The organism is Streptomyces sp. NPDC051218, assembly GCF_044455475.1.
Taxonomy (GTDB): domain Bacteria; phylum Actinomycetota; class Actinomycetes; order Streptomycetales; family Streptomycetaceae; genus Streptomyces.
In genome coordinates this window covers 453,405-568,747 of record NZ_JBITEU010000003.1, presented here as the reverse complement: position 1 = coordinate 568,747, position 115,343 = coordinate 453,405, and the positions used below count along the sequence as shown (strand labels likewise).

The 115,343-nt window shown below is 69.9% G+C and carries 95 protein-coding genes and 1 riboswitch (2 of these 96 cut by a window edge); of the genes, 63 read left to right on the top strand and 32 right to left on the bottom strand.

The window, feature by feature from the left end; all coding sequences use genetic code 11:
* The 6 genes from ACIBCK_RS13460 to ACIBCK_RS13435 all read right to left on the bottom strand — a co-directional run.
* Positions 1-1,259: the 5' portion of an FAD-dependent monooxygenase gene (locus ACIBCK_RS13460; RefSeq protein WP_399389716.1), read on the bottom strand. The gene continues 385 nt to the left of window position 1, outside the view; 1,259 of the gene's 1,644 nt are visible here — the first part of the coding sequence; it begins with the start codon at positions 1,257-1,259; its stop codon lies beyond the left edge, outside the window.
* A gap of 328 nt (positions 1,260-1,587) precedes the next feature.
* A complete protein-coding gene (locus ACIBCK_RS13455; RefSeq protein ID WP_399389715.1) occupies positions 1,588-2,019 on the bottom strand; it encodes a hypothetical protein in 432 nt (143 codons plus the stop codon).
* A 198-nt stretch (positions 2,020-2,217) separates the two neighbouring features.
* Positions 2,218-3,138 (bottom strand): amino acid ABC transporter permease, encoded by a 921-nt coding sequence (locus ACIBCK_RS13450; RefSeq protein ID WP_399389714.1) that lies wholly within the window; start codon positions 3,136-3,138, stop codon positions 2,218-2,220.
* Positions 3,135-3,803, bottom strand: coding sequence for an amino acid ABC transporter permease (locus ACIBCK_RS13445; RefSeq protein ID WP_399389713.1), 669 nt, complete (start codon positions 3,801-3,803; stop codon positions 3,135-3,137). Before ACIBCK_RS13445 ends, ACIBCK_RS13450 begins: the two co-directional genes overlap by 4 nt.
* A 113-nt stretch (positions 3,804-3,916) precedes the next feature.
* A complete protein-coding gene (locus ACIBCK_RS13440; RefSeq protein ID WP_399389711.1) occupies positions 3,917-4,747 on the bottom strand; it encodes a glutamate ABC transporter substrate-binding protein in 831 nt (276 codons plus the stop codon).
* A gap of 56 nt (positions 4,748-4,803) precedes the next feature.
* Positions 4,804-5,583, bottom strand: coding sequence for an amino acid ABC transporter ATP-binding protein (locus ACIBCK_RS13435; protein WP_399389710.1), 780 nt, complete (start codon positions 5,581-5,583; stop codon positions 4,804-4,806).
* A 288-nt stretch (positions 5,584-5,871) separates the two neighbouring features.
* On the opposite strand from ACIBCK_RS13435, the gene ACIBCK_RS13430 reads away from it, so the two are divergent.
* Both ACIBCK_RS13430 and ACIBCK_RS13425 read left to right on the top strand, forming a co-directional pair.
* Positions 5,872-6,561, top strand: a complete 690-nt coding sequence (locus ACIBCK_RS13430) for a response regulator transcription factor (RefSeq protein ID WP_399389707.1) — start codon at positions 5,872-5,874, stop codon at positions 6,559-6,561.
* A 16-nt stretch (positions 6,562-6,577) separates the two neighbouring features.
* A complete protein-coding gene (locus ACIBCK_RS13425) occupies positions 6,578-7,993 on the top strand; it encodes an ATP-binding protein (protein ID WP_399389705.1) in 1,416 nt (471 codons plus the stop codon).
* Positions 7,994-8,011: 18 nt separating this feature from the next.
* Here the strand turns inward: ACIBCK_RS13425 and ACIBCK_RS13420 are convergent, their stop codons facing one another.
* The gene (locus ACIBCK_RS13420; protein ID WP_399389703.1) at positions 8,012-9,007 is read right to left on the bottom strand and encodes a TAXI family TRAP transporter solute-binding subunit; all 996 of its coding nucleotides are present in this window, start codon (positions 9,005-9,007) and stop codon (positions 8,012-8,014) included.
* An 85-nt stretch (positions 9,008-9,092) separates the two neighbouring features.
* Here ACIBCK_RS13420 and miaB point away from each other — a divergent pair, with 85 nt between their 5' ends.
* Together miaB and ACIBCK_RS13410 are read left to right on the top strand one after the other, a co-directional pair.
* The gene (miaB, locus tag ACIBCK_RS13415) at positions 9,093-10,613 is read left to right on the top strand and encodes a tRNA (N6-isopentenyl adenosine(37)-C2)-methylthiotransferase MiaB (RefSeq protein WP_399389702.1); all 1,521 of its coding nucleotides are present in this window, start codon (positions 9,093-9,095) and stop codon (positions 10,611-10,613) included.
* Positions 10,614-10,648: 35 nt separating this feature from the next.
* Positions 10,649-11,395 carry a class III extradiol dioxygenase subunit B-like domain-containing protein gene (locus ACIBCK_RS13410; protein WP_399389700.1) on the top strand — a complete coding sequence of 249 codons (747 nt, stop codon included), beginning with the start codon at positions 10,649-10,651 and terminating at the stop codon, positions 11,393-11,395.
* A 186-nt stretch (positions 11,396-11,581) separates the two neighbouring features.
* Here the strand turns inward: ACIBCK_RS13410 and ACIBCK_RS13405 are convergent, their stop codons facing one another.
* Positions 11,582-11,956, bottom strand: a complete 375-nt coding sequence (locus tag ACIBCK_RS13405; protein ID WP_399389698.1) for an antitoxin — start codon at positions 11,954-11,956, stop codon at positions 11,582-11,584.
* Positions 11,957-11,981: 25 nt separating this feature from the next.
* Positions 11,982-12,371: a hypothetical protein gene (locus tag ACIBCK_RS13400; protein WP_399389696.1), complete on the bottom strand. Its 390-nt coding sequence runs from the start codon at positions 12,369-12,371 to the stop codon at positions 11,982-11,984.
* A 182-nt stretch (positions 12,372-12,553) separates the two neighbouring features.
* Between ACIBCK_RS13400 and miaA the strand changes: the two genes are divergently transcribed.
* The 6 genes from miaA (at position 12,554) to hflX (ending at position 20,584) form a co-directional block, all read left to right on the top strand.
* The gene (miaA, locus tag ACIBCK_RS13395) at positions 12,554-13,492 is read left to right on the top strand and encodes a tRNA (adenosine(37)-N6)-dimethylallyltransferase MiaA (protein ID WP_399389694.1); all 939 of its coding nucleotides are present in this window, start codon (positions 12,554-12,556) and stop codon (positions 13,490-13,492) included.
* A gap of 101 nt (positions 13,493-13,593) precedes the next feature.
* Positions 13,594-14,055, top strand: a complete 462-nt coding sequence (locus ACIBCK_RS13390) for a hypothetical protein (RefSeq protein WP_399389693.1) — start codon at positions 13,594-13,596, stop codon at positions 14,053-14,055.
* A 75-nt stretch (positions 14,056-14,130) separates the two neighbouring features.
* On the top strand, positions 14,131-15,009 hold the full coding sequence (gene dapF / locus ACIBCK_RS13385; protein ID WP_399389691.1) for a diaminopimelate epimerase: 879 nt from the start codon (positions 14,131-14,133) through the stop codon (positions 15,007-15,009).
* Positions 15,010-15,151: 142 nt separating this feature from the next.
* The gene (locus ACIBCK_RS13380) at positions 15,152-17,314 is read left to right on the top strand and encodes a RelA/SpoT family protein (protein ID WP_399389689.1); all 2,163 of its coding nucleotides are present in this window, start codon (positions 15,152-15,154) and stop codon (positions 17,312-17,314) included.
* Between the two features lie 112 nt (positions 17,315-17,426).
* Positions 17,427-18,914, top strand: coding sequence for a M1 family metallopeptidase (locus ACIBCK_RS13375; RefSeq protein ID WP_399389688.1), 1,488 nt, complete (start codon positions 17,427-17,429; stop codon positions 18,912-18,914).
* Positions 18,915-19,084: 170 nt separating this feature from the next.
* Positions 19,085-20,584 carry a GTPase HflX gene (gene hflX / locus ACIBCK_RS13370; RefSeq protein WP_399389687.1) on the top strand — a complete coding sequence of 500 codons (1,500 nt, stop codon included), beginning with the start codon at positions 19,085-19,087 and terminating at the stop codon, positions 20,582-20,584.
* 117 nt (positions 20,585-20,701) lie between these two features.
* On the opposite strand, the gene ACIBCK_RS13365 is transcribed toward hflX, so the two are convergent.
* Positions 20,702-21,928 (bottom strand): trypsin-like serine peptidase, encoded by a 1,227-nt coding sequence (locus ACIBCK_RS13365; protein ID WP_399389685.1) that lies wholly within the window; start codon positions 21,926-21,928, stop codon positions 20,702-20,704.
* A 210-nt stretch (positions 21,929-22,138) separates the two neighbouring features.
* Entirely contained in the window at positions 22,139-23,395 is a 1,257-nt protein-coding gene (locus ACIBCK_RS13360; RefSeq protein WP_399389683.1) for a trypsin-like serine peptidase, read from the bottom strand.
* Positions 23,396-23,723: 328 nt separating this feature from the next.
* Between ACIBCK_RS13360 and ACIBCK_RS13355 the strand changes: the two genes are divergently transcribed.
* The 5 genes from ACIBCK_RS13355 (at position 23,724) to ACIBCK_RS13335 (ending at position 32,447) form a co-directional block, all read left to right on the top strand.
* Positions 23,724-25,385 (top strand): diaminobutyrate--2-oxoglutarate transaminase family protein, encoded by a 1,662-nt coding sequence (locus ACIBCK_RS13355; RefSeq protein WP_399389681.1) that lies wholly within the window; start codon positions 23,724-23,726, stop codon positions 25,383-25,385.
* A 97-nt stretch (positions 25,386-25,482) separates the two neighbouring features.
* A complete protein-coding gene (locus ACIBCK_RS13350) occupies positions 25,483-27,510 on the top strand; it encodes an IucA/IucC family protein (protein WP_399389680.1) in 2,028 nt (675 codons plus the stop codon).
* A 36-nt stretch (positions 27,511-27,546) separates the two neighbouring features.
* Positions 27,547-28,368 (top strand): GNAT family N-acetyltransferase, encoded by an 822-nt coding sequence (locus tag ACIBCK_RS13345; protein WP_399389678.1) that lies wholly within the window; start codon positions 27,547-27,549, stop codon positions 28,366-28,368.
* Positions 28,369-28,426: 58 nt separating this feature from the next.
* The gene (locus ACIBCK_RS13340; protein ID WP_399389676.1) at positions 28,427-30,364 is read left to right on the top strand and encodes an IucA/IucC family protein; all 1,938 of its coding nucleotides are present in this window, start codon (positions 28,427-28,429) and stop codon (positions 30,362-30,364) included.
* A 40-nt stretch (positions 30,365-30,404) separates the two neighbouring features.
* The gene (locus tag ACIBCK_RS13335) at positions 30,405-32,447 is read left to right on the top strand and encodes an ATP-dependent DNA helicase (RefSeq protein ID WP_399389675.1); all 2,043 of its coding nucleotides are present in this window, start codon (positions 30,405-30,407) and stop codon (positions 32,445-32,447) included.
* 117 nt (positions 32,448-32,564) lie between these two features.
* Here ACIBCK_RS13335 and lexA read toward each other — a convergent pair whose 3' ends face one another.
* Positions 32,565-33,344, bottom strand: a complete 780-nt coding sequence (gene lexA / locus ACIBCK_RS13330) for a transcriptional repressor LexA (RefSeq protein WP_399389673.1) — start codon at positions 33,342-33,344, stop codon at positions 32,565-32,567.
* Between the two features lie 494 nt (positions 33,345-33,838).
* Here lexA and nrdR point away from each other — a divergent pair, with 494 nt between their 5' ends.
* Positions 33,839-34,393: a transcriptional regulator NrdR gene (gene nrdR / locus ACIBCK_RS13325; protein WP_399389672.1), complete on the top strand. Its 555-nt coding sequence runs from the start codon at positions 33,839-33,841 to the stop codon at positions 34,391-34,393.
* 133 nt (positions 34,394-34,526) lie between these two features.
* Entirely contained in the window at positions 34,527-37,430 is a 2,904-nt protein-coding gene (locus ACIBCK_RS13320; protein WP_399389670.1) for a vitamin B12-dependent ribonucleotide reductase, read from the top strand.
* A 66-nt stretch (positions 37,431-37,496) separates the two neighbouring features.
* Here ACIBCK_RS13320 and ACIBCK_RS13315 read toward each other — a convergent pair whose 3' ends face one another.
* Positions 37,497-38,024 carry a TerD family protein gene (locus tag ACIBCK_RS13315; protein WP_399389668.1) on the bottom strand — a complete coding sequence of 176 codons (528 nt, stop codon included), beginning with the start codon at positions 38,022-38,024 and terminating at the stop codon, positions 37,497-37,499.
* Positions 38,025-38,172: 148 nt separating this feature from the next.
* Here ACIBCK_RS13315 and ACIBCK_RS13310 point away from each other — a divergent pair, with 148 nt between their 5' ends.
* The 4 genes from ACIBCK_RS13310 (at position 38,173) to ACIBCK_RS13295 (ending at position 41,455) form a co-directional block, all read left to right on the top strand.
* A complete protein-coding gene (locus tag ACIBCK_RS13310) occupies positions 38,173-39,006 on the top strand; it encodes an arylamine N-acetyltransferase (RefSeq protein WP_399389666.1) in 834 nt (277 codons plus the stop codon).
* 33 nt (positions 39,007-39,039) lie between these two features.
* Positions 39,040-39,645: a YdbC family protein gene (locus ACIBCK_RS13305; RefSeq protein ID WP_399389664.1), complete on the top strand. Its 606-nt coding sequence runs from the start codon at positions 39,040-39,042 to the stop codon at positions 39,643-39,645.
* Positions 39,646-39,780: 135 nt separating this feature from the next.
* A complete protein-coding gene (locus tag ACIBCK_RS13300) occupies positions 39,781-40,440 on the top strand; it encodes a histidine phosphatase family protein (RefSeq protein ID WP_399389662.1) in 660 nt (219 codons plus the stop codon).
* Between the two features lie 106 nt (positions 40,441-40,546).
* Positions 40,547-41,455, top strand: a complete 909-nt coding sequence (locus tag ACIBCK_RS13295) for an ADP-ribosylglycohydrolase family protein (protein ID WP_399389660.1) — start codon at positions 40,547-40,549, stop codon at positions 41,453-41,455.
* Positions 41,456-41,687: 232 nt separating this feature from the next.
* Here ACIBCK_RS13295 and ACIBCK_RS13290 read toward each other — a convergent pair whose 3' ends face one another.
* Entirely contained in the window at positions 41,688-43,244 is a 1,557-nt protein-coding gene (locus ACIBCK_RS13290) for an MFS transporter (protein WP_399389658.1), read from the bottom strand.
* A gap of 151 nt (positions 43,245-43,395) precedes the next feature.
* On the opposite strand from ACIBCK_RS13290, the gene ACIBCK_RS13285 reads away from it, so the two are divergent.
* The 3 genes from ACIBCK_RS13285 to ACIBCK_RS13275 all read left to right on the top strand — a co-directional run bounded on the left by ACIBCK_RS13285 (position 43,396) and on the right by ACIBCK_RS13275 (position 45,520).
* A complete protein-coding gene (locus ACIBCK_RS13285; RefSeq protein WP_399389656.1) occupies positions 43,396-44,010 on the top strand; it encodes a TetR/AcrR family transcriptional regulator in 615 nt (204 codons plus the stop codon).
* A gap of 56 nt (positions 44,011-44,066) precedes the next feature.
* Positions 44,067-44,768, top strand: a complete 702-nt coding sequence (locus tag ACIBCK_RS13280; protein ID WP_399389654.1) for a ribonuclease HII — start codon at positions 44,067-44,069, stop codon at positions 44,766-44,768.
* Between the two features lie 77 nt (positions 44,769-44,845).
* Positions 44,846-45,520 (top strand): hypothetical protein, encoded by a 675-nt coding sequence (locus tag ACIBCK_RS13275; protein ID WP_399389652.1) that lies wholly within the window; start codon positions 44,846-44,848, stop codon positions 45,518-45,520.
* A 205-nt stretch (positions 45,521-45,725) separates the two neighbouring features.
* On the opposite strand, the gene ACIBCK_RS13270 is transcribed toward ACIBCK_RS13275, so the two are convergent.
* Both ACIBCK_RS13270 and ACIBCK_RS13265 read right to left on the bottom strand, forming a co-directional pair.
* A complete protein-coding gene (locus tag ACIBCK_RS13270; protein ID WP_399389650.1) occupies positions 45,726-46,364 on the bottom strand; it encodes a hypothetical protein in 639 nt (212 codons plus the stop codon).
* Between the two features lie 218 nt (positions 46,365-46,582).
* Positions 46,583-48,772, bottom strand: coding sequence for a RecQ family ATP-dependent DNA helicase (locus ACIBCK_RS13265; RefSeq protein ID WP_399389649.1), 2,190 nt, complete (start codon positions 48,770-48,772; stop codon positions 46,583-46,585).
* A 133-nt stretch (positions 48,773-48,905) separates the two neighbouring features.
* Between ACIBCK_RS13265 and ACIBCK_RS13260 the strand changes: the two genes are divergently transcribed.
* The 7 genes from ACIBCK_RS13260 to ACIBCK_RS13230 all read left to right on the top strand — a co-directional run bounded on the left by ACIBCK_RS13260 (position 48,906) and on the right by ACIBCK_RS13230 (position 59,983).
* The gene (locus tag ACIBCK_RS13260) at positions 48,906-50,321 is read left to right on the top strand and encodes a DUF4192 domain-containing protein (protein WP_399389647.1); all 1,416 of its coding nucleotides are present in this window, start codon (positions 48,906-48,908) and stop codon (positions 50,319-50,321) included.
* Between the two features lie 423 nt (positions 50,322-50,744).
* Entirely contained in the window at positions 50,745-52,649 is a 1,905-nt protein-coding gene (locus tag ACIBCK_RS13255; RefSeq protein WP_399389788.1) for a glycogen debranching N-terminal domain-containing protein, read from the top strand.
* Positions 52,650-52,919: 270 nt separating this feature from the next.
* On the top strand, positions 52,920-53,681 hold the full coding sequence (locus ACIBCK_RS13250) for an NUDIX domain-containing protein (RefSeq protein ID WP_399389646.1): 762 nt from the start codon (positions 52,920-52,922) through the stop codon (positions 53,679-53,681).
* Between the two features lie 296 nt (positions 53,682-53,977).
* Entirely contained in the window at positions 53,978-55,939 is a 1,962-nt protein-coding gene (locus tag ACIBCK_RS13245) for an ATP-binding cassette domain-containing protein (protein ID WP_399389644.1), read from the top strand.
* A gap of 161 nt (positions 55,940-56,100) precedes the next feature.
* A complete protein-coding gene (locus ACIBCK_RS13240) occupies positions 56,101-56,988 on the top strand; it encodes a FadR/GntR family transcriptional regulator (protein ID WP_399389642.1) in 888 nt (295 codons plus the stop codon).
* 419 nt (positions 56,989-57,407) lie between these two features.
* A complete protein-coding gene (locus ACIBCK_RS13235; protein ID WP_367045505.1) occupies positions 57,408-58,952 on the top strand; it encodes an RNA polymerase sigma factor in 1,545 nt (514 codons plus the stop codon).
* Positions 58,953-59,152: 200 nt separating this feature from the next.
* Entirely contained in the window at positions 59,153-59,983 is an 831-nt protein-coding gene (locus tag ACIBCK_RS13230) for a serine protease (RefSeq protein WP_399389641.1), read from the top strand.
* 169 nt (positions 59,984-60,152) lie between these two features.
* Here ACIBCK_RS13230 and ACIBCK_RS13225 read toward each other — a convergent pair whose 3' ends face one another.
* Positions 60,153-60,380 (bottom strand): hypothetical protein, encoded by a 228-nt coding sequence (locus ACIBCK_RS13225; RefSeq protein ID WP_351173659.1) that lies wholly within the window; start codon positions 60,378-60,380, stop codon positions 60,153-60,155.
* Positions 60,381-60,821: 441 nt separating this feature from the next.
* On the opposite strand from ACIBCK_RS13225, the gene ACIBCK_RS13220 reads away from it, so the two are divergent.
* The 3 genes from ACIBCK_RS13220 to ACIBCK_RS13210 all read left to right on the top strand — a co-directional run bounded on the left by ACIBCK_RS13220 (position 60,822) and on the right by ACIBCK_RS13210 (position 65,221).
* Positions 60,822-62,945 carry a type IIA DNA topoisomerase subunit B gene (locus ACIBCK_RS13220; RefSeq protein ID WP_399389639.1) on the top strand — a complete coding sequence of 708 codons (2,124 nt, stop codon included), beginning with the start codon at positions 60,822-60,824 and terminating at the stop codon, positions 62,943-62,945.
* Positions 62,946-63,089: 144 nt separating this feature from the next.
* Positions 63,090-63,632: a DUF485 domain-containing protein gene (locus ACIBCK_RS13215; RefSeq protein ID WP_399389637.1), complete on the top strand. Its 543-nt coding sequence runs from the start codon at positions 63,090-63,092 to the stop codon at positions 63,630-63,632.
* A complete protein-coding gene (locus tag ACIBCK_RS13210) occupies positions 63,629-65,221 on the top strand; it encodes a cation acetate symporter (RefSeq protein WP_399389635.1) in 1,593 nt (530 codons plus the stop codon). The genes ACIBCK_RS13215 and ACIBCK_RS13210 overlap by 4 nt, the downstream gene beginning before the upstream one ends.
* Positions 65,222-65,272: 51 nt before the next feature.
* On the opposite strand, the gene ACIBCK_RS13205 is transcribed toward ACIBCK_RS13210, so the two are convergent.
* From ACIBCK_RS13205 to ACIBCK_RS13190, 4 genes are read right to left on the bottom strand one after another with little or no spacing between them, the layout of a single operon-like run.
* Positions 65,273-65,953 (bottom strand): response regulator, encoded by a 681-nt coding sequence (locus ACIBCK_RS13205; protein ID WP_399389633.1) that lies wholly within the window; start codon positions 65,951-65,953, stop codon positions 65,273-65,275.
* A complete protein-coding gene (locus tag ACIBCK_RS13200; protein ID WP_399389631.1) occupies positions 65,950-67,614 on the bottom strand; it encodes an ATP-binding protein in 1,665 nt (554 codons plus the stop codon). Before ACIBCK_RS13200 ends, ACIBCK_RS13205 begins: the two co-directional genes overlap by 4 nt.
* A 28-nt stretch (positions 67,615-67,642) precedes the next feature.
* Positions 67,643-68,644 (bottom strand): sucrase ferredoxin, encoded by a 1,002-nt coding sequence (locus tag ACIBCK_RS13195; RefSeq protein WP_399389629.1) that lies wholly within the window; start codon positions 68,642-68,644, stop codon positions 67,643-67,645.
* 36 nt (positions 68,645-68,680) lie between these two features.
* Entirely contained in the window at positions 68,681-69,955 is a 1,275-nt protein-coding gene (locus ACIBCK_RS13190) for a citrate synthase family protein (protein WP_399389627.1), read from the bottom strand.
* A 108-nt stretch (positions 69,956-70,063) separates the two neighbouring features.
* On the opposite strand from ACIBCK_RS13190, the gene ACIBCK_RS13185 reads away from it, so the two are divergent.
* Positions 70,064-71,239, top strand: a complete 1,176-nt coding sequence (locus ACIBCK_RS13185; RefSeq protein ID WP_399389625.1) for a citrate synthase/methylcitrate synthase — start codon at positions 70,064-70,066, stop codon at positions 71,237-71,239.
* Positions 71,240-71,437: 198 nt separating this feature from the next.
* Here the strand turns inward: ACIBCK_RS13185 and ACIBCK_RS13180 are convergent, their stop codons facing one another.
* Both ACIBCK_RS13180 and ACIBCK_RS13175 read right to left on the bottom strand, forming a co-directional pair.
* Positions 71,438-71,674 carry a hypothetical protein gene (locus ACIBCK_RS13180; protein WP_399389623.1) on the bottom strand — a complete coding sequence of 79 codons (237 nt, stop codon included), beginning with the start codon at positions 71,672-71,674 and terminating at the stop codon, positions 71,438-71,440.
* 146 nt (positions 71,675-71,820) lie between these two features.
* A complete protein-coding gene (locus ACIBCK_RS13175) occupies positions 71,821-72,381 on the bottom strand; it encodes a DUF6082 family protein (protein WP_399389621.1) in 561 nt (186 codons plus the stop codon).
* A gap of 320 nt (positions 72,382-72,701) precedes the next feature.
* Here ACIBCK_RS13175 and ACIBCK_RS13170 point away from each other — a divergent pair, with 320 nt between their 5' ends.
* Entirely contained in the window at positions 72,702-73,754 is a 1,053-nt protein-coding gene (locus tag ACIBCK_RS13170; protein ID WP_399389619.1) for a CobW family GTP-binding protein, read from the top strand.
* Here ACIBCK_RS13170 and ACIBCK_RS13165 read toward each other — a convergent pair whose 3' ends face one another.
* Positions 73,755-76,208, bottom strand: coding sequence for a DNA topoisomerase (ATP-hydrolyzing) subunit A (locus ACIBCK_RS13165; RefSeq protein WP_399389617.1), 2,454 nt, complete (start codon positions 76,206-76,208; stop codon positions 73,755-73,757).
* A gap of 242 nt (positions 76,209-76,450) precedes the next feature.
* On the opposite strand from ACIBCK_RS13165, the gene ACIBCK_RS13160 reads away from it, so the two are divergent.
* From ACIBCK_RS13160 to ACIBCK_RS13145, 4 genes are all read left to right on the top strand, one after another.
* Entirely contained in the window at positions 76,451-77,797 is a 1,347-nt protein-coding gene (locus tag ACIBCK_RS13160; protein WP_399389787.1) for a M16 family metallopeptidase, read from the top strand.
* Positions 77,794-79,179, top strand: a complete 1,386-nt coding sequence (locus ACIBCK_RS13155) for a pitrilysin family protein (protein WP_367045525.1) — start codon at positions 77,794-77,796, stop codon at positions 79,177-79,179. Before ACIBCK_RS13160 ends, ACIBCK_RS13155 begins: the two co-directional genes overlap by 4 nt.
* Before the next feature lie 220 nt (positions 79,180-79,399).
* Positions 79,400-79,562, top strand: a riboswitch (cyclic di-AMP (ydaO/yuaA leader).
* A 12-nt stretch (positions 79,563-79,574) separates the two neighbouring features.
* The gene (locus ACIBCK_RS13150; RefSeq protein WP_399389615.1) at positions 79,575-80,378 is read left to right on the top strand and encodes a M23 family metallopeptidase; all 804 of its coding nucleotides are present in this window, start codon (positions 79,575-79,577) and stop codon (positions 80,376-80,378) included.
* A 213-nt stretch (positions 80,379-80,591) separates the two neighbouring features.
* A complete protein-coding gene (locus ACIBCK_RS13145) occupies positions 80,592-81,278 on the top strand; it encodes a GntR family transcriptional regulator (RefSeq protein WP_399389613.1) in 687 nt (228 codons plus the stop codon).
* Positions 81,279-81,420: 142 nt separating this feature from the next.
* Here the strand turns inward: ACIBCK_RS13145 and ACIBCK_RS13140 are convergent, their stop codons facing one another.
* Entirely contained in the window at positions 81,421-81,702 is a 282-nt protein-coding gene (locus ACIBCK_RS13140; protein WP_160507645.1) for an HPr family phosphocarrier protein, read from the bottom strand.
* Between the two features lie 210 nt (positions 81,703-81,912).
* Between ACIBCK_RS13140 and ACIBCK_RS13135 the strand changes: the two genes are divergently transcribed.
* From ACIBCK_RS13135 to ACIBCK_RS13120, 4 genes are all read left to right on the top strand, one after another.
* Positions 81,913-84,735, top strand: coding sequence for a GNAT family N-acetyltransferase (locus tag ACIBCK_RS13135; protein WP_399389611.1), 2,823 nt, complete (start codon positions 81,913-81,915; stop codon positions 84,733-84,735).
* 42 nt (positions 84,736-84,777) lie between these two features.
* Positions 84,778-85,374: a DUF5998 family protein gene (locus tag ACIBCK_RS13130; RefSeq protein ID WP_399389609.1), complete on the top strand. Its 597-nt coding sequence runs from the start codon at positions 84,778-84,780 to the stop codon at positions 85,372-85,374.
* On the top strand, positions 85,374-86,567 hold the full coding sequence (locus ACIBCK_RS13125) for an alkaline phosphatase family protein (protein ID WP_399389607.1): 1,194 nt from the start codon (positions 85,374-85,376) through the stop codon (positions 86,565-86,567). Before ACIBCK_RS13130 ends, ACIBCK_RS13125 begins: the two co-directional genes overlap by 1 nt.
* Positions 86,568-86,642: 75 nt before the next feature.
* The gene (locus tag ACIBCK_RS13120; protein ID WP_367045532.1) at positions 86,643-87,293 is read left to right on the top strand and encodes a thymidine kinase; all 651 of its coding nucleotides are present in this window, start codon (positions 86,643-86,645) and stop codon (positions 87,291-87,293) included.
* An 8-nt stretch (positions 87,294-87,301) separates the two neighbouring features.
* Here ACIBCK_RS13120 and ACIBCK_RS13115 read toward each other — a convergent pair whose 3' ends face one another.
* Complete coding sequence (locus ACIBCK_RS13115) at positions 87,302-88,774, bottom strand: NCS2 family permease (RefSeq protein ID WP_399389605.1); 1,473 nt, start codon at positions 88,772-88,774, stop codon at positions 87,302-87,304.
* Positions 88,775-89,107: 333 nt separating this feature from the next.
* Here ACIBCK_RS13115 and ACIBCK_RS13110 point away from each other — a divergent pair, with 333 nt between their 5' ends.
* Positions 89,108-89,740: an XRE family transcriptional regulator gene (locus tag ACIBCK_RS13110; RefSeq protein ID WP_399389604.1), complete on the top strand. Its 633-nt coding sequence runs from the start codon at positions 89,108-89,110 to the stop codon at positions 89,738-89,740.
* 28 nt (positions 89,741-89,768) lie between these two features.
* Here ACIBCK_RS13110 and ACIBCK_RS13105 read toward each other — a convergent pair whose 3' ends face one another.
* Positions 89,769-90,575 (bottom strand): VOC family protein, encoded by an 807-nt coding sequence (locus tag ACIBCK_RS13105; protein ID WP_399389602.1) that lies wholly within the window; start codon positions 90,573-90,575, stop codon positions 89,769-89,771.
* A gap of 173 nt (positions 90,576-90,748) precedes the next feature.
* On the opposite strand from ACIBCK_RS13105, the gene ACIBCK_RS13100 reads away from it, so the two are divergent.
* The gene (locus ACIBCK_RS13100; RefSeq protein WP_399389600.1) at positions 90,749-91,603 is read left to right on the top strand and encodes a sulfurtransferase; all 855 of its coding nucleotides are present in this window, start codon (positions 90,749-90,751) and stop codon (positions 91,601-91,603) included.
* Positions 91,604-91,700: 97 nt separating this feature from the next.
* Here ACIBCK_RS13100 and sepH read toward each other — a convergent pair whose 3' ends face one another.
* On the bottom strand, positions 91,701-92,810 hold the full coding sequence (sepH, locus tag ACIBCK_RS13095) for a septation protein SepH (RefSeq protein WP_399389598.1): 1,110 nt from the start codon (positions 92,808-92,810) through the stop codon (positions 91,701-91,703).
* 462 nt (positions 92,811-93,272) lie between these two features.
* Between sepH and ACIBCK_RS13090 the strand changes: the two genes are divergently transcribed.
* Positions 93,273-94,535, top strand: coding sequence for a hypothetical protein (locus tag ACIBCK_RS13090; RefSeq protein ID WP_399389596.1), 1,263 nt, complete (start codon positions 93,273-93,275; stop codon positions 94,533-94,535).
* A gap of 13 nt (positions 94,536-94,548) precedes the next feature.
* Here ACIBCK_RS13090 and ACIBCK_RS13085 read toward each other — a convergent pair whose 3' ends face one another.
* Both ACIBCK_RS13085 and ACIBCK_RS13080 read right to left on the bottom strand, forming a co-directional pair.
* Positions 94,549-95,880 carry a D-arabinono-1,4-lactone oxidase gene (locus ACIBCK_RS13085; protein WP_399389594.1) on the bottom strand — a complete coding sequence of 444 codons (1,332 nt, stop codon included), beginning with the start codon at positions 95,878-95,880 and terminating at the stop codon, positions 94,549-94,551.
* Positions 95,828-97,078 carry an MFS transporter gene (locus ACIBCK_RS13080; protein ID WP_399389592.1) on the bottom strand — a complete coding sequence of 417 codons (1,251 nt, stop codon included), beginning with the start codon at positions 97,076-97,078 and terminating at the stop codon, positions 95,828-95,830. Before ACIBCK_RS13080 ends, ACIBCK_RS13085 begins: the two co-directional genes overlap by 53 nt.
* A 109-nt stretch (positions 97,079-97,187) precedes the next feature.
* Between ACIBCK_RS13080 and ACIBCK_RS13075 the strand changes: the two genes are divergently transcribed.
* Positions 97,188-98,315: a ferrochelatase gene (locus ACIBCK_RS13075; protein WP_399389591.1), complete on the top strand. Its 1,128-nt coding sequence runs from the start codon at positions 97,188-97,190 to the stop codon at positions 98,313-98,315.
* A gap of 10 nt (positions 98,316-98,325) precedes the next feature.
* Positions 98,326-99,123, top strand: a complete 798-nt coding sequence (locus ACIBCK_RS13070) for an inositol monophosphatase family protein (RefSeq protein ID WP_399389589.1) — start codon at positions 98,326-98,328, stop codon at positions 99,121-99,123.
* Positions 99,124-99,250: 127 nt separating this feature from the next.
* On the opposite strand, the gene ACIBCK_RS13065 is transcribed toward ACIBCK_RS13070, so the two are convergent.
* The gene (locus tag ACIBCK_RS13065) at positions 99,251-99,424 is read right to left on the bottom strand and encodes a hypothetical protein (RefSeq protein ID WP_361200389.1); all 174 of its coding nucleotides are present in this window, start codon (positions 99,422-99,424) and stop codon (positions 99,251-99,253) included.
* 328 nt (positions 99,425-99,752) lie between these two features.
* Between ACIBCK_RS13065 and ACIBCK_RS13060 the strand changes: the two genes are divergently transcribed.
* The 4 genes from ACIBCK_RS13060 to ACIBCK_RS13045 all read left to right on the top strand — a co-directional run bounded on the left by ACIBCK_RS13060 (position 99,753) and on the right by ACIBCK_RS13045 (position 103,280).
* Entirely contained in the window at positions 99,753-100,406 is a 654-nt protein-coding gene (locus ACIBCK_RS13060) for a response regulator transcription factor (RefSeq protein ID WP_135331070.1), read from the top strand.
* A 6-nt stretch (positions 100,407-100,412) separates the two neighbouring features.
* The gene (locus tag ACIBCK_RS13055; RefSeq protein ID WP_399389587.1) at positions 100,413-101,645 is read left to right on the top strand and encodes a sensor histidine kinase; all 1,233 of its coding nucleotides are present in this window, start codon (positions 100,413-100,415) and stop codon (positions 101,643-101,645) included.
* Between the two features lie 392 nt (positions 101,646-102,037).
* Positions 102,038-102,334 carry a DUF4193 domain-containing protein gene (locus ACIBCK_RS13050; RefSeq protein WP_055563079.1) on the top strand — a complete coding sequence of 99 codons (297 nt, stop codon included), beginning with the start codon at positions 102,038-102,040 and terminating at the stop codon, positions 102,332-102,334.
* A 13-nt stretch (positions 102,335-102,347) separates the two neighbouring features.
* On the top strand, positions 102,348-103,280 hold the full coding sequence (locus ACIBCK_RS13045) for a hypothetical protein (protein ID WP_399389586.1): 933 nt from the start codon (positions 102,348-102,350) through the stop codon (positions 103,278-103,280).
* 37 nt (positions 103,281-103,317) lie between these two features.
* Here ACIBCK_RS13045 and ACIBCK_RS13040 read toward each other — a convergent pair whose 3' ends face one another.
* Positions 103,318-103,764 (bottom strand): DUF3093 domain-containing protein, encoded by a 447-nt coding sequence (locus tag ACIBCK_RS13040; protein WP_367045559.1) that lies wholly within the window; start codon positions 103,762-103,764, stop codon positions 103,318-103,320.
* Positions 103,765-103,822: 58 nt separating this feature from the next.
* Between ACIBCK_RS13040 and ACIBCK_RS13035 the strand changes: the two genes are divergently transcribed.
* From ACIBCK_RS13035 to ACIBCK_RS12990, 10 genes are all read left to right on the top strand, one after another.
* On the top strand, positions 103,823-104,407 hold the full coding sequence (locus ACIBCK_RS13035; RefSeq protein WP_399389584.1) for a PaaI family thioesterase: 585 nt from the start codon (positions 103,823-103,825) through the stop codon (positions 104,405-104,407).
* Positions 104,404-104,940, top strand: coding sequence for a dUTP diphosphatase (dut, locus tag ACIBCK_RS13030; RefSeq protein WP_399389582.1), 537 nt, complete (start codon positions 104,404-104,406; stop codon positions 104,938-104,940). Before ACIBCK_RS13035 ends, dut begins: the two co-directional genes overlap by 4 nt.
* 1 nt (position 104,941) lies before the next feature.
* On the top strand, positions 104,942-105,709 hold the full coding sequence (locus ACIBCK_RS13025) for a DUF3710 domain-containing protein (protein WP_367045566.1): 768 nt from the start codon (positions 104,942-104,944) through the stop codon (positions 105,707-105,709).
* 295 nt (positions 105,710-106,004) lie between these two features.
* Positions 106,005-106,094 carry a K(+)-transporting ATPase subunit F gene (gene kdpF / locus ACIBCK_RS13020; RefSeq protein WP_033264828.1) on the top strand — a complete coding sequence of 30 codons (90 nt, stop codon included), beginning with the start codon at positions 106,005-106,007 and terminating at the stop codon, positions 106,092-106,094.
* An 8-nt stretch (positions 106,095-106,102) separates the two neighbouring features.
* The gene (gene kdpA, locus ACIBCK_RS13015) at positions 106,103-107,767 is read left to right on the top strand and encodes a potassium-transporting ATPase subunit KdpA (protein ID WP_399389580.1); all 1,665 of its coding nucleotides are present in this window, start codon (positions 106,103-106,105) and stop codon (positions 107,765-107,767) included.
* Complete coding sequence (gene kdpB, locus ACIBCK_RS13010; protein ID WP_399389578.1) at positions 107,764-109,908, top strand: potassium-transporting ATPase subunit KdpB; 2,145 nt, start codon at positions 107,764-107,766, stop codon at positions 109,906-109,908. The genes kdpA and kdpB overlap by 4 nt, the downstream gene beginning before the upstream one ends.
* Before the next feature lie 23 nt (positions 109,909-109,931).
* Entirely contained in the window at positions 109,932-110,612 is a 681-nt protein-coding gene (locus tag ACIBCK_RS13005) for a potassium-transporting ATPase subunit C (RefSeq protein WP_399389785.1), read from the top strand.
* Between the two features lie 227 nt (positions 110,613-110,839).
* On the top strand, positions 110,840-112,066 hold the full coding sequence (locus ACIBCK_RS13000) for an alginate lyase family protein (protein ID WP_399389576.1): 1,227 nt from the start codon (positions 110,840-110,842) through the stop codon (positions 112,064-112,066).
* A gap of 291 nt (positions 112,067-112,357) precedes the next feature.
* Positions 112,358-114,907, top strand: coding sequence for an ATP-binding protein (locus ACIBCK_RS12995; protein WP_399389574.1), 2,550 nt, complete (start codon positions 112,358-112,360; stop codon positions 114,905-114,907).
* A gap of 64 nt (positions 114,908-114,971) precedes the next feature.
* Positions 114,972-115,343: the 5' portion of a response regulator gene (locus tag ACIBCK_RS12990; protein WP_249592796.1), read on the top strand. Its footprint extends 312 nt past the window's final position; 372 of the gene's 684 nt are visible here — the first part of the coding sequence; it begins with the start codon at positions 114,972-114,974; its stop codon lies off the right edge, out of view.

Below are 115,343 nucleotides of genomic sequence, written 5' to 3'. Positions count from 1 at the left end.
TCGGGCGCCGTCACCGGCACATCGGCCACGGGCGCCCCCGGCTCCGTGCCCACGGTCACCTCGGACTCGGAGAGCGGAGGTGCGAGAGGGGACTCCGCGTACGATGCGGGCGCGCCGAGAGGCCCGCGTCCCACGTGGCCGTCGGTGAGAAGCGTGTCGTGCCCGCGCGCGGACCCCGGCACATAGGAGCGCAGGCCTTTGCCGCCCCGCAGTATCGGCAGCGACTGGTCGGCGGCGCGCAGCCGTGCGGCGACACCGGCCCGCCGCTCGGTCTGATAGCTGTCGAGCAGGGCGTCCCGCGCGCCGTGGTGCCAGGCGAGGGCCAGTTTCCAGGCGAGGTTGTCCGCGTCCCGCAGCCCTTCGTCGAGTCCTTGGGTGCCGAGCGCGCCGAGCAGATGCGCGGCGTCGCCCGCGAGGAAGGCACGGCCGACCCGCCACCGGCGGGCCAGCCGGTGGTGAACGGTGTGCACGCCCGTGTCGAGCAGCTCGTACGGCGGCGTGGAGCCGCCGCACCAGCCCGCGAGGGTCTCGCGGATGCGCACCACGAGCGCGTCGGGCGTCACGAGCTCGCCGCGCGGTGGCAGCAACCAGTCGAGCCGCCACACCCCGCCGGCGAGCGGACGGCCCGTCACCTCGGCGCCTCCGTGGCGCCACGGAGGCATCCGATGCAACAACGCCTCACCGGGCCTGGGAAGTTCCGTGCGCAGGGCGGCCACGGCGTGTCGCTCGACGGCCGTACGCCCCGGGAAGCGGACGTCGAGGAGCTTGCGCACGGTCGAGCGCGGCCCGTCGCAGCCCACCAGATAACTGCCGCGCCACCAGGCATCCTTGGGGCCGCGCGTGTGGGCGGTCAGTCCGCCCGGGTCCTGCTCGAGGGAGTCGAGCTTGCTCTCCACCGCGACCTTGACAAGCCGCTCCTCGGCGATGGCCGCCCGCAGGGCACCGGTCAGCGCATGCTGGGGAACGTGCAGCGGGGCAGGCACCTCATCACTGAACGTGAGCTCCCGCATCAGCTGCTTGCGCCGCAGGGACCGCCAGCCGCCCCACCGCGCGCCCGACTCCTGGTCACCGAACGAGTGACCGGCGAGCCGCTCCATGAGGCCCGCGGTGTCATCCCGCAGGACGACGGTCCGCGCGGGCCGCTGCTCGTCCTTGCCGGGCCCTTCGTCGAGTACGACGGTGGGTACGGAGTGACGCGCGAGAGCCAGGGCGAGCGTGAGCCCCACGGGACCCGCGCCGACGACGATCACCGGGTCCACGGTGCGTACCCTCCCGCCACGAGGGCCCGGGAGCGCTGGACGTACGTACAGGAACTGGCAGTTGGAGCCCGGTGCACGATCACAGAACGTATGCAACCCACCGCTGCTGCCCGCGTCAAGTTGCCGCCCGACTGCTGTGGCGCTTGGGCGAACGTGTGATGAGGCGGTCGACAGATCACACAGGAAGTGTCGGGATGTGACAAGGGCTGCCGTCCGGCATTGGACGGCAGCCCTCCAGTTCAGCGCCCCGGTACTGAAGACGCGACTGCTCACGTCCGGACGTCAGACACAATGACGACGTCAGCGGGGAGATGTCAGCCCGGAGAGGTCACCTGGCCTTGTAGGTGGCGTGCGCCACGGTCGAGGTCGGCCAGAACATGTCCTGGTCGCTAGGGCGCCCGAGCGTGGCGTTTCCGCTGTTCGACGCCCGGTAGGTCTTGCCCCGCTTGGCCTTCAGCGAGACCTTCTTCGTCTTGCAAGTCTTGGCGAACTTGCAGGCCTTCGCGGCGTCCGTCCAGCCGTCCCTGCCGCCATTGGCGGAGAGAGCAACCGTGGGGCGCAGAGCGACGGCCTGCCTGCTGCAGGTCTGCTTCGCGTACGCGTAGACCTTGCCGCCGCTGCGCCAGACCTTCACGTAGTTCTTGCAGCCCTTGTACTTCTTGCCGTAGTCGGAATCCGCCGCGTGTGCGCCGGCTCCCGATGTGAAGATGCAGGCAAACGCAAGCGCGCTGACGCCTATGCCTTTTACGGTCTTCTTCATTTAGCTGTCCCCTGATCGCTGCTTGTCGGGTTCCGCGGTCTCTGGTGTTCCAGTCGGAACCAGCAACTCCCTTATAGTAGAGCCATTTGATCTTGAGGGCGAGCGAATTGAGCAGGGTTTGAGCTCACCACGCATATGCACAAACAAGGGGGGCAGCGGCACTAAGCCGCTGCCCCCCTGTCTTCTGTCCAGCCGTTGCTATCCGGTGCCCCCGGTATTCTCGCCGTGGTCCCCACGGATCGTCTTGGGGCCGATCGTTTCCAGGTTTTCGAGCGCTTCAGGGCCCACCACGGCACCCGTGCTCTTCTTGGACCGCCGCATACGGCGCTCGAGCCAGGAGGCCAGGCTCGTGAGCAGCAGGTTGAGCACGATGAAGATCACCGCGACCACGATGAAGCTGGGAATGACGCTCGCGTAGAACGACGCAGCCGTCTTCCGGGCGTTGAGGAGCTCGGTGAAGCTGAGCATCGCGCCGCCGAGCGCGGTGTCCTTGACGATGACGACAAGTTGGCTGACCAGCGCCGGGAGCATCGCGGTCACGGACTGCGGAAGCAGCACGCTTGTCATCGTCTGGCCCTTGCGCAGGCCGATCGCCTTGGCCGCCTCTGTCTGCCCCTTTGGCAGCGACAGGATGCCCGCTCGCACGATCTCGGCGAGCACCGAGGCGTTGTAGAGCACGAGACCCGTGACCACCGCGTACATCGGGCGCGCGTCGACGCTGATGTCGGTGGATGCCGAGTAGAACTGGTTGGCGAAGACCATCAGGATCAGGACCGGGATCGCTCGGAAGAACTCGACGACCGCAGCGGCAGGGACCCTGATCCACCGGTGGTCGGAGAGCCGTGCGATACCGAAGAGTGCTCCCAGCGGAAGGGCGATCACCATGGCGAGGCCCGCGGCCTTAAGGGTGTTCGCGAGACCGGGCAGCAGATACGTCGTCCATGACTCGGAATCGGCGAGCCAGGGCTTCCACTTGGCCCATTCCAACTGCCCCTTGTCGGACATGGCGGTCCAGGCCCACCAGAGTCCCAGGAGTATGAGAACCAGAAAAAGCAGGGAGAGAAGGACATTGCGCTTCTTTGCGCGGGGACCGGGAGCGTCGTAGAGGACGGAGGTCATCGCTTCACCGCCAGGCGCTTGCCGAGCCACCCGAGTATGAGGCCCGTCGGCAGGGTCAGCACCACGAATCCGAAAGCGAATATCGCGGTGATGAGGAACAACTGCGCCTCATTTTCGATCATTTCCTTCATCAGCAGAGCCGCCTCCGCCACACCGATGGCCGCTGCGACCGTGGTGTTCTTGGTCAGGGCGATCAGTACGTTGGTGAGGGGGCCGATCACGGAGCGGAAAGCCTGCGGCAGCACGATGAGACCGAGGACCTGAGTGAAGCTCAGCCCGAGAGCGCGCGCGGCCTCCGCCTGGCCCACCGGCACGGTGTTGATGCCGGACCGGACCGCCTCACACACGAACGCCGCCGTGTAGGCCCCGAGGCCGAGCACCGCGAGACGGAAGGTCATGGTGTCGACGTCGTCGCCCGCGCCCAGGGTGATGCCGAAGACGTCGGCGAGCCCGAGCGAGCTGAACACGATGATGACGGTCAGCGGGATGTTCCGCACGACGTTGACGTAAGCGGTACCGAACCAGCGCATGACCGGAACCGGGCTGACACGCATGGCGGCCAGCAGAGTGCCCCAGACCAGGGAACCGATGCCTGCGAAGACGGTGAGCTTCACCGTCATCCAGAAGGCCTCGAGCAAGTCGTAGTCTTCAAGAAAGTCGAACACGATCTCCCGCGCTCTCGCATGTGGTGATGGCGAGGTACGCCGCCGCGTTCGGGCGGCGGCGTACCGGCGTGTGCCCTGTCAGTGGACCGGCTTCAGGAGCCGCTCACTCGGGGTCACTTGACGATGTCGCCGATCTTCGGGGCGGGCTCGTTCTTGTAGTTGGCCGGGCCGAAGTTCTTCTTGACGGCCTTGTCCCAGGACTTGTCCTTGACCATCTTCTCGAGGGCCTTGTTGATCTGGTCCTCGAGCTTGGAGTCGCCCTTCTTGATGCCGATGCCGTAGTTCTCGTTGGTGAGCTTCAGGCCGGCGAGCTTGTACTTGCCCTTGTACTGCTCCTGCGCCGCGTAGCCGGCGAGGATCGAGTCGTCCGTGGTCAGCGCGTCAACGGCGCCGCTGCCCAGTCCGTCGATGCACTCCGAGTAGGTGCCGTACTCGCGCAGCTGGGCCTTCGGTGCGATCTCCTTCTTGACGTTCTGCGCCGAGGTGGAGCCGGTGACCGAGCAGAGCTTCTTGCCGTTGAGGTCCGTGCCCTTGCTGATCTTGTCATCGGAGCGGACCAGCAGGTCCTGGTGGGCAAGGAGGTACGGGCCCGCGAAGTCGACCTTCTGCTTACGCTCGTCGTTGATCGAGTACGACGCCGCGATGAACTTCACGTCACCACGCTGCAGGGCGGTCTCGCGGTCAGCGCTGGGAGTTTCTTTCCACTCGATGTCGCCGGCCTCGTAGCCGAGCTCCTTAGCGACGTAGGTAGCGACATCGACGTCGAAGCCGGTGTACCCGTCCGGCGTCTTCAGGCCGACACCCGGCTGGTCGAACTTGATGCCGATGGTGATCTTCTTGCCACCGGAACCCTTGTCGTCCTTGTCGTCCGAACCGCAGGCGGTGGCGGTGACAGAGAGCGCGAGTACGGCAGCGGCAGCCGCGGTGACCTTGCGAGCCTTCATGGTGAACATCCTTTGTGTCGGCAGAAGAGAGTTGAGACGCAGGAAAGCGTCGTGCGTCAGTGGTGAAGGATCTTCGACAGGAAGTCCTTGGCCCGGTCGCTGCGCGGGTTGCTGAAGAACTGGTCCGGTACGGCCTCTTCGACGATCCGGCCGTCCGCCATGAAGACGACACGGTTGGCCGCGGAGCGTGCGAAGCCCATCTCGTGGGTGACCACGACCATGGTCATGCCGTCACGCGCGAGCTGCTGCATGACCTCGAGGACCTCGTTGATCATCTCCGGGTCGAGCGCCGACGTGGGCTCGTCGAAGAGCATCACCTTGGGGTCCATGGCCAACGCGCGGGCGATCGCGACGCGTTGCTGCTGGCCTCCGGAGAGCTGCGCGGGGTACTTGTCGGCCTGCGAGGCGACACCTACGCGGTCCAGCAGACCGCGTGCCTTCGTCTCTGCTTCCGCCTTGGACGTCTTGCGCACCTTGATCTGGCCCAGCATCACGTTCTCGAGCACGGGCTTGTGCGCGAAAAGGTTGAAGGACTGGAAGACCATGCCCACGTCCGCACGCAGACGGGCGAGCTCCTTGCCCTCCTGGGGCAGCGGCTTGCCGTCGATCGAGATGTCTCCCGACTCGACCGTCTCCAGGCGGTTGATGGCGCGGCACAGTGTCGACTTGCCCGACCCGGAGGGGCCGATCACGACGACGACCTCACCGCGGGTGATGGTCAGGTCGATGTCCTGGAGGACGTGCAGAGCGCCGAAGTGCTTGTTGACGTTCTTCAGCACGACCAGGTCGTCCGCCCCGGGCGGTATGGCGTCCTTGGTCACCGATACTTCGGTCACGGCTTGTTGCTCCATCCTCCTCGGTTGGGAGGACAGTAATAACCCGGTGCGACCAGCGTCATTACATCTGAGGGGAAATTGAGCATAACGATCCGGCCGCAACCGGACACACCGTGTGAACGGGGACGCCCGGGTCCGTACCGGCTCCATAACGGAACGTGCCCGTGACCCGAACCCTCTTGACGCGGTCCTTACTCATCGGAGTGGATGCCTTGGTGCCTGTGCACGCGCGCGTACCGGCCATCGGCGAGCGCGAACCGAACGACCGATGAACCGGAGGGGGCCCGTATGAGACTGCTCCTCGTCGAGGACGACGATCATGTGGCCGCTGCCCTGTCCGCGGTCCTGGCCAGGCACGGCTTCGATGTCGTGCACGCCCGCAGCGGCGAGGAAGCGCTGCAGGCCCTGCTGCCCGGCGAAACGGCACCCTTCGGAGTCGTACTCCTCGATCTGGGGCTGCCCGACCAGGACGGCTACGAAGTGTGCGGAAAGATTCGCAAGCGCGGATCGACGCCCGTGATCATGGTGACGGCACGTGCCGACGTGCGCTCGCGGATCCATGGTTTGAATCTCGGGGCCGATGACTACGTAGTGAAGCCGTACGACACCGGGGAGCTCATCGCCCGCATCCACGCCGTCATCCGGCGTCCCCCGTCGGGCGCCGAGGCCGGGCCCGCCGACAGTGAACTGCGCCTCGGTTCCGTACGCATCGAGCTGCCCACCCGCCAGGTCAGCGTGAACGGTGCGACGGTCCAACTGACCCGCAAGGAGTTCGACCTTCTCGCACTCCTCGCGCAACGGCCCGGCGTGGTGTTCCGCCGGGAGCAGATCATCAGCGAGGTGTGGCGCACCAGCTGGGAGGGAACGGGGCGCACCCTTGAGGTGCATGTCGCTTCCCTGCGCTCCAAGTTGCACATGCCGGCCCTGATCGAGACCGTACGGGGCGTGGGCTACCGGCTCGTCGCCCCGGCCGCGTAGGGAGTGGCGAGGTCAGGTGCGCTCTCGCCTCCTCCCGCTGCTCATCGTCCTCATGGCGGGTGTGCTGCTCGCGCTCGGCTTCCCGCTCGCGGTGAGCGTGGCGGCGGCGCAGCAGCAGAAGGTGGTCGTCGACCGGATCGACGACACGGCGCGGTTCGCGGCACTCGCGCAGTTCGTCACGAAACGTCCCACGGGATCGCGCCTGCGCGACAAGGACGAACGGGGCGAAACCCTCCAGACCGAACTCGACTACTACCACGAGGTCTACGGGATCAAGGCGGGCGTCTTCTTCCGGGACCGTGAGCCCATGGCTCACGCCCCCGGGGACTGGTTCCTGCCTCCCAGGGGCGCCGAGGTGCGGGAGGCCTTCGAGGAGGCCCTCAGGTCCCGTGGAAGCCACGATCCGCGCCAGGTGTGGCCCTGGCAGCGAGGCAGGCTCGTCGTCGCTTCCCCAGTGATCAGGGACGGGGACGTCATCGCCGTCGTCGTCACCGACTCGCCCACGGGGCGCATGCGTTCGAAGACACTGCAGGGGTGGCTGCTCATCGGCGCCGGTGAGTCGGCGGCGATGCTCCTCGCGGTCGGCGCCGCGCTGCGCCTCACGGGCTGGGTGCTGCGCCCGGTACGGGTCCTGGACGCCACCACGCACGACATCGCGACCGGACGCCTGAAGTCGCGGGTCGCCGCTGCGGGCGGGCCGCCGGAACTGAGGCGCCTGGCCCGGTCGTTCAACGAGATGGCCGACAACGTCGAGGATGTACTGGAGCAGCAGCGGGCCTTCGTCGCCGACGCCTCGCACCAACTGCGCAATCCGCTCTCCGCCCTGCTGCTCCGCATCGAGCTGCTCGCCCTCGAACTGCCGGAGGGGAACGAGGAGATCGCCTCCGTGCGCACCGAGGGCAAACGCCTCGCCCAGGTGCTCGACGACCTCCTGGGCCTCGCCCTGGCCGAGCACGCCGCGGCCGATCTGCGGCTCACCGACATCGGTGAGCTCGCGGCCGAACGCGTCGGTGCCTGGCGCCCGCTCGCCGACGAGCGCGGGGTGCGCCTGACGGGGGTCTGCCCGGCGACCACCGGCTGGGCCGACCCGGTCGCCCTGTCCAGCGCCCTGGACGCGGTGATCGACAACGCCCTCAAGTTCACGCCCGAGGGCGAGGAGGTGCGGGTGGAGGTCTCCTGGAGCGGTGCACTGACGACCGTCGTGGTCACGGACGGCGGCCCCGGCCTCACGGAGGACGAACTCGCCCGCATCGGGGACCGCTTCTGGCGCAGCAACCGCCACCAGAACGTGAAGGGATCAGGCCTCGGCCTGTCCATCTCACGCGCCCTGCTCACCGCCGGCGGCGGTTCCCTCGCGTACGAGCAGCACGAGCCGCACGGACTACGGGTGACCGTCGGCGTCCCGCGCGACGAGCCGGGGCACACGTCCTGACGGCTGTTCGCCGCAGGGCTATGGCTTGACCGACTGGTAGTAGCGCCGCGCGCCCTTGTGCAGCGCGAGAGGGTCCGTGTAGAGCGCCGTCCGCAGATCCACCAGCTGCGCCGCGTGCACCTCGTCACCGATGTGGTCGCGGCTGTCGATCACCGTGCGGGTCAGGCCTTCGGTCAGCTTCGGGTCCGCCCGGTCCGTGGTGACCAGGAGGTTCGCCACGGCCAGGGTCGGCACGGCGTCGTTCTGCTGGGCGGCGGGATAGGCGTCGGCGGGCATCACCGCCGCGCGGTAGTAGCGCGATGCCCCGCCCTGCTCGTGAAGCGCCTCTACGAGGGTGCCGAGCGGGACGAGGCGGATGTCGAACTCCTTGGAGAGCTCCGCCACGGTGAGCGTCGGCAGACCGCCCGACCAGAAGAAGGCGTCGATCTCGCCCTTCTTGAGGAGCTCCGGCGCCTTGTCGATGCCGGCGTCCACCGCAGTGAGGTCCTTGTCGGGATCGAGGCCGGCGGCCTTGAGCACCCGTTCCGCTATCAGCCGCACGCCCGAGCGCGGCTGGCCCACGGCCACCTTCCCGCCCCGCAGGTCCTGCGCCTTGCCGATGTCCGACGTACGCCTGACGACGAGCTGGACGTAGTCGTCGTACAGCCGCGCACAGCCCCGCAGCCGGTCCGCGCCCGCACGGCCCTCCAGGCGGTACTTCTCGACGGCGTCGGCGGCCGCGATGGTGAAATCGGCCTTCCCCGTAGCGACCCGCTCGACGTTCTGCTGCGACCCTTCGCTGTTGAGCAGCTCCACGTCCACCTTGGGCATGTCATGGGAGACAGCGGTCCGCAAGAGCTTGCCGTACCGCTCGTACACCGCGTTCTTCACGCCCGTACTGAACGTCATCCGGCCCCCCGGAGAGTCGTCGCCACCGGGGACGAGCCACCACATCAAGAGCCCGAAGACTACGAGAGCGGCCGCCGCACCCTGGAGCGCGCGCCGTCTGCCGATGTGGGGGAGTGCCGTGAGCATGCGCGCGATCCTGCCAGCCACTCAGCGTGATGGCCAGGGCCGAGCTCCCGGCGGGGACACTCCGGAGACCGCCTACCCTTGTCACATGAGCAGCGGCGACCGGGGACAGGCAGTGGGCGTTAAAGGAACGTACGAGGTACGCACTTACGGGTGCCAGATGAACGTCCACGATTCGGAGCGCCTCTCCGGTCTTCTCGAGGGAGCCGGCTACGAACGCGCGCCCGAGGGCTCGGACGGCGACGCCGACGTGGTCGTCTTCAACACGTGCGCCGTCAGGGAGAACGCCGACAACCGTCTCTACGGGAACCTCGGCCGCCTGGCGCCGATGAAGACCAAGCGGCCCGGCATGCAGATCGCCGTCGGCGGCTGCCTGGCCCAGAAGGACCGCGACACCATCGTCAAGAAGGCCCCCTGGGTCGACGTCGTCTTCGGTACCCACAACATCGGCAAGCTCCCGGTCCTCCTGGAGCGCGCCCGCGTCCAGGAAGAGGCGCAGGTCGAGATCGCCGAGTCCCTGGAGGCGTTCCCCTCGACGCTGCCCACGCGCCGCGAGAGCGCGTACGCGGCGTGGGTCTCCATCTCCGTGGGCTGCAACAACACCTGTACGTTCTGCATCGTGCCCGCCCTGCGCGGCAAGGAGAAGGACCGCAGGACCGGCGACATCCTCGCCGAGATCGAGGCGCTCGTCGCCGAGGGCGTCTCCGAGATCACCCTGCTCGGCCAGAACGTGAACGCGTACGGCTCGGACATCGGTGACCGCGAGGCCTTCAGCAAGCTCCTGCGCGCCTGCGGGAAGATCGAGGGCCTGGAGCGCGTGCGCTTCACGTCCCCGCACCCGCGCGACTTCACGGACGACGTGATCGCCGCCATGGCCGAGACCCCGAACGTGATGCCGCAGCTGCACATGCCGCTCCAGTCGGGCTCGGACCCGATCCTGAAGGCGATGCGCCGCTCGTACCGCCAGGACCGCTTCCTCGGCATCATCGAGAAGGTCCGCGCCGCCATGCCCGAGGCCGCGATCACCACCGACATCATCGTCGGCTTCCCCGGGGAGACCGAGGAGGACTTCGAGCAGACGATGCACGTGGTCCGCGAGGCCCGCTTCGCCAACGCGTTCACCTTCCAGTACTCCAAGCGCCCCGGCACGCCCGCGGCGACCATGGAGGGCCAGATCCCCAAGGAGGTCGTGCAGGAGCGCTACATGCGTCTGTCCACCCTCCAGGAGGAGATCGCCTGGGACGAGAACAAGAAGCAGGTCGGCAGGACCCTCGACCTGATGGTGGCCGAGGGCGAGGGACGCAAGGACGGCGCCACGCACCGCCTCTCCGGACGCGCCCCCGACAACCGCCTGGTGCACTTCACCAAGCCGGACACCGAGGTCCGCCCCGGTGACGTCGTGACGGTGGAGATCACGTACGCGGCGCCGCACCACCTCCTCGCCGAGGGCCCCGTCCTGAACGTGCGCCCCACGCGGGCGGGTGACGCCTGGGAGAAGCGCAACACCGAGGCGGCGGCCAGGCCCGCCGGCGTGATGCTCGGCCTTCCGCAGGTGGGCGCCCCTGAGCCGCTGCCGGTGGCCACCGGTGGCGGGTGCGCGCTCGACTGACCGAGCGCGCGCTCTCGGGCGTTACGCTGCGGATCATGCTTGTCGCCGCAGCCGTCTGCCCCTGCCCGCCCCTGCTCGTCCCCGAGGTGGCAGCGGGTGCCGCCCCCGAACTGGATGCCGCGCGCGCCGCGTGCAAGGACGCCATCGGGGTGCTGGCCGCCGCACGGGCCGACCTTCTTGTCGTGGTCGGCCCCGCGGGGCAGGACGGGCGAGGCTCGCATCCGCAGGGCGCCCGCGGGTCCTTCCGCGGTTTCGGCGTGGACCTGGATGTGCGTCTGGGACGCCCCGGTGTCGACGGTGCGGCCGGCACGGGCGAACCCCTCACGGCGGAGGCGGAACGTGAAGTTCCGCCCTCGCTCGCCGTCGCCGCCTGGCTGCTCGACCGTACGGAGTGGTCGGCCGCCCCCCTGGAAGGCCTCGGGGTGGGGGAACCTCTGGCGGCCGAGCGGTGTATCCAAGTCGGAGGGGAAATCGCGGCGCGGGCCGACCGGGTGGCCCTGCTGGTGATGGGCGACGCCAGCGCGTGCCGCACGTTGAAGGCGCCCGGCTATCTCGACGAGCGGGCGGCCGGGTTCGACGCGGAGGTGGCCCGCGCGCTGGGGGCGGCGGACGTCGAGGCACTCAAGGCGCTGGACGAGGAGCTGGCGTACGAACTGAAGGCGGCGGGCCGGGCGCCGTGGCAGGTGCTCGCGGGCGCGGCCGACGGAGCGGGCCTCAGCGGCGAGCTGCTCTACGAGGACGCTCCGTACGGCGTCGGGTATGTGGTGACCGCCTGGTCGTAGCGGCCTCGGCCTCCAGTCCTGAGCGGCTGCCGCGGGAGCGGCTCAGGCGGCCCAGACGGCTCGAGCGAGTGTGGCCGAGGCGACAGAGGCCTCCACGCATGCGCCACCGACGCACGGCGAAGGCCGCAGAGCTGGTGGCGCTCCACGGCCGTCCGCCGGGGTCTTCGACCGGTGACGCGGGGTGGTTCAGGGAGCCGGAGGGGGCGTGGGCGGAGTGGAGCCGCCTGTGGACGGGGTTGTGCCGCCCGTGGGGGGCGTCGTGCCACCGGTGGGCGTGGTCGGGCCACCCGTCGCCGGGGCCGTGCCACCCGTGGCCGGGGCGGTTCCGCCACCCGCGGCCTTGCCCTCGTCGGGCGTCCCCGCGAGGCGGTCCACGGCATCCTTCGCCTTGCCCGTCCCCGTCTGGATCTTGTCGCTGTACTTGCCCTTGGTCTTGTCGTCGACCACCTTCGCGGCCTTGTCGAGACCTTGGTCGATCTTGTCCCCGTGCTGCTGCGCGAGGCCCGCGACCTTGTCCTTCGCCGGGGCGAGCTTGTCTTTCAGGTTCTGCAGGAAGCCCATCGGTTGCCTTCCCTCACTGGGAGAGTCACTTGCGGGCGCCTTCGTCGGCCTCGTCGTTGTCGGCGGCCTTCTCCGCGGACTGCTGCTTCGGGATGTCCACGTTGTCCGCGGCAGCCGCTTCGGTGTCGTCCGACGTGTCCTCGGTCACGGTCTCGGGTTCGGCCTCGGCCTGCTTCTCGGCCTCGGCATCGGCCTTCCCCCCGGCTTCCTTCTCAGCCTGCTTCTCCGCCTCGGTCGCGGCCGTGGGCGCCTCATCGGCGGCGGCTTCGGCCTTGGCGTCATCCTTGCCGGTCTCGGGCTCGGGGGACTCCCCGGCCGCCTCCGGCTCGGCTGTCAGGGTGCCGCTTGCCGCCTCGGCTGTTGACGCCTTCTCCGTGTCCTTGGACTTCCGGCGAAACCGTGCAAAAACGCCCATATCTACTCCATACGGTACTCGTGTGGGCGAAATCCCGCGCCGCCCGGTGCGCCCTGTTGCGCCTCCCGGGTCGCCGATCCTCGAAACCGGCGGCCGGAACCTCGCAACAGGCAACGACCCCGGACGTGTGGCGTCACGTAGCTCGTTCGGGAAGTGGCCCTGGGGTTTGCGAGACTGGGGCGGTGAGTAGAGCAGCTCCCGCACCGCGGGTCATCGCCGTCGTCGGGCCCACCGCGGCTGGAAAGTCCGATCTGGGCGTTTTCCTTGCCCAGCGTCTCGGCGGCGAAGTCGTCAACGCCGACTCCATGCAGCTCTACAGAGGGATGGACATCGGAACCGCCAAGCTGACGCTCGAAGAGCGCGACGGAGTTCCGCACCACCTCCTCGACATCTGGGACGTCACGGAGGCGGCGAGCGTCGCCGAGTACCAGAAGCTGGCGCGCGCCGCGATCGACCGCCTCCTGGCCGACGGGCGCTGGCCGATCCTGGTCGGCGGCTCCGGGCTCTACGTCAGGGGAGCCGTCGACCACCTGGAGTTCCCCGGCACCGACCCCTCGGTCCGGGCCCGCCTGGAGGAAGAACTCACGCTGCACGGCCCAGGCGTGCTCCATGCCCGCCTCGCCGCCGCCGACCCCGGAGCGGGCCGGGCCATCCTCCCCAGCAACGGCCGCCGGATCGTCCGCGCCCTCGAGGTCATCGAGATCACCGGCAAGCCCTTCACCGCCAACCTCCCCGGCCACGACTCCGTCTACGACACCGTCCAGATCGGCGTCGACGTCGGCCGCCCCGAGCTCGACGAACGCATCGCCACGCGCGTGGACCGCATGTGGGATGCGGGCCTCGTCGACGAGGTGCGGGCCCTGGAGGCCGCGGGGCTGCGCGAGGGGCGTACGGCGTCGCGTGCGCTCGGGTACCAGCAGGTGCTCGCGGCGCTCGCGGGGGAGTGCACCGACGACGAGGCGCGCGCGGAGACCGTGCGCGCGACCAAGCGTTTCGCGCGCCGTCAGGACTCGTGGTTCCGCCGCGATCCCCGGGTGCACTGGCTCAGTGGCGCCATGGCCGATCGAGGGGAACTCCCGGGACGGGCAATGGCGTTGGTCGAACGAGCGGTCACAGCCTGATCACGTGATGGCATCGGGACGCTCCGGCGGTCATCCCGGCCCCTGGCGCCGTGCCATCATCGACCATCGATCGACCAGTGGAGTCCGAAGTGGGAGGGCGGATGGCGATGGAGGCCGGCCCTCGCGACACCGCGCATGACGGCGGCGAGCTGACCCCTGACGGACCCGACGCGGCGCCGGACGGCGTGACCGACGACGGTCCCGTCCCGGACGCGATGGCCGCGGCGGAGGTCGAGGTCGAACTGCGCCCGCAGCGCCGTCTGCGCATCTGGCAGCTCGCGCCGATCGTGATCCTCGCCGCCGCCGGATCACTGATGTTCGCCTTCCCGCTGGCCTTCGAGTTCGGGGACGGCGGCGCCGTCGTCGCCATGCTCGGACTCCTGATCAGCAGCTGCGCCGCGGGCTGGGGCATGATGGCCGCCCGCCGCGTGGGGCACACCTGGCCGGGGCTGCCGGAGCGCGGTTCCGGGCGCCGTCCGGACTGGCGGATCGTCTCCGCGTACGCCCTCGTGTTCCTCGCCGTCGCCGTCCTCGCAGTGTGGCGGGTCGCGCGCCTTCGCTGACGGCGTCGTACGAGGTCAGGGGCCTGTAGGGCACCTTCACGACGGACTGTCACCGGTACCCCGTACGATCGAGGAATGAGCACGCGGATCGCCTTCCTCAAGGGGCACGGGACCGAGAACGACTTCGTGATCATCCCGGACCCCGACAACGCCATCGAGCTGTCCCAGGCCGCTGTCGCCGCCCTGTGCGACCGCCGTGCGGGCATCGGGGGCGACGGTCTGCTGCATGTGGTGCGTTCCGCGGCACACCCCGATGCGCGTCATCTGGCCGACGAGGCCGAGTGGTTCATGGACTACCGCAACGGCGACGGTTCGATCGCCGAGATGTGCGGCAATGGGGTGCGCGTCTTCGCCCGCTATCTGCAGCGCGCCGGACTGGCGGGCGAGGGCGATCTGGCCGTCGCGACCCGGGGCGGCGTGAAGACCGTGCACATCGCCAAGGCCGCGGCCGGCGGAGATGTCACCGTCGGCATGGGGAAGGCGTCCCTCCCCGAAGGGGACGTCACCGTCTCGGTGGCCGACCACCGGTGGCCCGCGCGCAACGTGAACATGGGCAACCCGCACGCGGTCGCCTTCGTGGACGACCTGGCCCACGCGGGCAACCTGTACGACGCGCCGCCATTCAGCCCCGCTTCGGCGTACCCGGACGGTGTGAACGTCGAGTTCGTCGTCGACCGGGGTGCGCGGCACGTCGCCATGCGGGTGCACGAGCGCGGGGCCGGCGAGACCCGCTCGTGCGGCACGGGCGCGTGCGCCGTAGCCGTCGCGGCGGCCCGCAGGGACGGCGCGGACCCCGCGGTGACCGGATCCCCGGTCACGTACACCGTCGATCTGCCCGGTGGCAGCCTGGTGATCACCGAGCGGCCCGACGGCGAGATCGAGATGACTGGCCCCGCTGTGATCGTCGCCGAAGGCGTGATCGACGCGGAATGGCTCGAAACTGTAAACCCGTGAACTGTCGCTCGAATGGGTGATCCGTTTCACGCTCGGCGAGAGGCGGTCAGCGGCGCGTGATGGGCTCGGTAGCATCAAGCACCGGCCCGGACGGAGCACGCCGTCGTCCGCTCACCGCCGGTCGGAGCAGCCGGAGGTGCCCATGAGTGCGGAGGCTACAAACCCCGCGATGTCTGGCCCCGTGACGCCCGGAGCCCAGCGCAGGCGCGGTCGTCCGCGGCTTGACCTGCGAAGGCTCGGCCGGGCAGCCCTCCTGGGGCCCGGCACGCGGGACCGGTTGCCGGACGCGATCGGCCATGTGGCGGAAGCACACCGGGCCCACTACCCGGACGCTGATCTTGAGCCCCTGCGGCGCGCCTGGGTCCTCGCGGAGTCCTCCCACCGCGGCCAGATGCGCAAGAGCGGTGAGCCGTACATCACACATCCGCTCGCGGTGACCCTGATCCTCGCCCAACTCGGCGCCGAGACCACCACCTTGACCGCGTCCCTGCTCCACGACACCGTCGAGGACACCGATGTGACGCTCGATCAGGTGCGCACGGAATTCGGCGACGACGTCTGCTATCTGGTCGACGGCGTCACGAAGCTGGAAAAGGTCGACTACGGAGCCGCCGCCGAGCCCGAGACCTTCCGCAAGATGCTCGTGGCCACCGGCAACGACGTACGCGTCATGTCGATCAAGCTCGCCGACCGCCTGCACAACATGCGCACGCTCGGCGTCATGCGCCCCGAGAAGCAGGCACGGATCGCCAAGGTGACACGTGACGTGCTCATCCCGCTCGCCGAGCGTCTCGGTGTGCAGGCGCTCAAGACCGAGCTGGAAGACCTCGTGTTCGCGATCCTCCACCCGGAGGAGTACGCCAAGGTCGAAGAGCTGATGGCGGCCAACGCGGCCGACGGCGGCAATCCACTGGAAGCGACCGCGGACGACGTCCGTGGGGTGCTGCGAGAGGCGGGCATCGCGGCCGAAGTCCTCATCAGGCCACGGCACTACGTCTCGGTCCACCGGGTGCACCGCAAACGCGGCGAGATGCGCGCGGCGGACTTCGGACGGCTCCTGGTCCTGGTGAACGAGGACGCGGACTGTTACGGCGTACTCGGCGAGCTGCACACGTGCTTCACGCCGGTGGTCTCGGAGTTCAAGGACTTCATCGCCGTACCGAAATTCAACCTCTACCAGTCGCTGCACACGGCGGTGGCCCGACCGGACGGAGAGGTCGCCGAAGTCCTCATCCGTACGCACCAGATGCACAAGGTGGCCGAGGCCGGCGTCGTCGCGCTGCGCAATCCCTACGCTCCTCCTTCGGAGGAGCAGACCGACACCGGATCCGTCTCCCCTTCCGAGGACGCCGTCGAGGGTGAGCGCGCCGACCCGACCCGGCCCGGCTGGCTCTCCCGCCTCCTCGACTGGCAGGAGGCGGCCCCCGACCCCGACACGTTCTGGTCCACTCTCCGCGAAGACCTCGCCCAGGACCGCGAGATCGCCGTCTTCCGCCCCGACGGCGGCACTCTCGGACTGCCCGCGGGCGCGAGCTGCGTGGACGCCGCCTACGCCCAGTACGGCGAGGACGCCCACGCCTGCATCGGAGCACGTGTCAACGGACGCCTGGCGACGCTGAGCACGGTCCTGCGGGACGGTGACACGGTCCAGCTGCTCATGGGACAGGACGTGGCCTCCGGACCCTCACGCGAGTGGCTCGACCACGCGCGCACGCCCGGCGCCCGGATCGCCATCCGGCGCTGGCTCACGACCCACCCCACGCCCGCTGCGGCACCCGCCACCTCGGCGGCCCCTGAGAAGTCCACTCCCGCGCCCCCGCCGCAGCCCTCCGACTTCCCGCGCCCCGCGGCGGCCAACGCCGTGGTGGACAGGGAGGGCGCGAGCGTACGGCTCGCGGGCTGTTGTACGCCCGTGCCGCCCGACGAGGTGACCGCCTTCGCCGTGCGCGGCGGGGTCGTCACCGTGCACCGCGTCGAGTGCCCCGCCGTCGCGCGCATGAAGGAGGTGGGGCGCGCGGAGGTCGGAGTGCGCTGGGGAGACAGCGCGGAATGCCGGGTCACCCTGATCGCCGAGTCGTTCGGGCGTGCCCATCTGCTGGCCGACCTCACCGAAGCCATCGCCACAGAGGGCGTCGAGGTCATGTCGGCGACCGTCGAGCCGCCGAGCCAGCAGCGCGTGCGCCATACGTACACGCTGCAACTGCCGGACGCGGCCCACCTCCCGGGGCTGATGCGCGCGATGCGTGCGGTGCCCGGTGTGTACGACGTCAGCCGCGCCCAGCATCCGGCGGCGGCGACTTCGTAGCAGTCGGAAAAAGGGGCGCCAGCGTCGCCTCAGCCGCCTACTGGCGACTCGTTCGAGTGGCACGGCGCGCGCCGACACCGGTGCGGAAGGTCTGCGCTGATAGCGGTAGTTCATGCTGCTCACCCCCCGGGTCAAGGCCTCGCGGCCGAAGACTCTCCGCATCGCGACCGCGCTTCTGGCCGCGGCCACCTCCGCCACCCTCCTCGCCGCGAGCGAGCCGTCACCGGCCACACCGCTCGGCATCGGCGACCGGCTCTTCCCGCACCTGGGCAACCCCGGGTACGACGTGACGGCGTACGACATCGCCTTCACCTACCACGGCGACAAGAAGAAGCCCCTCGACGCCGTGACCGTGATCGACGCCCGCGCGGTCGCCCCGCTGCAGCGGGTCAACCTGGACTTCGCCCACGGCAAGGTCGCCTCCGTCGCCGTCAACGGCGCCCCCGCCCGCTTCGAAGCCACCGGTGAGGATCTGGTCGTCACGCCGTCAAGGCCCCTGGGCCAGGGCGAGTACATGCGGATCACCGTCCGTCATACCAGCGACCCCAGGCCCACCAAGGACAAGGACGGCGGCTGGGTGCCCACCGCCGACGGGCTCGCCATGGCCAACCAGGCCGACGCCGGGCACCGTGTGTTCCCGTCCAACGACCACCCCTCCGACAAGGCACAGTTCACGTTCCGCATCACCACTCCGAAGGGCCTCACCTCAGTCGCCAACGGCCTGCCGGTCGCCACGGCGCACACCGGGTCCACCACGACCCGCGCCTTCCGCACCCGCCACCCCATGGCGACGGAACTGGCGCAGGTGTCCATCGGCAGTTCCACCGTGGTGCACCGCTCCGGGCCGCACGGCCTCCCCGTACGGGATGTGGTGCCCACCAAGGACCGCAAGGCGGTGGAGCGCTGGCTGAAGAAGACACCGGACCAGATCGGCTGGATGGAGGGGAAGGTCGGCCGCTACCCCTTCGAGACGTACGGCGTCCTGATGGCGCAGGCGCAGACCGGGTTCGCTCTGGAGACACAGACCCTCTCCCTCTTCGAGAGCGACCTGTTCAAGCGGCCCGAGTACCCCGAGTGGTACGTGGAGTCGATCATGGTGCATGAGCTGGCGCACCAGTGGTTCGGCGACAGCGTGAGCCCGAAGTCCTGGTCCGATCTCTGGCTCAACGAAGGGCACGCCACCTGGTACGAGGCCCTCTACGCCGAGGAGAAGGCGAAGAAGCCCCTCCAGAAGCGGATGCGTGAGGCCTACAAGCAGTCGGACAGCTGGCGTGCCGCGGGCGGCCCGCCGGCCGCGCCGAAGGGCCCCGAGCCGGGCCAGAAGATCAGCATCTTCCGGCCGGTGGTGTACGACGGCAGCGCGCTGGTGCTCTACGCGCTGCGCCAGGAGATCGGGCAGGAGGGCTTCGACCGCCTGGAGCGCACCTTCGTGCGCACCTATCGGGACGGGAACGCGACCACCGCGGACTTCGTGCGGCTCGCCTCGGCGGCCGCGGGCCGTGATCTGAGCGGCTTCTTCGACGCCTGGCTGTACGGCGCGAAGACGCCGCCGATGCCGGGCCACCCGGACTGGAGTAAGGCGGCTCCCGCCCGGAAATAACCTGGGTGACGAGACGGGCCGTACCGTGCAACCATCTTCAGGTCGGCGCCGCCGCGGGTCCGGGAAAACCCTTCGGGGTGTTCTCAGGGCCCCCGGCGGCCGGACCGGGGAATCTCGGGGCGGCCCCGAGCGTTGACCCGTATGAAGAATCCCATCGACGTAAGGATCCAATGACCTCCTCTTCTTCCCCTTCCCAGGACGCGCAGAATCTCGCGCAGAACTACCCCGAAGGTCTTCGGGCCGATGCCCTGATGGAAGAGGACGTCGCCTGGAGCCACGGACAAGACGGAGAGCGGGACGGCGAACAGTTCGACCGCTCCGAGCGCGCGGCTCTGCGCCGCGTCGCCGGCCTCTCCACCGAGCTCGAGGACGTCACCGAAGTCGAGTACCGCCAGCTCCGTCTGGAGCGGGTCGTGCTCGTCGGCGTGTGGACCTCGGGCACAGTGCAGGACGCGGAGAACTCGGTCGCCGAGCTGGCCGCCCTCGCCGAGACGGCGGGCGCGCTCGTGCTCGACGGCGTCATCCAGCGCCGCGACAAGCCCGACCCGGCGACGTACATCGGATCCGGCAAGGCCATGGAGCTGCGGGACATCGTCCTCGAGACCGGGGCCGACACCGTCGTCTGTGACGGTGAGCTGAGCCCCGGCCAGCTGATCCACCTCGAGGACGTCGTCAAGGTCAAGGTGGTCGACAGGACCGCCCTGATCCTGGACATCTTCGCCCAGCACGCCAAGTCCCGAGAGGGCAAGGCGCAAGTCGCCCTTGCCCAGATGCAGTACATGCTCCCGCGCCTGCGTGGCTGGGGTCAGTCGCTCTCCCGTCAGATGGGCGGCGGCGGATCCAGCGGTGGCGGCGGCATGGCGACACGTGGTCCCGGTGAGACCAAGATCGAGACGGACCGCCGTCGGATCCGCGAGAAGATGGCGAAGATGCGCCGGGAGATCGCGGAGATGAAGACGGGCCGCGAGATCAAGCGCCAGGAGCGCAAGCGCAACAAGGTGCCTTCGGTCGCGATCGCCGGGTACACGAACGCGGGCAAGTCCTCCCTGCTCAACCGCCTCACGGGCGCGGGCGTCCTGGTGGAGAACGCCCTGTTCGCCACCCTCGACCCGACCGTGCGCCGGGCCGAGACACCGAGCGGCCGGATCTACACCCTGGCCGACACCGTCGGGTTCGTACGGCATCTGCCGCACCACCTCGTCGAGGCGTTCCGCTCCACGATGGAGGAGGTCGGCGAGTCCGACCTGATCCTGCACGTGGTGGACGGTTCGCACCCGGTGCCGGAGGAGCAGCTGGCCGCCGTGCGTGAGGTGATCCGCGATGTGGGCGCGACGAACGTGCCCGAGATCGTGATCGTCAACAAGGCGGACGCCGCCGATCCGCTGGTCCTCCAGCGGCTGCTGCGCAACGAGAAGCACGCGATCGCGGTCTCCGCGCGCACGGGCGCGGGCATCGAAGAGCTGCTCGCGCTGATCGACGCCGAACTGCCGCGGCCCGAGGTCGAGATCGAGGCCCTCGTGCCGTACACGCAGGGTTCGCTCATCTCGCGGGCGCACGCCGAGGGCGAGGTGCTCTCCGAGGAGCACACCGCCGACGGCACGCTGCTCAAGGCGAAGGTGCACGCGGAACTGGCGGCGGATCTCGCGCCGTACGTCCCCGTCGCCGGCTGAACGAAGGCCCGTCCAGGCCTTGTTCGCCCGGTTCACATGGCGAAGGCCCGCCCCCTCTCGTAGGGGGCGGGCCTTCGCCGCGTCATGTGCGAGGTGCGGCGGTCACCCGCCGTACGGCTACTGCGAGCCGTACTTCTTGCTCATCATGTCGTAGACCTGCTCGGCACCCCTGCCCAGCTGCGGCCCGGCCAGCCAGGTGTTCTCGGCCGGGCCGATCGAGGTGTTCGAGACCAGCTGGGTCTTGTCGCCCACCATCCGGAACCAGCCGCCACCCGACGAACCGCCGGTCATGGTGCAGCCGATGCGGTACATCGTCGGCTGGGACGTGGTCAGCGAGAGACGGCCCGGCTTGTCGATGCACTTGTGCATGATCTGGCCGTTGTACGGGGGAGCGGCGGGGTAGCCCCAGGCGCCCATCGAGCTCACGCTCTGCGCCGACGGAGTCGAGAAGTCGACCTCGAGCGCGTTGCCGACCGTCTCCTCGAGGGACTTGGAGCCCTGCTCCGGCTTCACGTGCATCACGGCGTAGTCGTACGGCGCACCGGCACCGCCCGAAGCGGCGCCCTGGTCGATCCACTCGGCGGAGGTCGAGACCCAGTCGGCCCAGTACTGGCCGTAGGGGGCGACTTCCTGCGGGGCGGCGTTGCTCAGCTCGGCCTCGGACTTGCCGAGGTCGTTGTAGGCGGGCACGAAGGTGATGTTGCGGTACCAGCCACCGGCGGAGCCCGCGTGCACACAGTGGCCCGCGGTCCACACGAGGTTGGACTTGCCCGGGTTGCGGGGGTCCTTCACGACGGTGCCGGAGCACACCATCGAGCCCTCGGGGGCATCGAAGAAGATCTTGCCGACCGGGGCGGCGTTCTCGTGGTACGGCGTCTTCTCGCGCTTGGCCTGCACCGGCGACGGCTCGGGGTCGGTCGCGCCCTGATCGGAGGGGGCGTCCTTCGCCGCGATGGTCTTCTTCGGGTCCTTGGCGTCCTTCATCCGCTCGGGCTTCCAGTGCCCTTCGATGACAGGGTTGACGAAGTCCTTGGACTCGCGGAGCCAGTCGTCCTTGTCCCAGTTCTTCCAGGCCCCGTCCTTCCACTTGTCCGGGTCGATGCCGTGGTCCTTGAGCTTGTCGGCGATGTCGCCGGGCAGCTTGGCATCGGAACCGGTGTCGGTGCCGGAGTCGGAGCCCTTGTCGGCGCCCTGCGAGGTGCCGGAGTCAGCCTTGTCACTGGCCTTGTCTTCGCTGGGACCGCAGGCCGTGGCGGTGAGTGCCAGAGTCGCGGCGAGTCCCGTCGCGGCGAGTGCGAGACGCCGCCCGCGACTGCGCGCGAAGGGCGCACGAGTGGAACGCATGGTGCTGTAACCCCCGAGTTGAACGTGTCATTACTGCACGTGATCGCTGCAATTGCCATGTACTTGTCATGTGCTGGCGTGGCGGCTCCGGGAGCGCCTCGCCGAGGCAACACCCCACTATGCCTGGGTGATTGGGGACGAATGACGGCGGGGTCGTGAAGGTTTCCGGCGACCCCGCCGTCGTACATCAAGCGGCCGATGACGTGGCGGCTACTTGTCGGCGTACTTCTTGCTCACCGAGTCGTAGATGCCCTTGGCTTCCTTGCCGAGTCGCGGACCGGCCAGCCAGCCGGCCGTCACCGGGCCGATGGAGGTGTTGGACACCAGGGCGGGCTCGCCCCCCGAACCCTCGGCGACCCAGCCGCCGCCGGACGAACCACCGGTCATCGTGCAGCCGATGCGGTACATCGTCGGTTCGGGCTTGCTGATCGAGAGCCGGCCCGGCTTGTCGGCGCACTGGAACGCCTTCTGGCCGTCGAACGGCGGAGCCGCCGGGTAGCCGGTCGCCGTCATGTCGGCGATCTGCGGCACGGCCGGGGCGTTGAAGTCCACCGGGAGCGCCGAACCGACCTGTTCCTCGAGCGACTTGCCCTCGCTGCCCTTCTCGGGCGTCACGTGGATGACCGCGAAGTCGTACGGCGCGCCCTTGCCGCCCGTCGGGCCGCCCTGCTCGATCCACTGGTCTGAGGTCTGCGCCCAGTCACCCCACCAGACGCCGTGCGGAGCGACTTCTTCCTTGGGGGCGTTCTGCAACTCGGCGGCCGACTTGCCGCTGTTGTTGTACGAGGGGACGAAGGCGATGTTGCGGTACCAGCCGCCCTCGGCGCCGGCGTGCACACAGTGACCCGCGGTCCACACCATGTTGGACTTGCCCGGGTGCGCCGGGTCCTTCACGACGGTGGCCGAGCAGACCATCGAGCCGTCGGGCCCGTCGAAGAACAGCTTGCCCGACTCGGGAACACTGGCGTCGTACGGCGTCTTCAGGGCCGCCGCTTCCACCGGCTCGGGCGTCGGGTCGGTCACGCCCTGGTCACCGGAGATGTCGTTCTCCTCGACACCGCGGTCGGGGTTCTTGTCCGCGTCGCGCATGCGGTCCGAGTCCCACAGACCCTCGATGATCGGGTTGACGTAGTCACCGGCCTCGCGGAGCCAGTCGTCCTTGTCCCAGTTCTTCCACGCCCCGCCCTTCCACTTGTCCAGGTCGATGCCGTGCTCCTTGAGCCGGTCCTGGATGTCCTGTGGAATCTTGACCTTGCCGTTGTCGCCGTTGTCGCCGTTGTCGCCGTTGGCGTCGTCGGCGGGCTGGGAGGCGGACGGGTCGTCGCCCGCGTTGTCCTCGCTCGGGCCGCAGGCCGTCGCGGTCAGAACGAGCGCCGCGCCGATGGCGACAGCGGCCGCCACGGGGGAGGTTCTGCCGCGCGCGCTCCTCCCACGACGAGCGGTTATGAGCGGGCGTATGGATCGCATAGAGAGATTCCCCCTGGGCTTCGAGATCGTTCGCATGCCGTACACCGCGGGTCGTAGGACGCGCTGAGCACCGTACTTCCCTGGCGCCGCACACCCTGCCGCGGATGAACGGCACCTCACACTATGCCGGTGCTGTGGGGGACTTCCGACGGAACGGCAACGGTTTCGCTACGGCAAGGATCTTCCGGCAACCCGTGTTCCTCCGCAGCCCTCGTCGTTGGTACGTACGGGGGAGTGGCTTCCTGTGTTCATCTCCCCTGCCAACTCGTCGGTGCGCTGGCCCAGTTCGCGTGGGAAGCGCCCATTCCCAGCGGGAGGACCAACAGTCGTGGCCGTGACCGAGCCGGCGCCCGCGGCGGTTTCCGCGGGGCACTCCGCAGCACACGAGGGGATCCTGCGACGCCAGTCGGCGCGCGAATCGGCGGCGCGCACCTATGCGCGCGCCCTGCCGATCGTGCCGGTACGGGCGCGCGGCCTGACGATCGAGGGCGCCGACGGACGGCGTTATCTCGACTGCCTCTCGGGTGCGGGGACCCTGGCCCTCGGGCACAACCATCCGGTCGTGCTCGAAGCGATCAGGAAGGTCCTCGACTCGGGGGCGCCGCTGCACGTCCTGGACCTGGCCACGCCGGTCAAGGACGCCTTCACCACCGAGCTGTTCCACACGTTGCCCCGTGAACTCGCCGACCGCGCGCGCATCCAGTTCTGCGGCCCCGCCGGCACGGACGCGGTGGAGGCCGCCCTCAAACTCGTGCGGACGGCGACCGGGCGCGATGGCATGCTCGCGTTCACCGGTGCCTACCACGGGATGACGGCAGGGGCGCTCGAAGCGTCCGGCGGCGCGACGGACGTACGTGTCACGCGCCTGCCCTACCCGCAGGACTACCGCTGTCCGTTCGGCATCGGCGGTGCGGACGGCGCCGAACTCGCGGCCCGCTGGACCGAGAGCCTCCTCGACGACCCCAAGTCGGGTGTGCCGCAGCCGGCCGGGATGATCCTCGAACCGGTACAGGGTGAGGGCGGCGTGATCCCCGCCCCCGACGACTGGCTGCGCCGGATGCGCGAGATCACCGCCGCACGCTCGATCCCGCTCATCGCGGACGAGGTCCAGACCGGCGTGGGGCGCACCGGCACCTTCTGGGCCGTCGAGCACAGTGGTGTGGTCCCGGACGTGATGGTCCTGTCCAAGGCCATCGGCGGCAGCCTGCCACTGGCCGTCGTGATCTACCGCGACGACCTCGACGTCTGGCAGCCCGGCGCCCACGCGGGCACCTTCCGCGGCAACCAGCTGGCCATGGCGGCCGGCGCGGCCACCCTTGCGTACGTCCGTGAGAACGGCCTCGCCGAACGCGCGGGAGTCCTGGGCGCCCGGATGCTCACCCAGCTGAGGTCCCTCGCCGCCGAGCACCCCTGTATCGGCGATGTCCGTGGCAGAGGCCTGATGATCGGCGTCGAACTCGTGGACCCGGACGCCGCACGCCCGGCTGCCACGGATCCGGCTACCGACTTCTCACCTGCCGCACACCCGGCCGCCGGACTGTCGGGCAACGCGGACCTGGCTGCCGGGCTGTCGGCCAACGCAGACCCGGCTGCCGGGCCGTCGGCCAACGCAGACCCGGCTGCCGCTCGGCCGACTGCCGGGCTCTCCGCCGGCGCGCGCTCGGCCGCTGCGGACCCGGCTGTTACGCGCTCGGCTGCCGCACGCCCGGCCCTCGCGAACCGAGCCGTCCCGGCTGCCCGGGAAGGCAGCCGGCCCATGGCGGCCGGAACCCTGGCACGCTCCGTGCGGCCGCTGCCCCCGGCACCCGAACTCGCCGCCGCAGTACAGCGCGAATGCCTGCGCCGCGGCCTCATCGTCGAGCTGGGTGGACGGCACTCCAGCGTCGTACGCCTTCTTCCTCCTCTCACCATCACGGACGAGCAGGCGGCCGCGATCCTCGACCGCCTCTCCGACGCGATCTCCGCGGCGGCGCGTCCTCACCACGGATAGCCACGCCGGACCCGGGCCGTCCCGCGGACGGCCAGAGACATCAGCACAGCTCCAGCCCGTCGCCCCGGAGCCCGAACGACTTCACAAGGAAGCCCTCTTGAACGCCACCCCCGCATCCGACGGCCCACCCCACCCCCACGCTCCAGGCGTGTGCGGCCAGCAGTCCTCACTGGTGGCGGAGCCCGGTACGGTCCCCCGGCAGAAGGGAGGCCGGCAGACCGAGCAGCTGCGAGGCGCGACCGCCGATCTCCTGGAACACCCCGACCCGCACACCGCCGCACAGGTGGCCGCCATCGAGAACCTCCTGCGCTGCTGGGTACGCGAGAACGACTTTCCCGCCCCCGAGCAGGGCGCCCTGCGCATCCCGCTGGCGGCCAGCGGCACCGCCCTCCTCGTCCCCGTGTACTACTGGTCGGCCACCGGCTGGCACCGCTTCGGCCTCCCGTACCTGGAAGACGGCCCCCAGAGCGCACCCCCGGCCGACGCCGTCACCGTCGCCGCCCTCTTGGGCCGCGAGACCGCTCAACGGTCCGGAACCGCCGCCCCGGACGGCCAGGCCCCCGCCCCGGACGGCCAGGCCGCCGGCACCGAGCCCGGCACCGACTTCGACCCCGGCACCGACCCTGGCATGGGCCCCGGATCTGACCCCGGCAGCGATGGCGAGCGGGTCGAGGGAGGGGATCTCGTCGGTCGCGTCGCCGATTCGGTGCGCCGCACCGCCACCTTCATCGCCGACCGCCGGGACAACCCCGGCGACGAGCCCGACCTGTTCCTCGCCGCCGAACAATCCCTGCTCCTCGGACACCCCCTGCACCCCACGCCGAAGAGCCGCGAGGGTCTCTCCGACACCGAATCCCGCCTCTACTCACCGGAGTTGCGGGGCGCCTTCGCCCTGCACTGGATCGCAGTCGCCCCCTCCGTGCTCGCCGCGGACTCGGCCTGGACCGAGCGTGGCCGCACCCTCCCGGCGGAGCAGCTCACCGCCCGCCTCGCCGGTCCGGACCTGCCGCTGCCGCCAGGCCATACCGCCCTGCCCCTGCACCCGTGGCAGATGCGCGAACTCAGGCACCGCCCCGCGACCGCCGCTCTCCTGGAAGCCGGCCTCCTCCAGGACCTCGGCCCCCACGGCGCACCGTGGTACCCGACCTCCTCCGTGCGCACCCTCTACCGCTCGGGCGCACCGGCCATGCTGAAGCTCTCGCTCGGCCTGCGCATCACCAACTCCCGTCGTGAGAACCTCCGTAAAGAACTCCACCGCGGCGTCGAGGTCCACCGCTTGCTGCGCAGCGGCCTCGCCGAGCAGTGGCAGGCGGCCCACCCCCGCTTCGACGTGATCCGCGACCCTGCGTGGCTCGCCGTGACCGGCCCCGACGGCGCGCCCGTCCCCGGACTCGACGTCATGATCCGGCACAACCCCTTCGGCCCCGGCGACGACGCCACCTGCATCGCGGGACTCGTCTCGCCCAGGCCGTCACCGCACTCCACCGGGCACGGCCGCCCCCCGATGCGCTCCCGGCTCGGCGAGATCGTCACCGGTCTCGCCGGACGGACGGGCCGCCCCCGCAGGGCCGTCGCCACGGAGTGGTTCCTCCGCTACCTGGAGAACGTCGTACGCCCCGTGCTCTGGCTGGACAGCGAGGCCGGCGTCGCCCTGGAGGCCCACCAGCAGAACACTCTCCTGCTGCTCGACACCGAGGGCTGGCCCGTGGGCGGCCGCTACCGCGACAACCAGGGCTACTACTTCCGCGAGTCCCGACGCCCCGAACTCGACCGAAGGCTTCCCGGCATCGGCGAGCACAGCGACACCTTCGTGTCCGACGAGGTGGCGGACGAGCGCTTCGCCTACTACCTCGGCATCAACAACGTCCTCGGCCTCATCGGAGCCCTGGGAGCCCAACGCCTGGCCGACGAGCAGCTGTTGCTTGCGGCATTCCGTCGCTTCCTCGGCGACATCGCCTCCGGCCCGGCTCCGCTGCGTACGCCGCTCCCGGCCCTGCTTCTCGACTCACCCGTCCTGCGATGCAAGGCCAATCTGCTGACCCGGCTCCGCGGGCTCGACGAACTCGTGGGTCCGGTCGACACCCAGTCCGTCTACGTCTCCATCGCCAACCCCCTTCATTCCTGAGGAACATGACCCACCCCTTCTGAGAGGAGCGACGCCGTGCCTCCGCCTCCCCCCGATGCGAGCACCGACGCCGGAACCGAGTCCGTCACCGAACCCGCCACCGAGTCCTCCGCCGCCGACCGGGCAGACGTCCAGGACACCCTGGACCTGCGCCTCCCGGACGAACTCATCGCGCTGTTCGGCGCGAATGGCTCGGCCCCGGCGAAGGGCGCGTACGCAGGCCGCATCGAGTCCGACGCACGCATGGCAGACCGGGCCCCGGCACCGACGGCCGCCCCGACGGCCGACGACCTGCTCGACAACGTCGCCGACTGGGGCCCCGCGACCACCTCAGCCGGTGTCTTCCAACTTGTCCCTGTGCGTATCGAACGCGATCTCTCCCTCATCAGCCGGTGGATGAACGACCCCGCGGTGGCGGCGTTCTGGGAACTTGCCGGCCCTGATGCCGTCACGGAGTCGCACCTGCGCGACCAGATCGACGGCGACGGACGCAGCGTGCCCTGCCTCGGTGTCCTGGACGGCACGCCGATGAGCTACTGGGAGGTCTACCGCGCGGACCTCGACGCCCTGGCCCGTCACTACCCGGCCCGCCCGCACGACACCGGTGTTCACCTCCTCATCGGCGGTGTCGCCGACCGTGGCCGAGGGCTCGGCACCTCCCTGCTGAAAGCCGTCGCCGACCTCGTGCTCGACCGTCGTGCCTCATGCGCACGAGTCATCGCAGAACCCGACCTGCGCAACACCCCCTCCGTCTCCGCGTTCCTGAGCGCCGGCTTCCGCTTCGCCGCCGAGGTGGATCTCCCCGACAAGCGCGCGGCCCTCATGGTCCGTGACCGGGCCCTGCGCGCTCTGCTCTGACCCGCTCACTCTTAGTACACCGCTCGACCTGATCCGGTTCCCTCCCTGAGGAGTCCCCGTGCCGAATCCGTCCGTCCCCCCGACGTCCCGGGAGCCGTCCGCTCTCCGCGACCCGAGCGTTCTCTACGACCCGCCCGAGCTGACCCCTGACAGGTGGGCGAGAGGAGGGCGCCGTCTCCTCGCCAAAATGGTCGGCGAGTTCGCCTACGAGGAGATCATCGAGCCCGTCCTCGCCGGACCGGCCGGCACAGACAGTTACAGCCTCCGCCTCGACGGCGACGGCGACAGCGAGAGCCATGGCTATGGCGATGGCCAGAGTGCGAGTGACGGCGATGGTGAGAGCCGTGGCACGCCGGCCCCCGCGCCAACCCCTCGCCTACTCTTCCGCGCCCGCCGTGGCTCGTACGGCAGTTGGCACGTCGACCCGGCCAGCCTTGCCCTGGCCGAGGGCGAGGGCCCGCCCCTCCCCTTCAATGACCCCCTCCGTTTCCTCACCCGAGCCCGGCGCACCCTGGGAATCGACGGCGCCACGCTCGGCCACCTCGTCCGCGAGCTGACCATCACGCTCGCTGCCGACGCCCGGCTCGACCGGACCGCCCTCACCGCGGCGCAGCTCGCCGACCTCGGCTACGCCGAACTCGAAGGGCATCAGACCGGCCACCCCTGGCTCGTCCTCAACAAGGGCCGCATCGGCTTCTCCGCCAGTGACGCCGCCCGCTGGGCGCCCGAGGCACGTCTCACCGCGGAGCTCCCCTGGATCGCGGTCCACACCGACCTCGCCGCCTACCGAGGCGTCGTCGGCCTGGACGCGGCAGAGAAGCTCTACACACGTGAACTCGCCTCAGCCACACGGGAGTCCTTCGCAGACATACTCAGGGCACGCGGCCTCGACCCGCACGCCTACCTCTATTTGCCGGTGCATCCGTGGCAGTGGGACGACATCATCCTGCCCCTCTTCGCCCCATCCGTCGCCGCGGGCGCCATCGTGCCCCTCCCCACGGACGGCGACCTGCGCCTGCCCCAGCAGTCCATTCGTACGTTCCTGAATCTGTCCCGCCCCGACCGGCACACCGTCAAGCTGCCCCTGTCGGTCCTCAACACCCTGGTGTGGCGCGGCCTTCCGACCGAGCGCACTCTGGCCGCCCCCGCCGTCACCGCGTGGATGCACGCCCTGCGCGACGCCGACCCCTTCCTGCGCGACGAATGCCGCGTGATCCTGCTCGGTGAGGTCGCGTCGGTGACCGTCGAGCACCCGTTGTACGACGGCCTTCCCGAGGTCCCCTACCAGTACAAAGAACTACTGGGTGCGATCTGGCGCGAACCGATCACCCGCTATCTCGCTCCCGACGAGCGAGCCCGCACACTCGCTTCCTTGTTGCACACCGACCCGGACGGCAGGGCCTTCGTCGCCGAGCTGGTCGAGCGCTCGGGCCTTGCCCCGGAGGCCTGGCTGCGGCGGCTCTTCAACGCCCTGCTGCCGCCGCTCCTGCAGTTCCTGTACCGGTACGGCACGGTGTTCTCCCCGCACGGGGAGAACGCCATCGTCGTCTTCGACGACAAGGACGTACCCGTCCGGCTCGCGGTGAAGGACTTCGTCGACGACATCAACGTCAGCGCCGAGGCCCTTCCCGAGCACGCGTCGATGCCGGGTGACGTCCGCGACGTACTGCTCACCGAACGCCCCGACTTCCTCACGCAGTTCATCCATTCAGGGCTCTTCGTGGGCGTCTTCCGCTACCTCGCCCCGCTCTGCCAGGAGCAGCTCGACATCCCGGAGACCACCTTCTGGTCCCTCGTCCGCGCCGAGATCCTGCGCCATCAGGCGCGCGCCCCGCAGCTCAAGGAGCGGTACGAGATGTTCGACCTGCTCACCCCGCGCATCGAGCGGCTGTGCCTCAACCGCAACCGGCTCCACCTCGACGGGTACCGGGACCGCCCCGAGCGCCCGCACGCCGCCGTGCACGGGAGCGTGCCGAACCCTCTGCACCAGCCTTGATCGAAGGATTGTCAGTGGAGACCCGTAGGGTGGTCGCGCTATGACAAAGCCCTCCCTTCCCGAGCTCCTGCACGCCGCCGTCACCGCCGTCGGCGGCATGGAGCGCCCTGGCCAGGTGACGATGGCCGAGACCGTCGCCGAGGCGATCGACGACGGCTCCCATCTGCTGATCCAGGCCGGCACCGGCACGGGCAAGTCCCTCGGCTATCTGGTGCCCGCGCTCGCGCACGGTGAGCGGGTGGTGGTGGCGACTGCCACGCTCGCGCTGCAGCGTCAGCTCGTGGAGCGCGACCTGCCGCGGACGGTGGACGCATTGCATCCGCTGCTGCGCCGGCGCCCTCAGTTCGCCATGCTCAAGGGCCGCTCGAACTATCTGTGTCTGCACCGCCTCCATGAAGGCATGCCACAGGAAGAGGAGGAGGGCCCGGGTCTCTTCGACCAGTTCGAGGCCGCCGCCCCCACCAGCAAGCTCGGCCAGGACCTGCTGCGGATGCGCGACTGGGCGGACGAGACGGAGACCGGCGACCGGGACGACCTCACGCCCGGGGTCTCCGACCGTGCCTGGTCCCAGGTGTCCGTCTCCTCCAGGGAGTGCCTGGGCGCGTCGAAGTGTGCGTACGGGGCGGAGTGCTTCGCCGAGGCCGCGCGGGAGCGGGCCAAGCTCTCCGAGGTCGTGGTCACCAACCACGCACTGCTCGCGATCGACGCCATCGAGGGCGCCCCCGTCCTTCCCCAGCACGAAGTGCTGATCGTGGACGAGGCCCATGAGCTGGTCTCGCGCGTGACCGGTGTCGCCACCGGTGAGCTCACTCCTGGCCAGGTCAACCGCGCCGTGCGCCGAGCCGCCAAGCTCGTGAACGAAAAGGTGGCGGATCAGCTCCAGACCGCGTCCGAGGGCTTCGAGCGGGTGATGGAGCTGGCGCTCCCCGGCCGCCTCGAGGAGGTCCCGGAGGATCTCGGTTACGCGCTCATGGCACTGCGTGACGCCGCCCGCACGGTCATCTCCGCCCTGGGCTCCACCCGCGACAAGTCGGTCCAGGACGAGGACGCCGTACGCAAACAGGCCCTCGCCTCGGTCGAGACGATCCACGACGTGGCGGAGCGCATCACGAACGGCTCCGAGTGGGACGTCGTCTGGTACGAACGGCACGATCGCTTCGGAGCCTCCCTCAGGGTGGCGCCCATGTCCGTATCGGGCCTGCTCCGCGAGAAGCTCTTCAGTGACCGCTCCGTGGTCCTCACGTCCGCCACCCTCAAGCTCGGCGGCGACTTCAACGGGGTGGGGGCCTCCCTGGGGCTCGCCCCCGAGGGCACCGAGTCCGATGACGCCCCGGCCTGGAAGGGCCTCGACGTCGGCTCACCCTTCGACTACCGCAAGCAGGGGATCCTGTACGTCGCCCAGCACCTGGCCAGGCCGGGCCGTGAAGGCACGCGCAGCGACATGATCGACGAGCTGGCCGAACTGATCGAGGCGGCAGGCGGTCGTACGCTCGGTCTCTTCTCGTCCATGCGCGCCGCTCAGAACGCCGCCGAGGAGCTCCGGGGCCGGCTCGACATGCCCATCCTGCTGCAGGGCGAGGAGACGCTGGGCGAGCTGATCAAGAACTTCGCGGCGGACACGCGCACCTGCCTGTTCGGGACGCTTTCCCTGTGGCAGGGCGTCGATGTGCCCGGCGCCAGCTGCCAGTTGGTGGTCATGGACAAGATTCCCTTCCCGCGGCCCGACGACCCACTGATGAGCGCTCGCCAGAAGGCGGTGGACGACGGCGGGGGGAACGGCTTCATGGCCATCGCCGCAACGCACGCGGCACTCCTGATGGCGCAGGGGGCGGGGCGGCTCGTGCGGGCCTCGGCGGACCGTGGAGTGGTCGCAGTCCTGGACCCCCGCCTCGCGACCGCGCGCTACGGCAGCTATCTGCGGGCTTCGCTTCCCGACTTCTGGTACACGACGGACCGCAATCAGGTGCGCCGCTCCCTGGCTGCGATCGACGCGGCTGCCAAGGCAGATCCCACGCCCAACCCCAAGCCCGATCCGAAGGCCAACCCCCAGACGGACGGCGAGGACGAGGCCGCAGCGGAGTAGGGCGGGGTCGCGTTCAGCAGGGGGCCAGGCTCTACGGGCCTGGCCCGGACGCCTCCAGACGCAGCAGGGCCCCGGAACCGGCGCAGTTGGTTCCGGGGCCCGGTCAGGGGTGGCGGCTCACACTCGCCGCAGCACCGCCACCACCTTGCCGAGGATCGTCGCCTCGTCACCGGGGATGGGCTGATACGCGGAGTTGTGAGGCAGCAGCCACACGTGACCGTCCTCGCGCTTGAACCGCTTCACCGTGGCTTCGCCGTCGAGCATGGCGGCGACGATGTCGCCGTTCTCCGCGACCGGCTGGCGGCGCACCGTGACCCAGTCCCCGTCACAGATGGCGGCCTCGATCATCGAGTCACCGACGACCTTGAGGACGAAGAGCTCACCGTCACCGACGAGCTGCCGGGGGAGCGGGAAGACGTCCTCCACCGACTCCTCGGCGAGGATCGGGCCACCGGCCGCGATGCGGCCGACCAGCGGGACGTACGAAGCGGCGGGCTTGCCCGCCGTGTCCGTGGGCTGGCTGCTCGGCTGGTCCGAGCCCCGCACCTCGTACGCACGCGGGCGGTGCGGGTCGCGGCGCAGGAAGCCCTTGCGCTCCAGGGCCATCAGCTGATGAGCGACCGACGAGGTGCTGGAGAGGCCTACCGCCTGCCCGATCTCCCGCATCGACGGCGGGTACCCCCGCCGCTGCACCGAGTCCCTGATGACCTCGATGACGCGGCGCTGCCGGTCGGTGAGCCCCGAGCTGTCGGCGCGGATGCCCGGAGGTCGTCCTGGTAGGGAGCGTGCGGGCTTGGGGCCCTCCGAGTTCGTGGCGTCATTCATGGCATGCACCGGCTCGAGTCGGCTCTGGCGGTCCTGGGCAGTGATGGTGGCGCTGTCTGCGGTGGTGGTCACGTCGGTCGGCCCCTCTCGAGATTGTCTCCCTAGTTAGCCAACGGTAGTTGCTTTCGAAAGGTTGCGCCAAACACACGTTCGAGTGAAAAATCGCAGAATGCCTGCCGCGATCATGCGTCTGGGTGTATGGCTAACGTTCGAGCCGACTGGCATTTCGGTTCATTACGGTACGCTTCACCGCCAGGGTCGCGCCCCGCTCAGTGGGGCTCCCATACTGCCACTCGCAGCCCGGTCAACCCGGCACCGCCCCCTTCTTGTGTGGCGCGCGAGGTGGCCTCGTACCCTTCCCGGCGGACCGTGGCTGCGCGACACGCGATGGGGCCGGATTTACGACCAAACCCCAGATCTAGTGGTTGGATTGCGACCGCGGCCCAGAAGTTGTGGTCCCCGGTCTTTTCAGGCCTCGGGCATCGCCTATGCTTGGGGCTGCTTCGAGGGCCCCCTGGGCCTGTTGAGGCCTATGAGTCGTGTCGTGAAGGAGGGTTGGGAGTTCCATGCACTGCCCCTTCTGCAGGCACCCCGACAGTCGCGTGGTCGACAGTCGCACCACCGATGACGGAACGTCGATCCGCAGGCGCCGTCAGTGCCCCGACTGCTCCCGTCGTTTCACGACCGTGGAGACGTGTTCGCTGATGGTGGTCAAGCGCAGCGGCGTGACCGAGCCCTTCAGCCGTACGAAGGTGATCAACGGCGTACGCAAGGCGTGCCAGGGGCGGCCGGTGACCGAGGACGCCCTCGCCCAGCTCGGCCAGCGGGTCGAGGAGGCGGTGCGGGCCACCGGAAGCGCCGAACTGACCACGCACGACGTCGGTCTGGCCATACTCGGTCCGCTGCAGGAGCTGGACCTCGTGGCCTACCTGCGCTTCGCGTCCGTATACCGGGCTTTCGACTCGCTCGACGACTTCGAGGCTGCCGTCGGGGAACTGAGGGAACAGCGGGAAAAGCGGCTCGACGAAGAGCCGCAGGGTGCCGGCGGGGCGCCCGGCGCGAACGAATGCGGGCCCGGAGGGACTGTCGAAGTCCCGGTGCCCGCCACTGCCGCCGACTGACCGGCTGAACGGCCGACGGCGACACACACAGACCTGTTGCGGAGCCTTCGCGGCTTTCGCGGCACCGGACAACACCGTGTCACGGGAACATCGTGGCACTTCAGGGCGTTTTAGCCTGATACAGGGAGGCGGCATGACCGAGACGACGAGCGGCCCGGCACGAGGTTCCCGAGCCAAGGGATCCAAGGCCAGCAAGGGTCTGCGTATCGAGCGCATCCATACGACGCCCGGCGTGCATCCGTACGACGAGGTGGTCTGGGAGCGCCGAGACGTCGTCATGACCAACTGGCGCGACGGCTCGGTCAACTTCGAGCAGCGTGGCGTCGAGTTCCCCGACTTCTGGTCGGTGAACGCGGTCAACATCGTCACCAGCAAGTACTTCCGCGGGGCCGTTGGCACCCCGCAGCGCGAGACCGGCCTCAAGCAGCTGATCGACCGCATCGTGAAGACCTACCGCAAGGCCGGCGAGGACTACAGCTACTTCGCCTCGCCCGCCGACGCCGAGATCTTCGAGCACGAGCTGGCGTACGCCCTCCTGCACCAGATCTTCAGCTTCAACTCGCCGGTCTGGTTCAACGTCGGCACGCCCCAGCCGCAGCAGGTCTCCGCCTGCTTCATCCTGGCCGTCGACGACTCCATGGACTCGATCCTCGACTGGTACAAGGAAGAGGGGATGATCTTCAAGGGCGGCTCCGGCGCCGGCCTGAACCTCTCCCGCATCCGCTCCTCCAAGGAACTGCTGTCCTCCGGGGGCAACGCCTCCGGACCGGTCTCCTTCATGCGCGGTGCCGACGCTTCCGCAGGAACGATCAAGTCGGGTGGCGCCACGCGCCGCGCGGCCAAGATGGTCATCCTCGACGTCGACCACCCCGACATCGAGGGCTTCATCGAGACCAAGGTGAAGGAAGAGGAGAAGATCCGCGCCCTGCGTGACGCGGGCTTCGACATGGACCTGGGCGGCGACGACATCACGTCCGTCCAGTACCAGAACGCCAACAACTCGGTCCGTGTGAACGACACGTTCATGAAGGCGGTCGAGGAGGGCGGCAAGTTCGGCCTCACCTCCCGCATGACGGGCGACGTCATCGAGGAGGTCGACGCCAAGTCGCTCTTCCGCAAGATGGCCGAGGCCGCCTGGGCCTGTGCCGACCCCGGCATCCAGTACGACGACACCATCAACGCCTGGCACACCTGCCCGGAGTCCGGCCGGATCAACGGCTCGAACCCGTGCAGCGAGTACATGCACCTGGACAACACGTCCTGCAACCTCGCCTCGCTGAACCTGATGAAGTTCCTCAAGGACGACGGTCTGGGCAACCAGTCCTTCGACGCCGAGCGCTTCGCCAAGGTCGTCGAGCTGGTCATCACCGCGATGGACATCTCGATCTGCTTCGCGGACTTCCCGACGCAGAAGATCGGCGAGAACACCCGCGCCTTCCGCCAGCTGGGCATCGGCTACGCCAACCTCGGCGCCCTGCTGATGGCCACCGGCCACGCGTACGACTCCGACGGTGGCCGCTCCCTGGCCGGCGCCATCACCTCGCTGATGACGGGTAGGTCGTACAAGCGTTCCGCCGAGCTCGCCGCGGTCGTCGGTCCCTACGACGGCTACGCCAAGAACGCGACGCCCCACAAGCGCGTCATGAAGCAGCACTCGGACGCCAACGCCACGGCGCCCCGTGTCGACGACCTGGACACGCCGATCTGGGCCGCCGCCACGGAGGCCTGGCAGGACGTGATCCGCCTCGGCGAGAAGAACGGTTTCCGTAACTCGCAGGCATCGGTCATCGCCCCGACCGGCACCATCGGTCTGGCGATGTCCTGTGACACGACCGGTCTTGAGCCCGACCTCGCTCTGGTCAAGTTCAAGAAGCTCGTCGGCGGCGGCTCGATGCAGATCGTCAACGGCACCGTGCCGCAGGCCCTGCGTCGCCTGGGCTACCAGGAGGAGCAGATCGAGGCGATCGTCGCCCACATCGCCGACCACGGCAATGTGATCGACGCCCCCGGCCTGAAGACCGAGCACTACGAGGTCTTCGACTGCGCGATGGGCGAGCGTTCCATCTCCGCGATGGGTCACGTCCGCATGATGGCGGCCATCCAGCCGTGGATCTCCGGCGCGCTCTCCAAGACGGTCAACCTGCCGGAGACGGCCACCGTCGAGGACGTCGAAGAGGTCTACTACGAGGCCTGGAAGATGGGCGTCAAGGCGCTCGCCATCTACCGCGACAACTGCAAGGTCGGCCAGCCCCTCTCCGCCAAGACGAAGGAGAAGGAGAAGGCCGAGGTCACCGAGAAGACCGAGGACACGATCCGTGCCGCGGTCGAGAAGGTGGTCGAGTACCGCCCCGTCCGCAAGCGCCTCCCCAAGGGCCGCCCGGGGATCACCACCTCCTTCACCGTGGGTGGCGCCGAGGGCTACATGACCGCCAACTCCTATCCGGACGACGGTCTCGGCGAGGTCTTCCTGAAGATGTCCAAGCAGGGTTCGACCCTCGCGGGCATGATGGACGCCTTCTCGATCGCCGTCTCCGTGGGCCTGCAGTACGGCGTTCCGTTGGAGACGTACGTCTCGAAGTTCACGAACATGCGCTTCGAGCCGGCCGGCATGACGGACGACCCGGACGTGCGGATGGCGCAGTCGATCGTCGACTACATCTTCCGCCGCCTCGCGCTGGACTTCCTGCCCTTCGAGACCCGCTCCGCGCTCGGCATCCACTCGGCCGAAGAGCGTCAGCGGCACCTGGAGACCGGTTCGTACGAGCCGTCCATGGAGGAGTCGGACGTCGACGTCGAGGGCCTGGCGCAGTCCGCTCCGCGGCAGCCCGAGGTCCTGAAGGCGGTCGCCACGCCGAAGGCCCAGGCCGAGGCCGAGAAGCCCGCTCCGCAGCAGGCGCACACCAGCGCCGAGCTCGTCGAGATGCAACTGGGCATCCAGGCCGACGCGCCGCTGTGCTTCTCCTGCGGGACGAAGATGCAGCGGGCCGGCTCCTGCTACATCTGCGAGGGCTGCGGCTCGACCAGCGGTTGCAGCTGATCAGCTGACCTAGCCCGGTGAGGGGTTGGCGGAGCCTGCGGGCTCCTCCAACCCCTCACCGCGTTCTCAGAGCGCGCCGCCCATCAGCGCCGCGAAGGACGTCGGGTCGGCGTCAAAGCCGCGGATGACCTCGCGGAAGGCCCAGGCGCCCGACTCGTCCCGGGTGAACTCGGCGACGGTGGCCGCCGTGTACCCGGAGACACCGGAGAGGTCGCTCTGGGCGAGGTCCGTGTATCCATGGCGGATGCGTACGGAGGTGTTAGGAACGTCGCCGAACACCTTGCGCTCCTCATGGGGCTGTATGGCCACACCGACCACCACGCGCGCGTACGTCGCCGCGAGCCGGTCGAGCTCCAGGGTCATGACCTCGTCGAAGCCGAAGCCCTGACCTGTCTGGCTGTCCCTGTTCAGAGTGATCGTCCCGTCGGGGGCACGGCTGTCGAAATGCACCAGGTACACCGGGCTGTCGTACGGAGCGTCCGCCGTGTAGGTCGCCGCGATGATGTCGAGGTCGTGCGACGGTGAGCCGAGAGGGCTCGGATCCCACTTGAGCCCCACCTCGACCTTCTCGATTCCCTTGCTGACACTGCTCACCAGAGATCCCCCTCCTCGTAGTCCCCGCTGACGCCGGTGCTCTAGGCATGTCCACCAGACACGCTACGACGCATGACTGACATCACTGAAGTTCGCCGGTGGGAAAGGCTGTTGGCGGGCGGGCGCAGTCCTGTGGATCATTGGCCGCATGACATGGAACGGGGAAGAACTGGACATCGAGGCCTACTTTGTCCGGGTCGGTTACGAGGGGGAAGCGAAGCCCGACTTCGACACTCTCCGTGGGCTGCACAGGGCGCATGTGGCGTCGATCCCCTTCGAGAACCTGGAGATGATGGTCGGGCGGCCCGTGCCGCTGGATCTGGGGGCGTTGCAGGACAAGCTGGTGCGGCGGCGCAGAGGCGGCTACTGCTACGAGCAGAACCTCCTGTTCGCCGCCGCCCTTGACCGGATCGGCTTCGCCGTCACGGGGCTCGGGGCGCGGGTCAGGTCCGGCGCCTCCTCGCGTCGCGCGGTGACGCACATGCTCCTGAACGTCGAGGCGAACGGCCGGCAGTGGCACTGCGATGTCGGTTTCGGCGCCGAAGGGCTCCTCGAACCGATCCTCCTGGCGAACGAGGGCGACGTAGGGCAAGACGTGCGACAAGGAGAGTGGCGGTTCGGGATCGTCCAGGAAGCAAACGGTGCGCGGGTGTTGCGGACCGAGCACAAGGACGGATGGTTCGATCTCTACGAATACACGCTGGAAGAACGCCTGCCCGTCGACTACGTAGTGATGAACCACTACACATCGACCCACCCCTTGTCGTCGTTCATCCGCCGTCCGGTGATCCAGAGGGCCGCTCCACAGGTGCGACGCACATTGGTCGGTGAACATTTGGCGGTGATGCGTCCCGACGGCACATCGGACGAACGTGGCGTAACCGCCCGGGAGTTGGGAGATGTTCTCGACCGTGAGTTCGGTATTGAACTGAGCGCCGACGATCTCGCCGAGCTGATCCGGGCGCACTACGCCGGAGCGTGACCCGGGCCACGCTCCGCGCCGTACGATGGCGCGGTGCTGGTCAAGTGGATTCGCTGCACCGTGGTGGACCGACGGGGGTTCGAGCGGGGACAGCGGAAGTGGGCGGGGCTTCTGGGGGAGCCGGGGTTCCGGGGACAGGGCGGGGGGTGGAGCCGGGAGCGGCCGGGCGTGGCGCACGTCTTCGGCTTCTGGGAGAGCAGGGCCTTCTACGACTCCTTCATGGCGCGCTCCCATGACCGGCTCGCCGCCACGCAGTCAGGCACCTTCAAGAACATCCAGATCAAGCTCTTCGACCACCGCTTCGACGTGAAGACGGGGTTCGAACCGCGCTTCACGGATGCCGACGTGGTGCGGGTGGCGCACTGCCGGGTCCGTGAGGCGCGGGTGGAGCACTTCGCGCTCATGCAGGAGAAGGTCTGGAACCCGGCGATGGCGGGCTCCCCGGGGATGGTGCGCGGACTCTTCGGCGAGGCGCCGGGGCACGAGTTCCTCATCCTCTCGATGTGGCTCTCGGCCGCCGAGCACGGGAAGTACCGCAGGGAGCGGGTCGAGCGCCTGTCGCTGCGTGCCCAGACGGAGGCCGATGTCGCGGCACTGGCCGGTGACATCGTCGAACTGGAGCCGTCCTGGACGGTGTGACGGCGCGATCGGCCATGGGGCGCGAGCCGCTGCTATCGGATGCGCGGGGCGTGCGGCGGCGCCCACCTACGCCGGATGGAGCCCGGACGGCCGACCGGTTGGGCCGCCCGGGAGGGCCCGATCTAGGGTTTCCGTATGGCACGTCCGCAGCGCATCTTCCTTGTCCGGCACGGCGAGTCGGCCGGAAACGCCGACGACACCGTGTACGAACGCGAACCCGACCACGCGCTGGCGCTCACCGAGAAGGGGTGGCAGCAGGCCGACGAGACGGGCGAGCAGCTACGGGAGGCCATCGGTCAGGAGCGGGTGAGCGTGTACGTCTCGCCCTACCGCCGCACCCACGAGACCTTCAAGGCCCTGCGGCTCGACCCCGAGCTGGTCCGCATCCGTGAGGAACCGCGGCTGCGGGAGCAGGACTGGGGGAACTGGCAGGACAGGGACGACGTCAGGCTGCAGAAGGCGTACCGCGACGCGTACGGGCACTTCTTCTACCGCTTCGCCCAGGGCGAGTCGGGGGCCGACGTGTACGACAGGGTGGGCGCCTTCCTGGAGAGCCTCTACCGAAGCTTCGAGGCCCCGGACCATCCGCCGAACGTTCTGCTCGTCACCCATGGCCTGACCATGCGGCTGTTCTGCATGCGCTGGTTCCACTGGTCGGTGGCGGAGTTCGAGTCGCTCTCGAACCCCGGGAACGGGGAGATGCGGACGCTCGTGCTGGGCGACGACGGCAAGTACACCCTGGACCGGCCATTCGAACGCTGGCGCGAACCCGAACCGTACGGTGTCACCGGTTAGCCCAAGACGTACGGCGTCACTGGACAGCCGAGACGTACGGCGTCAATGGATGGCCGAGACGTACGTCACCGGACAGAACGGCGTCACCGGATAGAGTGGTCGAGCGATGACCGCTGACTCCTCTCCCGACCGGCGCCTGGCCCGCGCCCTGGCCAGCCTGCGTGGGCTGGCGGTGGGGGACGCGCTGGGCTCTCAGTTCTTCGTGCCCGCGAACTACCCGCTGCTGAAGCGGCGGGAAGCGCCCCCAGGCCCCTGGCAGTGGACCGACGACACGGAGATGGCCTGCTCCGTCCTCGCGGTCCTGGTCCGCCACGACCGGATCGACCAGGACGCGCTCGCCCTCTCCTTCGCAGAGCACCACGACTTCGACCGCGGCTACGGCCCCGCCGTGAACCGCCTGCTCAGGCAGGTCCGGGAGGGCGGGGACTGGCGGGAGCTGGCCTCGGCGCTGTTCAAGGGGCAGGGCTCCTGGGGCAACGGGGCGGCCATGCGGATCGCCCCGCTCGGCGCCTGGTACGCGGACGACCCGGAGCAGGCGACGCACCAGGCGGAGATCTCCGCCTACCCCACGCATCAGCACCGTGAGGCGGTCGTGGGGGCCATGGCGGTGGCTGCCGCCGCGGCACTGGCCGCGGACCCCGCGGGGCCGCCCGCGCCGAAGACCCTGCTCGACGGTGTCATCGACCTCGTGCCCCGCAGCGCCGTGGGGGCGGGACTCCGTCGCGCCCGCGACATGCTCGACTACGGAGACGCGGCGACCGTTGCCGCGGTCCTCGGGTGTGGTCGCCGGACGACGGCGCACGACACGGTTCCCTTCGCGCTGTGGTCGGCGGCCCGTGGCCTCGGAGCCTATGAGCAGGCCATCTGGTCCACTGCACAGGTGGGCGGCGACATGGACACGACCTGCGCGATCGTGGGCGGAGTGGTCGCTTCCGGTGAGAGCGGGACGCCTCCCGGGGAGTGGCTGGAGCGGACCGAGGTATTGCCCGGCTGGGTGCCGGTCGAGACAGGCTGACGTCGCCTCATCGCGGAGCGCAACGTCCAGCGCTACGAGGAGTCCGGAAGTCGACCTGGAGTACGCGCGGGGTCTGTCCGCCGACGCCGCTCTTGAGGACAGGCCGCCCACGGCACCCTCGGGTGGCCCTACGGGGCGAATGGGAAGGGGCGGCGAGTACCGGGCCGCCCCTCCCCGTCGCAGAGGGCGACCCGGCGCGCATGGACGCACGCCCCGTCACACGCACGTACCGTCAGCCGCCCGCAGGCCCCGCCGCGCTTGCCGTGCCGGACAACGCGTCCATGTCGCTCTTGCGCACTCTGACGAGCACCAGGGCGGTGACAAGGGCGAGCACCGCCATGGCGACGGCCGGTATGAAGGCCGTCGATATCCCCTGGGAGAGCACTTCGTGCCCCCAGGGGGCGGGCAGTTCGCCGGTCTTGGCAAAGGCCGCCTTCTGTTCCGGCGAAGCGTTCGCCATGAAGTCCGCCATCTGATCCTTGCCCTCGTCGCGGCTCGCCGTACCGAACACCGTGGTCAGGATGGAGAGGCCGAGTGAACCGCCCACCTGCTGCGTCACGTTGAGCAGTCCTGACGCCGCGCCCGCTTCGTGCTGGGCCACTCCGGAGACGGCTGTCAGTGTCAGGGTCACGAAGTTCAGACCCATGCCGAATCCGAACAGCATCATCGGTCCGAGCACTCCGCCCACGTATGAACTGTCCGGGCTGATGAAGGTCTGCCAGCCGAGTCCGAGGGCGACGATGGCCGAGCCGGTCACCATGAACGGCTTGGGGCCGAGCACCGGAAGGAGCCGTTGGGAGATGCCGGCGCCCGCCACGATCGCGACCGTGACCGGCAGGAAGGCGAGGCCTGCCTCGATCGGTGTGTAGTTCAGGACGTTCTGAACGAAGAGCACGATGAAGAAGAACATCCCGAACATCGCCGCGGCCAGGCTCAGCATGATCACGTACGAGCCGGAGCGGTTGCGGTCGGCGAACATCTTCAGCGGAGTGATCGGTTCCTTCGCCCGGCTCTCGATCAGGGCGAAGACAAGGAGCAGCACGATCGCCACGCCGAACGACCCCAGGGTGAGACTGTCGCGCCAGCCGTCCTCGGACGCCCGGATGAAGCCGTAGACCAGGGATGCCATGCCGAGGGTCGACGTGAGGGCACCCGCGATGTCGAAACGGCCGGGATGGCGCTCGGACTCGCTGATGTACATCGGGGCGAGGAAGGCGATCAGGACGCCGATGGGTACGTTCACGAACAGCACCCAGCGCCAGTCGAGCCACTCCGTGAGCATGCCGCCGGCGAGCAGGCCGATGGCGCCGCCGCCCGCGGAGACGGCCGCGAAGACGCCGAACGCGCGGTTGCGCTCGGGGCCTTCGGGAAACGTCGTGGTGATCAGGGCCAGAGAGGTGGGCGACGCGATCGCGCCACCTACGCCCTGCAGGGCGCGTGCGGCCAGCAACTGCCAGGGTTCCTGGGCGAATCCACCCAGGAGCGAGGCGAAGGTGAAGACCAGGATGCCGGTCATGAAAACTCGGCGGCGGCCGAGGATGTCACCGGCGCGGCCGCCGAGAAGCAGCAGGCCGCCGAAGGTCAGGGTGTACGCGCTGACGACCCAAGTGAGGTCGGTGGTGGAGAATTCGAGCGCGTCCTGAATGTGCGGGAGCGCGATGTTCACAATCGTCGCGTCGAGGACCACCATGAGTTGGCAGGCCGCGATGACGGTCAGGGCGATGCCGGGCCGGCCTTCTCGGCGGGCGGCGCCGGGCTTCTGATCTTGAACTAACCGAGAGGTTGTCACTTATGGGTCCCCCCACCCGTGCGTTAGTGAACGCACCCGTTCACTGTCACGTCAAAGGTAGTGACTCCCCATCAGTGAACGCAAGCGTTCACTGACACTGCCTCGTACTCCACGTACACCGACCTCCAAGTACCTCAACGGAGAGATATCGATGGTTACTTCGCGCTGGAGCGCCGCATCCGCTCAATCGGCCTCCCTGCGCCGCCGAGGCCCCGTCCTTGAACGGGCGATCCTCGAGGCCACGCTCGAGCAGCTCAGCACCGTCGGCTGGAACGGCCTGACGATGGAAGGCGTGGCCGCGGGTGCCCAGACCGGCAAGGCCGCGGTCTATCGCCGCTGGCCCTCCAAGGAAGACCTCGTCGTCGACGCGCTGCAGGCCGGTCTTCCCAGACTTGACTCCGCGCCGGACTGCGGAGGGGTCAGAGAAGATCTCCTTCAGTTGTGCAGGCAGATGCGTGAGGCGATGTTCTCGCGGCCGGGATTCGCTCTTCGTGCCGTGCTTCACGAGTGCGACACCGTCTCGGCCGAGCGGTTTCACGGGGTGATCTTCGACGGGGTCATCGGGCCGAGCGTGGGGCTGATCCAAGAGGTCGTACGCCGGGGGGTCGAGCGAGGAGAGGTGCGCGACGAGGCCACGAACTCCTACGTGTGCGACGTCATTCCGGCGATGATGATGTACCGCTCCAAGGTGTGCGGGAGTGAATGGGGCGACGAGGAGTTCGCCGAGCTGATCGATCAGGTCATGGTTCCGCTGCTCCGCCGGTAGCCATGGGTGGGCCTGGGTGTCGCCCGTGGTCCGGGGCGGCGTAGGCTGATGACGCCATGCCGTACGAACCACCCACCCACACCGTCGAGCGCTCCCTTCGCGCTACCACCGGAGCGAAGATCGTTGCCGGAGTCGACGAAGTCGGGCGCGGCGCGTGGGCGGGACCGGTCACCGTATGTGCGGCGATCACCGGACTGCGCAGGCCGCCCGAAGGACTCACCGACTCCAAGCTGATCACTCCCAAGCGGCGCACCCTGCTCGCCGGGGTGCTGGAGAGCTGGGTCACGGCCTATGCCCTTGGACACTCCTCGCCCGAGGAGATCGACGACATGGGGATGACCGCCGCGCTGCGGCTCGCCGCCGTACGCGCCCTCGAGGCGCTCCCGGTGCGTCCGGAAGTGGTGATTCTCGATGGGAAGCACGACTATCTCGGGACTCCCTGGCAGGTCCGTACGGTGATCAAGGGCGACCAGTCCTGTGTGGCCGTCGCCGCGGCGTCGGTGATCGCCAAGGTTCGGCGCGACAAAATGATGGCCGAACTGGGTATCGAACATGCAGACTTCGGTTTTGCGGCCAACGCCGGCTATCCGTCGCCGGTGCACAAGGCCGCGCTGGCGGAGCGGGGGCCCACCCCGTACCACCGGATGTCGTGGGCGTATCTTGATGCGCTGCCCCAGTGGCGGCACCTCAAGAAGGCCCGCAGCTGGGCGGATGGAAGCGTTCCGGAAATCGAGGGCCAGCTCGGCTTCGATTTCTGACACTTCCGGCAGTTCCACTCGCACTCATGTGCCACCCGCTGATGCCTCGCGCACCGGCGTTTGATAGACAACTACGCATGCCTCTCAGTCCCGAGGAGCCTCAGATTCACGAGAGTGCCCAGGGTCCCCGCGTGACCCCGGCCAGTGGCCGCATCACGCCGACCCCCCGCCCCGTACCCGGCCCGCGTCCCGCGGCTGCGCCGCGTCCCGGCCGACCGGGCCCCGCCCGGCCGACGCCGCCGGCCCAGCGCACGTCGCACGAGCCGGCCGTCAAGCCAGGGCCGTCCGCCCCGGCTGCTTCCGGAACTTCCGCCGCTCCCGTTGGTCCCCCCGCGGGGCCCGCCACGGACGCCGGTACTTCGGTTCCGCAGATCCAGCTGATCCCTGCTTCCGCCGAGGGGGCGCTCGACGCCGCCGAGGAGGCCGTCGACCTGCTGCTCGACTCGGGCCGCGCTCCGGGTGAGGTGCTGGTGATCACCACCGGCGACCCGCACCCGTGGGCCACGCACGAGCTGTCGTTCGGTGAGGCCTCCTACTGGGCCCAGCACGACGCGGGCGACGACGTGTTCTACGCCGACGCCGCCGCCCTGGACCGTGCCGTCTCCCGGCCCGTGGTCGTCGTGGCCATGAACGGTGGCGGCGAGGAGACCGCGGTCGGCGCGCTGCCGACGGCGCTCGGACGGGCCGGAACCCTGCTGATCGTCTGCGGTGACCCGCAGCGGATCAACGCGTTGCTGGGCGCGGGCGTCTGACGTTCGCTGTCCGACATCCGCGTTCCGGTTTCGGCCGCCTGACTTCGAGGTCGGGTGGGCGGGGCCGGGCGTGGAGCGGCCGGTGTCCGTGGCATGGCCGGGTGAGCTTCGCGCCGCTTGCGTCGCGTACCGCGCGACGCGAGCGGTGAGTGCGCTCCGGCCCATGCCTGTGGCCCGCCTCGCGGCGGGTGGTGCGGCGGACGCCTCAGCGTGCCGCCGCTCGGCGCAGTACGTCTGACGCGGCGCCGCCGGTGCGCTGTGGTGGCGGATCGGTGTCGGCGAACGCCTCGGGTTTCGAGCCGGTGCTGGGCCGACGCCCGCCGCGGCCCTCGCCGAGCACCTGCCAGCCGTCATGCGTCAGCGTGATGTAGGCGCCGCACCGCAGCCCGTGCAGCGTGCAGGCGTCCCGCAGTCCCCACATCCACGCCCCGTCCTCCTGTGTCCAACGCGCGTCACCGTCACGGCAGTAGAGCAGGACGGCGGTGCGCACCGGAGTGCGGCGGCGCAGATCGTGCGGGATGACCCGACGCAACTGCGCGAGCAGCGCGTTACGGAAGACCCAGCCGTCCGCCGCGCTCGGCCGCCGGGTGAACGAAGCGCTCGCCCGCAGCCGTTCCTCCGGATCGAGGACAGCCACGACGGCTGTCGTGGGCGTCGGACGATGCCGGGCGTGCAGGCCGCTGACGACCTCACGCGGATTGCGCAGCAAGGGAATTCCCGCGGCTGACCATTCCGCGGGCTCGAGCATCCGGGCCAGTCGGTTGGCGGAATCGGCGGACATCTCGGCCGGCGTCGAAGACTCCGACATCGATGCCGCAGCGGACGGAGCGAATCCGAAGGTCACGGTCCTCCCTTCGGCTACGCGCCCAGAGGGCGGGGTCGGACTGGGGGAGCGCACCGCGCGCGGCACAGTCCTGCCGGGCCACGGGGAGCCGCGCGGGGAGCGCTACCAATTCTTCCCGTCGGACTGCCTTGCGGCAACGAGCAATTGGGACCGCCGACCGGTATCTGGTGATGCGCCTCCTATATCCCTGCCCAGAGCGCGCCACCTTGACGCTTGTGTCAGCCCTGTACAGCCAGGACCAGTGGCAGCACCCCCGTGGCTCCGGCTCGGCGGAGCATGCGCGAGGCCACCGCCAGGGTCCAGCCGCTGTCCGTCAGATCGTCGACGAGCAGCACGGGGCCGCCCGCTTCCCGGAGCGCCGCGGCGAGCTCGGGGGGCACGGTCAGCGTTCCGTCGAGAGCGCGCAGTCGCTGGGCACTGTTGGTCCGCGGCACATGAGCCGTGTCGGCTCCGGGGGCGTACTCGATGGACCCGAGGAGTGGGAGGCGTCCGACCTCGGCGATCCGTGCGCCGAGCGACTGGATCAGCTGGGGCCTGGTGTTCGAGGACATGGTCACGACGCCGGCCGGCCGAGGCTGCGCGTCCGCGCTGCCCGAGGCCCAGCCGCCGGGCCCGTTCGCCCAGTCGGCGAGGACGCCGACCACGGCCTTCGCCACGTCGTCGGGCACCGGTCCGTCAGGGGCCTGGGGGGTGAGCATCGGCCTGAGCCGGTTGCCCCACCCGATGTCCGAGAGCCGTCCCAACGCCCGCCCCTGGGAGGCCTGTTCCCCGGCGGGGATACGTCCCTTGAGGTCGACGCCGACCGCGGCGAGCCCCGTCGGCCACATCCTCCGAGGCTCGACGTCCACGCCCGCGCGGACCAATTCGCCCTTAGCCGTGTCGAGCGCCCCGGAGGAGACGGCGTCGGTGAAACGGGCTCCCGCGCAGTTGTCGCAGCGGCCGCAGGGGGCGGCCGCCTCGTCGTCCAGCTGCCGGCGCAGGAACTCCATGCGGCAGCCGGGCGTCGTGGCGTAATCACGCATCGCCTGCTGTTCCGTCTGCCGCTGCTTGGCGACCCAGGCGTAGCGCTCGGCGTCGTACGCCCACGGCATCCCCGTGGAGGTCCAGCCGCCCTTGACGCGCCGAACCGCGCCATCTACGTCGAGAACCTTGAGCATCGTTTCGAGGCGTGACCGGCGCAGCTCGACCAAGGGCTCCAGGGCGGGCAGCGACAGGGGCCTGCCCGCCTCCGCCAGCACGTCGAGCGTGCGCCGCACCTGCTCCTCGGGCGGGAAGGCGAGCGAGGCGAAGTAGTTCCAGATCGCCTCGTCCTCCTTGCCCGGAAGGAGCAGCACCTCCGCGTGGTCGACACCGCGGCCCGCGCGACCGACCTGCTGGTAGTACGCGATCGGGGAAGAGGGGGAGCCGAGGTGCACCACGAAACCGAGGTCCGGCTTGTCGAAGCCCATCCCCAGGGCGGAGGTGGCGACCAGGGCCTTCACGCGATTGGCGAGCAGATCCTCCTCGGCCTGCTGGCGGTCCGCGTTCTCCGTCTTTCCGGTGTAGGAGGTGACGGTGTGCCCGCACTGCCGCAAGAAGGCGGTGATCTCCTCGGCTGCGGCGACGGTGAGCGTATAGATGATTCCCGAGCCCGGCAGCTCGTCCAGGTGGTCGGCGAGCCAGGCCAACCGGTGTGCCGCATTGGGAAGTTGGAGAACGCTCAGGCTCAGGCTCTCCCGGTCGAGGGGGCCGCGCAGCACGAGCGCGTCCGAGCTGCCGCCGGTGCCCAGCTGCTCGGCCACGTCGGCCGTCACGCGCGCGTTGGCTGTCGCGGTGGTGGCCAGGACGGGGACGCCCGGCGGCAGGTCGGCGAGCATCGTGCGCAACCGTCGGTAGTCGGGCCGGAAGTCATGGCCCCAGTCCGAGATGCAGTGCGCCTCGTCGACCACGAGCAGGCCGGTCGCCGCGGCGAGCTTGGGCAGGACCTGATCGCGGAAGTCCGGGTTGTTCAGGCGCTCCGGGCTGACCAGGAGGACGTCCACGTCACCGCCAGCCACCTCGGCCTGAATGGTCTCCCACTCCTCCGTGTTGGAGGAGTTGATCGTGCGGGCGCGGATTCCGGCTCGTGCCGCGGACTCCACCTGATTGCGCATGAGCGCGAGCAGCGGGGAGACGATCACGGTGGGGCCGCTGCCCCGCTCCCGCAGCAGTGCGGTCGCGACGAAGTACACGGCGGACTTGCCCCAGCCCGTGCGCTGCACGACCAGGGCCCGGCGCTTGTCGGCGACGAGCGCTTCGATCGCGCGCCACTGGTCCTCGCGCAGCCGCGGACCGTCTGACGGTGGCGCGTCGCCACTCGCGGGCGCGGGGCCGCCGACGAGGCGGGCGAGTACGGCATCGGCCGCCGTGCGCAGATCTTCGTTGCTCATGCCCCCATGCAACCCGATGGGTCTGACATTAGGCGAACGAGCCCGCCGAGCTGTGGATAACTCTTGGCGTGCTCCTGACCGCAGTTATCCACAGGGCAAACCGGAATTTGGTGATCTGCGGGAGAGTCGGCGCATGGCGAATCACAGCGAACAAAACGACCCGATCGAATCGACCGACTCGCACCACGCGACCAGCTCCACCCGCTCGACCGATTCCACTCACCCGACCAACTCCACCCACGCGATGAGCCCTGTCGACGAGACGATGGTCACCTTGCGCACCCCGGCCGAACTGGCGGACGCGCTGCCGTACTTGCTCGGGTTCAAGCCCGAGGAGAGCGTCGTCCTCATCGCCCTGCACGGCGAGCACGGCAGGTTCGGTGGGCGGGTGCGCCTCGGTATTCCTGGCCGCGAGGAGGACTGGCCGCCCATCGCCGAGCAGCTCGCGCAGTGCCTGGTGGGCGGGTGCGAGCGGCGCGGCGCCCGGCCCGACGGCATCGTCGCGTTCCTGTGCGCGGAACCGGTCGGCGCCGAATCCGGTCGGCAGGTCATGGAGCGCCTACGACCGCTGGCGCAGGTGATCCGCACTGCCTGCGGAAGCCTCGACGTCCCCGTGTTCGAGGTCGTGTGCATCTCCGCGGGCAGCTTTTGGACCTACTGCTGTCCGAACAAGCAGTGCTGCCCGCCGGAGGGCGTGCCCCTGCTGCGCCCCGGTACATCGGTCCTGGCCGCTGCCACGGCCTACGCCGGCGTCCAAGTGGGCGTCACAGCAAGGGAGATGAGGGCGCGCCTGACTCCATGGGAATCCGCCGCCGCGGTGGACCAGGAGGCCGCACTCGACGCGGCGGGCATGGCGATCGTCCACCGAATCCTTGAGAAGGACGGGCACACCGGGGTCGCCGCTGACACGCTCGACCTGGCCCGCAGGATCATGGCACGCATGGTTTCCGCACCGGCGGTCAGCGACAGGCTGGAGGCGGACCTCCAGGACGACGACCTCCTCGCGCACGACGAGGCCGCGGCGCTGATCCTCGGTCTCCAGGACCGAACGACGCGCGATCGGGCCGCCGAGTGGATGGAAGGCGACGCCGGAGCACCGGCCCTACGCCTCTGGAGGGCCCTGGCCCGTCGCTGCGTCGGCGCCTACGCGGAGCACGCCGCGGCGCCACTGTCGCTCGCGGGCTGGGTGGCATGGTCCCTCGGTGACACCACGGAGGGGCAGGAAGCCCTGGACATGGCGCTGTGTGCCGATCCGAGTTACACCTTCGCGCAACTACTGCACCATGCCTGCACCGGAGATCTGGATCCCGAGCCGATCCGCCGCTGCCTGCGCAGGGAGGGAACCGACCGTGGGGTGAAGGGGGTCCAGACCGAACTGCCCCTCTCCGCGGAGCCCTCGGATCCGGTGGATGAGCCGGTGGGCGTCGCCCGACGCCGCCGCCCCGCACGCCCGAAGAACGGCCCTGGCGCACGGGCCACCGACAGGCCGAACACAGGGCCGCAGAACCGCCGTCACACCATCCGGCGCACAGCAAGGAATGACACGTGATCGAGCGACACGTGAACAAAGGACACCTGAACGCGGGCGGTCAGCGCTGGGGGACGAGGGTCAGGCGGGGGCCGTCCGGGCTGCGGTGCGTGGAGGGCTGGGGCCGGGCGGGTGGCTTTCCCTGCTGTAGGCGTGACTCGGGGCGGGACGGGTCCGTTCACCTGAGTGGCGGTATCTGCGCCTGGGAGAACACCCGCGCCCGGGTCGATCCGCCGCCGTACGACCTCCGACTCCCCGTAGCGCGGACAGCGCAGAAGAGGCCACCTCATGCCCCTGCCCGCCCCGTCCTCCGTCTCCGGCAGAGAGGGACCCCAGAGGCCCGCGCCGGGCTCACCGCCCCTTCCCGGCGGACCCACGCAGGCTCACACGTCACGTCGCCTCGCGCAGTTGCCGCCGGCACACGCCACGCTGATCTGTGTCGCCATGCCCGCTCTCGCGATCTCGACGGACCAGGGGCAGTTGACCGGCCTCGGACTCGAGGGGTTCTACCGCGCGGGGCGCAGGCTGCTGTCCCGCTGTCAGCTACGAGTGGCGGGCCGCGAGCCGATCGCCGTGCAGGCAAGGATGGTCGCGGCCGACCAGGCCCGGTTCGTGGCGACGCTGCGCCCCTCCGCGGACGGCGGCCCGGACCCGGACGTGATCGTGGAGCGCACCCGGTACGCCGACGGTACGGAGCGGATCACCCTGCGCAGTGCCGCCGTCCGGCACCGGCGGCTGCCCGTGGAGGTCTCGCTCGGCACGGATCTGGCCGAGCTCGGAGCGGTCGCCTCCGGCAACACCGGCCCCGAACTGCCGGCCAGTGTCCACGACTCCGGAATGCGCTGGTCCTCGCCGGCGGGCACGTGTGTGGTCACCGCACACCCGGCGCCCGCGGACGCGCTGGCCTCGGCGGGGCTGTTGCGCTGGGAGGTGGAACTGCCGCCGGGCGGCACGTGGATCCTGGAACTGCGGGTGCGCCCCGAGGGCGCGGGCCCGGTCAGAGCGTTCGGGCACGGGGCATCGCACGCCCTCGCCACGGCGCGGGCCGCGGGCGACGATGCCAGGGCCCGAGCGCTGCTGGACCGATCCGTGGAGGATCTTCAGGCGTTGCTGCTGCGGGACCCCGCGCATCCCACCGACGTACACCTGGCCGCGGGGGCGCCATGGCGCTGCGGGCTCGCTCCGGCCGAGGCGTTGGCTGCCGCTCGGATGGCCTTGCCGCTCGGCACCAGGATCGCCGCGGGGACGCTGCGTACGCTGGCCCGCCGCCAACTCACGGGCAAGGGGCTGCGGGTGGGCATGATCCCAGGGCCGCTGCGGAACGCGGGCCCGCATCTTCCGCCAGGCTGCACCGGGGTCGAGGCGACGCTGCTCTTCCCGGTGCTGCTGGCGGAGGCATGGCGCTGGGGGCTGGCGGCGCAGGAGACGGAGGAGTTGCTGCCGGCGGCCGAGCGTTGCCTACGGTGGCTGCTCGCCGCGGCGGGCGAAGGAGGGCGCCTGCCGGACCCGTATCCGGGTGGGCCCGCGCGTTGCGAGACCCAGGCCCATGCCCACCGGGCGGCGGTGCTCGGCGCCGACCTGCTCGACGCGCACGGTCGTCCGGGCGGTGCCGAGCTGCGGCAGTGGGCGGAGCGGCTGAGGGACACGTTCCGGGAGGACTTCTGGGTGGAGGACAGGGCGGGTGGCAGGCCCGCCGCGGCCTGTCTGGCCGACGGCCGCCCAGTGCCCCTCCTCACCGGAGGAGCCGCGCACCTCCTGGACACGGGTCTGCTCCGGGCGGGCGTGCTCGCGCCAGGACTGCTGGACAAGGTGCGCACCGAGCAGCTCGCCCGGCTTCTGGGCGGGCCCGCCATGGACTCGGGATGGGGGCTGCGGAGCCTGGGCGTCAAGGAAGCCGCGTACAACCCTTTCGGACATCGCGGCGGGGCGGTCCGTGTCCATGAGAGCGCGGTCGCCGTCGCGGGTCTGGCCGCCGCGGGCTATGAGAAGGAGGCGAGCGCGCTGCTGCGGGGAGTGATGGCGGCGGCCGAGTCGTTCGGCTGTCGGCTGCCTGAGATGTATGCGGGGGAGCAGCGCACGGAGGGCGGCGCGCCGTTGCCGCACCCCGCTGCCTGCCGCCCGGCGGCCACCGCGGCGGCTGCTGGGGTGCACCTCCTCACGGCGCTCGCCGGGATCCGGCCCGACGCCCCGTCGGGCACGGTCACGCTGCGCCCCGTCCGCAGCGCGCCCCTGGGGGAGCTGGAGCTGACGGCGCTGCGTGTCGCGGGCGCCCCGTTCTCCGTGCGCGTCAGCAGACTCGGCCTTGCCATGGTCGAGGAGGCGGCCGAGGGACTGCAGCTGGGAGTGTGACCGACGGGGATACGTACGTAGAAGGGGCACGTAGATAGGCCACGTAGAAAGGCAGCGGAGGGGGTCCGGGGAGGAGGGACTTACGGAGGAAGGGCCGGCGGAGGACGGGCCTGTGGTGGGTGTGGCTCGTCTGTGGTGGGCGTGGCCGGGCGTGGCCTGAAGACGGCATGGCCCAATGTGGCCTGAAGACGGCGTGGGGCCCACGGAATCCGGCCGGGATCGGATGCTGGAGGAGCTGTTTATCGTCAGGCAGACGACTATGATCGCGGCATGTCGCCCTACGACCCGTCGGCCTTCCCGCCCTTCGCTGTCACCGTCGATCTGGTCGTGTTGACCGTGCGTCGCCACGCGCTCTGCGCACTCGCCGTACGCAGGGGCGAGTCGCCGTTCCAGGGGCGTTGGGCGCTCCCCGGTGGATTCGTGCGTGACGACGAGGACTTGTCGGCGGCGGCCGCGCGGGAGCTGGTCGAGGAGACGGGGCTGTGCGCCCACGAGCCGGACTCTCCGGCTCAGGCGAACGGCGCGCACCTGGAGCAGCTCGCCACATACGGCGATCCCAAGCGCGATCCGCGGATGCGGGTCGTCAGCGTCGCCCATCTCGCGCTGGCCCCTGACCTCCCCGCGCCGCGGGCCGGCGGTGACGCGAACAGCGCGCGCTGGGCGCCGATCGAGGCGCTGCTCAACCAAGGCGGTTACGGCCGGGAGGGCGAGCAGGCGGCGCCGCTCGCCTTCGATCACGCACAGATCCTGGCGGACGGTGTGGAGCGCGCCCGCTCGAAGATCGAGTACTCCTCGTTGGCGACGGCCTTCTGCCCGCCCGAGTTCACCGTCGGTGAGTTGCGCCGCGTGTACGAGGCCGTATGGGGCGTCGTGCTCGACCCGCGCAACTTTCATCGCAAGGTGACCGGCACGCCGGGCTTCCTCGTCCCCACCGGCGGCACCACAACCCGCCAGGGCGGCCGCCCGGCCCAGCTCTTCCGTGCGGGCGGTGCGACGCTGCTCAACCCGCCCATGCTGCGCCCCGAGGTCTGAGCCTCGCGCACCACGGGCCGCCGCGCCGATCTCCTCCCGCCCGTTGCCTCAGTCGGGCGCCGATCTCCTGCCGCCCGTCACCTTCAGTCGGGCGCCGCTCGCCGTTCACATGGCGCCTGTCGGCTTGAGCGCTTGGTGGGCACCCCCGGCCCATGATGGACACCCGCGGCCCACGCCCTGCCCGAAATGCCGGTTGTATCGCGTTATCTTGCTGAAGTACCCACGGGGTTCGTCCGTCCCCGACCCGGCGGACGAACCCTGGCCGCCGAGCGGTCGCACATCCTGCGAGAGAAGCGATGATCCAGGCCATCGGACTGACAAGCAATCCCCGCCAGGAGTTGCCGCCCGCCGTCGACGACGTGTCCTTCGAGGCGCGAACAGGCCGTGTCACGGCACTGCTCGGCGCGCAGGGCGCGGGCAAGACGACGGCGCTCAGGCTCATGCTCGAAATCCAACAGGGCCGAGGAGTCACCTACTTCAGAGGGCGTCCGCTCCACCGCATCACCCATCCGTCACGTGAGGTGGGTGTCCTTCTGGGTGAGGTCCCCGGCCACCCCGGCCGCACGGTCCGCGGCCAGCTGCGCATGCTGTGCGCGGCCGCCGGTGTGCCCGTCCAGCGCGCCGACGACGTACTCGAAGTCGTCGGTCTCGTCAGCCTTCGGGATCAGCGTCTTGGCACGCTCTCGCGTGGCATGGACCGCCGTCTCGGCCTGGCCTGCGCGCTGCTCTCCGACCCGCACACACTCGTCCTGGACGGACCCGCCGACGGGCTCTCGGCCCGGGAAGCCGGCTGGCTGCACGGGATTCTGCGCGCGCACGCCGCCCAGGGCGGGACTGTCCTGTTCTCCACGGCCGATCCCAAGGAGGCCGCGCGGATCGCCGACCGCGTCGTCACGCTGGACGAGGGCCGGCTGGTGGCCGACCAGGAAGCCGGGGACTTCGCTCGCACCCGGCTGCGCCCCCGGGTCGCGGTGCGCAGTCCGCATGCGGCTCGGCTCGGGGTGCTGCTGTCCAAGGAGGCCCGGGCCGGGCAACGCTCCATCGAGGTCGTGCAGGAGGACGGCAACCGGCTCTCGGTGTACGGCAGCAACTGTGCCGACATCGGAGAGACGGCCTTCCGCCACGGAATCCTCGTCCACCAACTCGCCGACGAGATCGGTGACGCGGGGCCTGCGGCTGAGCCTGCCGCGCCGGACATCAAGCCCGAACCTGAGCCTGCCCCGACCCCCGAGCCAGCCGCTGAAGCCGGAACCGCAGCCTCCGACGAGGCGACGGCAGAGGCAGAGGCGCCAGTCGACACACTTTCCGACGCCGAGACTTCATTCGAGTCCGAGACCACCCCCGCACCCAAGAACCTCGTCCCGCTCGCCCCCCTAGCCCCCACGGACCCGGCAGCCACCCCTGCCACCGCCCTCACCACCGCCCGCATCCAGCAGCCCCCCGTACCGCCGCCGTCCCCCCTGCCGCCCCCCATCTCCGTCCGACACGCCCGCAGCCCCCTGCGCCCCCTGCGCTACGAACTGCGCCGTGCAGCCGGTGTCAGTACCGGCTACCTCACCACGGCCGTAGTGCTCGCCGTCTCCGCCGTTCTGTGCGTCTTCCTCGCCAGGAGTGGACACACGCCGCAGCCTTACCTGCTGGCCGCCTGGCCCCAGGAACTCCCCTTGCCGCCCGCGGCGCTTGGCGCCGGACTGCTCGGCGCTCTCGCCTTCGGTGAGGAATTCCGCCACCCCGCCCTGGCAGCTGACCGGGGCACCGTCCCCCGCCGCTTGGGGCTGCTCAGCGCGAAGTTGATCGTCTCGGCCGCCACCGCTCTCCTGCTGAGCCTGCTCGTCGTCGTCTCCGACGCCGCGCTCCTCCACCTGGTATACGGCGAAGAGATCGTGGAAGTTCCCGTCGACTGGCTTTCGATGGGCGCGAGTTGGTTCGCTCTGGTTGCGGGCTGCGCCTGGGCGGGGGTGCTCGCCGGCGGAGTCTTCCGGTCGACCACGGCCGGCCTCGCCGCTGTTCTCGCGGTGCCCATCGTCGTCGTACCGCTCGTACAAAAGGCCTTGGAGGGACCGTCTGTGCGATCGGCGGCCGGGCTCCCGGGGAGGCTGCGCGACCTCGCGCTGGTGCAGTGGCCGTTCGGTGTCGAGCGATATCTGGCCGGCGGCGTCCGCATGGTCGTCCAACCTGTGGGCAGCGCACTGATGTTGTCGCTGACCACGCTGCTCTGCGCATATCTGCTCACAGGGATGCGGAACAGGGTCCGATAGCGACTGTCCTTCGCTTCCGTTTCCGTGCTGCGCACAACTCCCCGGAGAACGCCCATTTCTTTCCGATAAGGCGTCAATTGCGGCGGGGTAAGCGATCACCCTTTCGTGTGCTTTTCACCAAAGACCTCAAGGGACTTGGGGGCCACGCCGACAAAGGTTCCGTGAGTACCCTTGCGCACACCATGATGACCGCCGCCCGCTCCGCAGACTCCGGCCTGGCCGGACCGGGCGATCTCGACCGCTACCCCTACGCCGAGGCCCCGGGTGCCGACCGCGTCGTCGCGCCCTCGTGGGACAGCGCCGACCATGACCTCGGCCGCGTCGGACGACGCACCGCCGGCAGCCGCGGCCGTGGGCTGCACGGCCAACTCGTCCAGCAACTCGGCCAGATGATCGTCTCCGGCGACCTGGGAGCCGACCGCCCGCTGGTCCCCGAGGAGATCGGCCAGCGTTTCGAGGTCTCCCGCACCGTCGTCCGGGAATCGCTGCGCGTCCTCGAGGCCAAGGGCCTGGTCAGCGCCAGGCCCAACGTCGGCACGCGCGTGCGGCCCGTCAGCGACTGGAACCTGCTGGACCCGGACATCATCGAGTGGCGCGCGTTCGGGCCGCAGCGCGACGACCAGCGCCGCGAACTCAGCGAGCTGCGCTGGACGATCGAGCCCCTCGCCGCCCGGCTCGCCGCGGGCCACGGCCGCGAGGAGGTGCAGCAGCGCCTCGCCGACATGGTCGAGATCATGGGCCACGCCCTGAGTCAGGGCGACGGGATCACCTTCTCCCGTGCGGACGCGGAGTTCCACTCGCTGCTCATCCAGCTCGCGAGCAACCGCATGCTGGAGCACCTGTCGGGCATCGTCTCGGCCGCGCTCCAGGTCTCGGGCGGCCCGGTCACCGGCTGCGACCGGCCCACCGAGGCGTCCTTGGTGCACCACTCGCGGATCGTCGACGCCCTCGGGGCGGGCGACGGACCCGGCGCCGAGGCCGCCATGCGTCAGTTGCTCACGGTCCACCCGGAGGGGGAGCGCGTCGTGCCCGCCCCTCGCGAGCACTGACGGCCGGGTCTGCGTCCGTACGGCCGGCTCATGCGCCTCGCGGCTCGACCTCTTCACTCCGTTGGCGCGGTGGCGTCGCCGGGTCTCTGCGGGTTCCTCGGGGATCCGGCAGAGACCCGGCGACGCGGTCGTTGCTGTCCGGAGGGCCGTCAGAGCTCGGGTCTGGACACCTCTGACCGTATCTGGCCGCTTTTGAGCGCTTACGCGGTGTGACTCGGGCCACGTAGATTGGGCGTAACGCTCCTCGGGGCAGCGCGATGACCTAAGAGGTGATAGCCGAGGAGGGAATACAGCAGTCGTTCGCGACGCTGTGTAGCTCCCCGGCCCCGCCTGCGCCGTCGGCCCATCCCCAGTCGTCGGTCGTCGGTCCTGGTCCACAATGGACGGGGCCGGAAGCCGTTTTCCAACGTTCCGAGAGGTTGTTCGTGTCGGCCAGCACATCCCGTACGCTCCCGCCGGAGATCGCCGAATCCGTCTCTGTCATGGCGCTCATCGAGCGGGGAAAGGCTGATGGGCAGATCGCCGGCGATGACGTGCGTCGTGCCTTCGAAGCTGACCAGATTCCGGCCACTCAGTGGAAGAACGTTCTGCGCAGCCTCAACCAGATCCTCGAGGAAGAGGGTGTGACGCTGATGGTCAGTGCCGCGGAGCCGAAACGCCCCCGCAAGAGCGTCGCAGCAAAGAGCCCGGCCAAGCGCACCGCGACCAAGACGGTCGCGGCCAAGGCGGCCACGGCCAAGCAGGCCACCGCGACCGCCGCCCCCGAGGCGTCGGCCGTGGATGACGCTGCCGAGGACGCGCCCGCGAAGAAGGTCGCTGCCAAGAAGACGACGGCGAAGAAGGCCGTCGCCAAGAAGACCGTCGCCAAGAAGGCGACGGCCAAGAAGAGTGCGTCCAAGCAGGACGACGAGATCCTGGACGACGAAGCCACCGAGGAGACGCCCGCCAAGGGCAAGCCCGGTGAGGGTGAGCCCGCGGAAGAGGGCGCCCAGGGCTTCGTGCTGTCCGACGAGGACGAGGACGACGCCCCGGCCCAGCAGGTCGCCGCGGCCGGTGCCACCGCCGACCCCGTCAAGGACTACCTGAAGCAGATCGGCAAGGTCCCGCTGCTCAACGCCGAGCAGGAGGTCGAGCTCGCCAAGCGCATCGAGGCCGGCCTGTTCGCCGAGGACAAGCTGGCGAACGCCGACAAGCTCGCCCCGAAGCTCAAGCGCGAGCTGGAGATCATCGCCGAGGACGGGCGCCGCGCCAAGAACCACCTCCTGGAGGCCAACCTCCGTCTGGTGGTCTCGCTGGCCAAGCGCTACACCGGCCGCGGCATGCTCTTCCTGGACCTCATCCAGGAGGGCAACCTCGGTCTGATCCGAGCGGTCGAGAAGTTCGACTACACCAAGGGCTACAAGTTCTCCACGTACGCCACCTGGTGGATCCGTCAGGCGATCACCCGCGCCATGGCCGACCAGGCCCGCACCATCCGTATCCCGGTGCACATGGTCGAGGTCATCAACAAGCTCGCGCGCGTGCAGCGTCAGATGCTCCAGGACCTGGGCCGTGAGCCCACCCCGGAGGAGCTGGCCAAGGAACTCGACATGACCCCGGAGAAGGTCATCGAGGTCCAGAAGTACGGCCGTGAGCCGATCTCCCTCCACACCCCTCTGGGTGAGGACGGCGACAGCGAGTTCGGTGACCTCATCGAGGACTCCGAGGCGGTCGTTCCGGCCGACGCGGTCAGCTTCACGCTCCTTCAGGAGCAGCTGCACTCGGTGCTCGACACGCTGTCCGAGCGTGAGGCGGGCGTGGTCTCCATGCGCTTCGGTCTCACGGACGGCCAGCCGAAGACGCTCGACGAGATCGGCAAGGTCTACGGGGTGACGCGTGAGCGCATCCGTCAGATCGAGTCGAAGACGATGTCGAAGCTGCGTCACCCGTCGCGTTCGCAGGTCCTGCGCGACTACCTCGACTAGTCACAGAGCTTCACGACTGGTCAACAGCGCTCCACAAGGAAGACCCGAGGCCTCACGCGAGGCCTCGGGTCTTCTGCTTGCCCAACGGGACCGCTTTTCCGATGGGTCCGCGCCGCCGCGGACGCGCGTGGCGAGGGTGCGGGGTGTGCCGCGCTGGATCACTGTGGGTGTTTCACGGGAACCCAGAGTGAGGAGTTCGCATGCCTCGTCCTTTCGCCCGCACCTTCACGGCGGCGTTGGCCCTTGTCGCCCCGGTGGCAGCGCTGCCGCTGGCCTCGGCGGCCCCCGCGGCGGCCGACAGCATCGTCATCGGGGGGAGTCCGGTCCGGGTGGCCGACAGCCCCTGGGTGGTGGCGCTGTCCAGCCGTGACCGGTTCGGGGGTACGCGTTCGGGACAGTTCTGCGGAGGCGTGGTGGTCGGACGCTCGACGGTCCTCACCGCGGCGCACTGTCTGGGAAAGGAAGTCCTCGGAGTACGGCTGAGCGAGATGAGTGATCTGAAGGTGGTCGCCGGCCGGGACGACCTGGGCACGGCGGAGGGTCGCGAGATCCCGGTGCGCGACGCCTCGGCCAATCCGGAGTACGACAGCTACTCGAACCGCGGCGACGTCGCGGTGCTGTCGCTGGCCAGCCCCCTGCCACAGGGATACGTGATCCCCATGGCCGCTGCGGGCGATCAGGCGTACGAACCCGGCACGCGCGCGACGGTCTACGGGTGGGGTGACACAACGGGATCGGGCGCTTACGCGGAGACGCTGCACTCCGCGCATGTGCGGGTACTGCCCGACTCGAAGTGCAAAGAGGCGTACCCGGGTAGTTCTGACGGAACGTACACGTCCGCATCCATGCTGTGTGCGGGGGAACTTGAGGGTGGGCGTGACGCCTGCCAGGGGGACAGTGGCGGCCCGCTTGTCGCACGCGGGCGGCTGATCGGCCTGGTCTCGTGGGGCAGCGGCTGCGGGCGGGCCGGTAGTCCGGGGGTCTATACGCGGATCTCGGGCGTCGCGCGGCAGATGTCGCTGCGGGGCTGAAAATACGGGAGCTGTCCGCGCGGCGAGTGTGGAGTGCCGCGAGGGGCCGCCGAGGAGGCGCCTGAACGCCCCTGTGACGCGAGCGGGCGGCCGACCCTGGGGTTGGCAGGGTCGGCCGCCCGTTTACCGGCCTGGTGAGCGCCGGATGGCTCGTCGTGGGTGCGAGGTGTCAGCGATCCTCGTCAGTGGTCTCCGGGACGGCCGTCAGCCGCTCCGTCTCGTCCTGTATCTCAGCGGCGATCTTCTTGAGTTCCGGCTCGAACTTGCGGCCGTGGTGGGCGCAGAAGAGCAGTTCACCGCCGCTCAACAGGACGACGCGCAGGTATGCCTGGGCGCCGCAGCGGTCGCAGCGATCAGCGGCCGTCAGGGGGCTCGCGGGGGTCAGAACAGTAGTCACGTCGCCTCTTCTCTAGCTCGACGAGCTGTCGTACCAGGGTCAACATCCAACCAGGCCGAAAACGTTCCCGCTCGTGGCTTTTCCTCGAAGTTTTTTCCGAGGTGGCTGTCTGCTGCCGGTTGGCGGCGAATGTGCCGTAGTACGTCTCTTACGTGTCGTACGGTTTCGCGCTGTCTGTCAGGTCGGTCGTCCGCCGGCTGGGTTGCCGGTTGTTCATGAGGACGTGCCCGGAGCCTAAATGGTTCATGCCTGGAAGGGAACGTGACGTGCGCTTCACTCCATCGAGGGATCGAACAAGCGTACGGTGCTGGACTAGGGTGAGTTTATGACGAGGGTGGCGTTACAACGGCTCTACCAGGCCTCGGTACCCTCTGAGCGGCAACCGAAGCCGGGGCCTTACCCCAAAGGACCCCTTTTGAAATTCAGCGAGGAGCGAACCGCGTGACCGCCGAGACGTCCGTGCCGTCCACAGCGTTGCTGACCGGAGCAGACCGGGACGGTTCCAACTACACCGCGCGGCACCTGCTCGTCCTGGAGGGGCTCGAAGCCGTTCGCAAGCGTCCGGGCATGTATATCGGGTCGACGGACAGCCGTGGCCTGCTGCACTGCCTCTGGGAGATCATCGACAACTCCGTCGATGAGGCCCTGGGCGGCTACTGCGACCACATCGAAGTCATCCTCCACGACGACGCCTCCGTAGAGGTCCGGGACAATGGCCGAGGCATCCCCGTGGATGTCGAGCCCAAGACCGGCCTCTCCGGAGTCGAGGTCGTCATGACGAAGCTCCACGCGGGCGGCAAGTTCGGCGGTGGCGCCTACGCCGCCTCCGGCGGTCTGCACGGAGTGGGTGCCTCCGTGGTGAATGCCCTGTCCGCGCGCCTCGACGTGGAGGTGGACCTCCACGGGCACACCCATGCCATCAGCTTCCGTCGTGGCGTCCCCGGGGCCTTCGCCAAGCCCGGCCCCGACGCCGACTTCGACTCGTCGGCCAAGCTGCGCAAGGCCAAGAAGATCCCCAAGACGCGCACCGGCACGCGCGTGCGCTACTGGGCCGACCGCCAGATCTTCCTCAAGGACGCCAAGCTCAATCTGGAGACGCTGCACCAGCGTGCCCGCCAGACCGCGTTCCTGGTGCCGGGCCTGACCATCGTCGTGCGCGACGAGTACGGCCTCGGCGAGGGCGGCACCAAGGGCGAGGAGTCCTTCCGCTTCGACGGCGGCATCAGCGAGTTCTGCGAGTACCTTGCCCAGGACAAGGCCGTCTGTGACGTCCTTCGCTTCACCGGGCAGGGCACCTTCAAGGAGACCGTCCCGGTCCTCGACGACCACGGGCAGATGACTCCCGCCGAGGTCACTCGTGAGCTTGCCGTGGACGTCGCGTTGCGCTGGGGCACGGGCTACGACACGACGATGCGGTCCTTCGTCAACATCATCGCCACCCCCAAGGGCGGCACCCACATGACGGGCTTCGAGCGCTCCCTCACCAAGACGATGAACGAGGTGCTGCGCACCCAGAAGGTGCTGCGCGTCGCCGAGGACGACATCGTCAAGGACGACGCCCTGGAGGGGCTCACCGCGGTCGTCACGGTCCGCCTCGCCGAGCCTCAGTTCGAGGGCCAGACCAAGGAGGTGCTCGGCACCTCGGCGGCCAACCGTATCGTCGCCAACGTCATCGCCAAGGAGCTCAAGGCGTTCCTGACGTCCACCAAGCGCGACGCCAAGGCGCAGGCGCGCGCCGTGATGGAGAAGGCCGTCGCCGCGGCCCGCACACGCATCGCGGCCCGGCAGCACAAGGACGCCCAGCGCCGGAAGACGGCCCTGGAGTCCTCCTCGCTGCCCGCGAAGCTGGCCGACTGCCGCAGTGACGACGTGGATCGCAGCGAGCTCTTCATCGTCGAGGGAGACTCGGCGCTCGGCACCGCCAAGCTGGCGCGGAATTCCGAGTTCCAGGCCCTCCTGCCGATCCGCGGCAAGATTCTCAACGTTCAGAAGGCGTCCGTGTCGGACATGCTGAAGAACGCCGAGTGCGGCGCGATCATCCAGGTCATAGGGGCAGGGTCGGGCCGGACCTTCGACATCGACGCGGCGCGCTACGGGAAGATCATTCTTCTCGTCGACGCCGATGTCGACGGCGCGCACATCCGGATTCTGCTGCTCACGCTCTTCCAGCGGTACATGCGCCCGATGGTGGAGGCGGGCCGGGTCTTCGCGGCCGTGCCGCCCCTGCACCGGATCGAGCTGGTGCAGCCGAAGAAGGGCCAGGACAAGTACGTCTACACGTACTCGGACAACGAGCTGCGCGAGACGCTCCTGGAGTACCAGCGCAAGGGGATCCGCTTCAAGGACTCCATCCAGCGCTACAAGGGCCTCGGTGAGATGGACGCCGATCAGCTCGCGGAGACCACCATGGACCCGCGCTACCGCACCCTGCGGCGGGTCAACATCGGCGACCTGGAAGCCGCCGAGCAGGTCTTCGATCTCCTGATGGGCAACGATGTGGCACCCCGCAAGGAATTCATCACGAGCTCCGCGGCGACGCTGGACCGTTCACGCATCGACGCGTAGCGCCCGCGCGGCGCCGGGTGAGGGGGCTTTCCCGAGCTCCTTCACCTAATGGGGTGAAGAGCGGGGAGAGAAGAGTCAGGGATCTCCCGGTTCTGCCCATCCTTGGGCACGCGGCCGAACAAGGCTGCGGACAAGGAGAGTTCGGTGGAGAAGCACGACGGGCGCGATGCGGGGCAGGCGCGGACCGGTGATCCGAGGGATCCCTGGTACGACGCGCTTGCGTCCGGCTGGGGCGAGTTGGACGGCACGGGTGCGCCGGCGCCCGTGGCACCGCCCCGAGCCGCGCCCGAGCGGATCGCGAGCGCGGCCGACATCTACCTGGAGGTCCAGCGCAGCGCTGCCTTCCAGGAGGTGCGCGGCCGGTATCGGCGGTTCGTCGTCCCAGGGGTGGCCCTCTTCCTCACCTGGTACCTCGCGTATGTCGTGACGGCGACCACGGCACCGGGGCTGATGGCGCGGCCCGTCGCAGGCTCCGTGAACGTCGCGATGCTCGCCGGCCTCGGGCAGTTCCTCACGACCTTCCTGCTGACCTGGGCGTACGCCCGGCACGCCCGCCTGAGGAGGGATCACGCGGCGCTCGATCTGCGCTGGTCGGTGTTCGAGCAGAAGCGCGAGCAGGACCAGAAGCGGGAGCGGGAGCGGGACCAGAGGCGGGAGCAGGAGCCGGCCCGGGGGAGCGAGCGATGACCGGGGACCACCAGACGCTCGCGCTGCTGCTGTTCGGCGTGTTCGTCGCCGTCACGCTCGCCATCACGACGTGGGTGAGCCGCAACCGACACGGCTCGGCCGAGGAGTTCTACGCGGGCGGGCGGCTCTTCTCACCCATGGAGAACGGTTTCGCCATCGCGGGCGACTACATGTCGGCAGCCTCCTTCCTCGGCATCTCCGGACTGATCGCGCTCTTCGGGTACGACGGGCTGCTCTACTCGGTGGGCTTCCTCGTCGCCTGGCTCGTCGTGCTGTTCCTCGTGGCCGAACTGGTGCGTAACTGCGGCCGGTTCACGCTCGCCGATGTCGTCGCCGCCCGGATGAGGGAGCGGCCCGTGCGCATCGCGGCGGGAACTTCCTCGGTGACCGTGTCCGTTCTCTATCTGGTGGCGCAGATGGTGGGGGCGGGCTCACTGGTGGCGCTGCTGCTCGGCGGGACGAGCGGGGCGGCGCAGGCCTGGACGGTGATCGGCGTCGGCGCGCTCATGGTCATCTATGTGTCGATGGGAGGGATGCGGGCCACCACCTGGATCCAGATCGTCAAGGCGGTCTTGCTGATGTGCGGCGCGATCGCACTGACCGTGCTCGTTCTGGTGCGTTTCCACGGCGACTTCGACCAGTTGCTGCGGACCGCGGCCGACCGCAGCGGGCACGGCAGTCAGTTCCTCGCGCCCGGCTTGAAGTACGGCGGTGACTGGACCTCGCGCCTGGACTTCATCAGCCTCGGGCTCGCGCTCGTCCTCGGCACGGCCGGGCTGCCACACATCCTCTCCCGCTTCTACACGGTGCCGACGGCGCGAGCCGCCCGCCGCTCCGTCGTCTGGTCCATCGGTCTCATCGGCAGCTTCTACCTGATGACGATCGTGCTCGGCTTCGGTGCCGCCGCGATCGTGGGCTCCGATGCGGTACGGGGGTCGAACGCCGCGGGGAACACGGCAGTTCCGCTGCTCGCGCTCGATCTCGGGGGCGGTGCGGACTCCACTGGCGGAACGGTTCTCTTCGCGATCGTCGCCGCGATCGCCTTCGCCACGATCCTCGCCGTCGTCGCCGGGATCACGCTCGCCTCCTCGGCGTCCGTGGCCCACGACCTGTACGCGTCGCTGCGGCGCAAGCACGCGAAGCCGCGCAGCGAGGTGGCGGTGGCGCGCCTGGCGGCTGCCGGGATCGGGGTGGTCGCGATCGCCCTGGGGCTGCTCGCCCGGGATCTCAACGTGGCGTTCCTGGTGGGTCTCGCCTTCGCGGTCGCCGCGTCCGCGAATCTGCCCGTGCTGCTCTTCTCGCTGTTCTGGCGGAACTTCACCACGCGGGGAGCCGTCTGGTCGGTCTACGGTGGCCTGCTGCCCTCCCTGGTGCTCGTGATGCTGTCACCGGTGGTCTCCGGAGGGCCGAACTCCCTCTTCCCCGGCGTGGACTTCCAGTACTTCCCGCTGGAGAACCCGGGGCTCGTCTCCATCCCGCTGGGCTTCCTCGCCGGATGGCTCGGCACCGTCACATCGCCGGAGCCCGCGGACGAGGCCAAACACGCGGAGACCGAGGTGCGGTCGCTCACCGGGGCGGGAGCGGCGTAACTGCCTTGAACGACGCCAGGGCTACGGCCACGGCCAGGCCCACGGCCATTGCTAGGACGCGCTCGACGCCCACTCGTAGCGGTGCTCCGGGCGGCCCGTGTCGCCGTACTTGAGGCTGAGCCGGACCCGGCCCGAGCGCTCCAGGAGCTTCAGATAGCGCTGGGCCGTCTGGCGGCTCAGCCGGGTGCGGTCGGCCAACTCCTGGGCGGACAGCGGCCCTTCCGCGCCCATCAAGGCCCTGCGGACCAGCTCGGCCGTGGTGGGGGAGTGCCCTTTGGGTAGCTCGGGCGCGGGAGTTGCCGAGAGGGCGCCGAAGATGCGGTCGACCTCGGCCTGCTCGGCCTCGCCCCCACCGTCCAGCGTGCGGCGCAAGGTCGCGTACGCGTCGAGCTTGGCGCGAAGTCCCGCGTAGGAGAACGGCTTGACCAAATACTGCAGGGCTCCGTGGCGCATCGCGGCCTGGACGGTGGCGACGTCGCGCGCGGCGGTCACCATGATCACGTCGGTCTGGTGGCCGCGCTCCCGCAACGTACGGACCACCGCGAGACCCGTCTCGTCCGGCAGATAGTGGTCGAGAAGCACGAGGTCGACGGGGAGCTCCTCGATGAACCGCAGCGCCTCTGCGGCGCTGTGGGCCTTCGCGGCAACCCGGAAGCCGGGGACCTTCGCCACGTAGGCGGCGTTGACGTCGGCGACCCGGACGTCGTCGTCCACGACGAGCACCTCGATCATCGTGTCTCCTCCGTGGGTGTGGCGGCCAGTTCATCCGTGGGAGCCAGCTCGGGCCGAGTGAGGGCTTCGGGCAGGACGACCGTGAACTCGGCGCCCCCTTCGGGGGAGGCGTCGGCCCGGACGCTGCCTCCCTGCCGCTCGGCGAGCCTGCGGACCAGGGCGAGCCCGATGCCACGCTTGCCGTGCGCCGGCGGCTCCTTGGTGGACCATCCCTCGGTGAAGATCGTCTCGCGTTGCTCGGGCGGAACGCCAGGGCCCGTGTCGCTCACCCGCAGGACGACGGCGCGTCCCTCGGTGCGCACATCGACCTCCACGCGCGCGTGGAGCGTGCCCGCTGCGGCGTCGAGCGCGTTGTCGACCAGATTGCCGACGATGGTGACCAGGCCGCCCGGGTCGATCAGCCGGTCGGGCAGCGCGGTGTCGTGCGGAACGGCGAGGACGACCCCGCGCTCGGCGGCTACCGTCGCCTTGCCCACCAGGAGCGCGGCGAGCAGGGGATCGCCGATCTTCTCCGTGATCTGCTCGGCGGTCACCCGGTGTGCGCCCGCCACCTCGCCGACGAACTCCGCCGCCTCCTCGTACATCTCGAGTTCCAGGAGGCCGAGCAGCGTGTGCATGCGGTTGGCGTGTTCGTGGTCCTGGGCGCGCAGGGCGTCGATGAGGCCGCGGGTGGAGTCGAGCTCGCGGCCCAACTGCTCCAGTTCGGTGCGGTCGCGCAGGGTGGCGACGGCGCCTCCGTCGTCCGTGGGCATGCGGTTGGCGACCAGGACGCGCTGCCCGCGGACCGTCAGGAGGTCGGTGCCGGTGACCCGTCCGGCGAGCACGTCGGTCGTACGCCCCGGGCCGAGCGTGGTGTCGAGCGGTTGTCCGATGGCCTCCGCACCGAGGCCGAGGAGGCGCTGGGCCTCGTCGTTGAGCAGGCGGACGCGCCCCGCGCGGTCCAGGGCCACCACGCCTTCGCGGATGCTGTGCAGCATGGCCTCACGCTCCGCGAGAAGCGCCGAGATATCGGAGAAGGCCAGGTCACGGGTCTGGCGTTGCACCCTGCGTGAGATCAGATAGGCGGCGAGGGCGCCCACGGCGAGGGCTCCGCCCGCGTAGGCGAAGAGCCCGGGGATCGCGTGGATCAGCCGGGCGCGGACACTGTCGTACTCGATGCCCACGGAGACGGCGCCCACGAGGTCCCCGTCGATGTCCCGCAGCGGCACCTTGCCGCGGGCCGATCGGCCCAGGGTGCCGTCGTCGATCTCCATGACCGCGTCCCCGGCGAGTGCCTCGCTGGGGTCGGTCGAGACGACCTGGCCGATCTCGCCGCGGTCGGTGTGGGACCAGCGCACACCTTCCTTGTTCATGATCACGACGTACTCGGCGCCGCTGGCTCGCCGGATGCGTTCGGCTTCCGTCTGAACGGGTCCGTCGACGGTCGGCTTCGAGGAGCGCAGGTCGTCGGCGATCCGCGGCTGGGCGGCCGTGGTCTGCGCGATGGCGAGCGCGCGGCGCATCGCCTGGTCGTCCAGCTGATCGCCGAGCGGCGCGAGGAAGAGCCCCGTGGCGAGCACGGCGACCCCGGCGGCGATCGCCAGCTGCATCAGCAGGACCTGCGAGAAGACGCGCCGCGGCAGGCCGAGGCGGAGTCGTCGGGCAGGGGAGGTCGGGCTCATGTGTACGAACGGTACGGCGAGCGCGGGGCTACTCCGAAGTCACTGTGGCGGGGATCTCCTGTGCGACTCCGTACGCGACCGGCCGCACCGCCACGACATCCATGCGGGCCGGGGACGCCAGGGCCGCGCCGCAGCTCTCGGGCCGCGGCGGGGCCGAGGCCCCCTGCGCGACCGTCACGCGCCAGCGCCGTCCGTCGGTGTGGGCCACCGTCACGTCCCAGTGCGCGCCTGTGCCGTCCCGGGAGCCTGTGCCGTCCCGGGGGCCCGTGCCGTCGCGCGGGGCCGTCTCGTGCGCGTGGACGACGCTCAGGGCACCTGCGGCGTGCTCACCCGCCGCGGTGCGCACCGCGAGCTCGGCGGCCTGGCCCGGACGGCCCCACGCGGAACTCCCCCGGCAGCCTTCCGTGACGACGCGGCCCGTCCGCACCCCTTCGAGGATCTCCTTGACGGCGGCCTGATCGGAGCGGCCGTACGCGTAGCCGTAGGGCAGCACGAGCAGCGTGGGGGAGAAGCGGTGGCCACCCAGATGAGTGACTTCCCAGGCGCCCTGTTCACCGGATGTGGCGAGCTCGGCGGCGAGCGGCCTGCCCAGGAGCGCGCAGCAGCGGTCACGTTTGCCGTTCGTGCAGACCAGGGCGAGCGGGGAACCCGTGTGCGGGGTGCCGAATCCGCCGTGGTCGCCCGCGCCGAGAGCGGCGAAGTCGAGGTCGAGCAACTCCTCCGGCCGGTCCGTGACGTGACCGCGCAGCCAGGTGTTGCCGGGCACGGTGTGGGCCGCGTACACCCTCCGGCGTGCCGGGGGATGGCTGTCCGCGTGGCGGCCGGGACGGCGGATGAGCGCGATGCGTACGCCCGTTCCCTCGGCGGCGGCCTCCAGGGCGCGGCCGACCTCCGGATCCAGGTGGCTCGAAGTGAGTGCCTTGGCGCCCCACGGGCCCGGTTGTTCAAGGAGCAGCCAGGTCCTCGCGGTGGCCGCGGTGCCCGCGAGAGACTCGTCCAGATCCCGCGAAGCGGTGGCGCACGTACTCACAGAGGCGAGCCTAACCCGCGTCGGGTCCGGGGCGATTCAACCGGCGTCGGGCGCGGGCATCGGCTGGGGTGGACGCAGCCCGACGTACTGCCCGCTGGGGCGCATGCGCAGCGGACGCTCCTCGTACTCCTCCAGGGCGTGCGCGATCCAGCCAGCCGTGCGCGCCACGGCGAAGATCGTCTCGCCCGCCTCGGCGGGCATCCCGGACGAGGCGGTCAGGACGGCGAGGGCCAGGTCGACATTGGCGTGCAGGTCCGTGTGACGGGCCGTGGTGGCCACCACGTCGCGGGCCGCCGCCAGGGCGGGGCCTGCCTTGGGGATGACCTCCAGGAGGGCGAACAGGGCCTGCGCGCGCGGGTCGTCGCCGGGGTAGAGGCGGTGGCCGAGGCCCGGGACGCGGCGGCCGGCGCGGAGTTCGTCGGCCACTACGGGGGCAGCGCTGCCCCGGTCGAGCACGTCGAGGAGCATGCGGTGCGCGAGGCCGCTCGCCGCGCCGTGCAGGGGGCCCTCCAGGACGCCGAGGCCTGCCGACACCGCCGCGTACGGGTGGGCGCGGGCGGAGGCGGCGACGCGGACGGCGAGCGTCGACGCGGCGAGGTCGTGGTCGACGAGCAGGGCGAGCGCGGTGTCCAGGGCGTGCAGGGAGGCCTCGTGGGGCTGTTGGCCGCTGAGCCGTGCCCAGAGCTGATGGGCCAGAGGGCCGTTGTCCCGGTGGGCGCGGCTTACCGGGGGCAGCGCCGTCACGAGGGTGGGGATGAGGGTGCGTGCGGTGCCGATGACGGCTTCTTCGGAGAGGTCGAAGCGGAGGGGGTCGGCTGCCGCGGCCGAGATGGCGGCCACCCTCAGGCGGTCGGTCGGGCCGCTGTGCTCGGGCAGCGCGTCGACGGCGCGGCGTGCGGCGCTCGCGGATTCCTCGGGGGCGGTGAAGCGGATGCCGGGGCGCATGTCGCCGGTCCACAGCCACTCGGCGACCTCTTCGTAGGAGTGCGCCAGGGACAGGTCCGTCGCGTCTACGCCGCGGTAGTAGTAGCGGTCCTTGTCGATGAGCGTGATGCGGGTGCGGACGGAGAGTTCGCTGCTCGCGGAGGTGGCGGCGGGTTCCCGGCGGTTCTTGCGGGCGAGCGACTCGACCTCCTTGGCGTCGAAGGTGCTGCCTCGGGAGCCGGGGCCGCGGCGGCTGCTGAGCTGGCCACGGCTCACGTAGGCGTACACGGTCTCCGGCTTGACGCCGAGGAGTTCGGCGGCCTCCCGGGTGCTCAGGCGTCGGCCTTCTCGCGGGGTGGTGGTCGGGGCGGCCTCTTGATCCGTCATGGGCATCACCGTATCCATTGCGTCGAACATTGATCCAATCAATATTGACAGAAAATGAGTCAAGCATGGACAGTCGAATCAAGTCCAGGGAGGAAGTCGAGGAAGAACATGCCGATCAATGGCTCCACCACCAACCCCACCGCCCCCGTGGAGGTTCCCCGCGGGCTGGCGGGCGTCGTCGTGACCGAGACCCGGCTCGGCGACGTCAGGGGACACGAGGGCTTCTACCACTACCGCCAGTACTCGGCCGTGGAGCTCGCGCGGACCCGCGGCTTCGAGGACGTCTGGCACCTGATGTTCCGCGGCGAACTGCCGGACGCGGGGCAGCGAGCCGCCTTCGCGGCGCAGACCGCGGCCTTGCGCCGGCTGCCCGACGAGGTGCGCGCCGCACTGCCCGCCATAGCCCGTGCCAGCGCCCTGTCGGGGCCGCTCTCCGGACTGCGTACGGCCCTGTCGCTCTTCGGTGCGGCCAAGGGCTTTCGGCCGGTGTACGACATCGACGGTGACGGGCGCCGAGCTGACGCGCTCGCCGCGTCCGCTGTCGTGCCGACCCTGCTCACTGCGCTGTACCGGCTCGGCCAGGGGCTCGACCCCGTGGAGCCCCGCGACGACCTCTCGTACGCGGCCAACTACCTCTACATGCTGACGGGTTCGGAGCCGGACGCGGATCGGTCTCGGGCGGTCGAGCAGTACTTGATCTCAACCATTGATCATGGGTTCAACGCGTCGACGTTCACGGCGAGGGTGATCACCTCGACGGGCGCGGATGTCGCGGCCTGCCTGGTGGGCGCGGTGGGTGCCCTCTCGGGCCCGCTGCACGGCGGGGCGCCGAGCCGCGCTCTCGACACTCTGGATGCCATCGGCACCCCCGATCGCATCGACGGCTGGATCCGCGAGCGGGTGCTCGCGGGGGACCGCATCATGGGGTTCGGCCACCCCGTGTACCGCACGGAGGACCCGCGTTCGCGCATGCTGCGGGGCATCGCGCAGCGATTCGGCGGACCGATGGTGGAGTTCGCGATCGAGGTCGAGCGCCAGGTCGAGACGATCCTCGCCGAACTGAAGCCGGGCCGCGAGCTGCACACCAACGTGGAGTTCTACGCGGGAGTGGTCATGGAACTGTGCGGCCTGCCACGCGAGATGTTCACGCCTACGTTCGCCGCGGCGAGGGTGGTGGGCTGGGGGGCCAACATCCTGGAACAGGCGGAGGACTCGAAAATCATCCGGCCTGCGGCGCGGTATGTGGGGCCTGCGGCACCCGAGGCGGTTCCGGCATGCGGCTGAGCGTGCCACGGGGGTGCACGCTCAGCTGATCTGCCCGCGCTGGTCGGCCACACGCAGATCGCGTGCGCTGCACGCCAGTTGGCTCGACGCACCATGGTTCCCTCCCCCTGGAGTCCGCGGGATTCTTCCCTCGGCGCCGGGGGGTGGGAAACCGTACGACGGCAGTCAGGGCCGGGTCTGCCTGATCGCCAACTACCGCTACAGATCCGGGATTTCGGCCTTGGCGCGGACCAGCGTCTCCCGGCTCACGATCACGATGCGTTCGTAATCCGCTCGCGATGCGTCGGGCGGAAGTTCCTTCTCGAGCGCCGATGTTGCTTCTGTGCCGATGACAGCGAAGTTTCCGTCGCTGAGCTCGAAAACATCCGGGCACGACTGTCCTGAGGCGCTACCCCGCTGCTGCGGAGAGGCACCGATGCGGCGCACGATCTTCAACGGTATCCCTCGAGAGCGTTTGGGGGGCTCGCACCTGGGGTAAGGCGCGCGCCTACCCTAGGGACTGCTGATGCCCGAGACAAGCTATGTCAACCCGGCGTGTCAAGAGGGTGTTACGCGGCGGTTGGCGCTCTCGGAACTCTGAACTATTCGGCGTCGTAAGGGGGTTCGCCCACCACCCACCACTCGTCGGTGTCCGCCTCCTCCAGATCCCGGATGAGTTTGTCGACCATTCGGCCCAGGCGGGCCTCGTCGGAAGCGTCCAGCAGGCTGGCTCTGTGTGGCTGAGTTGCCTTCCAGTAGCTGCGGAAGATGGGGTTCTGGCAGATCAGGCGCAGGTGTCCGTGCACCTCTTCCCAGGTGAAGTTGCCGAGGCGCCAGAACAGCAGTGCGTTGGTGTACACGGCGTTGGCGAACAGGTACTGACGGAGGGTCCGGGTATCGAGTGTCACGTCGAAGGTGTCCAGGACGGCCGCCAGGTCAGGGTCGTCCATCGCCTTGCTGAGCATGTCGAACTGCAGTCGCTGCTGCGCGATCAAGGTGGCGTTGTGCTGGTGCTCGGGCTGTTCTGTGCACGCGGTACGCAGCCGCAGCGCCCCGTGCTTGCGTTGCTGAGCGGTCAGGGCCGTCAGGGCCCCGACAGCGAAAGCAAGGCCCGCGGTCGCCGCGGACCCCAACCCCCGTATCCCAGATTTCTGTGTGGCCATGTCAACCCCCGAATCGGCGACCGTCCGCCGGTCGTCGGATGCGGGTCGACAGGGTGAGGACCGGCGAGCGATGGGCGGCGCGCTTGCCGCCTTCCAGGATGCCGAGCGGCTCTGATCGGCTGGGAGGCGGAGAGGAGGCGCACGGAAGGCAGCTGTGGTCGCGTGTCCCGACGCCGTGCCAGATGTGTGCCCCGCCTGCGCCGCTAACAATCGTTCACTTCGCGGCGTTTCTACGCGCTCGTATGCTGGGGCGGCATTCAATCGTCGTACGGGAGCCGGTGCTCGCGCCGGTGCACGCGTCAGGGTGAAAGGGTCGCACGTTGACTCAGCGGAACGCCGGGCAGATCCCGGTCCTCGTCCTCACCGGCTTCCTCGGTTCCGGCAAGACGACCCTGCTCAATCATCTGCTCCACCGCAGCGGCGGCACCCGGATCGGGGCGATCGTCAATGACTTCGGGGCCATCGAGATCGATGCCATGGCCGTCGCAGGGCAGCTCGGGGACTCCACCGTTTCGCTCGGCAACGGGTGTCTCTGCTGCGCCGTGGATGCCAGTGAGCTCGACCTGTATCTGGACAAGCTTGCTCAGCCCTCAGCCCGGATCGACCTCATCGTCATCGAGGCCAGCGGGCTCGCCGAGCCGCAGGAGCTCGTGAAGATGGTCCTGGCCAGCGAGAATCCGCACATCGTGTACGGAGGGCTCGTCGAGGTCGTCGACGCCGCTGAGTTCGACTCCACCCGGGAGCGGCATCCCGAGGTCGACCGGCATCTGGGGATCGCGGATCTTGTTGTCGTCAACAAGGTTGACCGCGTCGCAGAGGGCGAGCGGGAGCGGGTCATCGGCGTCGTCCGCGGGTTCACCGATCGCGCGGCCGTGGTCGGAGCCTCGTACGGGCGCGTCGATGTCGAGATGCTCCTCGACCGCAAGCCCGTGGGGGAGCGGGTCGGACAGCTCTCGTTTGATGACCTGCACAGTCATCAGCAGGACGAGGGTCACCACGACCACCTGCACTCCGCCTACGAGAGCCTCTCCTTCTCCTCCGAAGTGCCCATGAGCCCCCGCCCGTTCATGGCCCTCCTCGACAGTCGGCCCGAGGGGCTCTACCGCATCAAGGGGTACGTCGATTTCGGCGCGGCCGACCCGCGCAACAAGTACGCCGTGCACGCCGTGGGGCGGTTCCTGCGCTTCTACCCCGAGCCGTGGGCACCGGGAGAGCCCCGGCTCACCCAGCTCGTCCTCATCGGGTCCGGCATCGACGTACAGGCTCTGGAGAAGGAGCTCGAGGCGTCACGTGAGTACGCCCCACAGGGCAGTGCCGATGAGCACAGCATGTGGGGCGTACTGAGGTACGTACAAGAGCCGCAGGGCGACTGACTACACCGGGCCCGCCACCGCGGCCACCGGCTTCGACAGGGAGACTCCCGAGCCGTCACGGCGCGGGTCGATCTCCGGCAGCTCCGCCGGCAGGCCGCTGCGCTGGGCCGCGAGCGGCGGCGTCGGGCCCGCCCACGCGAAGCTCAGGCAGTCCTCGCCCTTCAGGAACCGCTGGACCCGGACGCCACCCGTGGCACGGCCCTTGCGGGGGTACTGGTCGAACGGCGTGACCTTGGCCGTCGTCTGCACCGAGTCGTCGAGCGTGCCGCGCGAGCCCGCCACCGTGAAGACCACGGCGTCCACGGCAGGATCCACCGCCACGAAGGAGATGACCTTGACGCCGTCCGCGAGCTTGATGCCTGTCATGCCGCCCGCGGGCCGCCCCTGCGGGCGCACCTGCGAGGCCTGGTAACGGAGGAGCTGGGCGTCGTCCGTGATGAACACCAGGTCCTCCTCGCCCGTGCGCAGCTCGGCCGCACCGACGATCCGGTCACCGTCCCTGAGGGTGATGACCTCGAGCTCTTCCTTGTTGGACGGATAGTCCGGCACCACGCGCTTGACCACGCCCTGCGCCGTGCCGAGGGCGAGGCCCGGCGAGGACTCGTCCAGGGTCATCAGGCAGATCAGCTTCTCGTCCGCCTCCAGGGAGAGCAGTTCCGAGACGGGTGCTCCTCCGGAGAGGTTCGGTGCCGCGTGCGTCTCCGGGAGCTGCGGCAAATCCACTACGGAGAGGCGCAGAAGCCGGCCCTCGGACGTCACCGCGCCCACCTCGCCCCGCGCGGTCGCCGGGACGGCGGAGACGATCACGTCGTGCTTGACGCGCTTGGTGTCGCTCTCGGCGAGCGGGTCACCGTTGGCCGTACGGGCGAGGAGGCCCGTCGAGGAGAGGAGCACGCGGCACGGGTCGTCGGCCACCTGAAGCGAGACCGTGGGCGCCGGGGTGCTCGCGGACTCCAGGAGGACCGTGCGCCGGTCCGTGCCGAACTTCTTGGCCACGGCGGCCAGTTCGGTGGAGACCAGCTTGCGCAGCTCCGCGTCCGAATCCAGGATGCGGGTCAGCTCGTCGATCTCGGCGTTGAGCTTGTCGCGCTCGGACTCCAGCTCGATACGGTCGAACTTGGTGAGGCGGCGCAGCGGCGTGTCGAGGATGTACTGCGTCTGGATCTCGCTCAGCGAGAAGCGCTCCATCAGGCGCTCCTTGGCCTGCGCGGAGTTGTCGCTGGAGCGGATGAGGCGGATGACCTCGTCGATGTCCAGAAGGGCGACCAGAAGCCCCTCGACCAGGTGCAGCCTTGCCTGCTTCTTGCCGCGGCGGAACTCGCTCCTGCGCCGCACGACGTTGAAGCGGTGGTCGAGATAGACCTCGAGGAGCTCCTTGAGGCCGAGCGTGAGGGGCTGGCCGTCCACCAGGGCGACGTTGTTGATGCCGAAGGACTCCTCCATCGGCGTCAGTTTGTACAGCTGCTCCAGGACGGCCTCCGGGACGAAGCCGTTCTTGATCTCGATGACGAGGCGCAGGCCGTGCGAGCGGTCGGTGAGGTCCTTGACGTCGGCGATGCCCTGCAGCTTCTTCGAGCCGACCAGGTCCTTGATCTTCGAGATGACCTTCTCGGGGCCTACGGAGAAGGGCAGTTCGGTCACGACCAGGCCCTTGCGGCGCGCCGTCACATTCTCCACGGCCACCGTCGCGCGGATCTTGAAGGTGCCGCGCCCTGATTCGTACGCGTCCTTGACCCCGGACAGGCCGACGATCCGGCCACCCGTGGGCAGGTCCGGGCCCGGCACGAAACGCATCAGCGTCTCCAGGTCGGCCCCGGGGTGCTTGATCAGGTGGCGGGCGGCGGCGATGACCTCGCCGAGGTTGTGCGGCGGCATGTTCGTCGCCATGCCGACGGCGATGCCCGAAGCGCCGTTGACCAGGAGGTTCGGGTAGGCCGCCGGCAGGGTGACCGGTTCCTGCTCCTGGCCGTCGTAGTTCGATTCGAAGTCGACGGTGTTCTCGTCGATCGACTCCGTCATCAGGGACGTCGCGTCGGCCATCTTGCACTCGGTGTACCGCATGGCGGCCGGCGGGTCGTCGTTGCCGAGCGAGCCGAAGTTGCCGTGGCCGTCCACCAGGGGCAGGCGCATGGAGAAGGGCTGGGCCATGCGCACCAGGGCGTCGTAGATCGAGGCGTCGCCGTGCGGGTGCAACTTACCCATGACCTCGCCGACGACGCGGGCGCACTTCACATAGCCGCGGTCGGGGCGCAGGCCCATCTCGTTCATCTGGTAGACGATCCGGCGGTGTACCGGCTTCATGCCGTCGCGGGCGTCCGGCAGGGCGCGCGAGTAGATGACCGAATACGCGTACTCGAGGAAGGAGCCCTGCATCTCGTCGACGACGTCGATGTCGAGGATCTTCTCCTCGAACGACTCGTCGGGCTGCGGGGTCTTCGTGCTGCGGCGGGCCATCGCTGCTGCGGCTCCTTCTCGGTGTCTGCCAGGGCATCAACAAGATCTGACGCCGACCATCAACGGGATCTGACGCCGACCATTGTGGACTGTCCCACTGACAACGCCGACCACGACCCGGACTTCGACCACGACTACGCCGAGCGCGGAGCGGGAACTTCGCCGGTTGTCAGCACGCTTGCATACAGTGGCAGGACTGGCAGAATTTCCAGCTTTTCGCGATCGAAGGGACGTACATGCCCATGGGTCACACGGCCACAGCCGAGGCCGGCTCCGGCGGCCTGACAGCGACCGAGCACCGGCTGGCCAACGGCCTGCGCGTGGTGCTCTCCGAGGACCACCTGACCCCGGTCGCCGCGGTCTGCCTCTGGTACGACGTCGGCTCGCGCCACGAGGTCAAGGGGCGTACGGGCCTCGCGCACCTCTTCGAGCACCTCATGTTCCAGGGGTCGAAGCAGGTGCAGGGCAACGGCCACTTCGAGCTGGTGCAGGGCGCCGGCGGTTCGCTCAACGGCACCACGAGCTTCGAGCGCACCAACTACTTCGAGACCATGCCCACACACCAGCTCGAGCTGGCCCTGTGGCTGGAAGCCGACCGCATGGGCTCGCTGCTCTCCGCGCTCGACGAAGAATCCATGGAGAACCAGCGGGACGTCGTCAAGAACGAGCGCCGCCAGCGCTACGACAACGTTCCGTACGGCACGGCGTTCGAGAAGCTGACCGCCCTCTCGTACCCCGAGGGCCACCCCTACCACCACACCCCGATCGGCTCCATGGCCGACCTGGACGCGGCGACGCTTGAGGACGCGCGGCACTTCTTCCGTACGTACTACGCGCCCAACAACGCGGTCCTGTCGGTCGTCGGCGACATCGACCCGGAGCAGACCCTCGCCTGGGTGGAGAAGTACTTCGGGTCGATCCCCTCGCACGACGGCAAGCAGCCGCCGCGTGACGGCTCGCTGCCCGACATCATCGGCAAGGAGCTGCGCGAGGTCGTCGAGGAAGAGGTCCCGGCCCGCGCCCTGATGGCCGCCTACCGCCTCCCGGAGGACGGCACGCGCGCGTGCGACGCGGCCGACCTGGCGCTCACGGTCCTCGGCAGCGGCGAGTCGTCCCGCCTCTACAACCGTCTCGTGCGCCGCGACCGCACCGCCGTGGCGGCCGGGTTCGGCCTGCTGCGGCTCGCCGGAGCCCCCTCGCTCGGCTGGCTGGACGTGAAGACGTCGGGCGACGTCGAGGTCCCGGTCATCGAGGCCGCCGTCGACGAGGAACTCGCCCGCTTCGCGGAAGAGGGCCCCACCGACGAGGAGATGGAGCGCGCCCAGGCGCAGCTGGAGCGCGAGTGGCTCGACCGCCTCTCCACGGTCTCCGGCCGCGCGGACGAACTGTGCCGGTACGCCGTCCTGTTCGGTGACCCGCAGCTCGCCCTCACCGCCGTCAAGCGCGTCCTGGACGTCACCGCCGAAGAGGTCAAGGCGGCCGCGGCTGCCCGCCTGCGCCCCGACAACCGCGCGGTGCTCGTGTACGAGCCCATCGCCCCCGAGGCCGACGAAGCCACCGACGAGGACGAAGAGGAGGCGGCGAAGTGAGCGAGGCCGCAACGATGCAGTTCCACCCGCAGCCCCAGGCGGGCACCGCACGGCCGTGGGCCTTCCCCGCGCCCGAGCGCGCCACCCTGGACAACGGCCTCACCGTGCTGCGTTGCCACCGCCCCGGCCAGCAGGTCGTCGCCGTGGAGGTCCACCTCGAAGCCCCGCTCGAAGCAGAGCCCGCGGGCCTGGACGGCGTCGCCACCATCATGGCGAGGGCCTTCAACGAAGGCACCGACAAGCACTCCGCCGAGGACTTCGCCGCCGAACTCGACCGCTGCGGCGCCACCATGGACGCGCACGCCGACCACCCCGGCGTCCGTGTCTCCCTCGAAGTCCCGCTCTCGCGCCTCCCGAAGGCGCTCGGCCTGCTCTCCGACGCCCTGCGTGCTCCCGCCTTCGCGGACAGCGAGATCGAACGCCTCGTACGCAACCGCCTGGACGAGATCCCGCACGAGGCCGCGAACCCGGGGCGCCGCGCCGCCAAGGAGCTGTCCCGGCAGCTCTTCCCGGCGACCTCCCGCATGTCGCGCCCCCGCCAGGGCACCGAGGAGACGGTCACGGCCATCGACTCGGCCGCGGTGCGCACCTTCTACGAGAAGCACGTGCGTCCCGCGACGGCGACCGCCGTGATCGTGGGCGACCTGACCGGCGTCGACCTGGACGCCGTCCTCGCCGACACCATCGGCGCCTGGACGGGTGGCACCGCCGAGCCGCGTCCGGTGCCCCCGGTGACCGCGGACGACACCGGACGTGTCGTCATCGTGGACCGCCCGGGAGCCGTCCAGACGCAGTTGCTCATCGGCCGCGTGGGCCCGGACCGGCACGACCGCGTGTGGCCCGCGCAGGTGCTCGGCACGTACTGCCTGGGCGGCACCCTCACCTCACGCCTGGACCGCGTCCTGCGCGAGGAGAAGGGATACACCTACGGCGTACGGTCGTTCGCCCAGGTCCTGCGTTCCGCTCCGGACGGCAGCGGCGCGGCGATGCTCGCCATCAGCGGCTCCGTGGACACCGAGTCCACCGGCCCGGCCCTCGACGACCTGTGGAAGGTCCTGCGCACCCTCGCCGCCGACGGCCTCACGGACGCCGAGCGCGACGTCGCCGTGCAGAACCTGGTGGGCGTCGCCCCGCTCAAGTACGAGATGGCGGCGTCCGTCGCGGCCACCCTCGCCGACCAGGTCGAGCAGCACCTGCCGGACGACTTCCAGGCCCAGCTGTACCGCCAGTTGGCCGAGACCGGCACCGTGGAGGCCACCGCCGCCGTGGTGAGCGCCTTCCCCGTGGACCGTCTGGTGACGGTGCTCGTGGGAGACGCGTCGCAGATCGAGGAGCCCGTCAGGGCGCTCGGCATCGGTGAAGTGAGTGTGGTCACGGGGTGAGTGCGGGGTGCGCCTGAACTGAGTGATAGTCAGGACATATCGGGACCCCAGTGGCGGGAAAACGCTGCTGGGGTCCTCATATGTCCGAATTAGTATGGAGGTTACGTGTCTGACCTGTGGCGTGCGCTACAAAAGCTCTGATCCGTTTGTCGTTTGAAAGATGACCCGCTTAGCGTCTGGTCCGGCTGTTCGTCATGCAGTACGCCGCGCCCGCGGCACCGGACAGTCATCGCCGAGTCCCCGTACGGCGCGAGCCAGGGGAGCCGGGGACCCACATGTCCCTTGGGGTGAATCGGGAACCTCGCCGTGAGGTGAGGGACTCGTAGGAGACCTTCCTGCTCCGAACCCGTCAGCTAACCCGGTAGGCGAGAAGGAAGGAAAGGATCAGCCGCTTCATGGCGTTCACCCGTGCCACCGGGAAGCACCGTCGCCCGAGCCGCCTCACGCGTACGACCGCGAACGTGGCGGGCGTCGCCGCCCTCACCACCACCGGTGTCATCGGAGGCCTGGCCGCTCCGGCGCTCGCCGCCGACGACGCGGTGACTCCCCAGCACACCGGCCTCACCCAGGCGATCTCCGTGGGCGACTCGCTCGCCCAGAGCGTCGACGCGCAGGCCGCTGCCCAGCAGCAGGCCGCCGACGACGCCGCAGCGGCCAAGAAGGCCGAAGAGGCCGCCAAGAAGAAGGCCGAGGAGGCCAAGCGCAAGGCCGAGGCCGAGGCGAAGGCCAAGGCCAAGAAGGAGCGCGAGGCCAAGGAGCGTGCCGCGCGCGAGGCCGAGCGCAAGCGCCTCAACAGCTACGTGTCGCCGATCACCGGCTCGTCCATCTCCACGGGTTACCAGACCGGTGGCGCCATGTGGTCCTCCGGCAGTCACACCGGCGTCGACTTCCACGCCGCGTCCGGCACCTCGGTCCACGCGGTCGGCTCCGGCACCGTCGTCGAGGCCGGCTGGGGCGGCGCCTACGGCAACAACGTGGTCATCAAGATGAACGACGGCACGTACACCCAGTACGGCCACATGTCGTCCCTCGGTGTCACGGTCGGCCAGGCGGTCACTCCGGGCCAGCAGATCGGCCTCTCCGGCTCCACCGGCAACTCCAGCGGCCCGCACCTCCACTTCGAGGCCCGCACCGGCGCGGACTACGGCACGGACATCGACCCCGTCTCGTACCTCCGCTCGCACGGCGTCAACGTCTGATCCCGGAGATCCAAGGCGGTCGCACGAAGCGCACCTGATTCACCGAAAGCCCCGGCTCGTCGAGAGCCGGGGCTTTCGCCGTTCCCGTATCTCCGTTGGCCAAAAGTATCCCCGGATTTCGGCCGACCATCGGAAATTCGGCGGCTCTGCAATAGAGTCGCCGAACAGGCGTCGACAGACCGCGTTTCGCGGGGATTAAGGCGGAGGTCAGTCATGCGCATTCCCGCGCACTCGGTATGCACGGCCATCCGGGACGACATCGTCTCCGGTGTCTACGAACGGGGCGGCCGGCTCACCGAGGAACTGCTCGCGCGCCGCTACGGGGTCTCCCGCGTCCCCGTCCGTGAGGCCCTGCGCACCCTGGAGGCCGAGGGCTTCGTCGTCACGCGCCGGCACGCGGGCGCGTGTGTCGCCGAGCCCACCGAACAGGACGCTGCCGACCTCCTGGAGGTCCGCGCGCTCCTGGAGCCGCTGGGCGCGGCCCGCGCCGCACAGCGCCGCACGGAGGCGCACCTGAAGGTCCTGCGCGGCCTCGTCAGGCTCGGCCAGGAGCGATCGAGGCGCGGCCGGAGCGAGGATCTGCGTTCCCTGGGCGGCTGGTTCCACGAGACGCTCGCCCAGGCGTCCGGCAGCCCCGGCCTCACGGCACTGCTCACCCAGCTCCGGCACAAGATCGCCTGGATGTACGTGGTCGAGGCGTCGGCCGCCCCCGCGGAGGCCTGGGCGGAGCACGCCGCGATAGTCGACGCGGTCGCCCGCGGGGACGCGGAGCGGGCCCGTGCGCTCACCGCGCAGCACACGGAGCGGACGGCAGCCGCGCACCGGCCGCGGTTCGTGCGCCAGCTCTCCGGCGTGAGGGGTTCGCAACCTTCCGTAAACACAGCGGGTCTGCGCCTTTAACAAAGGCGCCGTATACAAAGAAGTGCATAGAAGTGCTATTGGGCGGGGCATTATTTCTGCTGCCCGAATAGCGGAAAGAAAACACTGAAGGGCCCACCCCTATTTCGGGGCAGGCCCTTCGGCGTATGAGTAACAGTCTTTATCAGACGGTCTCGGGAAGCTCCTCGAGGCCGTCCGCGACCAGCTTCGCCAGACGGTCGAGAGCGGCGTCCGCGCCCTCGGCGTCGGAGGCGAGGGTGATCTCCTCGCCACCCTGCGCGCCCAGGCCGAGCACCGCGAGCATGGAGGCGGCGTTCACGGGGTTGCCGTCAGCCTTGGCGATCGTCACGGGGACGCCGGCGGCGGTGGCCGCGCGGACGAAGATGGAGGCGGGTCGGGCGTGAAGGCCCTCGGCCCAGCCGACGTTGACGCGGCGCTCAGCCATGTGTTGCTGCCCTTCCAGATGTCTCACAGTTGTCTAGACCAGTGTCTCATGCCGTCGCGAGTGCTCCGCCGGCCGATCGTCCGTACCGTGCCGACCGATGGTCCGTCCTCCGTCGACCGTACGTCCTCGTGCCGCGGGGCCCTCGTCCCGCCTTCGACGTCTCCTAGCCTGCCCCGGCCATGGCGCCGCCGCGACCCGTACTCTGGGCCCATGCAGACCCCGTCGGACCGGCACGCATACCCCTCCCACTGGGAAGCCGACGTCGTCCTGCGTGACGGAGGCACCGCCCGGATCAGGCCGATCACTGCCGAGGACGCGGACCGCCTGGTCAGCTTCTACGAGCAGGTCTCGGACGAGTCGAAGTACTACCGCTTCTTCGCGCCCTACCCCCGCCTGTCCGCCAAGGACGTGCACCGCTTCACCCATCACGACCAGGTGGACCGGGTGGGTCTGGCGGCCACCGTGGGCGGTGAGTTCATCGCCACCGTCCGCTTCGACCGCATCGATGAACGCGGCATGTCCGCGAGCGCACCCGCCGATGAGGCCGAGGTCGCCTTCCTCGTGCAGGACGCCCACCAGGGCAGGGGAGTGGCCTCCACCCTCCTCGAACACATCGCGGCGGTGGCCAGGGAGCGCGGCATCCGGCGCTTCGCCGCCGAGGTGCTGCCCGCCAACACCAAGATGATCAAGGTCTTCACGGACGCGGGGTACCAGCAGAAGCGCAGCTTCGAGGACGGCGTCGTACGTCTCGAATTCGATCTGGAGCCCACCGACCGCTCCCTCGCCGTGCAGCGCGCCCGCGAGCAGCGGGCCGAGGCGCGATCGGTGCAGCGGCTGCTCACGCCGAAGTCGGTCGCCGTGATCGGCGTCGGGCGCACGCAGGGCGGCGTGGGGCGCAGCGTGCTCCGGAACCTGCGCGAGGCGGGCTTCACGGGGCGGCTGTACGCGGTGAACAGCGCGTTCGACTTCGAGGAGGGCGAGGGCGCCGAGGTCGACGGAGTGCCCGCGTACCGCTCCGTGCGGGACATCGACGAGACCGTCGAGCTCGCCGTCGTCACCGTGCCCGCCGAGCGGGTGCCGCAGGCCGTCGCCGAGTGCGGTGAGCGCGGGGTGCTCGGGCTCGTCGTGATCTCCGCCGGGTACGCGGAGAGCGGTCCCGAAGGGCGGGAGCGGCAGCGCGAACTGGTGCGTCAGGCGCGGTCGTACGGCACGCGTATCCTCGGGCCGAACGCCTTCGGGGTCATCAATACGTCGCCGGACGTGCGGCTCAACGCGTCGCTCGCCCCGCATCCTCCCGAGCGCGGCCGGATCGGTCTCTTCACCCAGTCCGGCGCGATCGGCATCGCGCTGCTTTCCGGACTCCACCGGCGTGGCGCGGGCCTGTCGACCTTCGTGAGCGCGGGCAACCGCGCGGATGTGTCCGGCAACGACGTCCTCCAGTACTGGTACGAGGACCCGGACACCGATGTCGCCCTCATGTACCTCGAATCCATCGGCAACCCGCGTAAGTTCACCCGGCTCGCCCGGCGTGCGGCGACCGCGAAGCCGCTGGTGGTGGTGCAGGGGGCGCGGCACAGCGGGATCGCGCCCACGGGACACGCGGTACAGGCCACGCGGCTTCCGCACGCCACGGTGTCGGCGCTGCTGCGCCAGGCGGGGGTCATCCGGGTCGAGACCGTCACCGAGATGGTGGACGCGGGGCTGCTGCTCGCGGGGCAGCCGTTGCCGTCCGGGCCCCGGGTGGCCATCCTCGGGAACTCCGAGTCGCTCGGGCTCCTCACGTACGACGCGTGTATCGCCGACGGGCTTCGGCCGCTGCCGCCGGTGGATCTGACCACCGGGGCCACCCCGGGCGACTTCCGGGCCGCGCTGTCCGAGGCGCTGTCGGACGACGCCTGCGACTCCGTGATCGTCACGGCCATCCCCTGGGTGGGGGAGGACGGGGCCACGGGGTCGCCCGAGGGCGAGGAGCTCGCCGCCGCGCTGCGGGCGGCGGCCGCCGGGTGCCCGGCGAAGCCGGTAGCCGTGGTGCACGTGGAACTCGGCGGCCTCGCCGAAGCGTTGGCTGCCGCGACCCGCACCAGGCCCGATGCCCCTGCTCCCCCCGCATCCGCGGGACGCCTGCCCACCGTGGAGACGACGACGGCGGTGCCGGACCCCGCCCATCGGATCCCCGCCTACCCCGCCGCCGAACGCGCCGTACGAGCCCTCGCCGAAGCCGTGAAGTACGCGCAGTGGCGGCGTGAGGCCAAGGAGCCCGGGAAGGTGCATGAGTACGAGGACATCGACGAGAGCGGTGCCGCCCGGCGGATCGGCGAGCTGCTCGCCGAGCAGGACGACCCGCGCGGCGCCACCCTCGCCCAGGACGACGCCCGCGAACTCCTCGGGCGGTACGGCATCGACGTACGGGACGCCCTGCCCGCGCCCGACCCGGGCGCGGCCGTGGCGGCGGCCCGCACCCTCGGCTACCCCGTGGCCCTCAAGACCACGGCCCCGCACCTGCGCCACCGCGCCGACCTCGGAGGCGTGCGGCTCGACCTGGCGGACGAGGAACAACTGCGCAGGGCCTACGCCGAATTGACCGAGGCCTTCGGCAAGCCCGCCGAGCTGCGGCCCGTCGTGCAGGCGATGGCGCCCCGTGGCGTCGACACCGTCGTCCGCGCGGTCATCGACCCGGCGGCCGGAGCGGTGCTCTCGTTCGGGCTCGCCGGCGCCGCGTCCGAGCTGCTCGGCGACACCGGGCACCGCCTTGTCCCGGTCACCGAACGCGACGCGGGTTCCCTGGTCAGGTCCATCCGGACCGCCCCGCTCCTCTTCGGCTGGCGCGGTTCCGCACCGGTCGACACCCCGGCCCTGGAGGAACTGCTCCAGCGGGTCTCACGTCTCGTGGACGATCACCCCGAGGTGGTCGCCGTCTCCCTGGAGCCCGTGGTCGTCGCCCAGCGTGGCCTCTCCGTGCTCGGCGCCTCCGTGCGGCTCGCGCCCCCGCCCGCCCGCAACGACCTCGGCCCGCGGGCCCTGCCGGGGTACTGACGCGGCCAGTGGGGCACCGTGCGCCCTCCGCCGGGTCGTAGGATGGACGGCATGGCAAAGACCGGTACGACGACCCAGGGGCTGCGCGCGGCGATCGAGCGCAGTGGCTACTACCCGGCCCTCGTGGCCGAGGCGGTGGAGGCCGCGATCGGCGGCGAGCCCATCGGGTCGTACCTGGTCCACCAGGAGACCGCGTTCGACGCGAACGAAGTGCGCCGGCATGTGACGGTCCTCGTCCTGACGGGCACCCGCTTCATCGTCAGCCACACCGACGAGCAGGCGGCCGACAGCACCTCCCCGACGCCGTACGCGACGACCTCCACGGAGTCGGTGAAAATCGGCCGGATCTCGTCGGTCGTCGTCAGCCGCGTCGTCGCCAACCCCGAGAAGTACGTTCCGGGCTCGCTGCCCCGCGAGGTCGTCCTGACCATCGGCTGGGGTGCCGTGTCGCGCATCGACCTGGAGCCCGCCGCCTGCGGCGACCCCAACTGCGAGGCCGACCACGGGTACACCGGCAGCTCCACCGCCGACGACCTCAGCCTGCGCGTCAGCGAGGCGGGCGACGGACCGGACACCGTGCGCCAGACCCTGGCCTTCGCCCAGGCGCTCTCCGAGGCGACCGCGGACACCACCCGCTGATGTCCCTGTCCGCCTGGGACGACGTGCAGCCGCTCGCCCTCGACTCCGCGCCCCTGCCCGAGTACGGCGCGGGCTCGCTCGCCGATCTGCTGCCCACGCTCGTCTCCCACCAGGGTGTCGAGGGCTTCGCGCCCGTGATCCCGGAGCTCGCCCCGGCCGACCGCAACTGCGTCTTCCTGATCGACGGCCTCGGCTGGGAGCAGCTGCGCGCCCACCCGGACGAGGCACCCTTCCTGACCTCGCTCATCGGTTCGTCCCGCGGCGGTACGGCACGTCCGATCACCGCCGGCTTCCCCGCCACCACCGCGACCTCCCTGGCCTCGGTCGGCACGGGCCTGCCGCCCGCCTCGCACGGCCTTCCGGGGTACACCGTGCGCAACCCCGCCACCGGCGAGCTGATGAACCAGCTCCGCTGGAACCCCTGGACGGACCCGCGCAAGTGGCAGCCGTACCCCACGGTCTTCCAGCAGGCGCACGCGGCGGGGGTGCACACCGCACAGGTGTCGTCCCCGACGTTCGAGCACACGCCGCTCACGAAGATCGCGCTGAGCGGCGGCAGCTTCCGCGGCCGGCTCTCCGGTGAGGACCGCATGGACCTCGCGGCCGAGCAACTGGGCGCGGGCGACCGTTCGTTGGTCTACACGTACTACGCGGAGGTGGACGGCAAGGGGCACCGCTTCGGCGTCGACTCCGACGCCTGGCGCGGCCAGCTCATGTACGTCGACCGCCTGGTCCAGCGGCTGGCCGAGCAACTCCCGCCGCGCAGCGCCCTGTACGTCACCGCCGACCACGGCATGCTCGACATCCCCTTCGACGAGCAGTCCCGCATCGACTTCGACGAGGACTGGGAGCTGCGCGCGGGCGTCGCCCTTCTCGGCGGCGAGGGGCGTGCGCGCCATGTGTACGCGGTGCCGGGCGCCGAGAGCGACGTCCTGACCGTCTGGCGCGAGGTGCTCGGCGAGCAGTTCTGGATCGCGAGCCGGGACGAGGCGATCGCGGCGGGCTGGTTCGGCCCGCCCGGCGCCGTCGACGAGCGGGTGTACGGACGCATCGGCGACGTGATCGCGGCGGCCCACGACGACGTGGCGATCATCGCCTCGGAGAAGGAGCCGAAGGAGTCGGCGCTGGTCGGCATGCACGGTTCGATGACCGCCGTCGAGCAGCTCGTACCGCTCCTCGAAGTACGCTCCTGAACAGACCGCCGACCCGCACCAGACCCGTACCTGACCCGGACCGCGTCCGCACGTCTCGAAAGGCCGCAACTCCCCATGCCCGAGCTGGTGTTCTTCTCCGGAACGATGGACTGCGGAAAGAGCACCCTGGCTCTGCAGATCGAGCACAACCGCTCGGCCCGCGGCCTGCAGGGGATGATCTTCACCCGTGACGACCGGGCCGGCGAGGGCAAGCTCTCCTCGCGGCTCGGCCTCGTCACGGACGCGATCGAGGCCGCCGACGACTTCGACTTCTACGCCCATCTCGTCGACCACCTCTCGCAGGGCGGCCGCGCGGACTACGTGATCGCGGACGAGGCGCAGTTCCTCGCGCCCGGCCAGATCGACCAGCTGGCACGGGTCGTCGACGACCTGGGCCTCGACGTGTTCGCCTTCGGCATCACCACGGACTTCCGCTCCAAGCTCTTCCCCGGCTCGCAGCGCCTGGTCGAACTCGCCGACCGCGTCGAGGTGTTGCAGGTCGAGGCGCTGTGCTGGTGCGGTGCCCGCGCCACCCACAACGCCCGCACCATAGGCGGCGCGATGGTCGTCGAAGGGGCCCAGGTCGTCGTCGGCGACGTCAACCAAGCGGCGGACGAGGTGGGTTACGAGGTGTTGTGCCGACGCCACCACAGGCGCCGGATGACGAGCGCCACGGCACATGCCGCGGCGCTCTCGCCCGATGTGTTGCCCGTGGCGTCCGCCTGACCGTCCGTTTACTTCACGCCGAGCAACTGCTCCAGCGGGTCGATGGCGAAGTAGACGAGGAAGAGGGCCGCGGTGCCCCACAGCAGCCAGTGGACCTCGCGGGCCTTGCCCAGGCAGGCCTTGATGGCGACGTACGAGATGAAGCCGGCGCCGATGCCGTTGGTGATGGAGTACGTGAACGGCATGACCGCGATGGTCAGGAACGCCGGTACCGCCAGTTCGTAGCGGTCCCAGTCGATGTGCTTGACCTGGGTCATCATCAGGAATCCGACCGCGACGAGCGCGGGCGACGCGGCCTGCATGGGCACCATGGTCAGGACCGGGGTCAGGAACAGGGCGAGGGCGAACAGGCCGCCGGTGATCAGGTTCGCGAAGCCGGTGCGGGCGCCTTCCCCGACACCGGCCGCCGACTCGATGTACGTGGTGGCGGAGGACGACGAGGACGCGCCGCCGACGACGGCCGCGGCACCGTCGATGAGGAGCACACGGCCGAGGCCGGGGACCTGGCCGCGCTCGTCGAGGAGACCGGCCTCGGCCGTGACGCCGACGATGGTGCCCATCGTGTCGAAGAAGTCCGACAGGATGAGGGTGAAGACGAGCAGCACCACCGTGAGGACGCTCACCTGCCCGAAGGAGCCGAACAGGTCGAAGTCGCCGAGGAGGGCGAAGTCGGGGGCGGCGACGGGCTTGTCGGGCATCGAGGGCGCGGTCAGGCCCCACGACTTGACGTCGGCGATGCCGTTGACGATCACGGCGAAGATTGTCGTCACCACGATGCTGATGAGGATGGCGCCCCGCACCTTGCGGGCGAGCAGCACGACCGTCAGGAGCACGCCGAGGCAGAAGACGAGCATCGGCCAGCCGGTCAGCGAGCCGGTGCCGAGCTGGACGGGAATGGTGCTGTTCGCGGCGTCCGGGACACGCGTGACGAACCCCGCGTCGACGAAGCCGATGAACGCGATGAACAGGCCGATCCCGACACTGATGGCCTGCTTGAGCGGTTGCGGGATGGCGTGCATGATCGCCTCGCGCAGACCGGTCATCACCAGGACGCAGATCAGCAGGCCTTCGAGCACGATGAGACCCATCGCGTCGTCCCAGCTCATCAGCGGCGCGATCTGGAACGCCACGACGGCGTTGATGCCGAGGCCCGCGGCGAGCGCGAGCGGCAGATTGCCGCCGACGCCCATGATCAGGGTCATCATCGCGGCCACGAGAGCCGTGGCGGTCACCAGTTGGGCGCCGTCCAGCTGCGTGCCGAACTTGTCCTCGGTGCTGCCGAGGATGATCGGGTTGAGCACGAGGATGTAGGCCATGGTGAAGAACGTGGCGAAGCCGCCGCGTATCTCACGGCCGTACGTCGAACCCCGCTCGGTGATGCGGAAGAACCGGTCGAGCGGGCCGCCTGGGTACGCCGGCGGGGCGTCGGCGGGGCCTGGCTGGCCGTACGGCCCGGACGGGCCTGTCGCGCTGGTCGTCATGAGCGTTACTCCTGGACCGGACAAAGGGGGACGTGTGACGGAGGGTCATCAAACGGTGTGCGCGCGTGTTTGGGGGAACGCACATGCGATGCCTCGCGAGCGGATCATACGGGGGGTCGCCACGGCCTCGAATCCGGCCTCATTACTGGGCAGTACGGGCAGTTGGGCTCTTGTCACTTCCTACGAACTTGACTGCGACGCTTGCGCGAAAACCGAGTCAAAGGCGACAGATGACATGGAGTTAACGCCCGTAACTCCATAGTGTCTGGCCCCGTGCACCCACCACCCCCGTTCAATGCCAGGGCTGCCCGGACGCTTCGCGAGAAGCTCGGGATGGCCCCCGGCCACGTCGCCTACGGCATGCGCGTCTCGTACGGCCTGGAGTACGTCTCGCCCGAACACGTCACCGCGTGGGAGCAGGGCAGGGCGGTGCCCACGTCGAACGAGCTCGCCGCCCTGGCCGGCGCCCTGTGGTGCGCGCCCCATGAACTCATCGGCGCCCCGCGGACGCTGCGCGACCACCGTCTCGCGTGCGGGCTCGCCATCGAGGACGTCTCCCGTGCCACCGGCCTCGATCCGCGCGTCTATCAGCAGATGGAAGAGACCAACACATGGACGGGCAACCGGCGGCAGTCGGCCCATCTCGGTTCCGTGCTGAAGCTGGGCCCGCGGGATTTCGTGGCCGTCACCGGACTCGAGGACGAGCTCGCGCGACTCCTCACGGAAGCCGTCAGCACCCGGTGGCAGGCGCACATCCGGTCGATCGCCAAGCTGCTCTCCATGGAGCGCCAGGATCTGCAGGAGCCGCTCAAGGCCATGCACCAGGAGTACCAGTCGCTCCTGACGGCCACCCTCGGCCGGGTCGGCAACGCCGCCGCGTCGGGCGAGACGGGGCGGCGCTACCTGGAAGACATCGTCGACCACTTCTGGTCCAGATTCCCCGGCAGCGGTCCCGGCGGGACATGACCGTACGGACCTCAGGGTTTTCCGGGGGTCAGCTCTCCGAGCGCACGAGAGTGAAGACCGCGCCCTCGGGATCGGCGACCGTGGCCACCCGCCCGTGCGGACCCGCCTGCGCCGGCTTCACGACGTGCCCACCGAGTTCCGTGACCCGCCGAACCGACTCGTCCACGTCGGCGACCTCGAAGTACGTCATCCAGTGCGCGCCCCGGTCCCGCGGCAGCTCCTGGCCCATGCCGCGCACCGAGGCGACCGGCCGTCCGTCGACCTGGAGCGTCAGGTAGTCCACGTCGGGCGAGGTAGCAGCCTCCTCGGTGTATCCGAAAACCGCTTGGTAGAACTTGACGACGCCCGCCGTCTCGTGGGTGACCAGTTCGTTCCAGGCCGGGGCTCCGGGCTCCCCGACGAGGGCGGCGCCCAGATGCTCCGCCGCCTGCCAGATCCCGAACACCGCGCCGGCCGGGTCCACCGCGATGGCCATCCGCCCGGCCGGGCCCGCGTCCAGCGGGCCGACGCCGATCGTGCCGCAGCAGTGCCGCACGGCCTCGGCCGTCGCGTCCACGTCGTCCGATGCCAGGTACGGCGTCCAAGCGATCGGCAGATGGTGGTCGGGCGGCAGCTGGCCGATACCGGCTACCTCGTGCCCGTCAAGGAGCGCCCGTACGTAGGGCCCGAGCTGCTCCGGTCCCGGCCGGAACTCCCAGCCGAACAACGCTCCGTAGAACTCCTGGGTCGCGGCCAGGCCGTGCGCCATCAGGCTCACCCAGGTGGGTGTGCCGGGCGTGCGGCGGACGGCCCCCATGCCGTCACGCTGACCCGTCGACCCCCGTGCCTCCGTCATCGTCACTCTCTCCTCGGCCCGTCATGGTGGCCGCTAGGCTCCGCTTTCGAATGCACGTACGTCCCGCCCGGCAGTACACGGTGTGCCCGGTTCCGTACGCCGCGTGTTCGGTCCGGCGGAGCAGGGTAGCCGGACCTGGCCGATGCGGCCACCCCGTACGCAAGGATGGGGCCATGAATGCCATCATCTCCGCAACCGAACTCGCGAGCGACCTGGCAGGCGAGAACCCGCCAGTGCTCCTGGACATCCGCTGGCAGCTGAGCACCGCCAAGGCCGCGGGCGCCCCCGCCTTCGACGGCCGTGCCGAGTACGAGAAGGGGCACATCCCGGGCGCCGTCTTCGTCGACCTGGACGCCGACCTCGCGGGGCCGGCGGGCCCGGCCGGACGGCACCCGCTGCCGGACCTGGGGCACTTCGGAGCGGTGATGCGGGCCGCCGGGGTCTCCGGCGACCGGGACGTGGTCGTGTACGACGGCGGGCAGGGCTGGGCCGCCGCACGCGCCTGGTGGCTGTTGCGCTGGACGGGGCATCCGTCCGTGCGGGTGCTCGACGGTGGACTCGCGGCGTGGGGCGGCCCGCTGAAGCCGGGGGACGAGCGCCCGGCCGCCGAGGGCTCGTTCGCCCCCGAGACGAACACCACGGACCTGCTCGACGCCGACGCCGTGGCTGCCGTGGCCCGCTCCGGGCTGCTCCTGGACGCCCGCGCGGCCGAGCGCTACCGCGGTGACGTCGAGCCCATCGACCGTGTCGGCGGCCACATCCCGGGTGCGGTCTCCGCGCCGACCACGGAGAACGTCACGGCGGACGGCACCTTCAGGCCGGCCGCCGACCTCACGGAGCGCTTCAACTCCCTGGGCGCGTCCGGCACTTCCGAGGTCGGCGTCTACTGCGGCTCGGGTGTCTCCGGCGCCCACGAGGTGCTGGCCCTCGCGGTGGCGGGCATCCCCGCGTCGCTGTACGTCGGCTCGTGGTCGGAGTGGTCGTCGGACGAGTCCCGCCCGGTGGCCAAGGGTCCGGATCCGCAGTAGCGGGCGGTTGGCCGCAAACGGTCGGGCCCCGCACCGTTCAGGTGCGGGGCCCGACCGTTTCCGACGGACGACGCCGTCCATTCCTGCTTCTTGCGACCTACTCCTGCTTCTTGCGACGCGTGCCGAAGACGATCTCGTCCCAGCTGGGCACCGCCGCACGCCGACCGGGACGGACGCCGTCCGCCTCCGCCTGGCGGTCGGTGGTGCCGACGAGGCGGTCGCGGTGGCTGGCCACCGAGCGCGGCATCAGGACGTCCGCGTACGCGGAGCCCGCGCCTGCCGACGCGGCGGGGGCCTCCTCGGCCTCCGGGTCCTGCTCGGGCTCCTCCACCGGCACCGGCACCGGCGGAAGATCCGTCGGCTGGGGTACGGGGCGCTCCGGCACGATCATGTCGCCGCGGAAGCTCGGCACCGCCTCCAGGAGGCTGGTGAGCGAGTCCCGCTCCGACTCGGAGACGGCCGCCGTCGCGCCGGTGGCCGTGCTCTCCTCCCCGGGCTCCGGGGGCAGTGGCACGCTCGGGCGGTCCAACTGCCGGTCCAGGGCACGGTCGAGCGGCCGGTCGAGCGACGGCCTGTCCCGGGGCAGCCGGGCGATGCGCGGCACGAACGGGAAGCTGGGCTCGGGCGCGGCGATATCGTCCGTCTCGCCGATCAGCGAGCGAGCCTCGTCGTCCACGGCCTGTACGAGCCGCCGCGGCGGGTCGTACGTCCAGCTCGCGGAGTGCGGTTCGGTCGCGACGCGGTAGACGAGCAGGACCTCCCAGGTGCCGTCGTCTCGGCGCCAGGAGTCCCACTGGACGGTTTCCTTGTCGGCGCCGCGCAGGAGCAGTCGCTCCGACACGGCCTCGCCGAGCTGGGGTCCGGTGTTCTCGCCGGGGCGGCGCACGGGGGTCTTCCGGGCCCGCTCGGCCATGAAGGCGCGCTCGGCGAGCACGGGTCCCTCGAAGCGGCGGACACGGTCGACGGGGATTCCGGCGAGAGAGGCGACTTCCTCCGCGCTGGCACCGGCACGTATACGCGCCTGGATGTCGCGGGGGCGGAGGTGGCTCTCCACCTCGATCTCGATCTGGCCGAGACGCGGGCGGTCGCCGCGCACCGCGGCGCGCAGTCGCTCGTCGATCGGAAGCGTGTACTCCGTGCTGTCCGCAGCTTTGAGCACCAGCCGTGTGCCGTCGTTGCTGACGGCCACGACACGCAGTTCGGGCATGGGGACCTCCCGGGTGGTGCCTGCCGACGTCACGTGCGTCGCTGCTTCCGCTAGTCGAGTGTGGCCTGCCCGGGTGCAGCCTGCCACAACCTTGCCGAGTTGCCCGGCGTGTCGGGCATGGGCCCAAGGTCGCCGTTATGGCACGGTTACCTCTTCGCAACTCTCAGTGACCACTTTGGTCACCCTGTGCAGCGAGCCCCCTCCCGGCGGTCCTGGAAGGCCCCGGGCACCCAGGTGGGAGACCGGACCCAGGGCTCGCAACAGTACTCCATTCGGGCCACGCGGGTGGTCCGCCGCGCCGCCGAACTTCTCGCAGGGGACGGGAGTTGGCGCTTCGGCATACCCGGGCAGGGTGGTCCGAGAGTGGCACACTTCACGGAATCTCCAGAAACGGAACTATCCACTTCACCCATACGTCCCTTTCTCGTGCAGTCAGTCGAGAAAGGCAGGCAAGGGTCGGAGATGCGTGAAAAGCCGGATTCCGGCAAGGAGTCGAGGGGCCGGGCGGAGCCGGAGGACTCGACGGAGCCGACGGAGAAGCGGCGCCTGGACCTGAGTGTCCCTCAGGTGGCGGGAAGCGCGGTGGCCGCGGTCGTGGCGGCGAAGCTCGCGTCGAGCTTCGGTGTCTACGGCACGATCCTCGGCGCCGGTGTGGTGAGTGCCGTCGCGACCTGCGGCGGCACCCTCTTCCAGCACTTCTTCCGCCGCACGGGCGAGCAGATACGTGACGTCACGGTGCAGGCCAAGCCGAGGGCGAGGCAGGTGCCGCTGACCGACGGCTCGGGTGCGCCGGTGGCGGAGACGTTCAGAGCGGCGTCGTACACGGGTGCGGCGGCGCACACCGGTAGCGGACCCGTGACGACGACATGGGGGAGGACGGCCGAGCCGGACGCCACCTCGGTGCTGCCGCCCGCTGTGGACGCGGATCGCACGAACGTGCTGCCGGTGGTCGATGCCGACGCGGACCGCACGAATGTGCTCCCGGTGGTGGACGCCGACGCGGACCGCACGACCATGCTGCCCGTCGCGGACCGGGGCTTCCACGCCGATGCCGACGCCGAGAAGACGCAGATGCTCGGTTCGGTCGACGCCACGCGGCTGGTGCCCCGGGACGACGCGACGCGTGTGCTGCGGCAGGCGGCGCCGGTCGTGCCCGAGGAGCCGACGGCCCCACCGCTCCCCTCGGACGAGTTCACGCACGGCACCACGCATCGCACCCGGATCCGGAGCTGGAAGCGGCCGTTGATCGGGGCCGTGGTGGTCTTCGGCGTCGCCATGGCCGGCATCACGACGTACGAGGTCGTGTCCGGCGAGGACTTCAGCGGGGGCCACGGCACCACGATCGGCAACGGCTTCTCGGGCCGGAACAGCTCGACGGACCACCGTCCGGCGCCCTCGACCGACCCCTCCGGGCAGCCGTCCGACGGCCCCTCCACGGGCTCGGACGACGACGGTTCGCAGCAGGGCGACGACCCGTCGCAGGACCCGGACGGGGCGGCCTCGCAGACGCCGGACAACGGCGCCGACAACGGCTCGGACTCCGGTTCGAAGGACGACCCCGACAAGGGCTCCGACTCCGGTTCGGACTCCGGGGACGACGGCGGTTCGAAGACCGACCCGACCCCGACGCCGACCCCCACCCCGACCCCGACGCCGTCCCCGTCGAGCGGTGGCGACACCGGAAACGGAAACGACGGACAGCGGGGAGAGACCCCCGCCCCGTAGGCGGCAGCGGCCCTCAGGCGCCCAGCACGCGGCGCAAGTAGTCGTTGCCGAACATGCGGTCCGGGTCGAGGCGGTCGCGCAGGGCCGTGAACTCGGCGAAGCGCGGATAGGCCCGCGCGAAGTAGTCGGCGTCGCGGGTGTGGATCTTGCCCCAGTGGGGCCGGCCCTCGTGGGCGGTGAAGATCCGCTCGGCGGCCGTGAAGTACGCCTGGTAGGGCGTGCCCCGGTACATGTGGACGGCGATGTACGCGCTCTCCCGGCCCGAGGCCGTGGAGAGCGTGATGTCGTCCGCGGGAGCGGTCCGGACCTCCACGGGGAAGCTGATCCGCAGGTTCGAGCGCTCCACCATCGTCTTCAGCTCGCGCAGCGTCTCGACGAGGGCGGCCCGCGGGACGGCGTACTCCATCTCCATGAAGCGCACGCGGCGCGGGCTTGTGAAGACCTTGTAGGGGATGTCCGTGTAGGTGCGGGCGGAGAGCGCCTTGCTGGAGATCTTGGCGATCCCGGGGATCGACGCGGGGACGGCCCTGCCGATCGTGTTGACCACCTGGAAGAGGCCGTTGGAGAGAATCTCGTCCTCTACGAAGGCGCTCACTGGGCCGGGCGGGGCGGCGGGGCCCGCGCTGCGGTTGTTGCGCTTGGTCGTGCAGTTGCCGGTGTGCGGGAACCAGTAGAACTCGAAGTGCTCGTTCTCGGCGTGGAGTGCGTCGAACTCGCTCGTGACCTTGTCGAAGGTCATCGGCTCCTCACGGGCGGTGAGGTGGAAGACGGGCTCGACGGCGAAGGTGATCGCGCTGATCACGCCGAGTGCGCCGAGGCCGAGCCGGGCCGCCGCGAAGATCTCGGGACTTTCCTTCTCGGAGCAGGTGAGGACCGTTCCGTCCGCCGTGACCAGCTCAAGTGCCATGATCTGCGCGGAGATCGACGCCGATTCGCGGCCCGTGCCGTGCGTCCCGGTGCTGATCGCGCCGGAGACGGTCTGCTCCATGATGTCGCCCATGTTCGTGAGCGACAGGCCCTCGCGCGCTAGCGCCGCGTTCAGGCGCTTCAGCGGAGTGCCCGCCTCCACCGTGACGGTGCCGGCCTCGCGGTCGATTCTGCGGATGCCGGTGAGGAGTTCGGGGCGTATCAGGAGGCCGTCGGTCGCCGCGGCCGCCGTGAAGGAGTGGCCGGTGCCGACCGGTTTCGCCCTGAGGCCGTCCTCCTTGGCCCGGCGCAGCGCGGCGGAGAGCTCGTCGACCGACGCGGGGGTGACCTCCCTCGCGGGGCGGGAGGTGACGTTGCCCGCCCAGTTACGCCACGCTGTCCTGTTCTTCCCGCTGCCCGTGCCCGATGCCGTGCTCATGGGTCCCTCCCCGTTGCAAAGTCGGCCTCTTCAGCCGGCGATACCCAAGGAACCCGACCGCCACCGCGACGGCCCCGGACAGGCCGGGGACCGCGTACCCGGCGTCCGAACCGGCCGCGTCGATGACCCAGCCGGCCGCTGAGGAGCCGAGCGCGACGCCGACCGCGAGTCCGGTGCTCACCCAGGTCATGCCCTCGGTCAGCTTCGCGCGTGGTACGTGCTGTTCGACGAGGGCCATTGTCGTGATCATGGTCGGCGCGATGGAGAGGCCCGCGATGAACAACGCCACGGCCAGAAACGGAAGGTTCCCGACCAATTGAAGCGGGATCATACTCACGGCTGTCGTACAGACACCCAGCAGCCACCTCGGCGCGGGTGCTCCCTTGAAGTGGACGAGACCGAAGGCGGCCCCCGCCAGGCAGGAGCCGAGCGCGTAGACGGCGAGCACGAGGCTGGCCGCCGACTTGTGGCCGTGGTCCTCGGCGTACGCGACGGTCACCACGTCGATGGACCCGAAGATCGCACCCGTCGCCACGAAGGTCGCGACCAGGACCTGCAGTCCGCCGGAGCGCAGTGCCGAGCCCTTGGTGTGGTGTTCACGGCCGTGCGGCACGGGCTCGGTGGCCCGCTGGGCCGTCAGCCAGAACACACCCACGGAGAGGAACACCCCGGCCATGAGCGGCCCGGCCTCCGGGAACCACACCGTGGAGAGACCGATCGAGATGATCGGCCCGAAGATGAAGCAGATCTCGTCCACCACGGACTCGAAGGAGTACGCGGTGTGCAGCTGCGGGGTGTCCCGGTAGAGGACCGCCCAGCGCGCCCTGATCATCGAGCCCACGCTCGGCACGAAGCCGACGAGGGCGGCGAAGGCGAAGAGCGTCCAGTCCGGGAGTTCGTACTTCGCGCAGAGCAGCAGCCCGGCGACCGCGACCAGGGACGCCAGGGTCGCGGGACGCAGCACGCGGCGCTGGCCGTACCGGTCGACGAGCCGGGAGATCTGGGGGCCGATCGCGGCGGCCGAGAGCGCCACGGTCGCGGAGAGCGCGCCCGCGAGCCCGTACCGCCCGGTCAGCTGGGACACCATCGTCACGATGCCGATGCCCATCATCGACAGGGGCATCCGGCCGAGGAAGCCCGCCGTCGAGAACTCCTTGGAGCCGGGGGCGGCGAAGATGGCGCGGTAGGGGCTTGGCACGTGGGGGCTCCGGTAAGGCGTAAAGATGGCCAATACAGCTTACGGTCCCGGCAGGGCCGAACGCACCGTGATTTTCCGGCTGTCAGTGACGGGTGGCAGGATCGGATACATGTCCGATGCGCTCGATGCCTCTCCCTATGACGCCCTGCTGCTGCTCTCGTTCGGCGGCCCCGAAGGCCCCGACGACGTGGTCCCGTTCCTGGAGAACGTGACGCGGGGCCGCGGCATCCCCAAGGAGCGGCTCAAGGAGGTGGGGCAGCACTACTTCCTGTTCGGCGGGATCAGCCCGATCAACGACCAGAACCGCGCCCTGCTGGACGCCCTGCGCAAGGACTTCGCGGAGCACGGCCTCGACCTGCCGGTCTACTGGGGCAACCGCAACTGGGCGCCCTATCTGACCGACACCCTGCGCGAGCTCGTCCGGGACGGCCACCGCCGCGTGCTGGTGCTCGCGACCAGTGCGTACGCGTCGTACTCGGGCTGCCGCCAGTACAGGGAGAACCTCGCCGACTCCCTCGCCGTGCTCGCCTCCGAGGGCCTCGATGTGCCGCGCGTCGACAAGCTGCGGCACTACTTCAACCACCCCGGGTTCGTCCGCCCCATGATCGACGGGGTCCTGAAGTCCCTGGCCGACCTGCCCGGCGACGTACGCGACGGGGCGCACCTGGCCTTCACGACGCACTCCATCCCGGTCTCGGCCGCCGACACGTCGGGTCGCGTCGAGGACCACGGGGACGGCGGTGCGTACGTCGCGGAGCATCTGGACGTGGCCCGGCTCATCGCCGACGCGGTGCGCGAGGAGACCGGCGTCGAACACCCCTGGGAGCTCGTCTACCAGTCGCGCAGCGGCGCCCCGCACATCCCGTGGCTGGAGCCGGACATCTGCGATCACCTGGAGGAGCGGCAGGCGGCGGGCGCACCCGCCGTGGTGATGGTCCCGATCGGCTTCGTGTCGGACCACATGGAGGTCCTGTACGACCTCGACACCGAGGCCGAGGCCAAGGCCGCGGAGCTGGGCCTGCCGGTCCGCCGCTCGGCCACGGTCGGCGCCGACCCGCGGTTCGCCGCCGCGGTGCGTGATCTTGTCCTGGAGCGCGCGGCCACGGAGCACGGGCGCGAGCCCGCGCCCTGCGCCCTCGGTGCGCTCGGCGCGAGCCACGACCTGTGCCCGGTGGGCTGCTGCCCGGCACGCGCCCCTAAGCCCGCGGCCGCGGGCGCCGACAGCCCGTACGCGTAAGGACGTTGACGTGACCGACCTCAAGGCAGAACTCCTCGGCGTCGCCCTGGAGGCCGCGCACCGCGCAGGGGCCTTCCTGCGCGACGGGCGCCCGGACGACCTGGGCGTGGCCGCCACCAAGACCAGCGCGGTCGACGTCGTCACCGAGATGGACATCGCATCCGAGAAGCTGATCACCGACTTCTTCGCCGAGCGCAGGCCGGACGACGGCGTGCTGGGCGAGGAGGGCGCGAGCTCCGAGGGCAGCAGCGGCGTCCAATGGGTGATCGACCCGATCGACGGCACCGTCAACTACCTGTACGGGCGTCCGGACTGGTCCGTGTCCATCGCCGCCCGCAAGGGCGGCGAGACGCTGGTCGGCGTGGTGCACGCCCCGATGCGCGGGGAGACCTACCGAGCCGTCCTCGGAGAGGGCGCCTTCGTCAACGACAAGCCGGCGCACGCCCGCCCGGCGCCCCCGTTCGAGCAGGCCCTCATCGGCACGGGATTCGGGTACATCGCGCAGCGCCGCGTCCGCCAGGCCGAGGTGGCCCGGCAGCTGATCCCGCTGGTCCGGGACATCCGCCGCGGCGGCTCTGCGGCGATCGACCTGTGCGACGTCGCGCTCGGCCGCCTCGACGCGTACTACGAGCGCGGCCTAAACCCCTGGGACTTCGCCGCCGGTGACCTCGTCGCGCGGGAGGCGGGCGCCCTGACCGGCGGACGCCCCGGAGAGGCCGTCTCGGGGGAGCTGGCCGTCGCTGCCCCGCCCGGCCTCTTCGAGGACCTGCAGGGCCGCCTGGAGGAGCTCGGCGCCTGGCACGACTGACCGCTGCCGAGCACGCGGACCTGATCACGCGGACCTGACCACGCGGACCTGATCACGCGGAAGGGCCCCGGCATCTCGTCCACGGATGCCGGGGCCCTTCTGCTGGCGAAGGATCAGGAGCGACGGGTCAGGCGTGCAGCACGCCGACCTCCACCCCGTGCTCGGCGGCCAGGCGGTGGAGATCTTCGAGCTCGCCCTGCTCGACCTCGGCAAGGAAGTCGTCGCCCGTCTCACGGGCCTTCGTGAGGTCGGATTCCGTGGCCTTTATGCGCTGCAGCAGTCCTGCGGTAAAAGCGTCCATGGTTGCGCCCCCTCGGCTGGGTCGTGGGTTCTGGCACGGGGGTGTGCCCAAGAAGGGGCGATCACGTCTCAAGCCGCCCGCCCTGCGGCGAAAAGGCGGGTCGTGGCACGCCACATACAAAGCGTGATCGCGGGTGTGAAGTCGTCCTCCCCTCGCTCTCTTCCACGGAAACCTCAACCGTCGGAGAAAATCCCGCATTCCCCGCCCAGGAGGCCCCAGGAGGCCCCAGGAGCCCGCCTTACAGCCGGTTTATGGCCGAAAGGGGCAGGATGGAGCCCACACCCCACGAACAGACCTGCCCGAACGGGCACAGAGGAAGGACAGCGCCGTGCGCGTACTCGTCGTCGAGGACGAGCAGCTGCTCGCCGATGCGGTGGCCACCGGACTGCGCCGGGAGGCCATGGCCGTCGACGTCGTGTACGACGGAGCGGCCGCCCTGGAACGCATCGGGGTCAATGACTACGACGTCGTGGTGCTCGACCGGGACCTCCCGCTCGTGCACGGCGACGACGTCTGCCGCAAGATCGTCGAGCTCGGCATGCCGACCCGCGTCCTGATGCTCACCGCGTCGGGCGACGTGAGCGACCGCGTGGAGGGCCTGGAGATCGGCGCCGACGACTATCTCCCCAAACCCTTCGCGTTCAGCGAGCTCACGGCACGCGTGCGTGCCCTCGGCCGGCGTACGAGCGTGCCGCTGCCGCCCGTCCTGGAGCGCGCCGGGATCAAGCTCGACCCGAACCGCCGCGAGATCTTCCGCGACGGCAAGGAGATCCAGCTCGCGCCCAAGGAGTTCGCCGTCCTCGAAGTACTGCTGCGCAGCGAGGGCGCCGTGGTCTCCGCCGAGCAGCTCCTGGAGAAGGCCTGGGACGAGAACACCGACCCGTTCACGAACGTGGTCCGGGTGACCGTCATGACCCTGCGGCGGAAGCTCGGCGAGCCCGCCGTCATCGTGACGGTGCCCGGCTCCGGCTACCGGATCTGATCCCCGGTGGCCGCGACCCCGGCGCCGCCAGCTGCGCCCCCGAAACCCACCTGGGACCCCAGGAAGGCCGAACCACCCTTTCCGTGGCTGCGGCCCACCATCCGCATACGGCTCACGCTGCTGTACGGCGGCATGTTCCTGATCGCCGGCATCCTGCTGCTCTCGATCATCTACCTGCTTGCCGCGCAGGCCCTGAACGTGGGCAGCGACCTGCCGTTCAAGATCGTCTCCGGCCAGGTGGCCAGCGACAAGTGCAACTTCCCGAGCTCACCGTCGGCCGGTGAGCTCAACGACGCCATGAACGCCTGCGTCAACGAACAGCGCCAGCACGCCCTGGACAACCTCCTGAGCCGCTCGCTGCTCGCCCTGCTCGGCCTCGCGGTGATCGCCTTCGCCTTCGGTTACGCGATGGCGGGCCGCGTCCTGTCGCCGCTGGGCCGCATCACGCGCACTGCGCGCAGGGTGGCGGGCACGGACCTGTCCCGGCGCATCGAACTGGACGGTCCCGACGACGAGTTGAAGGAGCTCTCGGACACCTTCGACGAGATGCTCGACCGCCTGGAGCGGGCCTTCACCGCCCAGCAGCGGTTCGTCGGCAACGCCTCGCACGAACTGCGCACACCGCTCGCGATCAACCGCACGCTGCTGGAGGTGCAGCTCTCCGACCCCGGGGCGCCCCCCGAGCTCCAGCAGCTGGGCAAGACGCTCCTGGCCACGAACGAACGCAGTGAGCAGCTCGTGGAGGGTCTGCTGCTGCTCGCCCGCAGCGACAACCAGATCGTGGAGCGCAAGCCCGTCGATCTCGCCGAGGTCGCCGACCGCGCCGTCGACCAGGTGCGGGCCGAGGCCGACGCGAAGGGTGTGCGGATCCGTGGGGAGCGTGGCCCGGCCGTCGTGCAGGGCAACGGCGTCCTCCTGGAGCGGATCGCCCTGAACCTCGTCCAGAACGCCGTCAGGTACAACGTGGCTGACGAGGGCTGGGTCGAGGTCACCACGGAGGCCCAGCACGGCCAGGCGGTCCTCGTGGTGTCGAACACGGGTCCCGTGGTGCCCGCGTACGAGATCGACAACCTCTTCGAGCCGTTCAGGCGGCTGCGGACCGAGCGCACGGGCAGCGACAAGGGCGTGGGACTCGGCCTGTCGATCGCCCGGTCGGTGGCGCGGGCCCACGGGGGCCGTATCATCGCGGAGCCGCGCGAGGGGGGAGGGCTCGTGATGCGAGTCACCCTTCCTCTCTGAGATGCTGCCGCGACTCGCCGCGATGTTCGCTTTGCGCGGAATTTTCGGGACCTGTTCCTGGAGATTCCGTGTGCGATCGATCACAGGGGCGATTTTTCGGCCATCTACTCTCCGTGATCGTCAAAGTCGTCGGAAAGCCGGGAAAATCCGGGTTTTCAGGGGTCTTGATCACGGGAAGTACACGGGGTGGCGCCTGTGAAGTGCGACATTCGGACCGTGTACGGTCCCGATCGCCATCCAAACCGATCACCTCTTCAGGGGTGCGGTTGGGTGTCGATTGAGTAACAGACCTTGATGTGAGGCAAAATCTCCGCCTCAGGTCGGGCACAAGTCCGGCCTCTCACGCGTTACGTGCGCTGAGACACCGCAGACACCCAGAGGGGGAGAGCGACATGGCAACGGACTACGACACCCCACGCAAGACCGACGATGACGTCAACGAGGACAGCATCGAGGAACTGAAGGCGCGGCGGAACGACAAGTCGACCTCGGCAGTGGACGTCGACGAGTTCGAGGCCGCAGAGGGCCTCGAACTGCCCGGCGCGGACCTGTCGAACGAGGAGCTCGCCGTACGGGTGCTCCCGAAGCAGCAGGACGAGTTCACCTGCATGAGCTGCTTCCTGGTGCACCACCGCAGCCAGCTGGCCAAGGAGAAGAACGGCCAGCCGATCTGCCGCGACTGCGACTAGGGCAGGGTCGGCCGTGACAGGCTCGACCCCGCCGAGGAAGCGCCGCTTCCGTAAGCGCGGAGCGGACCAAGAGAACGCCGCCATCGAGGGCGCGCGCAACGACGAGCGGGGCTCTTCCCCCACAGGAACAGCCTCGCTCGGACCGGCGAACGCCTCAGAGGTGGCCACACCAGACGAGACGGCGGCCGACAAGGCGTCCAGGGCCCCCGGGTCCAAGGGCCGCGTTGCCGCCGTCACGGACGGAGTCAAGGCGGGCGTACGCATGAGCGGACGCAGCGCCAAGGCCGGCATCGGCTATCTCGCCGACCGGATCATCGAGAACGCCCCGCGGGTCCCGGTCCGCGACCTGAACACCCTCCGCAAACAGTTCCCCGGCCTCGATGCCGAGCGGATCGCGGACAAACTCATCTCCGGCGCGGCCAACGCGACGTCGACGGTCGGTGCCGGGGTCGGCGCCGCGGCGATGATGCCCGTGCCGCCCGCCATGCCCGCGGAGATGGCCGCCGAGATCACCGGAGTGGCCGCGATCGAGCTCAAGCTGATCGCCGAGCTCCACGAGGTCTACGGCCTTCGCCCGCCCGGCAACCTCAAGGAGCGCAGCTCCGCCTACCTCACCTCGTGGACCGAGGAGCGCGGCATCGACGTGGTGAAGCCCGCGTCGATCAACGCCGCGCTCGGCGGCCAGATGAAGCGCGAGCTGCGCCAGCAGATCATGAAGCGCATGGTGCGCAATCTCCCGAACCTGATGCCCTTCATGGTGGGCGCCGCGGTCGGGGCGGTGATGAACCGCCGTGACACCAAGAAGCTCGCTGAGCGGGTCCGTGCGGACCTGCGGAGGTCGCAGGTGCCCTGGGACGCCCTGCCCGAGCTGCCGCCCCTTGAGCAGCCCGTGAAGCCCCTGGACCCCCTGCGTCCGGACACGCCGCCCAAGGAGCTGGGGCGCTGACGCGGCGGGTTCCGCGCACGCCCCCGACGAGCGGTCCTTACGAAGCCCGTACCGCCGTCAGCGCCGCCGCGAGCGCCTCGGGGTGCCGCGTCGACACGTACACGTACGGAGTCGGGTCCTGCGGGTCCGTGATCTCGACGCGCAGCGCCGTGGGGATGTAGGCGCGCAGCAGCATGAAGGCGCGCGGGTCGGCCTTCGGGCCGCGCCAGGCGCGCGCCTCCTCGGCGTCGAGTACCACCGGCTCGCCCAGGGCGGAGACCGGGATCTTCGCGTCGCCCGCGACGAGCGAGCCCGCCACCACGCGGATCCGGGGGGAGCCGTACGAGCTGGTGACGACCGCGGCTACGGCCGTGCCGGCGACCAGGCCGCCGAGCAGCGGCAGGGTGCCGAAGGGCACCATGATCAGCGCGGTCGCGACACCGACCAGGAGCGAGACAAGCCACCAGGAACGGGGCGCCGTCAGGCGTTCTTCGTAAGGCTGCATACGAGCAAGCTTGGCACGATGAGCTGAGTCGGTGGACTCGCGGGTAAGGTCTGCGCCTGTGAGTGGTACTTCAGCAGCTCTGACGCCCCCGGCCGACGCAATAGCGCCCGTCCGCCACCCCGACGCGCCCGCCCCCGGCGAGCTCATCGGAGCCCATTACGAGCACTGTTTCGGCTGCGGCGAAGGGCAGGCCCACGGGCTGCACCTCGCCGCGTACGCCGGTGAAGGTGTGGGCGTCACCGCCGAGTTCACCGTCCGGGAGGCCCACCAGGGTGCTCCGGGCCTCGCGCACGGCGGAGTGCTCGCCACGGCGCTCGACGAGACGCTCGGCTCGCTGAACTGGCTGCTGCGGGTGATCGCCGTGACCGGACGGCTCGAGACCGACTTCGTGCGGCCCGTGCCGCTGGGCACCGTCCTCTTCCTCGAGGCCGAGGTGACCGCCGTCTCCGGACGGAAGATCTACTCCCGGGCCACCGGGCGGATCGGCGGCCCCGACGGGCCCGTCGCCGTCCGTGCCACGGCCCTGTTCATCGAGGTCAAGGTCGACCATTTCATCGAGAACGGCCGCCCGGAGGAGATCCGGGCCGCCATGGACGACCCGGACCAGATCCGCCGCGCACGTGCCTTCGAGGTGAACCCGTGACCCCCGTACTCCGTCCGGAGCTCGACGTCCTGATCCGTCGCGTCGACTCCGAGGTACCACTGCCGTCGTACGCGCAGCCCGGCGACGCCGGAGCGGATCTGCGGACCACCGAAGCGTGCGAACTCGCCCCGGGCGAGCGGGCGGTACTGCCCACGGGGGTTTCCGTCGCGCTGCCGGAGGGCTACGCGGCCTTCGTGCACCCGCGGTCCGGTCTCGCCGCCCGCTGCGGTGTCGCCCTGGTGAATGCCCCAGGGACGGTGGATGCCGGGTACCGTGGAGAGATCAAGGTGATCGTGGTGAATCTCGACCCGCGCGAGCGCGTGCGGTTCGAGCGCTTCGACCGGATTGCCCAACTGGTCGTCCAGCAGGTCGAGAAGGTGCGCTTCCACGAGGTGGCGGAGCTTCCCGACTCGGCGCGGGCCGAGGGGGGCTTCGGGTCCACCGGCGGCCATGCCGCCGTGGGCGCCGGCTCGGGTGAAAACACGGGTGGGAATCGATACGCATCGGTCGTATCTGACCGGGAAGGACAGTGACGTGTTCGGACGTCGCAAGAAGGACAGTGCCGCCGAGGACGCGGCGGGCGAGGCCGAGCAGGTCGTCGACGACTCCGACGCCGCGGACAGTGATGACGCGGCGCGGTCGCGCGTGAGGCTCGAGCCCGAGCCCCGCCCCGACGGTCCCTGGGACGTCTCGGAGGTCCGGGAGCCCGGCGAGGGCCGCGTGGACCTCGGTGGCCTCTTCGTACCGGGTGTCGAGGGCATGGAGCTGCGCGTGGAGGTCGCCGGTGACGCGATCGTCGCCGCGACCGTCGTGCTCCAGGACAGCGCCATCCAGCTGCAGGGCTTCGCCGCCCCCAAGAAGCAGGGCATCTGGGGCGAGGTCCGCGAGGAGATCGCCTCGGGCATCACTCAGCAGGGCGGTGTCATCGACGAGGTCGAGGGCCCCCTCGGCTGGGAGCTGCGTGCGCAGGTGCCGGTGCAGCTGCCGGACGGCACGGGCGGGGTGCAGGTCGTGCGCTTCATCGGTGTCGACGGCCCGCGGTGGTTCCTGCGCGGGGTCATCTCCGGCCAGGGTGCGGTGCAGCCGCAGGCCGCGGGTCTCCTGGAGCAGATCTTCCGGGACACCGTCATCGTGCGCGGCGACGGCCCGATGGCGCCGCGTGACCCGATCGTCCTGAAGCTGCCGGACGACGCACAGATGGTCGCCGAGGGCGGTGTCCAGCAGGAGCAGCAGGAGGGCTCGCGCTTCTCCGGCGGCATGGGCCAGCTCCAGCGGGGCCCCGAGATCACCGAAGTGCGCTAGGCGCACCACCAGCAGGCCGATGGGCCGTACTCCCTGACGGGAGTGCGGCCCATCGGTGTTTTCGCAGGTGAGAGCGGTGGAGCGGCGGCAACCGTAAGAGAGTCGTCAACGGAGTGGCAACGGCCGTAAGGGAGCCGTCAACGGCGGTCGTTTCCGGCCATACAGGGGGTTTGCTCAAGAGGTCAGATCAATCGCATCTCATCTAGGAGCACACGATGGCCGACCTGGCCTTCGTCGTCACCACGATCGCGGTCTTCGCGCTGGTGGCGTTCATCGCCAAGGGGGTGGCGAAGCTGTGACTGCCGAGAACATCGTCGGTCTCGTCGTGGCCGTCGCCCTGCTGGGCTATCTCGTCCTCGCTCTCGTGTTCCCGGAGAGGTTCTGAGTACGGATATGAGCCCTGTTCTTGCTGGTGTGCTCCAGTTCCTGGCGCTGATCGTGGCGCTCGCCCTGGCATACCGTCCGCTCGGTGACCACATGGCCAAGGTCTACTCCTCCGACAAGCATCTGCGCGTCGAGAAGTGGATCTACAAGGGCATCGGCGCCAACCCGAACGCCGAGATGCGCTGGCCCGCGTATCTGCGCGGTGTGCTCGCCTTCTCCGCCGTGAGCGTGCTCTTCCTGTATCTGCTGCAGCGGCTCCAGGGCTCGCTGCCCGGGTCGCTCGGCTTCAAGGCCATCGACCCCGACCAGGCCTTCAACACCGCGGCGTCGTTCGTGGCGAACACCAACTGGCAGTCGTACTACGGCGAGCAGGCCATGGGCCATGTCGTGCAGACCGGCGGCCTCGCGGTGCAGAACTTCGTGTCCGCGGCCGTGGGCATCGCCGTCGCGGTGGCCCTGGTGCGGGGCTTCGCCCGGTCACGGACGGGGGAGTTGGGGAACTTCTGGGCCGACCTGGTGCGCGGTGTCGTACGCATCCTGATTCCGATCTCCGTCATCGGCGCCCTCGTCCTCGTCGCCTGTGGCGCGATACAGAACTTCGCCGGCATCCACGGCGTCGGCCAGTTCCTGGGCGGCAGCCAGGAGTGGAACGGCGGGGCGGTGGCCTCGCAGGAGGTCATCAAGGAGCTGGGCACCAACGGAGGCGGCTACTTCAACGCCAACTCCGCCCACCCCTTCGAGAATCCGAACGGCCTCTCCAACCTCTTCGAGGTCTTCCTGATCCTGGTGATCCCGTTCGCGATTACGAGGACCTTCGGGCGGATGGTCGGTTCCCTCAGGCAGGGGTACGCGATTCTCGCCACGATGGTGACCATCTGGGTCGGGTTCACGGCGCTGATGATGTGGACGGAGTTCCACCACGGGGGCCCCGCCTTCGACATCGCGGGCGGCGCGATGGAGGGCAAGGAGACGCGGTTCGGGATCGCGGGTTCGGCGATCTTCTCGGTCGCCACGACACTGACCTCGACGGGCGCGGTCAACTCCTTCCACTCCTCCAACACCGGCTTCGGCGGCGGACTCGATCTCCTCGGCATGCAGTTGGGCGAGATCGCGCCGGGCGGTACGGGGTCGGGTCTGTACGGCATGCTGATCATGGCGATCATCGCGGTGTTCATCGCCGGGCTGATGGTGGGCCGTACCCCCGAGTACCTGGGCAAGAAGATCGGCACCCGCGAGATCAAGCTCGCCGCCTGCTACATCCTCGTCACCCCCGCCCTCGTGCTCGGCTTCACGGCGGTGTCGATGGCACTGCCCACGCCCAAGGACTCGATGCTCAACTCCGGGGCGCACGGCTTCTCGGAGATCCTCTACGCCTACACATCGGGGGCCAACAACAACGGTTCGGCGTTCGCGGGGCTGAGCGCGGACACGAACTGGTTCAACACCACGATCGGCCTCGCGATGCTGCTCGGCCGGTTCCTGCCGATGGTGTTCGTCCTCGCGCTCGCGGGTTCGCTGGCGGAGCAGAAGCCGGTCCCGGCGACGGCGGGCACCCTGCGCACCGAAAAGCCCCTGTTCACCGGGTTGCTGGTGGGCACCATCATGATCATCACCGGTCTGACCTACTTCCCGGCGCTCGCCCTCGGGCCGCTGGCCGAAGGGTTGGCGTCATGACCACCGAGACGAAGAAGCCAGAGGAGCCCGGCTCCATGTCCACCGCTACTCCCACCCGTGCGCCGCACCAGGACGTGCCCGGCGGGCACGCGGACGGCGGCCGTGTCGGCGGAGGTCTGTTCGACCCCACGCAGCTCCTGAAGTCCTTCCCCGACGCCGTGCGGAAGCTCGATCCGCGGGTGATGGTCAAGTCGCCCGTCATGTTCGTGGTGCTCGTCGGCTCGGTGATCACCACCGTCCTCGCGGTCAAGGACCCGGGGGACTGGTTCGGCTGGGCGATCGCGGTCTGGCTCTGGCTGACCACGATCTTCGCCAACCTCGCGGAGGCGGTGGCCGAGGGGCGCGGCAAGGCGCAGGCGGACACGCTGCGCAAGGCCAAGACCGACACGGTCGCGCGCCGCCTGAACGGCACGGCCGAGGAGCAGGTGCCCGGCACCGCGCTGCGCATCGGCGACCTCGTCGTCTGCGAGGCGGGCGACGTGATCCCCGGCGACGGTGACGTCGTCGACGGCGTCGCGAGCGTCGACGAGTCGGCCATCACCGGTGAATCGGCCCCGGTCATCCGGGAGTCGGGCGGCGACAGGTCCGCCGTCACCGGCGGCACGAAGGTCCTCTCCGACCGCATCGTCATCAAGATCACGACAAAGCCCGGCGAGACGTTCATCGACCGCATGATCAACCTGGTCGAGGGCGCGGCCCGGCAGAAGACGCCCAACGAGATCGCGCTCAACATCCTGCTCGCGTCCCTCACCATCGTCTTCCTGCTCGCCGTCGTCACGCTCCAGCCGTTCGCCGTGTACGCCGGTGCCGAGCAGTCCATGATCGTGCTCGCCGCGCTCCTGGTGTGCCTGATCCCGACGACCATCGGCGCGCTGCTCTCCGCGATCGGCATCGCGGGCATGGACCGCTTGGTCCAGCGCAACGTCCTCGCCATGTCCGGGCGGGCGGTCGAGGCCGCCGGTGATGTCTCGACGCTGCTGCTCGACAAGACGGGCACCATCACGCTCGGCAACCGGCAGGCCGCCGAGTTCGTGCCGGTGCGCGGGACGACCGAGGACGAGCTCGCGGATGCCGCCCAGCTCTCGTCGCTGGCCGACGAGACGCCCGAGGGCCGCTCCGTCGTCGTACTGGCGAAGGAGAGGTACGGGCTTCGCGAGCGCCACCAGGGGGAGTTGGAGGGGGCCGGGTGGGTCGCCTTCACCGCGCAGACGCGGATGTCGGGCGTCGACCTCGTCGAGGGCGGGGCCATGCGCAAGGTCCGCAAGGGCGCGGCCGGTTCGGTCGTCGCCTGGGTCAGCGAGAACGGCGGCACCGTCTCCGACGACGCCCAGGCCGTGACCGACAGGATCTCGCAGGCCGGTGGCACGCCGCTCCTCGTCGCGGCCAAGGACGACCAGGGGGCGCGGGTCCTCGGCGTCATCCACCTCAAGGACGTCGTCAAGGACGGCATGCGCGAACGGTTCGACGAGCTGCGGCGCATGGGCATCAAGACGGTCATGATCACGGGCGACAACCCGCTGACCGCCAAGGCGATCGCGGACGAGGCAGGCGTGGACGACTTCCTCGCCGAGGCCACGCCCGAGGACAAGATGGCGCTGATCAAGCGGGAGCAGGCCGGCGGCAAGCTCGTCGCGATGACCGGTGACGGCACGAACGACGCGCCCGCCCTCGCGCAGGCCGACGTCGGTGTGGCCATGAACACCGGGACCTCGGCCGCCAAGGAGGCCGGGAACATGGTGGACCTGGACTCCAACCCCACCAAGCTCATCGAGATCGTCGAGATCGGCAAGCAACTCCTGATCACCCGGGGCGCGTTGACGACCTTCTCGATCGCCAACGACGTCGCGAAGTACTTCGCGATCATCCCCGCCATGTTCGCCGTGGTGTATCCCGGCCTCGACAAGCTCAACATCATGGGCCTGTCGTCCCCGGAGTCGGCCATCCTGTCGGCCGTCGTCTTCAACGCGCTGATCATCGTCGCCCTGGTGCCGCTGGCCCTGAAGGGCGTCCGCTACCGGCCGATGAGCGCGGACAGGATGCTGCGGCGCAACCTCGGCATCTACGGGCTCGGCGGTCTCGTCGCCCCGTTCATCGGCATCAAGATCATCGACATGGTGATCTCCCTCATCCCCGGGCTCTAGCTCCTGAAAGCGTGCTGATCGTCATGAACAACTCCGTCGGAAGTACGGCACGGCTGCTGGGCGCGGGCCTGCGTGCCCTGCTCGTGCTGACCGTGATCTGCGGTGTCATCTATCCGCTCGCCGTCACCGGGATCGCCCAGGGCCTGTTCAGCGACAAGGCCAATGGTTCCGAGATCCGCAGCGAGGGCAAGGTCGTCGGTTCCGAGCTCATCGGGCAGACGTACGACCTGCCGCTGAAGAAGGGCCAGGAGACCGCCGAGCCCGACCTGAAGTGGTTCCAGCCCCGGCCGTCCAACGGCCTCGGCTCCAACCAGGACGCGGGGGTGAACACCCAGTACGACCTGATCCTTTCGGGTGCGACGAACCTGTCCGGTGACAGCAAGGACCTGATCGCGAACGTCAAGGCGGCCAAGGCCGCCGTCGTCAAGGACAACTCCACGGCCGGGTTCGAGGTCAGGCCGTCGGACGTGCCGGCCGAAGCCGTCACCTCGTCAGGATCGGGCCTGGACCCGCACATCTCCCCGGAGTACGCGCGGCTCCAGGCGCATCGGGTGGCCGACAAGAACGGCCTCGCCGTGAACAAGGTCGAGAAGCTGGTCGACGAGCACACGGACGGGCGGATCCTCGGCTTCGTGGGCGAGCCCCGCGTCAACGTCCTCCAGCTCAACGTCGCGCTGAAGGAGCTTGTCGCCGACGGGAGTTGAGGCGTACTCACCTCACGGCTGCCCTGGGCGGTCCGGCCCTCGTGGCCGGGCCGCCCAGGGCAGTCCGTGGTTCACGGTTCTGAATCCCACCGACCGATGGAGGCTGCGGCGCGGCCGCGTAGGGCGCACGTCTTGACGGCAGGCTGGTCCGTACCTATGGTCTCGGCCCAACACGCGTGTTCAGAAAGGCACTTGAGGTTCACATACGAGAATGGATGGCCCTTCGCATGGCTGACACCCCCACACCCGTGCGCCACCACCGCAGATCCCGCACGGCAGTCCTCGCGACCCTCGCCACCGTGGTGACGACCCTGGTCGCCGCCCTCCTCACCTGGCCCGGCGCCGAACGCGCCGACGCCGCGCCCGCCGATTTCGTCCACCCCGGAGTCACCGTCTCCCGCGGACAGCTCGACTTCACCAGGGAGAAGGTCAACACCGGCGCCCAGCCCTGGAAGGGCGCCTACGACCAGATGATGGGAAGCAAGTACGCCTCCCTCTCACGCACGCCCAAGCCCCGCGCGGTCGTCGAGTGCGGTTCCTACTCGGACCCCAACTACGGGTGCACCGACGAGCGCGAGGACGCGATAGCCGCGTACACCACGGCACTCGCCTGGTACATCACCCGTGACGACCGCTACGCGAAGAAGTCCATCGAGCTGATGGACGCCTGGTCCGGCACCATCAAGGACCACACCAACAGCAACGCCCCCTTGCAGACCGGCTGGGCGGGCTCGTCCTGGCCCAGGGCCGCCGAGATCATCAAGCACACGTACACCGGCAGCTGGGGCAACTCGGGCCGCTTCGCGACGATGCTGCGCACCGTCTACCTGCCCGAGATCATCAACGGCTCCAACTCCAACGGCAACTGGGAGCTGTCGATGATGGAGGCCGCCATCGGCATCTCCGTCTTCATCGAGGACAAGGGGTCGTACGACAAGGCGATGGCCAAGTTCCGCACGCGCACCGCCGCCTACGTCTACCTCGCCTCCGACGGCGAGCTGCCGAAGACCGTGCCGAGCCAGAACCTCGACACCCGCGCCAAGATCGTCAAGTACTGGCAGGGGCAGGGCACCTTCACCACCGGGCTCACCCAGGAGACGTGCCGCGACTTCACCCACACCGGTTACGGACTCTCCGCGATCTCCCACGTCGCCGAGACCAGCCGCATCCAGGGCGAGGACCTCTACACGACGGACGTCGGCGAGCGGCTGCGCCAGGGCCTCGGCTTCCAGGCCAAGTACGAACTGGGCGAGGCCCCGCCGAGCTCGCTCTGCGGCGGCTCGGTCCACCGGGGCCTCGGACCGATCACCGAGGTCGGCTACAACGCGCTGCACAACCGCCTCGGCCACGCCATGTCAAACACCCAGAAGCTCACCGAGCAGAGGCGCCCGGCGGGTTCCAACAACCTCTTCGTCGCCTGGGAGACCCTGACCCACGCGAACAACCCCAGCTGAACCGGACCTTGTCGGGCCGGGCGCGCCGCGACCATACTGGCGCCCGGCCCCACAGGACCGCACGGGGGAGTGGGCATGACCGACAGCGCGGTCCTCGTGGAGGATCTGCACCGGAACGTCGGCGTACCCCTCCGGCTCCGGAAGGCCGACCCCCCGCGCTGATCCCCGTGACCTGCCCCATCAGGGTTGCGTCAAAGAGCGCCCTCCCGCACACACTCGTCCGTTTTGCGCGAATTGCTGGCCGTAAGGTCGACGCTGCGTACACAGCAGTTTCGGGAAGACAATGGGGCCATGGCACGCGGCAAGCTTCGGATATACCTCGGCTCGGCACCGGGCGTCGGCAAGACGTACGCGATGCTGTCCGAGGCGCACCGCCGCATCGAGCGCGGCACCGACTGCGTGGTCGCCTTCGTGGAGCACCACGACAGGCCGCGCACCGAGGTGATGCTGCACGGCCTGGAGCAGGTGCCCCGCAAGCAGCTCGACCACCGCGGCGGCCTCTTCACCGAGATGGACGTCGACGCCGTCCTGGAGCGCGCGCCCGCCGTCGCCCTCGTGGACGAACTGGCGCACACGAACGTGCCCGGCTCCCGCAACGCCAAGCGCTGGCAGGACGTCGAGGAACTCCTCGCCGCAGGCATCGACGTCGTGTCGACCGTCAACATCCAGCACCTGGAGTCCCTCGGTGACGTCGTCGAGTCGATCACCGGCGTGCGCCAGCGCGAAACCGTGCCGGACGAAGTGGTGCGGCGCGCGGACCAGATCGAGCTCGTCGACATGTCGCCACAGGCGCTGCGCCGCCGCATGGCGCACGGCAACATCTACAAGCCCGACCGGGTCGACGCGGCCCTGTCCAACTACTTCCGGCCCGGCAACCTCACCGCCCTGCGCGAGCTCGCGCTGCTCTGGGTCGCCGACCGGGTCGACGAATACCTCCAGCAGTACCGCGGCGAGCACGGCATCCGCTCCACCTGGCAGGCCCGCGAACGCATCGCCGTCGGCCTCACCGGCGGCCCCGAGGGCCGCACCCTGATCCGCCGCGCGTCCCGCATGGCCGCCAGGGGCTCCGGCAGCGAGATCCTCGCCGTCTACATCGCCCGCAGCGATGGCCTGACCGCGGCGTCACCCAAGGAACTCGCGGTCCAGCGCACCCTGGTGGAGGACCTCGGCGGCACCTTCCACCACGTCATCGGCGACGACATACCCGCCGCGCTGCTCGACTTCGCCCGGGGCGTCAACGCCACCCAGATCGTCCTCGGCTCCTCGCGCCGCAAGACCTGGCAGTACATCTTCGGGCCCGGCGTCGGCGCTACGGTGGCCCGCGAATCGGGCCCCGACCTGGACGTCCACATCGTCACGCACGACGAGGTCGCCAAGGGCCGCGGCCTGCCCGTGACGCGCGGGGCCCGCCTCGGGCGGTCCCGGAGCATCTGGGGCTGGCTGGTGGGCGTGGGCGGACCCGCGCTCCTGACGCTGCTCCTGACCCACGTCGACGCGGACCTCGGTCTCGCCAACGACATGCTGCTCTTCCTGACGCTCACGGTCGCCGCAGCCCTCCTCGGCGGGCTCCTCCCGGCCCTGGCGTCGGCGGCCTTCGGCTCACTGCTCCTGAACTACTACTTCGCACCGCCGCTGCACCTGTGGACGGTCTCCGACTCCAAGAACATCGTCGCGATCATCGTCTTCGTGGGCGTCGCGATCTCCGTCGCCTCCGTCGTGGACCTCGCGGCCCGCCGGACGCACCAGGCCGCGAGGCTGCGCGCGGAGTCGGAGATACTCTCCTTCCTCGCGGGCAGCGTGCTGCGCGGCGAGACCAGCCTGGACGCCCTCCTGGAGCGTGTGCGCGAGACCTTCAGCATGGACTCGGTGGCCCTCCTGGAGCGGGCGAGCGACGTGGCCCCCTGGACCTGCGCGGGCCGGGTCGGCGAGGGGCGCACGCTGGAGCGCCCCGAGGACGCGGACGTGGACATGCCCGTCGGCGACCACATGGCGCTCGCCCTGTCCGGCCGGGTACTGCCCGCCGAGGACCGCAGGGTGCTCGCCGCGTTCGCCGCGCAGGCCGTCGTGGTCCTCGACCGCCGGCGCCTCCAGGACGAGGCGCAGCAGGCCCGCACCCTCGCCGAGGGCAACCGCATCCGCACCGCACTGCTCGCCGCCGTCAGCCATGACCTGCGTACGCCTCTCGCGGGCATCAAGGCCGCCGTCTCGTCCCTGCGATCCGACGACGTGGCGTGGTCCGAGGAGGACCAGGCCGAGCTCCTCGAAGGCATCGAGGACGGCGCCGACCGCCTCGATCACCTGGTCGGCAACCTCCTGGACATGTCCCGCCTGCAGACCGGCACCGTCACCCCGCTGATCCGCGCGATCGACCTCGACGAGGTCGTCCCCATGGCGCTCGGCGGCGTCCCCGACGGCAGCGCGGACCTCGACATCCCCGAGACGCTGCCCATGGTCTCCGTGGACAAGGGCCTCCTGGAACGCGCCGTCGCCAACATCGTCGAGAACGCCGTCAAGTACAGCCTCGACGCCGAACCGGTCCTGGTCTCCGCCAGCACGCTCGGAGACCGCGTCGAACTGCGCGTCGTGGACCGCGGGCCCGGCGTCCCGGACGCGGCCAAGGACCGCATCTTCGAGCCCTTTCAGCGCTACGGTGACGCTCCGCGCGGCGCGGGCGTGGGCCTCGGCCTCGCGGTCGCACGCGGCTTCGTCGAGTCCATGGGCGGCACGCTGGAGGCCGAGGACACCCCCGGCGGCGGCCTCACCATGGTGCTCACGCTGCGGGCGGCGACGGGCGGACCGCCGCCGGCCCTGCCCGACCTCTCCGCACAGGCAGCCTCATGAGCGCCGAGATGGCCGCATGACCGCCGAGATGGCCACAACCGACAAGCCCGAAAGGCAGGTACGCATGACCCGGGTGCTCGTGGTCGACGACGAGCCGCAGATCGTACGCGCCCTCGTCATCAACCTGAAGGCGCGCAAGTACGACGTGGACGCGGCCCCCGACGGAGCCACCGCGCTCCAGCTCGCCGCCGCCCGCCACCCCGACGTGATCGTGCTCGACCTCGGTCTGCCCGACATGGACGGAGTCGAGGTCATCAGGGGCCTGCGCGGCTGGACGCGCGTGCCGATCCTGGTGCTCTCCGCGCGGCACAGCTCGGACGAGAAGGTCGAGGCGCTCGACGCGGGCGCCGACGACTACGTCACCAAGCCCTTCGGCATGGACGAGCTGCTTGCCCGGCTGCGGGCCTCCATCCGCAGGGCCGAGCCCACCGGAGCG

Excerpts from the sequence above, each read along its gene's own strand:
- ACIBCK_RS13455 (WP_399389715.1), bottom strand. The coding sequence starts at position 2,019 with ATGAAGAAGACCGTAAAAGGCATAGGCGTCAGCGCGCTTGCGTTTGCC.
- ACIBCK_RS13450 (WP_399389714.1), bottom strand. The coding sequence starts at position 3,138 with ATGACCTCCGTCCTCTACGACGCTCCCGGTCCCCGCGCAAAGAAGCGC.
- ACIBCK_RS13440 (WP_399389711.1), bottom strand. The coding sequence starts at position 4,747 with ATGAAGGCTCGCAAGGTCACCGCGGCTGCCGCTGCCGTACTCGCGCTC.
- ACIBCK_RS13430 (WP_399389707.1), top strand. The coding sequence starts at position 5,872 with ATGAGACTGCTCCTCGTCGAGGACGACGATCATGTGGCCGCTGCCCTG.
- ACIBCK_RS13420 (WP_399389703.1), bottom strand. The coding sequence starts at position 9,007 with ATGCTCACGGCACTCCCCCACATCGGCAGACGGCGCGCGCTCCAGGGT.
- miaB (WP_399389702.1), top strand. The coding sequence starts at position 9,093 with ATGAGCAGCGGCGACCGGGGACAGGCAGTGGGCGTTAAAGGAACGTAC.
- ACIBCK_RS13410 (WP_399389700.1), top strand. The coding sequence starts at position 10,649 with ATGCTTGTCGCCGCAGCCGTCTGCCCCTGCCCGCCCCTGCTCGTCCCC.
- ACIBCK_RS13405 (WP_399389698.1), bottom strand. The coding sequence starts at position 11,956 with ATGGGCTTCCTGCAGAACCTGAAAGACAAGCTCGCCCCGGCGAAGGAC.
- ACIBCK_RS13400 (WP_399389696.1), bottom strand. The coding sequence starts at position 12,371 with ATGGGCGTTTTTGCACGGTTTCGCCGGAAGTCCAAGGACACGGAGAAG.
- ACIBCK_RS13390 (WP_399389693.1), top strand. The coding sequence starts at position 13,594 with ATGGCGATGGAGGCCGGCCCTCGCGACACCGCGCATGACGGCGGCGAG.
- dapF (WP_399389691.1), top strand. The coding sequence starts at position 14,131 with ATGAGCACGCGGATCGCCTTCCTCAAGGGGCACGGGACCGAGAACGAC.
- ACIBCK_RS13380 (WP_399389689.1), top strand. The coding sequence starts at position 15,152 with ATGAGTGCGGAGGCTACAAACCCCGCGATGTCTGGCCCCGTGACGCCC.
- ACIBCK_RS13375 (WP_399389688.1), top strand. The coding sequence starts at position 17,427 with ATGCTGCTCACCCCCCGGGTCAAGGCCTCGCGGCCGAAGACTCTCCGC.
- hflX (WP_399389687.1), top strand. The coding sequence starts at position 19,085 with ATGACCTCCTCTTCTTCCCCTTCCCAGGACGCGCAGAATCTCGCGCAG.
- ACIBCK_RS13365 (WP_399389685.1), bottom strand. The coding sequence starts at position 21,928 with ATGCGTTCCACTCGTGCGCCCTTCGCGCGCAGTCGCGGGCGGCGTCTC.
- ACIBCK_RS13360 (WP_399389683.1), bottom strand. The coding sequence starts at position 23,395 with ATGCGATCCATACGCCCGCTCATAACCGCTCGTCGTGGGAGGAGCGCG.
- ACIBCK_RS13335 (WP_399389675.1), top strand. The coding sequence starts at position 30,405 with ATGACAAAGCCCTCCCTTCCCGAGCTCCTGCACGCCGCCGTCACCGCC.
- nrdR (WP_399389672.1), top strand. The coding sequence starts at position 33,839 with ATGCACTGCCCCTTCTGCAGGCACCCCGACAGTCGCGTGGTCGACAGT.
- ACIBCK_RS13320 (WP_399389670.1), top strand. The coding sequence starts at position 34,527 with ATGACCGAGACGACGAGCGGCCCGGCACGAGGTTCCCGAGCCAAGGGA.
- ACIBCK_RS13310 (WP_399389666.1), top strand. The coding sequence starts at position 38,173 with ATGACATGGAACGGGGAAGAACTGGACATCGAGGCCTACTTTGTCCGG.
- ACIBCK_RS13300 (WP_399389662.1), top strand. The coding sequence starts at position 39,781 with ATGGCACGTCCGCAGCGCATCTTCCTTGTCCGGCACGGCGAGTCGGCC.
- ACIBCK_RS13295 (WP_399389660.1), top strand. The coding sequence starts at position 40,547 with ATGACCGCTGACTCCTCTCCCGACCGGCGCCTGGCCCGCGCCCTGGCC.
- ACIBCK_RS13285 (WP_399389656.1), top strand. The coding sequence starts at position 43,396 with ATGGTTACTTCGCGCTGGAGCGCCGCATCCGCTCAATCGGCCTCCCTG.
- ACIBCK_RS13280 (WP_399389654.1), top strand. The coding sequence starts at position 44,067 with ATGCCGTACGAACCACCCACCCACACCGTCGAGCGCTCCCTTCGCGCT.
- ACIBCK_RS13275 (WP_399389652.1), top strand. The coding sequence starts at position 44,846 with ATGCCTCTCAGTCCCGAGGAGCCTCAGATTCACGAGAGTGCCCAGGGT.
- ACIBCK_RS13265 (WP_399389649.1), bottom strand. The coding sequence starts at position 48,772 with ATGAGCAACGAAGATCTGCGCACGGCGGCCGATGCCGTACTCGCCCGC.
- ACIBCK_RS13260 (WP_399389647.1), top strand. The coding sequence starts at position 48,906 with ATGGCGAATCACAGCGAACAAAACGACCCGATCGAATCGACCGACTCG.
- ACIBCK_RS13255 (WP_399389788.1), top strand. The coding sequence starts at position 50,745 with ATGCCCGCTCTCGCGATCTCGACGGACCAGGGGCAGTTGACCGGCCTC.
- ACIBCK_RS13250 (WP_399389646.1), top strand. The coding sequence starts at position 52,920 with ATGTCGCCCTACGACCCGTCGGCCTTCCCGCCCTTCGCTGTCACCGTC.
- ACIBCK_RS13245 (WP_399389644.1), top strand. The coding sequence starts at position 53,978 with ATGATCCAGGCCATCGGACTGACAAGCAATCCCCGCCAGGAGTTGCCG.
- ACIBCK_RS13230 (WP_399389641.1), top strand. The coding sequence starts at position 59,153 with ATGCCTCGTCCTTTCGCCCGCACCTTCACGGCGGCGTTGGCCCTTGTC.
- ACIBCK_RS13210 (WP_399389635.1), top strand. The coding sequence starts at position 63,629 with ATGACCGGGGACCACCAGACGCTCGCGCTGCTGCTGTTCGGCGTGTTC.
- ACIBCK_RS13205 (WP_399389633.1), bottom strand. The coding sequence starts at position 65,953 with ATGATCGAGGTGCTCGTCGTGGACGACGACGTCCGGGTCGCCGACGTC.
- ACIBCK_RS13200 (WP_399389631.1), bottom strand. The coding sequence starts at position 67,614 with ATGAGCCCGACCTCCCCTGCCCGACGACTCCGCCTCGGCCTGCCGCGG.
- ACIBCK_RS13190 (WP_399389627.1), bottom strand. The coding sequence starts at position 69,955 with ATGACGGATCAAGAGGCCGCCCCGACCACCACCCCGCGAGAAGGCCGA.
- ACIBCK_RS13185 (WP_399389625.1), top strand. The coding sequence starts at position 70,064 with ATGCCGATCAATGGCTCCACCACCAACCCCACCGCCCCCGTGGAGGTT.
- ACIBCK_RS13175 (WP_399389621.1), bottom strand. The coding sequence starts at position 72,381 with ATGGCCACACAGAAATCTGGGATACGGGGGTTGGGGTCCGCGGCGACC.
- ACIBCK_RS13165 (WP_399389617.1), bottom strand. The coding sequence starts at position 76,208 with ATGGCCCGCCGCAGCACGAAGACCCCGCAGCCCGACGAGTCGTTCGAG.
- ACIBCK_RS13160 (WP_399389787.1), top strand. The coding sequence starts at position 76,451 with ATGGGTCACACGGCCACAGCCGAGGCCGGCTCCGGCGGCCTGACAGCG.
- ACIBCK_RS13150 (WP_399389615.1), top strand. The coding sequence starts at position 79,575 with ATGGCGTTCACCCGTGCCACCGGGAAGCACCGTCGCCCGAGCCGCCTC.
- ACIBCK_RS13145 (WP_399389613.1), top strand. The coding sequence starts at position 80,592 with ATGCGCATTCCCGCGCACTCGGTATGCACGGCCATCCGGGACGACATC.
- ACIBCK_RS13140 (WP_160507645.1), bottom strand. The coding sequence starts at position 81,702 with ATGGCTGAGCGCCGCGTCAACGTCGGCTGGGCCGAGGGCCTTCACGCC.
- ACIBCK_RS13135 (WP_399389611.1), top strand. The coding sequence starts at position 81,913 with ATGCAGACCCCGTCGGACCGGCACGCATACCCCTCCCACTGGGAAGCC.
- ACIBCK_RS13130 (WP_399389609.1), top strand. The coding sequence starts at position 84,778 with ATGGACGGCATGGCAAAGACCGGTACGACGACCCAGGGGCTGCGCGCG.
- ACIBCK_RS13125 (WP_399389607.1), top strand. The coding sequence starts at position 85,374 with ATGTCCCTGTCCGCCTGGGACGACGTGCAGCCGCTCGCCCTCGACTCC.
- ACIBCK_RS13120 (WP_367045532.1), top strand. The coding sequence starts at position 86,643 with ATGCCCGAGCTGGTGTTCTTCTCCGGAACGATGGACTGCGGAAAGAGC.
- ACIBCK_RS13115 (WP_399389605.1), bottom strand. The coding sequence starts at position 88,774 with ATGACGACCAGCGCGACAGGCCCGTCCGGGCCGTACGGCCAGCCAGGC.
- ACIBCK_RS13110 (WP_399389604.1), top strand. The coding sequence starts at position 89,108 with ATGGCCCCCGGCCACGTCGCCTACGGCATGCGCGTCTCGTACGGCCTG.
- ACIBCK_RS13105 (WP_399389602.1), bottom strand. The coding sequence starts at position 90,575 with ATGACGGAGGCACGGGGGTCGACGGGTCAGCGTGACGGCATGGGGGCC.
- ACIBCK_RS13100 (WP_399389600.1), top strand. The coding sequence starts at position 90,749 with ATGAATGCCATCATCTCCGCAACCGAACTCGCGAGCGACCTGGCAGGC.
- sepH (WP_399389598.1), bottom strand. The coding sequence starts at position 92,810 with ATGCCCGAACTGCGTGTCGTGGCCGTCAGCAACGACGGCACACGGCTG.
- ACIBCK_RS13090 (WP_399389596.1), top strand. The coding sequence starts at position 93,273 with ATGCGTGAAAAGCCGGATTCCGGCAAGGAGTCGAGGGGCCGGGCGGAG.
- ACIBCK_RS13085 (WP_399389594.1), bottom strand. The coding sequence starts at position 95,880 with ATGAGCACGGCATCGGGCACGGGCAGCGGGAAGAACAGGACAGCGTGG.
- ACIBCK_RS13075 (WP_399389591.1), top strand. The coding sequence starts at position 97,188 with ATGTCCGATGCGCTCGATGCCTCTCCCTATGACGCCCTGCTGCTGCTC.
- ACIBCK_RS13065 (WP_361200389.1), bottom strand. The coding sequence starts at position 99,424 with ATGGACGCTTTTACCGCAGGACTGCTGCAGCGCATAAAGGCCACGGAA.
- ACIBCK_RS13050 (WP_055563079.1), top strand. The coding sequence starts at position 102,038 with ATGGCAACGGACTACGACACCCCACGCAAGACCGACGATGACGTCAAC.
- ACIBCK_RS13040 (WP_367045559.1), bottom strand. The coding sequence starts at position 103,764 with ATGCAGCCTTACGAAGAACGCCTGACGGCGCCCCGTTCCTGGTGGCTT.
- kdpA (WP_399389580.1), top strand. The coding sequence starts at position 106,103 with ATGAGCCCTGTTCTTGCTGGTGTGCTCCAGTTCCTGGCGCTGATCGTG.
- kdpB (WP_399389578.1), top strand. The coding sequence starts at position 107,764 with ATGACCACCGAGACGAAGAAGCCAGAGGAGCCCGGCTCCATGTCCACC.
- ACIBCK_RS13005 (WP_399389785.1), top strand. The coding sequence starts at position 109,932 with ATGAACAACTCCGTCGGAAGTACGGCACGGCTGCTGGGCGCGGGCCTG.
- ACIBCK_RS13000 (WP_399389576.1), top strand. The coding sequence starts at position 110,840 with ATGGCTGACACCCCCACACCCGTGCGCCACCACCGCAGATCCCGCACG.
- ACIBCK_RS12995 (WP_399389574.1), top strand. The coding sequence starts at position 112,358 with ATGGCACGCGGCAAGCTTCGGATATACCTCGGCTCGGCACCGGGCGTC.